Origin of the sequence: Jeongeupia sp. USM3, from assembly GCF_001808185.1 — a bacterium.
GTDB lineage: Bacteria > Pseudomonadota > Gammaproteobacteria > Burkholderiales > Chitinibacteraceae > Jeongeupia.
Genome location: NZ_CP017668.1, coordinates 3,545,383 through 3,657,888, shown reverse-complemented (window position 1 = coordinate 3,657,888; position 112,506 = coordinate 3,545,383). Strand labels below are relative to the sequence as shown.

108 protein-coding genes and 1 tRNA gene (1 of these 109 only partly in view) are annotated in these 112,506 nt (G+C 66.9%); 59 read left to right on the top strand and 50 right to left on the bottom strand.

Annotated features, from left to right (window positions below; translation table 11 throughout):
- Window positions 1–126 precede the first annotated feature (126 nt).
- The 4 genes from BJP62_RS17195 to BJP62_RS17180 all read right to left on the bottom strand — a co-directional run bounded on the left by BJP62_RS17195 (window position 127) and on the right by BJP62_RS17180 (window position 3,801).
- Window positions 127–1,437: an ATP-binding protein gene (locus BJP62_RS17195; RefSeq protein ID WP_070531786.1), complete on the bottom strand. Its 1,311-nt coding sequence runs from the start codon at window positions 1,435–1,437 to the stop codon at window positions 127–129.
- Entirely contained in the window at window positions 1,434–2,108 is a 675-nt protein-coding gene (locus BJP62_RS17190; protein ID WP_070531783.1) for a response regulator, read from the bottom strand. Before BJP62_RS17190 ends, BJP62_RS17195 begins: the two co-directional genes overlap by 4 nt.
- A 42-nt stretch (window positions 2,109–2,150) precedes the next feature.
- A complete protein-coding gene (locus BJP62_RS17185) occupies window positions 2,151–2,654 on the bottom strand; it encodes a hypothetical protein (RefSeq protein WP_070531779.1) in 504 nt (167 codons plus the stop codon).
- 163 nt (window positions 2,655–2,817) lie between these two features.
- The gene (locus BJP62_RS17180; protein ID WP_070531778.1) at window positions 2,818–3,801 is read right to left on the bottom strand and encodes a serine/threonine protein kinase; all 984 of its coding nucleotides are present in this window, start codon (window positions 3,799–3,801) and stop codon (window positions 2,818–2,820) included.
- Between the two features lie 269 nt (window positions 3,802–4,070).
- On the opposite strand from BJP62_RS17180, the gene clcB reads away from it, so the two are divergent.
- The 10 genes from clcB (at window position 4,071) to BJP62_RS17130 (ending at window position 11,604) form a co-directional block, all read left to right on the top strand.
- A complete protein-coding gene (gene clcB / locus BJP62_RS17175) occupies window positions 4,071–5,360 on the top strand; it encodes a voltage-gated ClC-type chloride channel ClcB (RefSeq protein ID WP_083300999.1) in 1,290 nt (429 codons plus the stop codon).
- A gap of 101 nt (window positions 5,361–5,461) precedes the next feature.
- A complete protein-coding gene (locus BJP62_RS17170) occupies window positions 5,462–6,307 on the top strand; it encodes a 23S rRNA (adenine(2030)-N(6))-methyltransferase RlmJ (RefSeq protein ID WP_070531775.1) in 846 nt (281 codons plus the stop codon).
- A gap of 77 nt (window positions 6,308–6,384) precedes the next feature.
- The gene (gene modA / locus BJP62_RS17165; protein WP_070531772.1) at window positions 6,385–7,140 is read left to right on the top strand and encodes a molybdate ABC transporter substrate-binding protein; all 756 of its coding nucleotides are present in this window, start codon (window positions 6,385–6,387) and stop codon (window positions 7,138–7,140) included.
- Window positions 7,137–7,538: a molybdopterin-binding protein gene (locus BJP62_RS17160; RefSeq protein WP_070531769.1), complete on the top strand. Its 402-nt coding sequence runs from the start codon at window positions 7,137–7,139 to the stop codon at window positions 7,536–7,538. The genes modA and BJP62_RS17160 overlap by 4 nt, the downstream gene beginning before the upstream one ends.
- Entirely contained in the window at window positions 7,535–8,221 is a 687-nt protein-coding gene (gene modB, locus BJP62_RS17155) for a molybdate ABC transporter permease subunit (protein ID WP_236943625.1), read from the top strand. Before BJP62_RS17160 ends, modB begins: the two co-directional genes overlap by 4 nt.
- Complete coding sequence (locus BJP62_RS17150; RefSeq protein ID WP_070531766.1) at window positions 8,215–9,078, top strand: sulfate/molybdate ABC transporter ATP-binding protein; 864 nt, start codon at window positions 8,215–8,217, stop codon at window positions 9,076–9,078. Before modB ends, BJP62_RS17150 begins: the two co-directional genes overlap by 7 nt.
- 18 nt (window positions 9,079–9,096) lie before the next feature.
- Window positions 9,097–9,459 carry a nucleotide pyrophosphohydrolase gene (locus BJP62_RS17145; protein WP_070531764.1) on the top strand — a complete coding sequence of 121 codons (363 nt, stop codon included), beginning with the start codon at window positions 9,097–9,099 and terminating at the stop codon, window positions 9,457–9,459.
- Window positions 9,460–9,526: 67 nt separating this feature from the next.
- A complete protein-coding gene (bioD, locus tag BJP62_RS17140) occupies window positions 9,527–10,201 on the top strand; it encodes a dethiobiotin synthase (protein WP_070531761.1) in 675 nt (224 codons plus the stop codon).
- A gap of 69 nt (window positions 10,202–10,270) precedes the next feature.
- Window positions 10,271–10,846, top strand: a complete 576-nt coding sequence (locus tag BJP62_RS17135; protein WP_083300998.1) for an SCO family protein — start codon at window positions 10,271–10,273, stop codon at window positions 10,844–10,846.
- An 8-nt stretch (window positions 10,847–10,854) separates the two neighbouring features.
- Window positions 10,855–11,604 (top strand): flagellar brake protein, encoded by a 750-nt coding sequence (locus BJP62_RS17130; RefSeq protein ID WP_168163852.1) that lies wholly within the window; start codon window positions 10,855–10,857, stop codon window positions 11,602–11,604.
- On the opposite strand, the gene BJP62_RS17125 is transcribed toward BJP62_RS17130, so the two are convergent.
- Window positions 11,601–12,521, bottom strand: a complete 921-nt coding sequence (locus BJP62_RS17125; protein WP_070531756.1) for an NAD(P)-dependent oxidoreductase — start codon at window positions 12,519–12,521, stop codon at window positions 11,601–11,603. The two genes, BJP62_RS17130 and BJP62_RS17125, sit on opposite strands and share 4 nt — an antisense overlap.
- Before the next feature lie 15 nt (window positions 12,522–12,536).
- Here BJP62_RS17125 and BJP62_RS17120 point away from each other — a divergent pair, with 15 nt between their 5' ends.
- Window positions 12,537–13,559, top strand: a complete 1,023-nt coding sequence (locus tag BJP62_RS17120) for a CDP-6-deoxy-delta-3,4-glucoseen reductase (RefSeq protein ID WP_070531753.1) — start codon at window positions 12,537–12,539, stop codon at window positions 13,557–13,559.
- Window positions 13,560–13,632: 73 nt separating this feature from the next.
- On the opposite strand, the gene BJP62_RS17115 is transcribed toward BJP62_RS17120, so the two are convergent.
- The 4 genes from BJP62_RS17115 to BJP62_RS19200 form a co-directional block, all read right to left on the bottom strand.
- Window positions 13,633–14,514: a metal ABC transporter substrate-binding protein gene (locus BJP62_RS17115; RefSeq protein ID WP_205700927.1), complete on the bottom strand. Its 882-nt coding sequence runs from the start codon at window positions 14,512–14,514 to the stop codon at window positions 13,633–13,635.
- Between the two features lie 61 nt (window positions 14,515–14,575).
- On the bottom strand, window positions 14,576–15,442 hold the full coding sequence (locus tag BJP62_RS17110) for a metal ABC transporter permease (RefSeq protein ID WP_070531748.1): 867 nt from the start codon (window positions 15,440–15,442) through the stop codon (window positions 14,576–14,578).
- Window positions 15,439–16,155 (bottom strand): metal ABC transporter ATP-binding protein, encoded by a 717-nt coding sequence (locus BJP62_RS17105; protein ID WP_070531745.1) that lies wholly within the window; start codon window positions 16,153–16,155, stop codon window positions 15,439–15,441. The genes BJP62_RS17110 and BJP62_RS17105 overlap by 4 nt, the downstream gene beginning before the upstream one ends.
- Window positions 16,152–16,274 (bottom strand): hypothetical protein, encoded by a 123-nt coding sequence (locus BJP62_RS19200; RefSeq protein ID WP_257785848.1) that lies wholly within the window; start codon window positions 16,272–16,274, stop codon window positions 16,152–16,154. The genes BJP62_RS17105 and BJP62_RS19200 overlap by 4 nt, the downstream gene beginning before the upstream one ends.
- Before the next feature lie 190 nt (window positions 16,275–16,464).
- On the opposite strand from BJP62_RS19200, the gene BJP62_RS17100 reads away from it, so the two are divergent.
- From BJP62_RS17100 to BJP62_RS17085, 4 genes are all read left to right on the top strand, one after another.
- A tRNA-Thr gene (locus tag BJP62_RS17100) sits at window positions 16,465–16,540 on the top strand.
- A 106-nt stretch (window positions 16,541–16,646) separates the two neighbouring features.
- Window positions 16,647–17,276, top strand: coding sequence for a ProQ/FINO family protein (locus tag BJP62_RS17095; RefSeq protein ID WP_070531743.1), 630 nt, complete (start codon window positions 16,647–16,649; stop codon window positions 17,274–17,276).
- A 134-nt stretch (window positions 17,277–17,410) separates the two neighbouring features.
- Window positions 17,411–18,334 carry a Gfo/Idh/MocA family oxidoreductase gene (locus BJP62_RS17090; RefSeq protein ID WP_070531741.1) on the top strand — a complete coding sequence of 308 codons (924 nt, stop codon included), beginning with the start codon at window positions 17,411–17,413 and terminating at the stop codon, window positions 18,332–18,334.
- Complete coding sequence (locus BJP62_RS17085; protein WP_070531738.1) at window positions 18,331–19,296, top strand: Gfo/Idh/MocA family protein; 966 nt, start codon at window positions 18,331–18,333, stop codon at window positions 19,294–19,296. The genes BJP62_RS17090 and BJP62_RS17085 overlap by 4 nt, the downstream gene beginning before the upstream one ends.
- A gap of 9 nt (window positions 19,297–19,305) precedes the next feature.
- On the opposite strand, the gene BJP62_RS17080 is transcribed toward BJP62_RS17085, so the two are convergent.
- On the bottom strand, window positions 19,306–20,115 hold the full coding sequence (locus tag BJP62_RS17080) for a carboxylesterase (RefSeq protein ID WP_070531734.1): 810 nt from the start codon (window positions 20,113–20,115) through the stop codon (window positions 19,306–19,308).
- Window positions 20,116–20,119: 4 nt separating this feature from the next.
- Window positions 20,120–21,406, bottom strand: coding sequence for an MASE1 domain-containing protein (locus BJP62_RS17075; RefSeq protein WP_083300995.1), 1,287 nt, complete (start codon window positions 21,404–21,406; stop codon window positions 20,120–20,122).
- A 692-nt stretch (window positions 21,407–22,098) separates the two neighbouring features.
- Between BJP62_RS17075 and mgtA the strand changes: the two genes are divergently transcribed.
- Window positions 22,099–24,792: a magnesium-translocating P-type ATPase gene (gene mgtA, locus BJP62_RS17070; protein WP_070531729.1), complete on the top strand. Its 2,694-nt coding sequence runs from the start codon at window positions 22,099–22,101 to the stop codon at window positions 24,790–24,792.
- A gap of 185 nt (window positions 24,793–24,977) precedes the next feature.
- Here mgtA and BJP62_RS17065 read toward each other — a convergent pair whose 3' ends face one another.
- Window positions 24,978–25,661 (bottom strand): hypothetical protein, encoded by a 684-nt coding sequence (locus BJP62_RS17065; RefSeq protein WP_070531726.1) that lies wholly within the window; start codon window positions 25,659–25,661, stop codon window positions 24,978–24,980.
- 258 nt (window positions 25,662–25,919) lie between these two features.
- Window positions 25,920–26,924, bottom strand: coding sequence for an LLM class flavin-dependent oxidoreductase (locus BJP62_RS17060; RefSeq protein WP_070531723.1), 1,005 nt, complete (start codon window positions 26,922–26,924; stop codon window positions 25,920–25,922).
- Between the two features lie 130 nt (window positions 26,925–27,054).
- On the opposite strand from BJP62_RS17060, the gene BJP62_RS17055 reads away from it, so the two are divergent.
- Together BJP62_RS17055 and BJP62_RS17050 are read left to right on the top strand one after the other, a co-directional pair.
- Entirely contained in the window at window positions 27,055–27,906 is an 852-nt protein-coding gene (locus tag BJP62_RS17055; RefSeq protein WP_070532926.1) for a carboxylate/amino acid/amine transporter, read from the top strand.
- Between the two features lie 194 nt (window positions 27,907–28,100).
- Complete coding sequence (locus BJP62_RS17050) at window positions 28,101–29,138, top strand: SUMF1/EgtB/PvdO family nonheme iron enzyme (RefSeq protein WP_168163851.1); 1,038 nt, start codon at window positions 28,101–28,103, stop codon at window positions 29,136–29,138.
- A gap of 3 nt (window positions 29,139–29,141) precedes the next feature.
- Here BJP62_RS17050 and BJP62_RS17045 read toward each other — a convergent pair whose 3' ends face one another.
- The 9 genes from BJP62_RS17045 to BJP62_RS17005 form a co-directional block, all read right to left on the bottom strand.
- On the bottom strand, window positions 29,142–31,529 hold the full coding sequence (locus BJP62_RS17045; RefSeq protein ID WP_070531718.1) for a hypothetical protein: 2,388 nt from the start codon (window positions 31,527–31,529) through the stop codon (window positions 29,142–29,144).
- 4 nt (window positions 31,530–31,533) lie between these two features.
- Window positions 31,534–34,272, bottom strand: a complete 2,739-nt coding sequence (locus tag BJP62_RS17040) for a type VI secretion system Vgr family protein (RefSeq protein WP_070531715.1) — start codon at window positions 34,270–34,272, stop codon at window positions 31,534–31,536.
- Window positions 34,273–34,500: 228 nt separating this feature from the next.
- Window positions 34,501–35,313 (bottom strand): siderophore-interacting protein, encoded by an 813-nt coding sequence (locus BJP62_RS17035; RefSeq protein ID WP_070531712.1) that lies wholly within the window; start codon window positions 35,311–35,313, stop codon window positions 34,501–34,503.
- A gap of 76 nt (window positions 35,314–35,389) precedes the next feature.
- The gene (locus BJP62_RS17030; protein ID WP_070531708.1) at window positions 35,390–35,890 is read right to left on the bottom strand and encodes a PadR family transcriptional regulator; all 501 of its coding nucleotides are present in this window, start codon (window positions 35,888–35,890) and stop codon (window positions 35,390–35,392) included.
- Between the two features lie 114 nt (window positions 35,891–36,004).
- Window positions 36,005–36,784, bottom strand: coding sequence for an ABC transporter ATP-binding protein (locus tag BJP62_RS17025; protein ID WP_205700926.1), 780 nt, complete (start codon window positions 36,782–36,784; stop codon window positions 36,005–36,007).
- Complete coding sequence (locus BJP62_RS17020; protein WP_070531702.1) at window positions 36,784–37,851, bottom strand: iron ABC transporter permease; 1,068 nt, start codon at window positions 37,849–37,851, stop codon at window positions 36,784–36,786. The genes BJP62_RS17025 and BJP62_RS17020 overlap by 1 nt, the downstream gene beginning before the upstream one ends.
- Entirely contained in the window at window positions 37,848–38,984 is a 1,137-nt protein-coding gene (locus BJP62_RS17015) for an ABC transporter substrate-binding protein (RefSeq protein ID WP_236943624.1), read from the bottom strand. The genes BJP62_RS17020 and BJP62_RS17015 overlap by 4 nt, the downstream gene beginning before the upstream one ends.
- 85 nt (window positions 38,985–39,069) lie before the next feature.
- The gene (locus BJP62_RS17010; protein ID WP_205700925.1) at window positions 39,070–39,333 is read right to left on the bottom strand and encodes a DUF2218 domain-containing protein; all 264 of its coding nucleotides are present in this window, start codon (window positions 39,331–39,333) and stop codon (window positions 39,070–39,072) included.
- A gap of 98 nt (window positions 39,334–39,431) precedes the next feature.
- Window positions 39,432–41,489: a TonB-dependent receptor domain-containing protein gene (locus tag BJP62_RS17005; protein WP_070532924.1), complete on the bottom strand. Its 2,058-nt coding sequence runs from the start codon at window positions 41,487–41,489 to the stop codon at window positions 39,432–39,434.
- Window positions 41,490–41,729: 240 nt separating this feature from the next.
- Here BJP62_RS17005 and BJP62_RS17000 point away from each other — a divergent pair, with 240 nt between their 5' ends.
- The 12 genes from BJP62_RS17000 (at window position 41,730) to BJP62_RS16945 (ending at window position 55,722) form a co-directional block, all read left to right on the top strand.
- Window positions 41,730–42,623 carry an AraC family transcriptional regulator gene (locus tag BJP62_RS17000; RefSeq protein WP_070531693.1) on the top strand — a complete coding sequence of 298 codons (894 nt, stop codon included), beginning with the start codon at window positions 41,730–41,732 and terminating at the stop codon, window positions 42,621–42,623.
- Window positions 42,624–42,667: 44 nt separating this feature from the next.
- Window positions 42,668–43,546: an alpha/beta hydrolase gene (locus BJP62_RS16995; RefSeq protein ID WP_083300993.1), complete on the top strand. Its 879-nt coding sequence runs from the start codon at window positions 42,668–42,670 to the stop codon at window positions 43,544–43,546.
- Window positions 43,547–43,760: 214 nt separating this feature from the next.
- A complete protein-coding gene (locus BJP62_RS16990; protein WP_070531691.1) occupies window positions 43,761–45,071 on the top strand; it encodes a hemolysin family protein in 1,311 nt (436 codons plus the stop codon).
- Window positions 45,072–45,444: 373 nt separating this feature from the next.
- Window positions 45,445–49,074: a DNA translocase FtsK gene (locus BJP62_RS19095; RefSeq protein WP_070531689.1), complete on the top strand. Its 3,630-nt coding sequence runs from the start codon at window positions 45,445–45,447 to the stop codon at window positions 49,072–49,074.
- Between the two features lie 7 nt (window positions 49,075–49,081).
- On the top strand, window positions 49,082–49,825 hold the full coding sequence (locus BJP62_RS16980; RefSeq protein ID WP_070531687.1) for a pseudouridine synthase: 744 nt from the start codon (window positions 49,082–49,084) through the stop codon (window positions 49,823–49,825).
- The gene (locus BJP62_RS16975; RefSeq protein WP_168163850.1) at window positions 49,788–50,480 is read left to right on the top strand and encodes a Vat family streptogramin A O-acetyltransferase; all 693 of its coding nucleotides are present in this window, start codon (window positions 49,788–49,790) and stop codon (window positions 50,478–50,480) included. The genes BJP62_RS16980 and BJP62_RS16975 overlap by 38 nt, the downstream gene beginning before the upstream one ends.
- A 163-nt stretch (window positions 50,481–50,643) precedes the next feature.
- Window positions 50,644–51,951 (top strand): MFS transporter, encoded by a 1,308-nt coding sequence (locus BJP62_RS16970; protein ID WP_070531681.1) that lies wholly within the window; start codon window positions 50,644–50,646, stop codon window positions 51,949–51,951.
- 158 nt (window positions 51,952–52,109) lie between these two features.
- Window positions 52,110–53,777, top strand: coding sequence for an energy-dependent translational throttle protein EttA (gene ettA, locus BJP62_RS16965; RefSeq protein WP_070531680.1), 1,668 nt, complete (start codon window positions 52,110–52,112; stop codon window positions 53,775–53,777).
- A 64-nt stretch (window positions 53,778–53,841) separates the two neighbouring features.
- Entirely contained in the window at window positions 53,842–54,084 is a 243-nt protein-coding gene (locus BJP62_RS16960; protein ID WP_083300991.1) for a VF530 family DNA-binding protein, read from the top strand.
- 68 nt (window positions 54,085–54,152) lie between these two features.
- Complete coding sequence (locus BJP62_RS16955; RefSeq protein WP_070531674.1) at window positions 54,153–54,941, top strand: EI24 domain-containing protein; 789 nt, start codon at window positions 54,153–54,155, stop codon at window positions 54,939–54,941.
- 147 nt (window positions 54,942–55,088) lie between these two features.
- Window positions 55,089–55,493, top strand: coding sequence for a YkgJ family cysteine cluster protein (locus BJP62_RS16950; RefSeq protein WP_070531673.1), 405 nt, complete (start codon window positions 55,089–55,091; stop codon window positions 55,491–55,493).
- Window positions 55,494–55,515: 22 nt separating this feature from the next.
- Window positions 55,516–55,722: a hypothetical protein gene (locus tag BJP62_RS16945; RefSeq protein ID WP_070531670.1), complete on the top strand. Its 207-nt coding sequence runs from the start codon at window positions 55,516–55,518 to the stop codon at window positions 55,720–55,722.
- 15 nt (window positions 55,723–55,737) lie between these two features.
- Here BJP62_RS16945 and BJP62_RS19195 read toward each other — a convergent pair whose 3' ends face one another.
- The gene (locus BJP62_RS19195; protein ID WP_257785847.1) at window positions 55,738–55,863 is read right to left on the bottom strand and encodes a hypothetical protein; all 126 of its coding nucleotides are present in this window, start codon (window positions 55,861–55,863) and stop codon (window positions 55,738–55,740) included.
- A gap of 137 nt (window positions 55,864–56,000) precedes the next feature.
- On the bottom strand, window positions 56,001–56,207 hold the full coding sequence (locus BJP62_RS16940; RefSeq protein ID WP_070531668.1) for a hypothetical protein: 207 nt from the start codon (window positions 56,205–56,207) through the stop codon (window positions 56,001–56,003).
- Window positions 56,208–56,625: 418 nt separating this feature from the next.
- On the opposite strand from BJP62_RS16940, the gene BJP62_RS16935 reads away from it, so the two are divergent.
- Entirely contained in the window at window positions 56,626–57,195 is a 570-nt protein-coding gene (locus tag BJP62_RS16935) for an energy transducer TonB (RefSeq protein WP_070531664.1), read from the top strand.
- 9 nt (window positions 57,196–57,204) lie between these two features.
- Here BJP62_RS16935 and BJP62_RS16930 read toward each other — a convergent pair whose 3' ends face one another.
- Complete coding sequence (locus tag BJP62_RS16930) at window positions 57,205–58,098, bottom strand: LysR family transcriptional regulator ArgP (RefSeq protein ID WP_070531657.1); 894 nt, start codon at window positions 58,096–58,098, stop codon at window positions 57,205–57,207.
- Between the two features lie 104 nt (window positions 58,099–58,202).
- Here BJP62_RS16930 and BJP62_RS16925 point away from each other — a divergent pair, with 104 nt between their 5' ends.
- Entirely contained in the window at window positions 58,203–58,808 is a 606-nt protein-coding gene (locus tag BJP62_RS16925; protein ID WP_070531655.1) for a LysE/ArgO family amino acid transporter, read from the top strand.
- A 98-nt stretch (window positions 58,809–58,906) separates the two neighbouring features.
- Window positions 58,907–59,626 carry a glutathione S-transferase family protein gene (locus BJP62_RS16920; protein ID WP_070531652.1) on the top strand — a complete coding sequence of 240 codons (720 nt, stop codon included), beginning with the start codon at window positions 58,907–58,909 and terminating at the stop codon, window positions 59,624–59,626.
- Here BJP62_RS16920 and BJP62_RS16915 read toward each other — a convergent pair.
- Together BJP62_RS16915 and BJP62_RS16910 are read right to left on the bottom strand one after the other, a co-directional pair.
- Window positions 59,604–60,509: a carbohydrate ABC transporter permease gene (locus BJP62_RS16915; RefSeq protein ID WP_083300990.1), complete on the bottom strand. Its 906-nt coding sequence runs from the start codon at window positions 60,507–60,509 to the stop codon at window positions 59,604–59,606. The two genes, BJP62_RS16920 and BJP62_RS16915, sit on opposite strands and share 23 nt — an antisense overlap.
- Before the next feature lie 2 nt (window positions 60,510–60,511).
- Window positions 60,512–61,393 carry a carbohydrate ABC transporter permease gene (locus BJP62_RS16910; RefSeq protein ID WP_070531649.1) on the bottom strand — a complete coding sequence of 294 codons (882 nt, stop codon included), beginning with the start codon at window positions 61,391–61,393 and terminating at the stop codon, window positions 60,512–60,514.
- Between the two features lie 144 nt (window positions 61,394–61,537).
- Between BJP62_RS16910 and BJP62_RS16905 the strand changes: the two genes are divergently transcribed.
- Both BJP62_RS16905 and BJP62_RS16900 read left to right on the top strand, forming a co-directional pair.
- Window positions 61,538–62,398 (top strand): polysaccharide deacetylase family protein, encoded by an 861-nt coding sequence (locus BJP62_RS16905; RefSeq protein ID WP_083300988.1) that lies wholly within the window; start codon window positions 61,538–61,540, stop codon window positions 62,396–62,398.
- Window positions 62,399–62,497: 99 nt separating this feature from the next.
- A complete protein-coding gene (locus tag BJP62_RS16900) occupies window positions 62,498–63,424 on the top strand; it encodes a PEP phosphonomutase (RefSeq protein ID WP_070531646.1) in 927 nt (308 codons plus the stop codon).
- A 6-nt stretch (window positions 63,425–63,430) separates the two neighbouring features.
- On the opposite strand, the gene fumC is transcribed toward BJP62_RS16900, so the two are convergent.
- Window positions 63,431–64,840 (bottom strand): class II fumarate hydratase, encoded by a 1,410-nt coding sequence (fumC, locus tag BJP62_RS16895; RefSeq protein ID WP_374749724.1) that lies wholly within the window; start codon window positions 64,838–64,840, stop codon window positions 63,431–63,433.
- Window positions 64,841–64,956: 116 nt separating this feature from the next.
- Between fumC and BJP62_RS16890 the strand changes: the two genes are divergently transcribed.
- Together BJP62_RS16890 and BJP62_RS16885 are read left to right on the top strand one after the other, a co-directional pair.
- Window positions 64,957–66,093 carry a BamA/TamA family outer membrane protein gene (locus tag BJP62_RS16890; protein WP_070531643.1) on the top strand — a complete coding sequence of 379 codons (1,137 nt, stop codon included), beginning with the start codon at window positions 64,957–64,959 and terminating at the stop codon, window positions 66,091–66,093.
- Between the two features lie 67 nt (window positions 66,094–66,160).
- On the top strand, window positions 66,161–67,420 hold the full coding sequence (locus BJP62_RS16885) for a DUF1615 domain-containing protein (protein ID WP_236943623.1): 1,260 nt from the start codon (window positions 66,161–66,163) through the stop codon (window positions 67,418–67,420).
- A gap of 48 nt (window positions 67,421–67,468) precedes the next feature.
- Here the strand turns inward: BJP62_RS16885 and BJP62_RS16880 are convergent, their stop codons facing one another.
- The 6 genes from BJP62_RS16880 to yajC form a co-directional block, all read right to left on the bottom strand.
- Window positions 67,469–68,056, bottom strand: coding sequence for an ACP phosphodiesterase (locus BJP62_RS16880; protein ID WP_070531640.1), 588 nt, complete (start codon window positions 68,054–68,056; stop codon window positions 67,469–67,471).
- Window positions 68,057–68,096: 40 nt separating this feature from the next.
- The gene (gene bioC / locus BJP62_RS16875; RefSeq protein ID WP_070531637.1) at window positions 68,097–68,993 is read right to left on the bottom strand and encodes a malonyl-ACP O-methyltransferase BioC; all 897 of its coding nucleotides are present in this window, start codon (window positions 68,991–68,993) and stop codon (window positions 68,097–68,099) included.
- Window positions 68,990–69,631 carry a DedA family protein gene (locus tag BJP62_RS16870; protein ID WP_070531635.1) on the bottom strand — a complete coding sequence of 214 codons (642 nt, stop codon included), beginning with the start codon at window positions 69,629–69,631 and terminating at the stop codon, window positions 68,990–68,992. Before BJP62_RS16870 ends, bioC begins: the two co-directional genes overlap by 4 nt.
- Window positions 69,632–69,722: 91 nt before the next feature.
- On the bottom strand, window positions 69,723–70,658 hold the full coding sequence (gene secF / locus BJP62_RS16865; RefSeq protein ID WP_070531632.1) for a protein translocase subunit SecF: 936 nt from the start codon (window positions 70,656–70,658) through the stop codon (window positions 69,723–69,725).
- A 12-nt stretch (window positions 70,659–70,670) separates the two neighbouring features.
- A complete protein-coding gene (gene secD / locus BJP62_RS16860) occupies window positions 70,671–72,530 on the bottom strand; it encodes a protein translocase subunit SecD (protein WP_070531629.1) in 1,860 nt (619 codons plus the stop codon).
- A 78-nt stretch (window positions 72,531–72,608) separates the two neighbouring features.
- Window positions 72,609–72,932 (bottom strand): preprotein translocase subunit YajC, encoded by a 324-nt coding sequence (yajC, locus tag BJP62_RS16855; protein ID WP_070531627.1) that lies wholly within the window; start codon window positions 72,930–72,932, stop codon window positions 72,609–72,611.
- 144 nt (window positions 72,933–73,076) lie between these two features.
- Between yajC and BJP62_RS19255 the strand changes: the two genes are divergently transcribed.
- Entirely contained in the window at window positions 73,077–73,781 is a 705-nt protein-coding gene (locus BJP62_RS19255) for a glycine zipper 2TM domain-containing protein (protein WP_070531624.1), read from the top strand.
- A gap of 18 nt (window positions 73,782–73,799) precedes the next feature.
- Here BJP62_RS19255 and BJP62_RS16845 read toward each other — a convergent pair whose 3' ends face one another.
- The 5 genes from BJP62_RS16845 to queA form a co-directional block, all read right to left on the bottom strand.
- Window positions 73,800–74,255, bottom strand: coding sequence for a bacteriohemerythrin (locus tag BJP62_RS16845; protein WP_070531621.1), 456 nt, complete (start codon window positions 74,253–74,255; stop codon window positions 73,800–73,802).
- Window positions 74,256–74,418: 163 nt separating this feature from the next.
- Window positions 74,419–75,549, bottom strand: a complete 1,131-nt coding sequence (gene tgt / locus BJP62_RS16840) for a tRNA guanosine(34) transglycosylase Tgt (protein ID WP_070531619.1) — start codon at window positions 75,547–75,549, stop codon at window positions 74,419–74,421.
- Between the two features lie 131 nt (window positions 75,550–75,680).
- Complete coding sequence (locus tag BJP62_RS16835; protein ID WP_070531617.1) at window positions 75,681–76,472, bottom strand: tetratricopeptide repeat protein; 792 nt, start codon at window positions 76,470–76,472, stop codon at window positions 75,681–75,683.
- 56 nt (window positions 76,473–76,528) lie between these two features.
- Complete coding sequence (locus BJP62_RS16830) at window positions 76,529–79,342, bottom strand: bifunctional 2',3'-cyclic-nucleotide 2'-phosphodiesterase/3'-nucleotidase (RefSeq protein ID WP_070531614.1); 2,814 nt, start codon at window positions 79,340–79,342, stop codon at window positions 76,529–76,531.
- 118 nt (window positions 79,343–79,460) lie between these two features.
- The gene (queA, locus tag BJP62_RS16825) at window positions 79,461–80,507 is read right to left on the bottom strand and encodes a tRNA preQ1(34) S-adenosylmethionine ribosyltransferase-isomerase QueA (protein WP_070531611.1); all 1,047 of its coding nucleotides are present in this window, start codon (window positions 80,505–80,507) and stop codon (window positions 79,461–79,463) included.
- A 223-nt stretch (window positions 80,508–80,730) separates the two neighbouring features.
- Here queA and aroQ point away from each other — a divergent pair, with 223 nt between their 5' ends.
- The 9 genes from aroQ to BJP62_RS16780 all read left to right on the top strand — a co-directional run bounded on the left by aroQ (window position 80,731) and on the right by BJP62_RS16780 (window position 87,615).
- The gene (aroQ, locus tag BJP62_RS16820) at window positions 80,731–81,186 is read left to right on the top strand and encodes a type II 3-dehydroquinate dehydratase (RefSeq protein WP_070531609.1); all 456 of its coding nucleotides are present in this window, start codon (window positions 80,731–80,733) and stop codon (window positions 81,184–81,186) included.
- A 63-nt stretch (window positions 81,187–81,249) separates the two neighbouring features.
- On the top strand, window positions 81,250–81,705 hold the full coding sequence (gene accB, locus BJP62_RS16815) for an acetyl-CoA carboxylase biotin carboxyl carrier protein (RefSeq protein ID WP_070531606.1): 456 nt from the start codon (window positions 81,250–81,252) through the stop codon (window positions 81,703–81,705).
- Between the two features lie 51 nt (window positions 81,706–81,756).
- A complete protein-coding gene (gene accC / locus BJP62_RS16810; protein WP_070531603.1) occupies window positions 81,757–83,124 on the top strand; it encodes an acetyl-CoA carboxylase biotin carboxylase subunit in 1,368 nt (455 codons plus the stop codon).
- A gap of 97 nt (window positions 83,125–83,221) precedes the next feature.
- Window positions 83,222–84,109 (top strand): 50S ribosomal protein L11 methyltransferase, encoded by an 888-nt coding sequence (gene prmA, locus BJP62_RS16805; protein WP_070531600.1) that lies wholly within the window; start codon window positions 83,222–83,224, stop codon window positions 84,107–84,109.
- 187 nt (window positions 84,110–84,296) lie between these two features.
- Window positions 84,297–85,280, top strand: a complete 984-nt coding sequence (locus BJP62_RS16800) for a DUF3426 domain-containing protein (protein WP_070531598.1) — start codon at window positions 84,297–84,299, stop codon at window positions 85,278–85,280.
- The gene (gene gcvH / locus BJP62_RS16795; RefSeq protein ID WP_070531595.1) at window positions 85,277–85,654 is read left to right on the top strand and encodes a glycine cleavage system protein GcvH; all 378 of its coding nucleotides are present in this window, start codon (window positions 85,277–85,279) and stop codon (window positions 85,652–85,654) included. The genes BJP62_RS16800 and gcvH overlap by 4 nt, the downstream gene beginning before the upstream one ends.
- Before the next feature lie 114 nt (window positions 85,655–85,768).
- Window positions 85,769–86,269: a thiol peroxidase gene (tpx, locus tag BJP62_RS16790; protein WP_070531592.1), complete on the top strand. Its 501-nt coding sequence runs from the start codon at window positions 85,769–85,771 to the stop codon at window positions 86,267–86,269.
- Window positions 86,270–86,362: 93 nt separating this feature from the next.
- Window positions 86,363–86,848 carry a hypothetical protein gene (locus tag BJP62_RS18755; protein ID WP_070531589.1) on the top strand — a complete coding sequence of 162 codons (486 nt, stop codon included), beginning with the start codon at window positions 86,363–86,365 and terminating at the stop codon, window positions 86,846–86,848.
- 5 nt (window positions 86,849–86,853) lie between these two features.
- Window positions 86,854–87,615: a DUF3025 domain-containing protein gene (locus BJP62_RS16780; protein ID WP_070531587.1), complete on the top strand. Its 762-nt coding sequence runs from the start codon at window positions 86,854–86,856 to the stop codon at window positions 87,613–87,615.
- 119 nt (window positions 87,616–87,734) lie between these two features.
- Here BJP62_RS16780 and BJP62_RS16775 read toward each other — a convergent pair whose 3' ends face one another.
- The 5 genes from BJP62_RS16775 to BJP62_RS16755 all read right to left on the bottom strand — a co-directional run bounded on the left by BJP62_RS16775 (window position 87,735) and on the right by BJP62_RS16755 (window position 94,532).
- Complete coding sequence (locus BJP62_RS16775; protein ID WP_070531584.1) at window positions 87,735–89,027, bottom strand: MarR family transcriptional regulator; 1,293 nt, start codon at window positions 89,025–89,027, stop codon at window positions 87,735–87,737.
- A complete protein-coding gene (locus tag BJP62_RS16770) occupies window positions 89,027–90,193 on the bottom strand; it encodes an ATP-binding protein (RefSeq protein WP_070531581.1) in 1,167 nt (388 codons plus the stop codon). Before BJP62_RS16770 ends, BJP62_RS16775 begins: the two co-directional genes overlap by 1 nt.
- A gap of 97 nt (window positions 90,194–90,290) precedes the next feature.
- Window positions 90,291–90,998 (bottom strand): two-component system response regulator KdpE, encoded by a 708-nt coding sequence (kdpE, locus tag BJP62_RS16765; RefSeq protein ID WP_070531578.1) that lies wholly within the window; start codon window positions 90,996–90,998, stop codon window positions 90,291–90,293.
- A gap of 37 nt (window positions 90,999–91,035) precedes the next feature.
- The gene (locus BJP62_RS16760) at window positions 91,036–93,657 is read right to left on the bottom strand and encodes a sensor histidine kinase KdpD (protein ID WP_070531575.1); all 2,622 of its coding nucleotides are present in this window, start codon (window positions 93,655–93,657) and stop codon (window positions 91,036–91,038) included.
- A gap of 65 nt (window positions 93,658–93,722) precedes the next feature.
- Window positions 93,723–94,532, bottom strand: coding sequence for a type 1 glutamine amidotransferase (locus tag BJP62_RS16755; RefSeq protein WP_083300985.1), 810 nt, complete (start codon window positions 94,530–94,532; stop codon window positions 93,723–93,725).
- A gap of 178 nt (window positions 94,533–94,710) precedes the next feature.
- On the opposite strand from BJP62_RS16755, the gene BJP62_RS16750 reads away from it, so the two are divergent.
- The 5 genes from BJP62_RS16750 (at window position 94,711) to BJP62_RS16730 (ending at window position 99,842) form a co-directional block, all read left to right on the top strand.
- Window positions 94,711–95,841, top strand: coding sequence for a serine hydrolase (locus tag BJP62_RS16750; protein ID WP_070531572.1), 1,131 nt, complete (start codon window positions 94,711–94,713; stop codon window positions 95,839–95,841).
- Window positions 95,838–96,656, top strand: a complete 819-nt coding sequence (locus tag BJP62_RS16745) for an ABC-2 family transporter protein (protein ID WP_205700923.1) — start codon at window positions 95,838–95,840, stop codon at window positions 96,654–96,656. The genes BJP62_RS16750 and BJP62_RS16745 overlap by 4 nt, the downstream gene beginning before the upstream one ends.
- Window positions 96,653–97,447 carry an ABC transporter permease gene (locus BJP62_RS16740; RefSeq protein ID WP_070531569.1) on the top strand — a complete coding sequence of 265 codons (795 nt, stop codon included), beginning with the start codon at window positions 96,653–96,655 and terminating at the stop codon, window positions 97,445–97,447. Before BJP62_RS16745 ends, BJP62_RS16740 begins: the two co-directional genes overlap by 4 nt.
- A 1-nt stretch (window position 97,448) precedes the next feature.
- Window positions 97,449–98,453 (top strand): ATP-binding cassette domain-containing protein, encoded by a 1,005-nt coding sequence (locus tag BJP62_RS16735; protein WP_205700922.1) that lies wholly within the window; start codon window positions 97,449–97,451, stop codon window positions 98,451–98,453.
- 129 nt (window positions 98,454–98,582) lie between these two features.
- On the top strand, window positions 98,583–99,842 hold the full coding sequence (locus tag BJP62_RS16730) for an erythromycin esterase family protein (protein WP_070531567.1): 1,260 nt from the start codon (window positions 98,583–98,585) through the stop codon (window positions 99,840–99,842).
- Window positions 99,843–99,906: 64 nt separating this feature from the next.
- Here BJP62_RS16730 and BJP62_RS16725 read toward each other — a convergent pair whose 3' ends face one another.
- Window positions 99,907–101,697 carry a fructose-specific PTS transporter subunit EIIC gene (locus BJP62_RS16725; RefSeq protein WP_070531564.1) on the bottom strand — a complete coding sequence of 597 codons (1,791 nt, stop codon included), beginning with the start codon at window positions 101,695–101,697 and terminating at the stop codon, window positions 99,907–99,909.
- A gap of 5 nt (window positions 101,698–101,702) precedes the next feature.
- Complete coding sequence (gene pfkB, locus BJP62_RS18175) at window positions 101,703–103,826, bottom strand: 1-phosphofructokinase (protein WP_168163849.1); 2,124 nt, start codon at window positions 103,824–103,826, stop codon at window positions 101,703–101,705.
- Between the two features lie 18 nt (window positions 103,827–103,844).
- On the opposite strand from pfkB, the gene BJP62_RS18750 reads away from it, so the two are divergent.
- From BJP62_RS18750 to BJP62_RS16705, 4 genes are all read left to right on the top strand, one after another.
- Window positions 103,845–103,997 carry a hypothetical protein gene (locus BJP62_RS18750; protein WP_168163848.1) on the top strand — a complete coding sequence of 51 codons (153 nt, stop codon included), beginning with the start codon at window positions 103,845–103,847 and terminating at the stop codon, window positions 103,995–103,997.
- A gap of 109 nt (window positions 103,998–104,106) precedes the next feature.
- Window positions 104,107–105,099 carry a LacI family DNA-binding transcriptional regulator gene (locus tag BJP62_RS16715; protein WP_236943622.1) on the top strand — a complete coding sequence of 331 codons (993 nt, stop codon included), beginning with the start codon at window positions 104,107–104,109 and terminating at the stop codon, window positions 105,097–105,099.
- Window positions 105,100–105,110: 11 nt separating this feature from the next.
- Complete coding sequence (locus tag BJP62_RS16710) at window positions 105,111–106,370, top strand: 6-phosphofructokinase (protein WP_070532893.1); 1,260 nt, start codon at window positions 105,111–105,113, stop codon at window positions 106,368–106,370.
- Between the two features lie 174 nt (window positions 106,371–106,544).
- Window positions 106,545–106,733, top strand: coding sequence for a hypothetical protein (locus BJP62_RS16705; protein ID WP_070531561.1), 189 nt, complete (start codon window positions 106,545–106,547; stop codon window positions 106,731–106,733).
- A gap of 63 nt (window positions 106,734–106,796) precedes the next feature.
- Here BJP62_RS16705 and BJP62_RS16700 read toward each other — a convergent pair whose 3' ends face one another.
- From BJP62_RS16700 to BJP62_RS16685, 4 genes are all read right to left on the bottom strand, one after another.
- Window positions 106,797–107,150 carry a YkgJ family cysteine cluster protein gene (locus BJP62_RS16700; protein WP_070531557.1) on the bottom strand — a complete coding sequence of 118 codons (354 nt, stop codon included), beginning with the start codon at window positions 107,148–107,150 and terminating at the stop codon, window positions 106,797–106,799.
- 91 nt (window positions 107,151–107,241) lie between these two features.
- Window positions 107,242–107,901, bottom strand: coding sequence for a DNA oxidative demethylase AlkB (gene alkB / locus BJP62_RS16695; protein ID WP_070532890.1), 660 nt, complete (start codon window positions 107,899–107,901; stop codon window positions 107,242–107,244).
- Between the two features lie 22 nt (window positions 107,902–107,923).
- Entirely contained in the window at window positions 107,924–108,643 is a 720-nt protein-coding gene (locus BJP62_RS16690) for a 2OG-Fe(II) oxygenase (protein WP_070531553.1), read from the bottom strand.
- Entirely contained in the window at window positions 108,640–109,395 is a 756-nt protein-coding gene (locus BJP62_RS16685; protein WP_070531551.1) for a methylated-DNA--[protein]-cysteine S-methyltransferase, read from the bottom strand. The genes BJP62_RS16690 and BJP62_RS16685 overlap by 4 nt, the downstream gene beginning before the upstream one ends.
- Window positions 109,396–109,618: 223 nt before the next feature.
- Here BJP62_RS16685 and BJP62_RS16680 point away from each other — a divergent pair, with 223 nt between their 5' ends.
- From BJP62_RS16680 to kdpA, 3 genes are all read left to right on the top strand, one after another.
- A complete protein-coding gene (locus BJP62_RS16680) occupies window positions 109,619–110,926 on the top strand; it encodes an SUMF1/EgtB/PvdO family nonheme iron enzyme (RefSeq protein WP_070531549.1) in 1,308 nt (435 codons plus the stop codon).
- 556 nt (window positions 110,927–111,482) lie between these two features.
- A complete protein-coding gene (gene kdpF, locus BJP62_RS16670; RefSeq protein ID WP_070531544.1) occupies window positions 111,483–111,572 on the top strand; it encodes a K(+)-transporting ATPase subunit F in 90 nt (29 codons plus the stop codon).
- Between the two features lies 1 nt (window position 111,573).
- On the top strand, window positions 111,574–112,506 hold the 5' portion of the coding sequence (gene kdpA, locus BJP62_RS16665) for a potassium-transporting ATPase subunit KdpA (RefSeq protein ID WP_070531541.1). 849 nt of this gene lie beyond the right edge of the window; 933 of the gene's 1,782 nt are visible here — the first part of the coding sequence; the start codon lies at window positions 111,574–111,576; its stop codon lies beyond the right edge, outside the window.

Below are 112,506 nucleotides of genomic sequence, written 5' to 3'. Positions count from 1 at the left end.
CAACCCAGCCACAGATGGTAACGCAGGAAGCCGCGAACTTTGCCAACTCGTTCCACGTCAATCAGCGCTTTATATATTTTAAAACAGCAAACCAATACCGGGCGCGATACCGATTACTTGCTTTGCTCAGCCTTGCACCAGCGGCAGTTCAACCGTGACCCCCAATCCCGCCAGCGGCGACTCGCCCAGCGTCACAGCTCCCCGGTGCGCATCGGCCACGGCCCGAACAATCGCCAGCCCGAGGCCACTGCCCGAGCCGGCGCTGCCGGGGCGGCGGTAGAAGCGCTGGAACACCTGTTCGCGCTCGGCTTCGGGGATGCCGGGGCCGCTGTCGGCGACGGTGAGCTGCGCTCTGCCCTCGCCGTCCGCATCGATGCGGCGCAGCGCGACGTCGATCCGGCCGCCGCTCGGGGTATAGCGGATGGCGTTGCCGACGAGGTTGGCGACCAGCGAGCGCAGTGCGTCGGCGTTGCCGGAGACTTGCACGTCGGCGTCGATGTCGGTGGCGCCCAGATCGAGCCCGGCGGCGATGGCCAGCGGCGCCTGTTCGGCGAGTACGTCGGTGACGATGTCCGCCAGTACCAGCACGGCATGTTCGGACGCGGCTTCGTTGCGGGCCAGCGTCAGCAACTGGTTCAGCATGTGGCCGGCGCGGGCGAGGCCGGTTTTGAGTTCGGCGATCGCCGCGGTGCGGCTGGCGTCGTCCGGGGCGCGCTCCAAGCTGGCGAGCTGCAGTTGCAGCGCGGCAAGCGGCGTGCGCAGTTCGTGCGCGGCATTGGCGGTGAACGCGCGTTGCGATGCCAGCGCATCGCCCAGCCGCAGCAGCAGTCGGTTGGTCTCGGCAATCAGCGGCTCGACCTCCTCCGGCGCCAAGCCGGACGGCAGCGGCGCCAGCGCGTCGGGCGTGCGTGCGGCAACTTCGCGGCGCAACGCTTCGAGCGGCCGCAGCGCCCGGCCGATCACCCACCACGCGCCAAGCAGCAGCAGCGGCAGGGCGATCAGCAGCGGCACCGTGGTGCGCCACGCGGTATCCAGCGCCAGCCGGTTGCGCGTGCGCATCGGCTGGGCGATCTGGATCACCTTGCCGGGCACGGCAACGGCGTAGGTGCGCCAGTCGCCTTCACTGGTCGCGGCGGTGGCGTAGCCGAGCTGCACCTGCGCCGGCAGCACGCGGTGCGGGTGCGAGTAGTAAAGCTGCACGCCGTCCGGATCCCAGACCTGGATGACGAAATCGAAGCCGGCCGTAGAGCGCAGCGACGAGCGCCCGGGGATGAAGGTCTGGTTGACCACCGACAGCGCCAGCTGGCGCAACTGGTAGTCGAACAGCTCGTTGGCCTCGTTGCGGGTGCGGAGGAAAGCCAGCGCGGCGGCGACGGCAATGACCAGCGCCATGCCGCCGAGCAGCATCAGCATCAGTTGTCGGCGCAGCGAGCTCATGCGGCCTCCGGCGGCTGTCTGGGCACGTAATAGCCAACGCCGCGCAGGTTGAGGATCCACGCCGCGCCGAGCTTGCGCCGCAGCGCGTGGATGTGGACTTCGACCGCGTTGCTGGCAACCTCTTCATCCCAGCCGTACAGCCGGTTCTCCAGCCGCGCCCGCGACAGCGGCGTGCCGGGCTTTTGCAGCAGCTCGAACAGCAGCGCGTACTCGCGCGCCGACAGCGCCACCTCGCGCTCGCCCAGCCAGACCTGATGGCTGGCCGGATCGAGCCTGAGCGCACCGTGCTCGAACAGCGGGCTGGCGCGGCCGGCGTGGCGGCGCTGCACCGCGCGGATGCGCGCCAGCAGCTCGTCGAAATCGAACGGTTTGACGAGGTAATCGTCGGCACCGGCATCGAGCCCGGCGATCCGGTCGGCCACGGCGTCACGCGCGGTCAGGATCAGCACCGGGGTCGCAGCACCACGCTGACGCAGCTGGCGCAACACCGTCAGGCCGTCGGCGCGCGGCAGACCCAGATCGAGCAGCACCAGCCCGTACTCCTGCTGCTGCAGGGCCAGATCGGCCGCCACGCCGTCGGCGGCGCGGTCGACGCTGAAACCGGCGTCGCGCAGCCCGGCTTCGAGGTGACGGCCGATCATGTCGTCGTCTTCGGCCAGCAGCAGTCGCATGGTGGGCAGGCCGGCGGGCAGCCGGCAAAAGTCGGAATCCGGCTAGTCTTCGCCAGCGGCGGCCTTGGCGTCAATCACCGCGTTGATGCCGCCGCCCTGCAACGGCAGGTCGCTATTGGCCCAGTCCTCGATCTGCACCTTGCCGCTGATCCGGTCGGTCCAGCTGCTGCCTTTGGCTGCCGGTGTACTGGCTGCGGCGGCCGGGGCGCTGGCGGCGAACGATGCGGAACCGGTCTGCGTAGCAACTGGCGCACTCGGGCGTGCCGGCTCGGTCGGCGCAGCCACCGGGTTGGGTGTTGCGACGACCGGTGCAGCCGGTACGGCAACGGCTGCGGGTCTGGTCACCTCGGCGGCCGGCTTGGCGACATCGGCCGCCGCTTTGGCCGCATCGGGCTTTGTGGCCGCAGCCGACGCCGCAGCGGCGCGCGCACGGGCTTCCCGGGCCTTGGCCTGCTCGGCCTGCAGCTCGACCGGCGCCGAGGTTTCGATCGCCAGCGCGACGGCCGGTATCAGCAGCAGCACTGCGCTCAGGAGGGTTCGGTTCATTTCGGGGACTCCGGATACGGCGGCACGCCCGAATGGACCGCCTGCCCGCACACTAGCGCCCGGCAACATCGGAGAACAAGCCGGGTTTACCCCAACCCAAACCGGTTTGACATTTCAGCAATACACGAACATGCACAAGACCGGACGGTGAGGCTTCAGCGCATCAAACCGGCCATAGCGGCGGCTCGGCCATTGCTTCGATCTGCTCGCGCAGCGCGTAGATATGTTCCTGCCAGTAGTTCATGGTGTTGAACCACGGGAAGGCCGCCGGGAAGGCCGGATCGTCCCAGCGCTGCGCTAGCCAGCCGGCGTAGTGGATCTGCCGCAGGGTGCGCAGCGCTTCGACCAGATGCAGCTCGCGGGCGTCGAAATCGCAGAAGTCCTCGTAGCCGGCCAAGAGATCGGCCAGCTGCGAGACGCGCTCGTGCCGCTCGCCCGACAGCAGCATCCACAGGTCCTGCACCGCCGGGCCGCTGCGCGCGTCGTCGAAGTCGACGAAGTGCGGGCCGGCATCGGTCCACAGCACGTTGCCGAGGTGGCAGTCGCCGTGCAGCCGGATCGCCTTGACGTCGCCGGCACGCTCGAACGCCCGCGCCACGCCGTCGAGCGCATCGGCGATCACGGCTTGATACGCGGTGGTCAACTCCATCGGCATGAAGCCTGTCTCGACCAGCCAGCGGCTCGGCGTCTGGCCGAACGATTCCAGCGTCAGCGCCGGCCGGTGTTCGAACGGCCGCGTTGCGCCGACGGCATGGATGCGGCCGAGGAAACGGCCGAGCCATTCGAGCGTGCCTTCGCGGTCGAGCTCGGGCGCACGGCCACCCTGACGCGGGAAGACAGCGAAGCGGAAGCCGTCGATGCCGGTGTTGAGCGTGCTGCCGTTGATCTCGAGCGGCGGCACGGCCGGGATTTCCAGCGCCGCCAGCTCGGCGGTAAAGGCGTGCTCCTCGAAAATCTGCGCGTCGGACCAGCGGCCCGGCCGGTAGAACTTGGCGATCAGCGGCGCACCGTCGTCGATACCGACCTGGAACACGCGGTTCTCGAAGCTGTTCAGCGTCAGCAGATGGCCGGAGGTGGCAAGGCCGACGGCGTCGAGCGAGTCGAGCACGGTGTCGGGCGTGAGCGTGGCGTAGGGGGTGGTGTTCATCGGCCGATTGTACGAGCCAGTTCTATTCGGCGGCTACGCCTGTGCATTTTGCCTCCGTCCGATGCGCCGAACCCCGCAAGGGGGCTACCTTCGGGTCGTCCTCATGGACACCATGTCCATTCCGGTTTCTGCGCTTCGGGCGGAGGCAGACTGCTTTGGCTCGCTCGCCGACCAGAACAGGTTAGCGTACTGATATCTGTATTTTTGGGCTCGCGCCGCCGCCGCGGCTTCCCTAAAGTACGGCTGAGTTTCCACTGCCTACCGACACCATGCCCGCATCCGCGCGACTGGCCAGACTGCGCCCCGGCCTTGCCGGCCGGCTCGATCCGCAACTGCTGCGCGTGCTCGCCGCGATCGCCGCCGGCGTGATCGGCGCGCTGGCGGTCTGGGTCTTCCATCAGGCACTTGAACAGGCCGAACAGTGGCTGTACGGCCATACCGACGGCCTCGTTGCCGCGGCGCGCGGGCTGCCGGCGTGGCAGCGCGTCGTCACGCCGATGCTTGGCGGCCTTGCCGCCGGCGTGCTGCTGTGGCTGTGGAACCGGTCGCGCGCCACGCCGGCGCGCCATGCCGGCGACTATATCGAGGCGGTGACGGTCGGCGACGGCCGGCTCGACCTGCGCGGCGGGCTGGGCAAGGCGCTGGCCTGCTTTCTGGTCGTGATCGCCGGCGGCGCGGTCGGCCGCGAAGGCGCGATGGTGCTGCTCGCGGCGCTGGCGTGTTCGTTCATTGGTGCGCGTGTTCGCCATCTGATCGACCTGCGGCTGACGGTGGCCTGCGGCGTCGCTGCCGGTTTCGCCGCCGCCTACCACGCACCGCTGGCGAGCTCGCTGTTCATCGCCGAGGTGTTGCTCGGCTCGCTCGCGCTGGCGGCGATCGGCCCGGTGATCCTCGCCGCGGTGACGTCGGCGCTGGTCACGCACGCGCTCGCCGGCGACGCGACGCTGTATCAGGTTGCCGCCAGCACCCCGCTCGATGCGACCGGGCTGGCGCTGGTGGCGCTGGCCGGCGTCGTCGCCGGTGTGCTCGGGCCGCTGTTCCTGCTCTGGCTCGACCGCAGCAAGGCGGTCTTCGCCCGGCTGAACTGGCCCTTGCCGCTGACGCTGGCTGCCGGCGGACTCGTCGTCGGGCTGGTGTCGGTGCTGCGGCCCGAAGCCTGGGGCAACGGCTACAGCGCGGTGCAGGCGATGCTGCTGGCACCGGCGACATGGCAGGTCGTCATGCTGATCCTGCTGTGCAAGCTGATCGCCGTCGCCGGCAGCATCGGCTCCGGTGCGCCCGGCGGCGTGTTCACGCCGACCTTGCTCGTCGGCGCGGCGTTCGGGCAGTTGCTCGCCATCGTCACCGCCCCGCTCGCTCCCGGCGCCGGCCAGCTGTTCACGATCTCGGGCATGGGCGTCTTCCTCGCCGCGACGACGCACGCACCGGTGATGTCGGCGCTGATGGTGCTGGAGATGACCGGCCAGGTGCAGCTCCTGCTGGCACTGCTGCCGGCCTGCGTGATCGCCGCGGGCATCTCGCGGCGGCTGCGCGCGGCGTCGGTCTACGCGGGGCACTGAGCACGGGGCCGGACGCATCCGGCCCGGCCAGGCCAGCGCTAGGCAAGCCGGCCGCAAACGCGGAAAATCGCGCCCTTGCATCCACCCATCCGGCCTTACCCATGCTCAGCTACCGTCACGCCTTCCACGCCGGCAACCACGCCGACGTGCTCAAGCACTTTCTCCTCGTCGAGCTGCTGGGCTACCTGAACCAGAAGGACAAGGCCTACTGGTATATCGATACCCACGCCGGCGCCGGGCTGTACCAGCTGACCGAGGGCTATGCGGCGAAGAACGCCGAATTCGAGGGCGGCATTGCCCGGCTGTGGAACCGCACCGACCTGCCCGAAGCGCTGGCGCGCTACGTCGAGGTGATCCGCCGCTTCAATCCGGACGGCAGGCTGGCGTTCTACCCGGGCTCGCCCCTGGTCGCGCAGGCGGTGATGCGCCGCGATGACAAGCTGCGGCTGTTCGAGCTGCACCCGAGCGACAGCAAGCTGCTCGAAGCCAATTGCGAGATGCTGGGCCGGCAGGCGCAGGTCAACGTCGGCGACGGCTTTGCCGGCCTGAAAGCCGTGCTGCCGCCGCCGCCGCGCCGCGGGCTGACGCTGATCGACCCGCCGTACGAGGACAAGGGCGACTACCGGACCGTGGTCAAGGCGATGGAAGAAGGCCTGCGCCGCTTTGCCACCGGCACTTTCGCGATCTGGTATCCGACCTTGCAACGCGCCGAATCGCGCGAGCTGCCCGAAGCGCTGAAAAAACTGCCGGCCAAGGGCTGGCTCGACGTACGGCTGCAGGTGCAATCACCCTCCGCCGACGGCTTCGGCATGCACGGCAGCGGCATGTTCGTCGTCAACCCGCCGTACACGCTGGCCGCAACGCTCAAGGCGGTGATGCCGCTGCTGGCCGATGCGCTGGCGCTCGACAAGGGCGCCGGCTTCACGCTTGAGCACCGGTCGGCCTGATACGCCGTTCGACCTATCGCTGGCGCGCCGGCGGCGCCGATATACTGAAGCCGACGTCATACAGAGGAAAGGAATCCATGCGCACGCTTCGCCTTCTCGTCGCAGCTCTAGCCTTCGCCGCGACCGCCCAAGCCTGGGCCGCCCCGATCAATGTCGCGGTGGCCGCCAACCTGCAGTACACCTTCGACGACCTCGCCAAGGCGTACAAGGCCGAGACCGGGCTCGACGTGAACCCGAGCTACGGCGCATCGGGCAAGTTCTTTGCGCAGATCGGCAACGGCGCACCGTTCCATGTCTTCCTCTCCGCCGACGCCAGCTACCCGCAGAAGCTCGACGCCGCAGGGCTGACGCTCGAACCGAGCAAGGTCTACGCGCACGGCACGCTGGTGCTGTGGACGCTGAAGGACCTCGACCTCAAGCAGTGGGAAAAACTGGTTCGCGATCCGGCCGTCGAACGGATCGCCGTCGCCAACCCGGAAACCGCACCGTACGGCCGTGCTGCGGCACAGGCGCTGAAGCACTACAAGTTGAGCGAGGCCGCGCATTCCAAGCTCGTGTTCGGCGAAAGCATCGGCCAGACCAACCAGTTCATCGCCACCCGCGCTGCCGACCTCGGCTTTACCGCCAAGGCCATCGTCATCTCCGCCGAAATGCAGGGCAAGGGCCGCTGGCTCGAAATCCCCTCCGCCGCCTACGAACCGATCGCCCAGCGCGCCGCGCTGCTCAAGTACGCCGGCGACAACGACACCGCGGACGCCAAGCGCTTTTACCAGTTCCTGTTCTCGCCGAAGGCGCAGGCCATCTTCAAGCAGGCCGGGTACAAACTGCCGTGAACCGCATTCCCGCCACGCTGACCCGGGTCGAGCACGGCGCCGGCATGACCCTCGTCGAAGCCCGCGTCGAAACCGCTTCCGATATCGCCACGCTGGTCGCGACCATCGTCGGCGAGGTGGCGCTGACGGTCGGTGCACCGGTCGTGCTCGCCTGCAAGGAAACTGAAGTCGCACTGGCGAAAAACCTCAGCGGCGAGATCAGCCTGCGCAACCGCCATGCCGCGCGCGTCGTCGGCATCGACGCCGGCGCAGTGCTCACACGGGTCGTGCTCGACTGGCACGGCCAGCGGATCGCATCGGTGATCACCAGCGGCTCGGCCAGCCGGCTGGACATCCGGATCGGCGACAGCGTCGAATGGCTGGTCAAGGCCAACGAAATGGCGGTGGACACACCGTGATCGCCCTGCAGGCCGCCGACATCCAGCCGTTCTGGCTGACGCTCAAGCTGGCAACGATCACCACGCTGGTGCTGATCGCGCTGGCGATCCCGCTGGCACGCTGGCTGGCCTTCGGCCGCTCGCCGTTGCGGCCGGTGGTCGAAACGCTGTGCAACCTGCCGCTGGTGCTGCCGCCGACGGTGCTCGGCTTCTATTTGCTGGTGTCGTTCAGCCCGGTGTCGTTCACCGGCCGCTGGCTGCAGGACGTGCTCGGGCTCAAGCTCGTATTCACCTTCAGCGGCCTTGTCATCGGCTCGGTGATCTTCAGCCTGCCCTTCATGCTGCAACCCTTGGTCGCAGCGTTCCGCCAGTTGCCGTCCAACCTGATCGACGCGGCACGCACGCTCGGCAAGAGCGAATCCACGATCCTGACCCGGGTGATCCTGCCCAACGCCCGCGCCGGCCTGCTCTCGGGCACCGTGCTCGCGTTCGCGCACACCGTCGGCGAATTCGGCGTCGTGCTGATGCTCGGCGGCGGCGTCAGCGGCGACACCCAGGTCGCGTCGATCGCGCTCTACCGCAAGGTCGAAGCGCTCGACTACGCCGGCGCGCACAGCTACGCGCTGGTGCTGGTGTCGTTCGCCTTCGTCGTGCTGCTGCTGCTGCGGCTGATCCAGTCCCGAGGCGAGGCACGGCCATGCTGAATCTCGCGCTGACCCACACAATTCCGACGCCCGAAGGCCCGCGCCCGCTGCAGGTCGAACTGACGCTGGCGCCGGGCGAGCGGCTGGCGCTGTACGGCCCGTCCGGCGTCGGCAAGACCACGCTCTTGCGGCTGATCGCCGGCCTTACCCGCCCCGATGCCGGCCGGATCGCCTTCGGCGACACGCTCTGGTGCGACACCGCCCGCCGCATCCACGCCCCGGCGCGCGAACGCCGCGTCGGCTACGTGTTCCAGGACTACGCGCTGTTCCCGAACATGCGCGTCCGCGACAATCTCGCCTTCGCCCAGCCGGTCGCCAATCGGCACAAGCTCGACGAACTGCTCGAACTGACCCGGCTCGCGCCGCTGGCCGACCGTTACCCGCAGCAACTCTCCGGCGGCCAGCGCCAGCGCGTCGCGCTGGCCCGTGCACTGGCACAAGAACCGCAACTGCTGCTGATGGACGAACCGCTGTCGGCGCTCGACCCGGGCCTGCGCGTCGCGCTGCGCGACGAGATCGACGAAATCCTCCGTGCGGTGCAGCTGACGACGGTCATCGTCAGCCACGACCTCGGCGACGTTTTCCGGCTGGCGCAGCGCGTCGCCGTGCTCGAGCCGGGCCGGGTCGCCGCCATCGGCACGCCGCGCGACGTGCTGCTGCCGCCGACACCGGCCGGCCGCCATGCGCTCTCCGGCATCGTGCTCGCGATCGAACCTGCCGACGTGCTCTGGCGCGTCACCGTCGCCATCGGCAACGACACGCTGGCGACGCTGAGCGCCGACGTCGAACACCTGCGCATCGGCGCACCGGTGGCGGTGCAGCTGAACGGCAGCAGCGCCGTCTTGCAGCCAGCCTGAACATTCCCGCGGAGTGCCATGAATACCATCGAATTGCAGTCGCGACTGCGCGCTTTCAGCCTTGAGCGCGACTGGGACCAGTTCCATACGCCGAAGAACCTCGCCAGCGCGCTGTCGGTCGAAGCCGCCGAGCTGCTCGAGCTGTTCCAGTGGCTGACGCCCGAGCAATCGCAGTCGCTCTGTGCCGAGCCCGAATTCGCGACCCGGCTCGGCGAGGAAGTCGCCGACGTACTGCTCTACCTGCTGCGGCTGGCCGACGTCACCGGGCTCGACCTGAACGCCGTGGTCGAGCGCAAGCTGAAGCTCAACGCCGAGAAGTACCCGGTCGAACTGGCGCGCGGCCATGCGCGCAAGCTCGATGCGACCAAGGACACGCCGTGATCAGTTCCCTGATCGCCGTCCCTGATGGACTGCGCGGGTCGATCAAGATCGCACGCAAGGATGGTCAATGAAAACCTACTTCATCACCGGCACCGATACCGACGTCGGCAAGACGGTCGCCACCTGCCAGCTGTTGCGGGGCTTTGCCGCCCAGGGCTTGCGCGCGGTGGCGATGAAGCCGGTCGCCTCGGGCTGTACCGTGCTTGATGGCGAACTCGTCAACGCCGATGTCGAAGCGCATCGTGCAGCCGGCAACGTTGTCGTTCCCGCCGAACTCGCCAACCCCTACCGCTTCGCGCCACCGATCTCGCCGCATCTCGCCGCGCGCGAGGCCGGCGTCGCGGTGTCGCTCGACCATCTCGCCGCCTGTGCGGCACAGTTGCAGGCGATGTGCGACGTGCTGCTGATCGAAGGCGCCGGTGGCTGGCATGCGCCGCTGACCATGGATGCCGACATGCAGGTATTGGCGCAGCGCTTCGGTGCGCCGGTGATCCTCGTCGTCGGCATGCGCCTCGGCTGCCTGAATCACGCGCTGTTGTCGGCCAACGCCATCGTCGCCGCCGGCCTGCCGCTGGCGGGCTGGATCGCCAATCGCATCGACCCCGGCATGGACCGCTATGACGACAACCTGGCCTGGCTGCGGCAGCATCTGCCTGCGCCGCTGCTCGGCGAGATCGCCCATGCGGCCGATGCCGTCGACGGCTGCCTGAACACACCGGCGGTGGCGCAACTGGCGACGTAAGTTTCCAACCCGCTTGCCGCCGGCGGCGCGGCATTGCACACTTGGCGGTTTGATCCCGCCCCGGCCATCATGCGCGCCTTCAGACTGCTTCTGACCCTTGCCTTTGCCTTGCTGCTCGCCGCCTGCGGCAAGCCGGCCTCTTTTCAGGGCAGCGATATTTCCGGCGCAAGTTTCGGCGGCGATTTCACGCTGACGGCGCAGGATGGCAAGCCGCGTAAGCTGTCGGATTTCCACGGCAAGGCCGTCGCACTGTTCTTCGGCTATACCCAGTGCCCCGACGTCTGCCCGACGACGATGGTCGAACTCAAGGACGTGATGAAACAGCTCGGTGCCGACGCCGACAAGGTGCAGGTGCTGTTCGTCAGCGTCGACCCGCTGCGCGACACCACCGCGGTGCTGTCGCAATACGTACCGGCGTTCGATCCGCGCTTCATCGGCCTGACCGGCAGCAGGGCCGACGTCGACAAGGTCGCCGAGCAGTACAAGGTCATCGTCCAGCAGCAGGGCAGCGGCGCCAACTACACCGTCGACCACAGCGCCGGCACCTATCTGATCGACAAGCAGGGCAAGCTGCGCGTGCTGGTCAACTACGGCGCGGGCAGCGCGGTACTGGCCCACGATCTGCGCGCACTCGTCCAGGAATGACCGGCCACATGCAAGACCCGAATCTCCATCCGCTGGCCGAGAGCGACGACCTCGCGGCCTACACGCTGAGCAATCCGCTCGAAGTTGCGGCCGTGCTGCGCAACCTGATGAACCGCGGCGATTTTGTGACGATCTATTTCGATCACGGCAAGTCGATGCTGACGACGCGCATCCTCGATGTCGACGCCAAGGCGCGGCGCTTCCGCTTCGACTGGGCCGGCCAGGACGCGATCAACCGCGCCTTGCAGGCATCGCCGCGCAACGTGTTCGTCGCGCTGCCCGACGGCGTCAAGGTGCAGTTCGTCTGCACGGCACCAACCATCGTCCAGCACGACGACTCGCCGGCGTTCGAAGCCGCGCTGCCGGAACAGCTCGTCAAGCTGCAGCGGCGCGAGTTCTTCCGGCTGCAGACGCCGATCGTCAACCCGTACCGCTGTCGCGTCACCCTGCCCGACGGCAGCGCCGCCGGTTTCAACCTGCACGACATCTCGCTCGGCGGCGTCGGGCTGTGGGCCGGCGCAATCAACGTCGGTCTGCTCGCACGCGGCGACGTCCTGCGCGGCGCAACGCTCGAACTCGGCGCCGGCGTGACTTTCCAGACCGACCTGTCGGTGCGCGGCACCCGCACCGTGCTGCTGCCGCAAGGCGAGCAGCGGCTGCTCGGCTGCCAGTTCGTCTCGCTGCCGCGCGGCGCCGAAGCGGCGTTGCAGCGGCAGATCGCCCAGCTCGAACGCGAGCGCCGGGCGCTGACCGGCTAGTCGTCAGCCTGCTGCGCCGCCAGCCAGGCCTCGACGCAGGGCCAGCGCAGCCGTAGCCGCAGCTCGCGCCTGATCCGACCATTGTCGAGCCGGCGCGATTCATTCAGATAACTCAGCAGCCCCGGCGACACCTGCGCCTGCGCGTCGGCACGGCTGACGCGCGGCACCCGCGGCAGGCCGAGCAGGTCGGCGACCTGATCGAACCAGTCGCCCATCCTGCCCGGCGCGTCGTCGCTGGCGTTGTACGCGCGCAGCGGCCTGGCGCGGAACAGCGCCAGACAGACCGCGTGCGCCAGATCGTCGGCGTGGATGTGGTTCGAGTAGCTGTCCTCGGCAGCGGCAATCGCCGGCTCGCCGCGGCGGATGCGCGCTTCGGGCAGCCGCCCTTCGGCGTAGATGCCCGGCGCGCGCAACAGGGCCAGCCGGACGTGCCGGCGTCGCGCAAACGCGCGCAGCGCGGCCTCGGCGTCGGCCCGGCGCCGGGCGCGTGACGAATCGGGCCGGAGGGCGCGCGCTTCGGCTATCCACGCGCCGTCGACATCGCCGTAAACACCGCTGGTCCCGATGTAAGCCAGCCGGCCCGGCGCAACATGGCGCTGTGATAAACTGGCCCGGTTCGGCCGCGCCAGCGCGGCCAGCAGCCGGCGGGTACGCGGATCGCGGTTTCCGTCCGCGGGCGGCGGTGCGCTGTGGATCACCCAGCGCGCAAGCCCGGCCAGCCGCAGCGGAATGCCTGCATCGAGATCGGCAGCGACCGGAATGGCACCGAGCGCACGCAGGCGCGCCGCCGATTCATTCGAACGCACGCTGACGTAGAGGCGGAACCGCCGCGAGAGCCACGGCAAGGCCCGCGCCATCACGTCGCCACAACCGACGATCAGCAGCCGCGGTTTGAGTTTCGGTTTACGCAAGATCATCCAACAGACGAAGACATGTCGAAGCAACTTACCATCCTGCCTTCGGGCCAGCAAATCAGCCTCGAAGGCGACGAAACCTTCCTCGATGCCGCGATGCGCAGCGGTTTCAATATGCCCTACGGCTGCAAGAACGGCGCCTGCGGCGCGTGCAAGGGCCAGGTCGTGTCGGGCGAGGTCGCGCACGGCCCGCACGCCGAATCGGCACTGTCGCAGACCGAACGCGAGCGCGGGCTGGCGCTGTTCTGCTGCGCGACGGCCGTCTCCGACGCGGTGACGATCGAATGCCGCGAGGTCGCCGCAACCAAGGACATCCAGATCAAGACGCTGCCGTGCCGGGTGCAGAAGATCGACAAGGTTTCGCACGACGTCGCCGTGCTGTCGCTGAAACTGCCGGCGACCGAGCGGATGCAGTTCCTCGCCGGCCAGTACATCGACATCCATACCAAGACCGGCAAGAAGCGCAGCTTCTCGATTGCCAACGCGCCGCACGATTCCGAGTACCTGCAGCTGCACATCCGCCACGTGCCGGGCGGCGATTTCTCCGAATACGTGTGGAACGAGCTGAAGGAACGCGAGATCTTCCGCTTTACCGGGCCGCTCGGTTCGTTCTTCCTGCGCGAGGACAGCGACAAGCCGATCATCTTCCTCGCCACCGGTACCGGCTTCGCACCGATCAAGGGCATTCTCGAGCACGCCTTCAACAAGGGCATCCGGCGCGAAATGATCCTCTACTGGGGCGCGCGCACCGTCGACGACTACTACATGACCGAGCTGACCGATGCATGGCAGCGCGAGCATCCGAACTTCACCTTCATCCCGGTGCTGTCCGAACCCAAGGGCGAATGGCCGGGGCGGACCGGCTTCCTGCACGACGCGGTGATGGACGACTTCGGCAACCTTTCCGGCTGGCAGGTCTACGCTTGCGGCGCGCCAGTGATGGTCGAGGCGGCGTACCAGCACTGCGTCGCCCGCGGCCTGCCCGGCGACGAATTCTTCTCGGATGCGTTCTTCTCGTCGAAGGACGTGGCCAAGAAGTAGGCGGCCGTGCTCCAAACAAAAAAACCCGGCGTTGCCGGGTTTTTTTGTTGCCGATCGAACGATCACCGTGCGCTTACTTGTTCGCCTTCATCCCTGCGACCAGGGTCGTGATGTTGTGGCGATACATGTTCACGTAGCTGTTGGCCTGCGGATTCTTCGACAACGCGTCCGAGTACAGCTCGCCTTCGAGCGAAGCGCCGGTTTCGCGGCCGATCTGCTCGATCAGCTTGCGGTTGCTGATGTTCTCGACGAACACCGCCTTGATGCCGCTCTGCTTGATCTGGCGGATCAGCTTGCCGACGTCCTTGGCGCTCGCTTCGGCCTCGGTCGACAGGCCCTGCGGCGACAGCAGCGTGATTTTGTAACGCGCGCCGAGATAGCCGAATGCATCGTGGCTGGTGATGACCTTGCGTTTGGCGGCCGGAATCGCCGCAACCTGCGCGTCGGCCCAGCGCGCCAGCTCGGCCAGCTGGCCGTCGTACTTCGCAGCATTCGCCTGATAGACACCGGCGCCGGCCGGGTCGATCTTCGCCAGCGCCGCGGCGATGTTCTTCACCATCAGCCGCGCGTTGTCGACGTCCTGCCACGCATGCGGATCGGTGCCGTGGTCGTGGCCATGATCATCGTGACCCTCCCCCGCCATCGCGCGCGGCTTGATGCCGTCCGACACGGTCACAACCGTTCCCTTGTACTTGCTCGATGCGGTCAGCCGCTTCATCCAGCCTTCGAATCCGAGGCCGTTGACGAAGAACACTCGGCTCTTGGCCAGCGTGCCGACATCGGCCGGCGTCGGCTGGTACACGTGCGCATCGCCGTCGGCGCCGACCAGCGTCGTCACCTTGACCCGGTCACCGCCGACGTTCTGCACCAGATCGCCAAGAATGCTGAAGCTGGCGACCACCGGCAAGGGTTCGGCCGCCCGGGCGGCGCCGCTCAAACCGATGAGCAACCCCATTGCAAACAGCCTGCCAAGCATGCCGCGACGAATCATTTTCAACTCCCTACCAGACAGAATCCTAGCGTGTGTCGGCCTGTGCGCCGCGCTGTCCGCGCCAGCCGTGCGGCGCCACCGTCAGCGACACCAGATAGAACAGGCTGGCGACCAGCACGATGGCCGGGCCCGACGGCAGGCCGGCGTGGTACGACACCAGCAGCCCGCCGACCGTCGACACCAGCCCGACCACCCAGGCGATGCCCATCAACCCCGGCAGCGTATCGGCCCACAAGCGCGCAACCGTCGCCGGCAGCATCATCAGCCCGATCGCCATCAGCGTGCCCATCGCCTGGAAACCGGCAACGAGGTTGAGCACCGTCAGCACGATCAGCCCCAGGTGATACGGACTGCCGCCACGGCCGGCCGCGGCCAGAAAACCCGGGTCGACGCATTCAAGCACCACACCGCGATAGCACAGCGCCAGCCACGCGATACTGATCGTCGCCACCGCGGCGACGACGTAAAGCGCAGCGTCGTCGATCGCCAGCACCGAGCCGAACAGCAAATGGATCAGATCGACCTGGCTGCCCCAGCGCGAAATCAGCACCACGCCAAGCGCCAGCGCCATCAGGTAGAAACCGGCGAAGCTCGCGTCCTCGTTCAGCACCGTGTAGCGCCCGGCCACCCCGGCCAGCACGGCGACCAGCAGCGCCGCGACAATGCCGCCGCCGGCAAGCCACGGCAGCGCGAAACCGCCGATCAGATAACCGACCGCCGCACCCGGCAGCACCGCGTGCGACAGCGCGTCGCCCATCAGACTCATCCGCCGCAGCACCAGCAACACCCCGACCGGCGCGCAGCTCAGCGCCAGCACCACGCAGCCGACCAGCGCGCGGCGCATGAAGTCGAACTCGGCAAACGGAGAAATCAGCAATTCGTTCAGGCTCACGATCCCGCCTCCTCGGCCAGCGGGTTCACCCACAGCGAATGGCCGGTAAACCCGATCTCGGCGCGCGCCGCGGCCAGCACCGTCGGTGTCGCGCCCCACGCCTGCACGGTGCCCGAGAGCAGCAGCGTTTCGTCAAAATGCCGCGACACCAGATCGAGGTCGTGCATCACCGCAATCACGGTCCGCCCCTCGATCTGCCAGTCGGTCAGCTGCTTGAGCAGCAGATCGCGACTCGCCGGGTCCAGATTGTTGAGCGGTTCGTCGAGCAGCAGCACCGGCGCGTCCTGCACCATCAGCCGCGCAAAGCGCGCGCGCTGCAGCTGCCCGCCCGACAGCGTGCCGATCGGCCGGTTCGCCAGCTCGGCCAGCCCCATGTGGCCGAGCGCATGCGCCGCCCTGTCCTGCTCGGTACGATCGAGCCGGCGCCACGCCCCGCTGCGCCGCCAGCTGCCCGACAGCGCCAGCTCGGCCACCGTCATCGGAAACTGCCGGTCGAGCTCGGTCCGTTGCGGCAGATAGGCAACGCGCTCCGGCGCATGGATCAGTCCCGACGCCAGCGGCTGCAGGCCGGCCATCGCCTTGAGCAGCGTCGTCTTGCCGGCACCGTTCGGGCCGACGATCGCCGTCGACCGCCCGGTTGCGAACGTGCCGCAGACCTCGGCCACCGCCAGCCGCTGGCGATACTTCACGCAGACGTGATCGAGCGTGATCATTGCAGCGACCACGCGACCAGCGCCCAGACGAGCGCGATCAGCGGTGAAACCAGCAACAGCCGCTGCCCGGCGCCGAGCGCGAAAAGCCAGCTCGCCAGCCGCCGCGGCGCGCTGGACATCGTGTTGTGAGCTTGATGGGTCATCGTATTGTTGCCCGATATGGCGGATAATCCGCGACGGACGAGCTCGATCCAGTTGCAACTTGATTGCATTTTAGCGGCGAAACGGCCGGCTGTGAATCGCCGCAATCGTACCGACCGGCCAAGGGAGTTCCCAAGCGCGCGCCAAGCGGCTAGAATGCCGCTCTTCGCCGGTGTAGCTCAGTTGGTAGAGCACCTGACTTGTAATCAGGGGGTCGCGAGTTCGAATCCTGCCGCCGGCACCAGTACCAACAAGGGCTTAGCTGCGGCTAGGCCCTTTGTCTTTGTGGTGTTGATTAGAAATCTGTCTAATAACACCCATAGCTGCACACCCGCGCAAACGGAGGCGTCATGACCGAGACATCCAACCGCAAACAGAGAATGGCCGAGGAACGCCAGGCCGCGTTTGCGCTGCTGGCCGAACACTGGCCCGCCGTGTTCGATCTCAAGCAAACCAAGCCGCTGGCGCTCGACACCCGTGACCGGCTCAAGGCCGAATGCGAGGCCAAGGGGCTGGACGCCGACAAGATCGCGCGTGCGGTGTTCCTGTGGGTGCGCCGCCCGGCCTACCAGGCGGCGATGGCCGCCGGCGGCCAGCGCTATGCGCTCGACGGTACGCCGAGCGGCGAAATGACCGAAGAACAGCAGGCGCACGCCGCTGCCGCTTCGGCTGCCATCCAGGCACGCATCAAGGCGGCCAACGAGGCGCGGATCACCGCAGCCCGCGAAGCACGCCGGGCCGAGCACGAAGCACGCCGTGCGGAACAGGAAGCGCGCCGCGCGGAGCGGGCCAAGGAAGCACCGAAGCCGCGTCCGGCCGGTACGAGACCGGCAGGCAAGGATGGCGCGGCAAAGCCGGGCAAGCCGGCGCAGGCGCGCAACAGGCCGGCCAAGCCGCAAGCCCCCCGGCAGGACCGCCCCTTGCCCGATACCGCCATGGCCAGCGCGCTGGCCGCCGTGCTGGGCCGCAAGACTTCCTGACGCGTCGCGCGTCGCCCTCCATGCAAGCGGCACGACGGCCCACGCCGTTTTGCCGAGCTTGCAGACCTGAATCCCCACCCTTTTCCCGATAGCCGCCACCGCGCACAATGAGCCCAATCCATAAGGAAACGCTCATGAATGGCGCACATCACCGGTCGCTGCGTCTTGGCATCGTCGGCTGCGACCCGGCGAGCCACGGGCTCATGTGGGCCAGACAATGGCATCGGCAACCCGAACACGGGCTGATCGCGGCGTGTATCTGGGATGCCGACCGGGACATCGCCGCCGCACTGGCAACGGAAACCGGCGCCCGGATCGCTCCCTCGGCCGAGGCGGCCGGCGATGGGTGCGACGGCATCGTGATCGCCAGCCTCGACCCGCGCGACTACCTCGCGCTGGCCCGCCCCCACCTGATCGCCGGCCGGCGCGTCTTCCTGAACCGGCCGATGGCCGGCAGCCCTGCCGATGCCCGCGAACTGCTGGCGCTCGCCGACCGGCATGGCGGCGCGGTCTATTCGGCGTCCGCCCTGCTGCACACCCACGCTGCGGCCACCGTCAGGCAGGCACTCGCCGACCTGGGCGCCTTGCGTTTTTTCACGCTGACCGGCCCGACCGACACCGCCGACTGGTATCTGCCGCATCTTTACGCCTGCCTCGCAAGCACCCTGGGGCCGGGGCTGGCGCGCATCGTCCATGCCGAACTGCCGTGCACCGACGGCGACCCGCACCGGCTGCACGCACCGGCCAGCGTCATCGTCGAATACGCGGCCGACGCAGCCATCGGCCCGGTACGCGGCGTGCTGTCGCTGCTGGGCCCGGACAGCGACTGGTACGGTTTCACGCTGAAGCTGTACGGCCAGAAGCAATCGGCGGCCGAGATCGATTTCGATGTCGGCTATGCGCTGCTGTTCGCGCAGATGCGCCGCTTTTTCGCCGAAGGCGCGCTGCCGGTTTCACCCTCGCTGATGCTCGAGCAGGTCGATGCCCATTACGCAACGCTGGCGGCCGCACGCCTCGGCACACCGGTCTCGCTGGCCATGATGAGGACTTCCCCATGATGCACTTCCGCCTCGGGCTGATCGGCTGCGGCCAGTTCGGCATGTTTCTGGCGCAGACCGCCGTACAGAGCGGCCGGGCACGCATTGTCGCCGTCACCGATGTCGATCCGGCCCGCGGCGCCAAGGCCGCGGCGCAGTTCGGCGCCCGTGCCTGCGCGGACGACGCGGCGCTGCTGGGCCAGCCCGGGCTCGACGCGGTGCTGATCGCCACGCCGCCGGCACAGCATCGCGACAACGCGATCCGCGCCGCCCGGAGCGGCAAGGCACTGTTCCTGGAAAAGCCGATGGCGCTGGGCAATGCCGCTTGCGAAGCCATCAACGCCGCGGCTGCCGAATCCGGCGCCCCGCTGATGGTCGGCCATGTGCTGCGCTGGTTCGAGCCTTACCGCGCCATTGCCGACCTGTACCGTTCGGGGCGGCTGGGGCGGGCGCTGCATCTGTCGTTCTGGCGGCTGGAGCACGACTTCCTGGGCATCTCGCCGTGGAAAGGCCAGCGTGCCGGCAGCGGTGGCTATCTGTACGAAGTGGCGGCGCACGAGCTCGACTGGCTGCGCACGCTGCTCGGCGAGCCCGAAGCGATCGGAACGCAGATCAGCAAGCGGCTGCCGTCGCCGCACGAGCTCGAGGACACCGTCGCGCTGCAGCTGCGCTTTGCCGACGGCGCCAGCGCGCACTACCTCGGCGGCACCGCCTTCCCCGACAACAGCCACGGCTTCTGCCTGCGTTTCGAGCATGCCACGATCAGCAGCGATGCCGCTTTCGACCCGGCACGGGTCCGGCTTGCGTCGCCAGCCGGCCTGACACTGGACGACCTCGCCTTCTCGACGGTCGACCCGTACCGGCAGGAGCTCGACGCTTGGTTCGACAGCCTCGCTGCCGGACGTCCCGCGCCGGTCACCGGCACCGATGCGGCGGCCACCGTGCGGCTGATCGAGTCGGCCTACCGCGCCGGCGGCTGGTAGCCCGGCGAATCAGCCGCGCGCGCGGGTCCGCACCCTGACGACGGAAGGGTCGAGCTCGAGGTGCCTGAGCATCTCGATCGCGACCTGATCGCGGTCGTTGTCGACGCAGATCATGTGGTAGCTGTTTTCCAGCAGCACCATCCGCGCCATCCCGCCCATTTCGCGTACCAGAAACTCGGCCGAACGTGGGCTGGTCAGGTCGTCCTCGCGGGCGTGGATGATCAGCGTCGGGCTGCGCACCGCGGCCAGCCCCTTGCTCACCCAGCGCCGCAGCCGGTCGACCTGTTTGATGCACGCCAGCGGCACCCACGGGTAGTGGAAATCGTCGCCGCGTTCGAACTTGGCCTTGACGATGCTGCGCACGAGGTCGTTCTTGACGCCGAACGGTTCTTCTTCGGCGATCTTCATGCTGCGGGCAAAGTACGGAATCCGGTAAACAACGTGGCGGAAAATCCAGTACCACGGCGTCGCCCAGCCGTCGAGGAACACCGGCGGCGCCAGCAGCACCAGCTTGCCGGACGGCTGCTCGATGCGCTTGAGCGCCTCGACCGAAATCAGCGAACCGAGACACATCGAAACCACGTGCAGCGTCGGATGTTGCGCAGCCAGCTCTCGGTAGCGCGCTTCGACCGTTTCGACCCAGTCCTCTGCGCGAACATCGAGCAGGTCTTCGGGCTTGCCGCTATGGCCCGGCAGCGTCACCGTGTACGGTTCGACGCCGGCACGCTTGAGGATCTTGTGCAGCGAGCCGAGGTCGTACTGCGTGCCGCCGAGCCCGTGGACCAGCAGCACGCCGACGGGTGTGTCCGCGGAGTCCATCGCCTCAGTCCTGTCCGGCATCGCGCTCGTCTAGCCGCAGCAGGCCGCCGATCCGGTAGACGGTGTCGTCGAAATCGACCACCGGCGCGCCGATGTCCTGCAGGGTCACGTAGTCGTTGTAGCCGGTCAGGAAGCGGAATCGCTGGGTCAGCGCGCCGGTATCGCCATTGCCGCGTTGCTCGGCATAGGCCGCGACGCGCGCCCGGTCGTCCGGATGCACGCGCTCGAGAAAGGCCGTCAGGGTCGGCAGCTCGGCCGGCTCGAGGCCGAGCAGCTCGCCAAGCTGCCCCGCCCAGACCGCGCTGCCGTTGCGCGGGTCGACCTCGTACATCAGTTGACGGGTGCCGAGCAGCATGCCTTCGGACCGCACCTTCCACGCCAGCGCCTCGCGCAGCGCCTCGTCGCGGCTGGCGTTCATCGCCGCCATCAGCAGCCCGAGCAAGGCTGCCGCGCCGAGGTAGAGCTGGACTTCGAGCAAGGGGTTGCCGAGCAGGCCGGCCGACGCGGCAAACGGCCCCTCGCCCTGATAGGTGTTGAGCCCGGCGATCCCGGCGAGCACGACCAGCGCCAGCGTCATCCCGCGGCGCTGCCACGCCATCGCGATCAGCACGACGAACAGCAACGGCAGGTAGGACAGCTCGTACTGGGTCGAGGCGAGCACCGACGTCGCGGTCGGCCCGTCGAACGCCAGCTCGGCCGACACGATCAGCGCAACGAAGCCGAGCAGCCCCTGCCATGCGATCCGCCGCGGCGCACCGGCCGAACGGGCCGGCTGAAAACCCGCCCAGGCAACGACCAGCGGCGCGCCGATCAGCGCGCCGACGCCGTCCGAAATGGCAAAGACCATCGGGTTCAGCCTGACCGATACGAAACCGAAACCGTGCAGCGCCGCAATCGACGCGTAGGCGCCGGCGATGCTGCCGGCCAGCACCAGCAGCACGAACCAGAACAGGCTGTCCGGCCGTGTCAGCGACGCCGGCTCGCCGGCCTTGCGCCGCCACGCGGCGGCGATACCGGCCATGATCAGCAGATTGAGCACCGACAGCAGCAGGGAAACCGCCGGCGGCCGGCCGTGCAGCAGCGCGATCCCGGCATGCAGCGCGACGGTCACAAGGCCCCAGACCGGCCACTGCCGGTACGGCGCGAGCATCAGCGTACCGAGCACGATGCCGGCGGCCGGCCAGACGATGGTCGAGTGCGTCACCGGATCGCGCGTGCTCATGCTGAACAGCGCCAGCAGGCCGTAGACGACGATGAAAAGCAAAAGGCGGGAAAGCGGGGGTATGCGCATGGGAACGATCCATCGGGTACGGAAGGCCGGCGCCGTAGCGGCCCCGGCCACGGGGTCTGCCTTGGACGGGCCGCCTGCGGCGACCCGGTCAATATAGGTACGGGGCAGCTTTGCAGCCGAAGCTTAAGCCACGATGAAGCCCGCCCCTGCTGCCGCAGGCGCAGCCGGTGCACCGCCGCACGGCAATACGCCCGCAGCCGGCGCCATCCGGGCCTGATCCGGACGCCGGCTGGTTCTGCCCCGGAGACCGGCCGGTACATCGTTGGCATGGTGAAAATGTCACGAAACCGGCGCATGCCCCGATGAAAACGGCGCCGGACGCCTTTGCCGCGCCCTCGGCGCTGGACAGTACGGCCGGAATCGGTATACCTTGCGCCGGTCTTTTTAGATGGAGTTCCCTCGTGGAAAGTGGTTCTAGTCGCCGATTGCATATCGGTCGCTAGCGGCGAGGTCAACGCAGGTCTTCCCCTGCCGCTGCCCTTGCCGATCTGGCGGGTAGTGGCGTCTTCCGGATCCGGCGGATCCGTTCTTCTCCCTTCCTGAATTCTGTTCGTTCGTGTCGCCCTCGGCGATGACGGCTTGCGCCCGGCTTTGACCGGCACCGCAAGAAGCGCTGCTGCGCCCGTTGTCTGCCGTGTCGGCGCGACCCGTACAAGCCGGGCGCCTGCGTGCGTCCCGGCCGGGGAAGTACTATGCGTTTCATCAAACTGCGCGTTCTCGCGTTCCTGCAAAAGGGCCTGTCGGCCCGCCAACTGCGGCGTCTGGCGCTGCTCGACGTGCTGCGCGGCCAGGCCGTCGGCCAGTCGGTGTCGTCGCAACTGTCCGGGCGGCTGATCGCCCTCTCCCACCTCGTTCCGGCCGCCGTGCTCAAGCGGCTCGACAGCCGCGCCGACGGCCTCGCGACCGGCGAAGCCGACGCCAAGCGCGAGCGCACCGGCCCGAACGAGGTCGAGCACGAAAAGCCGATGCCGTGGTGGACCCACCTGTGGCTGTGCTTCCGCAACCCGTTCAACGTGCTGCTGACGGTGCTGGCACTGATCTCGGCGGCCACCGACGACATGAAGGCCACCGTCGTCATCGCGGCCATGGTCGGCATCTCGACGGTGCTGCGCTTCGTGCAGGAAAAGCGCTCGAACAGCGGCGCCGACCGGCTCAAGGCCATGGTCAGCAATACCGCGACGGTACTGCGGGGCGGTGCCCGGCTGGAGCTGCCAATTCGTGACTTGGTGCCGGGCGACATCGTCCAGCTCTCGGCCGGCGACATGATTCCGGCCGACCTGCGCGTGCTGGCTGCCAAGGACCTGTTCGTCAGCCAGGCGGCGCTGACCGGCGAATCGTTGCCGGTCGAGAAGTTTGCCGACCAGCCCGACCATGCCGAACGCAACCCGCTGGCGCTGGCCAACCTGTGCTTCATGGGCACCAACGTCGTCAGCGGCTCGGCCACGGCGCTGGTGATCGGCACCGGCAACCGGACCTACTTCGGCGCGCTGGCCGAGAAGGTCACCGCGCAGGACCGCACACCGACGCAGTTCCAGGCCGGCGTGAACAAGGTCAGCTGGGTGCTGATCCGCTTCATGTTCGTGATGGCGCCGCTGGTGCTGTTCATCAACGGCTTCACCAAGGGCGACTGGACCGAGGCCGCGCTGTTCGCGCTGTCGATCGCCGTCGGCCTGACGCCGGAAATGCTGCCGATGATCGTCACCTCGACGCTGGCCAAGGGCGCGGTGGTGCTGAGCCGCAAGCAGGTCATCGTCAAGCGGCTCGACGCGATCCAGAACTTCGGCGCGATGGACATCCTCTGCACCGACAAGACCGGCACGCTGACGCAGGACCGGATCGCGCTCGAACGCCACACCGACGCCTGGGGCGAGCGCTGCGACGCCGTGCTCGACATGGCCTACCTGAACAGCGCCTACCAGACCGGGCTGAAGAACCTGCTCGACGTCACCGTGCTCGAACACGCCGAACTGCGGGCCGAGTTCGATGCCGATCACGGCTGGGAAAAGGTCGACGAAGTGCCGTTCGATTTCGTCCGGCGGCGGATGTCGGTGGTGGTGAAGCAGCGCGACGACCAGCAACTGTTGATCTGCAAGGGCGCGCTCGAGGAAGTGCTCGCCGCGTGCACCCGCGTGCGCCGCGGCGACGAGACGCTGCCACTCTCCGCCGGCCTGCTGGCGCAGATCCGCGACGTCGCGGCCGGGCTGAACCGCGAGGGACTGCGCGTCGTCGCAGTCGCCAGCAAGCCGGTGCCGCTGGACGTGACGAACTACGGCGTCGCCGACGAGCGCGAGCTGGTGCTCGCCGGCTACATCGCCTTCCTCGATCCGCCGAAGGAAAGCACCGCGCCGGCGCTGAAGGCGCTGAAGGCCAGCGGCGTCGACGTGAAGGTGCTGACCGGCGACAACGAGCTGGTCACGCTCAAGGTCTGCCGCGAGGTCGGCCTGGCCGTGAACGGCGTCGTGCTCGGCGACAGGATCGACGCGATGAGCGATCTGCAATTATCAGCCGTGGCCGAAACCGCGACGGTGTTCGCCAAGCTGACGCCGATGCACAAGGAGCGCATCGTCCGGCTGCTGCGCGAGCGCGGCCACGTCGTCGGCTTCATGGGCGACGGCATCAACGACGCGCCGGCGCTGCGTGCCGCCGACATCGGCATCTCGGTCGACAGCGCCGTCGACATCGCCAAGGAAGCCGCCGACCTGATCCTGCTGGAAAAGAGCCTGCTGGTGCTCGAACAGGGCGTGATCGAAGGCCGCAAGACCTTCGCCAACATGCTCAAGTACATCAAGATGACCGCCAGCTCGAACTTCGGCAACGTGTTCAGCGTGCTGGTCGCCAGCGCCTTCATCCCCTTCCTGCCGATGCTGCCGATGCACCTGCTGGTGCAGAACCTGCTGTACGACATCTCGCAGATCGCCATCCCGTTCGACAACGTTGACGACGAGCTGCTGCAAAAACCGCAACGCTGGAACCCGGACGAGCTGACGCGCTTCATGGTGTGCTTCGGGCCGATCAGCTCGATCTTCGACATCCTGACCTTCGTCGTGATGTGGCACGTATTCGGTGCGAACTCGCCCGAACACCAGACGCTGTTCCAGTCCGGCTGGTTCGTCGTCGGCCTCCTGTCGCAGACGCTCATCGTGCACATGATCCGCACCCGCAAGATCCCGTTCATCCAGAGCCGCGCCGCCTGGCCGCTTATGGCAATGACGGCGGTGATCATGGCGATCGGCATCTTTCTGCCGATGGGCCCGCTGGCCGGCTACTTCAAGCTGCAGGCACTGCCGCTGGCGTACTTCCCGTGGCTGGTCGGCATCCTGCTCGGCTATATGGTGCTGACGCAGGCGATCAAGGGGTTCTACGCCCGCCGCTACGGCTGGCAATAAACGCAACGCTCACAAGGCCGCTGCCGCGTCGTTGTGCCGGCTTGCCGTACTGAACGTACTGTCTCCGCCGGCACGCCTGGCGGCAGGCGCTGCGCTCGGCCTTGTGAACGCTGCGGCGCATGATGACGGGCACCAGCAGCCTGAGGCGAGGCATACCGCGTGGTTCTGCTAGTCAAAGTTGTGCCTCAGGTCGCCTGACGGTTCGCCCATTTGAGATACCGATGCTCTTCGATCTTCTGCTGCAGCCAGGATGCCAGCCGTTCAGCGTGCTCAACCGCCTCCAACACCTTCTCGCGGCTGATGTGGATTGTTGGGGAGAGGAAGTTGGTGGCAGTTGGGTCCAGTCCTTCGTCTTCAGGGAGGACGAAAAACGGCCTTGGATACGCCTGCAGTGACTTCTCGTCATGGGTCAAGTGATCCAGAACGAGGTCTGAGTGTTGCGCCCGATTTCGCGCCAGCACAACTTGCTTCAGCACGTCCAGGTCGGCAGGGCAGGTGGACCAGTCGAGGTCGAAACCTCCGGCGAAGCATTCAACATAGCCGGCGATGAAGCCGGACTCGAAAGCTTTCTTGAAGCACTTCGCACACGGCGGCTTGGCCCACGTGCGCCGCTCCCACATGACGAAGAACTGTTTCAAGGCCTCGGACAACATCGAGACTGCCGCCCGACCAACCAATTCATGCTCGACGTCAGCCTGCAACCACTCGCTTAGGAACGCCGGCTCTCCGCTGTCGTCGTATGGCGGATCGTCGAATGGTGGGAGTGTGTTCCGAATGCACCGCTTCGTTTCGACAAACGGCGCCGAGGCGGCATCGTAGAAGTGACGGATGAGGTCGGTGCGCTGTTTGAAGAAGAAGTAGACGTCCATAACACCAAGACCTTTTGGAGACTTTTTGAAGCGCCCCGGTTTTCGCTGAGGCTGTTTCGTGTGAGTCAGGCCGGCACGGCCTGCTCGCTCAGACTGCGGTAGTAGTTCGCCTCTGCCTGCCCCGGCGCGATCACCGCAACGCTGCAGTCGACATCGGTCGATTCGGCCCAGCTCGAACGGATCAGCAGCCAGCTCGTCGCGCGGCCCTATGTGAAGCAGGTGTTCTGGAACGCCAGCACGACAGAGTGACCCGGGACATCAGCGCGGCCGGACCACGTCGGCGAGCAGTTCGTACGAGCGCAGCCGGTGCTCGAAGTCGAAGGTGTCGGTCACGACGATCATCTCGTCGACCTGAGTCGCGTCGAGCAGCGCCTGCAACTGCCGCGCCACCGTCTCGGGCGAGCCGATCGCCGACGCGGCCAGCCGGGCGTTGACCTGCGCGGCTTCCAGCTCGTTCCACAGCCCGTCCATCGTTTCGACCGGCGGGTCGATCGGGCCGCGCTGGTCGCGGATCATCCGCAGCCAGCGCTGCTTCATCGACGTCGCCAGATAGGCCGCCTCGGCGTCGGTCGGCGCGGCGATCACGTTGACGCCCATCATCACGTACGGCTCGGCCAGTTGGGCCGAGGGCCGGAACGTCTGCCGGTACAACTCGATGCCGCGCAGCAGGTAGTCCGGGGCGAAATGACTGGCGAAGGCGAACGGCAGGCCGAGCTGGCCGGCGAGCTGCGCGCCGTACGAACCCGAGCCGAGCAGCCAGACCGGGATGTCCAGCCCCTCGCCCGGAATCGCCCGCACGTGCTGTCCGGCCCGGCTTGGCGCCAGATAGCCGCGCAGCTCGGCGACTTCGTCGGAAAATTCCTGCTCGTTGCCGACCAGATGCCGGCGCAACGCTCGCGCCGTCTGGCCGTCGGTACCCGGCGCGCGACCGAGGCCAAGGTCGATCCGGCCCGGGAACAGCGACTCGAGCGTGCCGAACTGCTCGGCGATGATCAGCGGCGCATGGTTGGGCAGCATCACGCCGCCCGAGCCGACGCGGATCGTCTTGGTCTGCGCGGCGACATGACCGATCAGCACGCTGGTCGCGGCGCTGGCGATGCCGTCGAGGTTGTGGTGCTCGGCCAGCCAGAAGCGCGTATAGCCGAGCCGCTCGGCCGTCTGCGCCAGCTTGGCGCTGCGGGCGAACGCGTCGGCGGCGCTGCCGCCGCGCACCATGGTGGCGAGGTCGAGGACGGAAAAACGGAGATCGGACAGGCGCTTCATCGTGGTTGCTCGCAGATGGCAGGGTTGGGGCTCGGCAGGAGCGGATCGATAGCAGGTGCTGGCGATGGTTGCATTTTCAAGCACCAAGGCTCCGGTATCATCGCGGCATCGCGTTTTCATCGAGCCCGCCGTGCCCTATCTCGCCGCCATCACCGTCATCTGGGCGCTGTCGTTCAACCTGATCGGCGCGGTGCTCGCCGGCCGGGTCGACGCAGACTTTGCCGTGCTGACCCGCGTCGTGCTGGCCGGCGCGGTATTCCTGCCCTTCCTGCGCTGGCGGCAGGTCGGCCCGCCGCTGCGGCTCGGCCTGATCGCCGTCGGCGCGTTGCAGTTCGGCGTCACCTATCTGTGCCTGTACCGGGCGTTCCGCTTCCTGACCGTGCCCGAGGTGCTGCTGTTCACGATCTTCACGCCGATCTACATCACGCTGATCGACGACGCGATGAGCCGGCGCTTCAACCCGCGTGCGCTGCTGGCGGCAATGGTCGCGGTCGCCGGCGCGGCCATCGTCCGCTACGACGCGCTCACCGGCGACTACCTCGCCGGCTTCCTGCTGCTGCAGCTGGCCAACCTGAGCTTTGCCGCCGGCCAGATCGGCTACAAGCACCTGCTGCGCCGCCATCCGAGCCCGCTGCCGCAACATGCCAGCTTCGGCTATTTCTTCATCGGCGCGCTGCTCGTCGCCCTGCCGTCGTACCTGCTGTTCGGCAATCCGGCGCGGCTGCCGACGACCGAGGCCCAGTGGGCCGTACTGGCGTTCCTCGGCCTGGTATCGACGGCACTCGGCTATTTCTGGTGGAACAAGGGCGCGTGCATGGTCGACGCCGCCCGGCTCGGCGCAATGAACAATATGCACATCCCGGTCGGCATCGCGATCAGCCTCGTCATCGGCCACCCGGAAGGCGACATCGGCCGGATGCTGCTCGGCGGCGCGGTGATCGCGTCGTCGCTCTTGCTGGCGCCAAGGAAAAACCCCGGCTGAGTTCGACCCTCTTCCCGGGAAAGCTCGACTCGCGGGATATGGCGGCTTTGCGGCACCACCCCATCGTCCGAAATCTTGATGTAGCAACGTCAGGCCGTGTTGCCGGGTCCATGCCATTTTCTTGCTTGCGCCATGGTATAAAGATGACCGGTCGAGTCAGACAGCAGAAGATACAACTCCACGGAACGGAACCGATGTTGCAGATGCACAAGGCGTTGATCACGGTACTGGCTGCAGGGCTTTCCTTTGCAGCGACGGCAGCGGTTACACCACCTCCCAAGCCATCCACCAGTCCTGAAATCGTCGGCGACGCCGTGTTGGCGCTGCCCAAGTTGGCACAATCGCCGGAGTTGGCGGCGGCGCTCAAGGGCGTGGCAGAGGGGCCGCTGGCACAGCGGACCGCCAAGCTGAAGCGCAAGGTGGTCGACGACTTGGTGTTTGTTGAAGGTGGCAGCTTCGACATGGGCGACTGGGGGCCGTATACCGGCAAGGCCGATAGCCGACCGGTGCATACGGTGCAACTGACCGGCTTTTATATCAGCCGCTACAAGACCACGTACGCCGAGTTTGATGCTTATACCGATGCGACCAAGACGCCGCGCACGGTCATGGGTGAATTCGATCGCCAATACCGTGCCCCAAATGTGCCGGCCGGCGCGGTCTGGCAGCGCGCCCGCGACTATTGCCAGTGGCTGGGCAAGCTTACCGGGCTGCCGTTCGATCTGCCGACCGAAGCGCAGTGGGAGTACGCGGCCCGCAGCCGCGGCCAGCACTTCGTTTTTCCGACCGACAACGGCAATATCGACCATGGGCGCAATGTGCCCGGCTCGGGCAAGCATATGGCATTACTCAGTCCACTTCCTGACCCCGACGGCGAATTGAGCGACGTTCGCCCCTATCCGGTCGGGCTGTTTCCCCCCAGTCCGCTCGGTTTGTACGACCTGAGCAGCAATGGTGAGGAGTGGGTGCTCGACTGGTATTCACCGGACTACTATGCGCACTCACCGAAGATCGACCCCAAGGGCCCGAAGACCGGGACGCAGAAGGTCGCCCGCAGTTGGCCCAACGGCGATGATAGTGGCGCTTACGGCATCACAGCTTTTCGGCGAGCACGTGATCCACTGCTGCGGATCAAGGATTGGGATGACCCAAGCAAGCTGATTCCCGGCGCTCAAAGTGAAAACGGCTTGCGCTGCGTCGTCAACACGACCAAGCCGCTGCCGAACCGATAAGCGCTACGCGTAATACGCGTTATGGCCGGCAAGGGCGAACATCGGATGGTCGTCCTGCCCTTGCCGCTGCAGCGCGTACTGGATCGTGTCATTGGCCATCATCGGCAGACCGCGCGTTGGTTCGTTCTTCAGGCTGGCGTAGACATGGTCATACCATTGGCCAAAATCGCCGCCGGCCTGCGCCAGCTTGCCATCGCCCATCCCCTGGCCGGGGCGGGATTGATAGTCGTCACGAAACAGATCGTCATAGCTGCTGTCGATCAACGGCACGTCGAGATTGCCCACGGCTTCCAGCTTGAAGAAATTCTTCAGGCTGGCCAGCTTGGCATCGAAACTGCCTTTTTCGCCGCTTGGACCGATGTGCTGGATGATGTTGTCGATATCGGCCTTGGTCTGCGCCTGGCGCAGGATATGCAGGATCGCCTTGCGCTGTGCCGGCAGGTAGCGGTCACCGACGCCGCCACCGGTGACGACGGCATCGGCGCCACCGTGGCGGGATAGCCGGTAGATCAACATGCCGCGGGTTTCCGGTGGCGAATACTTCAACGCAAATGGCGTCGCCAAAATGCGTTTGGCCAGTTGCTGGCGCGCTTCGGCTTTGTCTAAAGCCCGACCGACCCCTTGTGCTCGAAGTCCAAGTTCTCTGACTGATTGTCCGAGGTACGTCGCGGCATCTGTGCCGGCTTGGATCGCTAGGAAAGAAATATCCCGTGCGGCATCGAAAGCACGATCACCAATAATCCCGACATTGGTGAAATTGGCGTGATAGAGCTGATAGTTGAACCACATCATGAACGACGCCAGCTGTACGGCGTTCACCTCCAGCGAAAGGGTGCCTTCTGCACCAAGACCGACACACAGGCTGGCGTGGGCCGTGATCTTGAACAAGCCATCGGTGTACTGCACCGTGAACTTGGCCGACGCACCCAGCCCTGCCTGGGCGCCGGCACCCGGTGCGATGCTGGCCAGGGCTTCAAAGGTCTTCTCCTTGGTTTCCGGATTGCGCCATTGCATCGCGCCCTTGAGTTCGACATCGGCCTTGGCGCCGGCAAAGGCGCTCAGTTCGGCATCCGCACCGGCGACGTCGGTCGGCTCGGTCGGCGAGACGTTCATTTTCTTGGCGCGCTTCCTGTTTTTGCGGCCGGGCTTTCCCTTGGCCTTCGGAAGCTCCTTGTCCTTCATCTCGACGCCGAGCGACACCTCGGCCGCAATGCTGGCACCGACGACACCGGATAGCGCCGCGCCGATCTGAAGCCGGATTGCGCCCAGCGGGTACTCTTTGCCGTTGAGGTCGTACAGACACATCAGAATGCCATCACGGGCAGGCAGAAACAGGTCTGCGGCCGCCTTGGCTTCGGCGAGCGAGATTTCGGCCTTGCCCTCGGCCTTGAACGATACGCCGGTCTTGAACGGGTCGAAGGTCGCGTTCAGGCTGCCACCGTAGAGATAGCGCATCAGCGCGGCCTGGGCGCTGAGGTCAATATCGGCGACTTGTTTGCCACCAACGGTCGCGCTGGCTGAATGTTTGACCGTGCGATCTTCATTCCACTTCCTGCCCCATTCGCCAAGGATGCTGTCGCACTTCTCGTAATTGATCTTGGCGAAATCCGAGCTCTTGACGCTGATCTGTTTGGCCTGTTCGCGTGCATATTTCTTCAGCTTGGCCTCGTCGAGCTTGCGCTTGCCGTTGGCATCCTTCTTGTAGACCTCGTCCCACTTGGTCGTCTCGGCGTCCTTGAATGTGGGCCAGCCTTGCTTGAGCCGGTCCGAGCGAACGTAGATGAGCTTTTCAGACAGGTCCTTGGGGTACTTGTAGTGGTCTTTCAGCCCTGCACCGGCAGCAATCCCCCAAGACTGCTTGGCCTTGCCTGCGTCGAACTTCGGGCCTTCGTTCTTCTTGGTTACGGCATACGGTTTGTCGCCTTCGTTGCTCATCAGCGGAATGAGTTCCACCAGCTTTTTTCCGGAGCCGGCGGTGCTGGCAAGCGGTTTCATTTCTTCACGCAGTTTCTGGTTGGCTTCATCACGCCACTTCACCGCGAACTTCCAGTTGCTGTCCGCTTCGTCCCTGATACCCGGGGGCAGTACTTCGTTGTTGGCTTCGGCGGCAGCCAGGATCTGCAGGCGCTCTTCACAGTCGAACAACAGTGCGTTGGCGTTGTGATAGTCCCGAACCAGCTCACTCCAGCGGTGATAGTGAATGCGCAGCTCGGCAGTATCCGGCGAAGGCACCCCGATCACCTCGCCCGTTTCGGGACGAAGAAACAGCAGCACTTGTTCAGCCTGGGTCGCAACCACGGAGTCCGGGCGCGGGTTGGTGTTGCCATCGGTGATGGCCTGGCTGGATTGATCGGCGGGTGTCGTGGTGGCAGTGGAGCGCTGATATGCCATCGGATCAATCCAGGAAGAGCTTCAGTTGCTGTGCGGATGCGGTATGGATGCGGCTGGTTCTGCCTTCCCCGTCGGTCACGCCGTGGAATACCTTGCCGTCTGCCGTTTCGATACGGTACGGCGTGTGCACCATGGGCAGGCCGGAGTGCTTGTCGGTCACGACGAACTGCTCGTGATAGCGCTCCTTTGGTGGCGGGGCGGACGGTAATGCACTGTTCAGCGATGCAGGACCATCGAAGCTGTGGCTTGCACCCTTCACGTCGATCTTCCCAGGACAGTGGATCTCGATGTTGCCGCCCTTGAGCCGGATGTAGCCGCCTCCGGCGGTCAGCAGGATTTCCTGACCGGCATTCACCGTGATCTTTTGATTCGCCGTCTGCTGGATGTCCTTGGCCGCATTGATGTCGATATTGTCTGTTTGCGCTTGCAAGTACACCTTGCCCTTGGCGGCAATCAGCTTCAGCGCGATCTGGTCCTTTACCCCGGCAACGAACAGGCTGATGTGTTCGCCGACGTTGTGCAGCCAGCGCCTTCCCGAGGTTTGTTGTGTGTCGCGCTGGGCGATCAGGTCGAGGTTGCTGCCGGCGGCGATGGCCTGGCTCTGCGGCGTGGTTTGGGCGAGGCCGGCCGGGGCGCTGATGACAATCAGCGGCTGCTGGCCGGCTTGCTCGCCTTTGCCGTCCTTTGACGCGTTCGTGCCATTGGCCCAGCTCTCCAGCGCTTCCTTCAGGTGGTGCAGGTGGCCTTGTTGGGTCTTGGCGGCCTTGGCGTTGTCCTTGATGGTCTCCTGGCCGGTTTCTATTGAGTCGGCGAGCTGGTGGGTGGCGACATCGCCGAGGCTGCTGGCCAGCTCGAATGCGGCGTCGAGCTGGGATTGGGCTTGTGACCGGTCGAGCTGGTTGCCGCCGGCGCCGTTGGCGGGCTCAGAAGTTATCAACAGACCGTGGCCGGCGCGAATGGCGCCGTGCCCGTCGGTGCGGAGTTCGAAACCTTCGCCGCGCGGCGCGCCCTTGCCGTCACTTCTCGGGTGGATCAGGAAGCCCTGGTTGAGCTGGGTCTTGCCGTGCTCACTCGAGAGCTTGGTGCGGACTTCGCCCTGGGTGTCGTCGAACAGCAGTTCGCCGTACTGGCCACCACCGTGTTCCTTGGTCTTGATGCCGGAGAGGGTCTTGTTCGCCGGCAGTGAGCCGGCGCCGCTGAACGCCGGCACCGGGTGGCTGCCGTTGTAGACGACGCCGGTCACCAGCGGCCGGTCGATGTCGCCTTCGAGAAAGTCGACCAGGACTTCCTGACCGACCCGCGGGATGAACTGGTGGCCCCAGCCAGCACCGGCCGAAGGCATGGCGACGCGCAGCCAGCACGAGGACTTATCGTCGAGGTTGGCGCCATATTCGGGGTGTTCGGACTGGCGCTGCCAGTGGAACTGCACCTTGATGCGGCCGAGCTCGTCGGTGTGCACCTCGCCATCACCGGGGCCGACCACCGTCGCGGTTTGCTTGCCCGGTGCGGTCGGCTTGGCAACTTCGGTATGGGCGTAGGCCGGTGTGAGCGGGATGCCGCGACGCTGGGCGTCAAATTGGGCGGTAAACGGCTTTGCTTGAGTGTTTTGATTCGCACTCTGCAATGACGGCAGCAAACGGCTCAGGTCGATCGGCAGGTTGTTGTTGGCGGTGAAGCGCAGACCGGTGACGGTAAATTCGCGGTCTTCCGGTGCGTCGAAATCGTGCGCCGGGTGCTCGAGCAACGTGAACCACTGGCCGGGTTCGAGTGAACGAACCGTGCCTTCGCCGCTGAAGCCCTTCTTGTTCAGGTCATGCGCCTGTTGGCGCAGCTGGGAATAGCGCTGCAGTTGCTCCGGATGGCCGTAATACAAGCCCGGCGCGTCGTAGTCTTCAAGGCTGAGCTCGGCTTGTGATCCGTTGCCCTGTTCGGTCCGGCTGCTGTCACCGGCATCCTGCGTCCGGGTCGGCTTGTAGTCGAAGCTGGTCAGGCTGACTTTGTTGCTGCCGAGTTGGCGACGGCTGTCCCACGCGGTGAGCGTGTCGTCTTCTTCGGTGGCGTCGGCACGGTGAAAACGGATGCTGGCTTGCGCCAGTTGTGGCAGTGCATAGGCATCATCGAACACCCGCATCGTCACCATCGGCGTATCACCGCCTTGATGAACGAAACGGTAGCTCAGCCCCTCCTCGGCCAACAAGCGCTGGACGAAGTCGAGGTCGCTCTCGCGGTACTGCAGGCAGTAGCTCCGAGGCGTGTAGGTCTGGCCAAGTTCGAATTCGATCGCTAAGTGCGACTGGAATACCGGGTTGCTGGCCGCGTGTTCGGTGAAGATCGTTTTGACGATGTCGGGAATGCTCAGATCCTGATGGACCCGGCTAGTCCGGCGATACCGCAGCAGCGCCAGTGGCGGTTCGATAATCAGCTGGTATCGGGCAAAGCCGCCGTCCGAACCGAGCGACTGCGCACTGGTCACGATGCCGGTACGCACCACGCTGCCGCCGTCGGCAGTCTCGATACCCAGCTCGGCGGGCAAACCCAGCAGGGTCTTTAGCTCGATCTCCGCATCGGGCGACAGGCATTCGAGCTCGTAGCGGTACGGTGTGGACAGCGCTTCATCGGCACGCAGCGTCTGCGGCAGCAACTGCTCGCCGAAGATGCCACCATCCCCCAGCCGCAGCGTCAACGGCAGCCGGTCTTGTTTGAAAGCACTGGCAAAAGCAGATAAAAGCTGAGCGATATCCATCTAAATTCAGACAAAATTCGTAAGAATAAAAGATTTTAACTATTAGCTTTCTTGTCATCAATCGGACATGTCTTCCTGCGGCATGCATAAGAAAAGCGCCAACATTTAAACATTTACATTGGCGCTCACAACTACCGATGCCTTTCGACGTACAAACGCGTCTTCAATGAAGACACAAGGTGCCTATGGCGACAATGCCATCGATGGGCGTTTTTCCTTGGTTGTGGCTCAGTCCTCGAGCGCGCTGTGGTGCGCCACGGCGCCGTGCTTCCAGTAGCTGGCGGCGCGGATGCGTTTCCTGTCGACGCCCTTCTCGTCGACCAGCACCTTGCGCACCGGACCGATCACCGACAGCTCGGCCGCCGCCCAGACATGGCCCTCGCCGGCAGGCAGTGCCAGCGCACGCACCGCGTCGACCAAGCGTTGCGGCGTGCCGGCAGGCTCGCCATTGCGGTGCAGCCAGGTCAGCGACACCTGCGCCTCGCTCGGCATGGCCACCTGCTCGCCGGCGTCGGCGACTTCGGCGATGACGATCGCCTGCGCACCGACCGGCAGCTCGGCCAGCCGCCGGCCGATCGCCGGCAGCGCGGTTTCGTCGCCGACCAGCAGATACCAGTCGAAATCGTCGGACACGACGAACGAGCCTTTGGGGCCGCCGGCGCCGATCACCTGTCCCGGCGCGGCCTGCTCGGCCCAGCCCGCGGCGGGGCCGTCGCCGTGCAGCGCGAAGTCGATGACGAGTTCGCCGGCCACCGGGTCGTAGCTGCGCGGCGTGTAATCGCGCATGACCGGGCGGATCGCACCTTCCGAGTATTCCGGGCCTGTTTCGCTCAGTGACGGCAGGATCGGTTCTGCCTGCCCCGGCGCCGGGAAAAACAGCTTCACGTGGTCGTCGTGCGACGCCGAGACAAAGTCCTGCAGCGACTCGCCGGCAAAGGTCACGCGCAGCATGTGCGGCGCAATGCGCTCGGTCTTGCTTACCGTGATCAGGCGCAGCTTGAGCGGATGACGCACGCGGGTGGTGGTGTAATTCGGTTCCATTTTCTTTCCTTGTTGTTCGGGGGAGGACGCGGCGCCTTGCGCCGGGCCGCGTCAACAGGCGCCTGATCGACACAACCTAGCGTGGCCCATCGACGATCTCCCTGGCGGCAGTTTCGATCGCGGCGGCGGCGGCGGCGACCGATGCATCGGTCCAGCCGTGCTCGCGCAGCAGCAGCGCCTGCTTCAGCGTCTGCATCGCCTGCATCACGCGCTCGGGCGGCATGTGGCCGGCCATGCGGCGCGCCATCAGTTCCATCCGCACCATCACGCCGTCGATGGTGTCGCGGTGGGCGGCGATGTACGCCTCGCCATCGGGCGTGACCGTGTAGCGGCGCTTGCCGTCGGCGTCGGCCTCGCCGCGCAGCAGCCCCTGTTCGTCGAGCAAGGTCAGCGTCGGGTAGATCGCGCCGGGGCTCGGTGCATAGTTGCCGCCGAACTTCTCCTCGATCGCCTTGATGATCTCGTAGCCGTGGCGCGGGCTTTGCGCCGTCAGCGCCAGCACCACCAGGCGCAGGTCGCCGTGATCGAACACGCGGCCCCGCCGGCCGCCGCCCCGTTGTCCCATTTCGCCTCGCATGGCAACCTCCTTCGATATATCTAAAGATGCATCTTAAGATATATCTTTAAATCACCAGCTGTCCAGAGCGGGCCGACGGAATGCAGAACGCCACCCGGAGGTGGCGTTGCTGTTTCAGGCGCCGACGAGGCCGTCGACCATGATCTGGCTGAACCCCTGCGAGCAGGGTTCGACCCGGCCGCGCACGCCGTAGACCTCGGCCAGCGTCGCGCTGTTGATCACCGCGGCAGGCGGCCCCTCGGCCACCAGCCGCCCTTCCCTGAGCAGCAGCGCCCGGTCGGTGTGCCGCAGCGCGACGTTGAGGTCGTGCAGCACGATCACCGTGACCATGCCGCGCGCGCGGGTCTCCTGCCGCAGCAGGTCCATCACCTGGAACTGGTGGTTGAGGTCGAGCGCCGACAGCGGCTCGTCGAGCAGCAATACCTTCGGTGCGCGCACCAGCGCCTGCGCAATGCCGACCAACTGGCGCTGGCCGCCGGAGAGCTCGCTCAGGTAGCGCATCGCCAGATGGCCGATGGCCAGCCGGTCGAGCACCTGCAGTACTTCGGCATGATCGCCGCCGCGCGCCAGCCCGACCGCGGTCGCCTGGCGCGCAACGAGGATGGATTCGAACACGCGCAGGTGCACGGTCGGCGGCAAGGTCTGCGGCAGGTAAGCGATATGGCGCGCCCGTGCGGCGAAATCGCCGTAGCCGAAGGTCTGGCCGTCGAACACGACCTTGCCGTCGCAGCGCACCAGCCCGGCGACGGCCTTGAGCAGGGTCGTCTTGCCGCAGCCGTTCGGCCCGAGCAAGGCGGTCACCTCTCCCGGTTGCAGCGCGGCGATGCCCAGCCCCGGGATCACTTCGCGACGGCCGTAGCGGACGCGGACGTTCTCGATCGACAGCGTCGTCATCATGCCCTCCCGCCGTGCCGGAACACGATCGCCATGAACAGCGGAATCCCCACCAGCGCGGTGACGATGCCGACCGGCACGATCACGCCCGGCACGATGTTCTTCGATGCGACCGACGCCAGCGACATCACCACCGCGCCGACCAGCGCGCTCGCCGGCAGGTAGAAACGGTGATCCTCGCCGACGAGACGACGCGCGATATGCGGTGCGATCAGGCCGATGAAGCCGATGGTGCCGACGAAGGACACCGCCAGCGCGGTCAGCAGGCTGATGCGCGTCAGCGAACCGAGCCGCAGCCGGCGCACGTCGACGCCGAAGCTCGCCGCGCGGTCCTCACCGAGCCGCAGCGCCGTCAGCCGCCACGCATTGCGCATCGCCCACGGCAGCAGCAGCGCACAGGCGGCAAACAGCGCGATCACCTTGGGCCAGGTCGCGCGCGACAGGCTGCCCATCGTCCACATGATCACGCCCTGCAGCGCCTCGGCGCTGGCGACATACTTGAGCAGCGCCAGCAGCGCATCGAAGCTGAAGAACAGCGCAATGCCGAACAGCACGACGCCCGAGGTGCTCATGCCGACGACGCGGGTGACGAAGTCGAGCAGCCATGCCGACAGCATCGCGAAAATGAAGGCATTGACCGCAACGGCCCATTCGGGCGAAACGCCGGGAATGCTCAGGTCGAGCACCAGCGCCAGCGCGGCGCCGAACGCCGCCGCCTGCGAGACGCCGAGCGTGAACGGGCTCGCCAGCGGGTTGTTGAGGATGGTCTGCATCTCGGCACCGGCAAGGCCGAGCGCGAGGCCGACCGCGACGGCGATCAGCGCATACGGCAGCCGGATGTCCCAGACGATGACCGCGGTGGCCGGGTCGGCCGCGGCACGGTCGAACAGCGCCCGGACCACATCGCCGATCGCCATGCCCGACGGGCCGATGGTGAAGTCGAGCAGCAGCGACGCGACGATCACCGCCAGCAGCGCGGCGATGATCGCGAGGCGCCGGCCCAGCAGGCGCTGGTAGCCGGCGACGGTGTCGGCCGGCTGCAGTACGGCAACTTCGGGTGCGCTCACTGCGCGCCCCCGGCGTCGACCCAGTACGTCCCCTGCGGTGCGACGGCCGGCAGGAAGTCCTTGTACATCGTCGCCCACGTCGCCTGCGGATCAAGCCTGGCGAACGCGGCCGGCTGCAGCCACTTGGCGAACTGCTGCACCAGCACGACGTGATACGGCGTGTTGTAGAAGTGGTGCCACGCGCCGTAGGACTTGCCGTTGCGCACCGCGCCGAGCGCGCCGAGCTGGGCACGGGTCGACGTGGCCTTGAGCGCGGCACGCGCGACATCGGCACTCACGTCCGGGCCGAATTTCAGCCCGAGCTTGGCGTCGGGCGTCCCTGCGCCGGTGGCGATGTATACGGCCGGATTGGTCGCGATCACCTTCTCGAGGTTCACTTCACCGATTTCGGTGCTCAGAAGTCCGCTGCCGATATTGATGCCGCCGGCGGCCTCGACCATCTCGCCCAGGCTGCCCTTGCCGGCGGTGTAGATGCCGTCCATCGCACCTGCGCGCAGATCGAGAAAGGCCTTCGGGCGCTGTGCCGCCGGAATGCCCTTCACCGTGTCGGTGACGAGCTTCATGTTCTGCTCGTAGAAGCGGATGAACTTCTCGGCCTGCGCCTCGCGCTGCAGCGCCTTGCCCATCAGCCGCATGCTCGGCACGGTGTTTTCCATCGGCTTGAGCCGGAAGTCGACGAAGATCACCGGAATCTTCGCGGCCTCGAGCTGCTTGACCAGCGGGTTGTGCACGCTCGGGCCATGGCCGGCGAGGCTGAACACGGCGATGTCGGGCTTGAGCGAGACGACCTTTTCACCGCTGACCGACGCTTCGCTGGTCTTGCCGATCAGCGGGATCTTGTCGATCTCGGGAAACCTGGCGCGGTACTGGCCGTAAGTCTGCGGATCGAGCTGGCGGAAATCACCCTGCCAGCCGGCGATGCGCGCAACCGGCTTGTCGCCTTCGAGCAGCGCCAGCGAATAGAACAGCCGGCCTTCGCCGAGCAGGATGCGGTCGACCTTCTTCGGCAACTCGACCTTGCGGCCGGCCAGGTCGGTCACCGTCACCGCCTGGGCCGGCATCGCCAGCACGCCCGCGCAAGCCAGCGCCAGGCCGGCGCGTTTCAGCCATCGCTGAATCCATCGCTGAATCAATTGGATCTCCCCGATTCACTAGTAAATGAGAATGATTCTATAACGCATTTATAAGCAAGCGCGACGACCGTCGCCTTGCGCAAGCTCAAGCCCCGGCGATCCAGGCCACCGGCAGCGGGTTGGCCCGGGTCATCAGCGCCAGGTGATCGACGACCACCGATTGCAGCCGCGCCAGCGCTTCGTCGGAGTCGGAAACGCAATCGAAGCGCAGCGACTCGTCGGTCGCCGTCAACGTACAGTGACCAAAGGCAAATGCGGCGCGGCCGTGGCGCTCGTCGAATTCGACCGGAATCTTCTTGGCGAAATGTTTGCAAAGCTTGAACAGAAAACGGGCGCCATCGGGCGTCATGACCGTTGCGTGGGCTGCAGGCATCGTGACCTCGTCGGAAAATGGAAAAAGCCCGGGACCGGCCGGTGGGCGGCCCCGGGCAAGCGGGATCGTTGCGATCAGAAGCTGGCGGTGACGCTCAGCCAGTAGCGGCGGCCTTCCTGCACCATCCAGTTGCCGTCGAGGCCACCGGTACGGGTGCGGTCATCAACCGGCTCGATCTCGTCGGTGATGTTCAGCACGGTGAAGTTGGCGGTCAGGTGCTTGTTGAAGGTGTAGCTGGCGCCCAGGTCGGCCGTCGCGTAGGCATCGGCCTCGCGCACGTTCATCGCACCGTTGCGGAACGCCGCCCAGTACTGCTTGCCGGTGTAGGTGACGCGGGCAAACGTCGCCAGCTTCTCGATCGGCGTCCAGTCGAGGCGCAGGTTGGCCATGTGCTCCGGCGTCTTGTCGAGCGGGCGGCCGTCGAGCGAGCCGCCGTCGAACGCCGGCTCACCGCCGCCTTCGCGCTCGGACTTGGTGTAGGTGTAGTTGGCGCTGACCTTCCAGTCCTTTGCGAACGGCATCGCACCGCCGAGTTCGGCCCCCCTGATGTTCACCTTGTCGATGTTGTCGTACTTGTAGATCGTCAGTGCCCGGTTGAAGGGATCGGGCACGCCGGTGTCGTAGCTGACGACCTTGTTCTTGAAGTCGTTGTTGAACAGCGTGAGGCTGGCATTGGTGCCGTTCGGCGCGTCGTAACGGATGCCGATTTCCTCGGTGACGCTGGTTTCCGGTTCGAGATCCGGGTTGCCGCACAGCGAACCGCGCTTCTGCGTACCGCCGCCCGAGGTCATGCAATAGCCGGCCGTGGTCTGGCGCAGGGTCGGCGCCTTGAAGCCGCTGGCAGCGCCACCGCGAACGGTGATCGTGTCGGTGACCTTGTAGACCGCGTACAGCCGCGGCGTCCAGTGGCTGCCGTAGCGCTCGTCGTTGTCGAGGCGCAGGCCGCCGGTCAGGCTCAGCTTCTCGGTGACGAAGTACTCGTCCTCGGCGAACAGCGCCCACACCCTGTTGGTCACCGAGTCCGGGCTGACCGCGTGGCCGGCAACGACCGATTCGCGGCTGATGCTTTCGAGCTTGTTGTGGTTGTACTGGGCGCCGAGCTTGAGGATGTTGGTATCGAACGGCAGCGTCACCAGACCGTCGAGCACGGTATTGGTGATCTCGGGCTTGGACGCGCTCTCGACGCCGCCGGTCGTGGTGATCTGCCTGGCGATTTCCTGGTACAGCGCAACCGTGGTCGCCCCCCAGCCCCAGCGGCCGTTGTGGGTCAGCGCCCAGTTGGTCCGATCGTGCTCGTTCTTCGCCGACGGCGCGTTGGCGGCGATCGACTCGCCCGGCGTGTCGGTATACGTCAGCTCGTTGCGGCCGGCCTCGAGGATGAACTCCTGGTCCTTGCTCGGCGCAAGCGTCAGCTTGGCACCGTAGTTCTGGTTCCTGGTGCCGTTGGCACCGCTGGTCATGCTGTTCGGGTAGTAGATGTCGTCCTCGCCCCGATTGCTGTAGCTGCCGTACACCTGCAGGCCGAGCAGATCGTCCTTGAGCGGGCCGCCGAGCCAGAAGCTGCCCTCGCCGGTATTGCCGTAGTTCGAATCTTCCTGCAGCACGCCGCCGGCGGTGACCGAGCCCTTCCAGGCCTTGGGCACCTTGCGGGTGATGATGTTGATGACGCCGCCCATCGCGTCCGAGCCGTACAGCGACGACATCGGCCCGCGCACGACCTCGATCCGCTCGATCGCTTCCATCGGCGGGATCTGGTACGGCTGGACGCCGCCGGTGCCGCGGTTCATCGTCTCGCGCGTGTTCTGGCGCTTGCCGTCGACGAGGATCAGCGTGTACTCGCCCGGCATGCCGCGGATCGAGATGTCGGTCTCGTTGGGATCGGGGCCGACGACGCTGACGCCTTCGACATGGCGGACGGCATCCGACAGGCTGGTGAACGGCTGGCTTTCGAGCTGTTCGCGGGTAATCACCGAAATGCTCGCCGGCGCCTCCTTGATCTTCTGCTCGTAGCCGGCGGCGGTCACAACGACCGACTCCAGTTGCGTTTCGGTTTCCGCGGCCATGGCCGGCGCGGCCGCGAACAGCGCGGACACGACAGCCAGCATCGGGCTGGACTTGAACGGGGGAATCATCTTCACACTCTCTGCAGCATTTTAGTTTTCGGGAACCGCTGCCCGTCGTGCACCTGCCGGTACCACCGGGTCTCGCTGACGGTTCCTGTCGCGACCGGCCCCATGCCGCCCGCCACTCAAATGAGAATGATTTGCATTTGAGCTTGACGGCGCATAGTATTCCACACGTTCGTATGACAAGCGTTTGCGAAAGGTCAAAAAAACCTTTGCATGCGCACCGACCCGCGGAGTGTCAAAGACATGCAAATCGCCCCCCATTTCGAGCCGCTGCCGCTGCGTGACGGCCTGATGCTGACGCGCACCGACGCGCCGCTGTTGCAGCGCAGCGACCTTGGCTGCACCGGCGCCGAGGCCGAGCTCGAATGCGGGCTGAACATCGCGCTGTTCCTCGCCGGCAGCGCCGATGTCTCGTACGGCAAGCGCCGTCTGAAGCTCGGCACGCAGTGCGACGACGCCGGCCGCATCGTCAACGAGGCCGCGCTGGTCTCGGTTGCCGAGCCGGAGGTGTTCACCCGCAGGGCGATCGACAGCGGTGCCGAGCGCAAGGTCAGCCTGACGCTGAGCCGCGAATGGCTCGACGAAAGCGGCCTGCTCGACAGCGCCGAGCACGATACCCTGCGCCGCTTCTGCGCCTGCCATCTGTCGGTGCAGCGCTGGCGTCCGTCGGCCCGGCAGATCGCGCTGGCCGAGTCGATGCTCCGGCCGCCGGCGTACGCGCCGCTGCTCGAAAGGCTGTACCTGGAAAGCCGAGCGATCGAACTCGTCGTGCAGACGCTGGCCCAGGTCTCGGCGCCGGCGACGACCGGCCTGCGGCCGCGCGAGCTGCGGCAGATGCACGCGCTGCGCGACTACCTCGACAGCGGTGCCGCCGACGCGCATTCGCTCGACGACCTCGCCCGCCACGCCGGGCTGAACGTCAACGCCATGCAGCAGCGCTTCAAGCAGCTGTTCGGCCACACGGTGTTCGACTACCTGCGCCGCCGCCGGCTGCTGGCCGCACGCGACGCGCTCGAACGCGACGGCGTCAGCGTCGCCGAAGCGGCCGATCTGGCCGGCTATACCAGTGCGGCCAACTTCGCCACCGCGTTCAAGCGCCATTTCGGCATCACGCCGAAAGCCGCGCGCCAGCGCTGACCCGTACGGCAGACTTTGAACAGGCTCTTAGAAAGAGGACCCGAGTGCTTTCCTTCCGCCAATACCTTCCGCTGCTGCTCTGCGCGCTGATGACGCCTTTCGCCCTCGCCGCCCCGGCACTGCCCGCCGCCAAAGCGCTGGCCATGGCCAATGCCGACCAGTACGACGTCAAGGCCGGCAGCAACGGCCTCGATTACCGGATTTTCGTGTCCCGGCCGACGACACCGCCGCCGGCCGCCGGCTACCGGGTGCTCTACGTGCTCGACGGCAATGCCCACTTCGCCATCGCCGCCGCCGCGGCGCGGATGCAGCGGCCGCTGCAGGACGTGATGGTCGTCGGCGTCGGCTACCCGACCGACCAGCCATTCGACAGCGCCCGGCGCTACTTCGACCTGACGTCCAGCGTCCCCGACGAGCGCGTACCGAAGAAGTTCGAGCGGCCACCGAAAACCGGCGGCCGCGAGGCGTTCGCCGACTTCCTGCAGCGGCAACTGATGCCGGCGATCGCCGCACGCTACCCGGTCGATGCCGGCCAGCAGGCGCTGTTCGGCCATTCGCTCGGCGGCCTGTTTGCGCTGCACCTGCGCTTTTCGCGCCCGGCGCTGTTCGCCAGCTATATCGCCGCCAGCCCGTCGGTCTGGTGGGACGGCCGCGCCATCGTCGCCGAGGCCGATGCGTACACGCCCGGCAAGGACAAGGCGCGGCTGCTGATCACGGTCGGCAGCCGGGAAAACCAGTTCAACATGGCCGACGAGGCCGCCGCGCTCGCGCAAAAACTCGCCGCCGCCCCCCCCGACCGGGTCAGCTTCCAGCGCTTCGACGGCGAGGACCACGGCTCGGTCGTCCCGGCGAGCATCGGCCGCGCACTGCGCTTCGCCTTCTACCCGGCCAGCCCCGGGGCCGACAATCTGGCGGCACGCTGAACGCCGGCCATGCATTGTCGGCATGCGCCCTGTGCCGCTAACATAGCGGTCCCATTTTCACTCAAGGAGTGACGGGCCGAGGCCCCTCACCGTATGGACATTCCCAGTCGCAGCGACACGTATGCCTTCCCCCTTTCCAGTCCACGCCAGCCCGCCGGCATCGCCGGGCTGACGCCAGTCCGGCCCTGCAGCCCGTCCGGCCGGGAGCGCTGAGATGGAAATCCTGCTGCTGCTGGGCCTGATCCTGCTGAACGGCCTGTTCGCGATGTCCGAAATCGCCCTCGTCACCGCGCGCAAGGCACGGCTGATGAAGCTGGCCGCCGACGGCGACGCCGCCGCCTCGACGGCGCTGCGCCTCGGCGAAGACCCGACCCGTTTCCTTTCGACCATCCAGATCGGCATCACCTCGATCGGCATCCTCAACGGCATCGTCGGCGAGTCGGTGCTGGCGGCGCCGCTGTCGGCATGGCTGCAGACGTTCGACCTGCCGGAAAAGACCACCAGCGTGTTTTCGACCGCGCTGGTCGTCGTCGTCATCACCTATGTGTCGATCATCGTCGGCGAGCTGGTTCCCAAGCGGCTGGGGCAGATGAACCCGGAAGCCATCGCCCGGCTCGTCGCGCGGCCGATGCAGTGGCTGGCGGTGCTGGCCCGGCCCTTCGTCTACCTGCTCAGCATCTCGACGCACGCGATCCTGCGCCTGCTCGGCGTCAGGCAGAGCAGCAGCCAGGGCGTGACCGAAGAGGAAATCCAGGCCCTGCTCGAGGAAGGCTCCGAATCGGGCGTGATCGAGCAGCACCAGCACGAAATGGTCCGCAACGTGTTCCGCCTCGACGACCGCCAGCTCGGCTCGCTGATGATTCCGCGCTCGGACATCGTCTACCTCGACCTGGACGAGCCGCTGGCCGAGAACCTGCGGCGGATTTCGGAATCCGAGTATTCGCGCTTTCCGGTCTGCAAGGGCGGCCTCGACGAAATCATCGGCGTGCTGCACGCCAAGCAGGTGCTGGCCTACACGCTGCGCGGCGAGCAGCCCGACCTTTCGGCCGATCTCGTCCCCTGCGTCTACGTGCCCGAGACGCTGACCGGCATGGAGCTGCTCGACAACTTCCGCGCCAACAACATGCAGATCGTGTTCGTGCTCGACGAGTACGGCGAGATCGAGGGGCTGGTCACGCTGCACGACCTGCTCGAAGCGGTCACCGGCGAGTTCCACTCCGGCAATGCCGACGACGCGTGGGCGGTGCAGCGGGCCGACGGCTCTTGGCTGCTCGACGGCATGATTCCGATCCCCGAGCTCAAGGACCGGCTCGGCCTGAAGCTCGCACCGGAAGAATCGAGGGGCCGCTACCACACGCTCTCGGGCATGATCATGCTGCTGCTCGGCCGTGTACCGGCCACCGCCGATTTCGTCGAATGGGACGGCTGGCGCTTCGAGGTCGTCGACATGGACGGCAAGCGCATCGACAAGGTGCTGGCCGAGGCGATCGCCACCGACGACGCCACGCCGCAGGACGACGACTGAGGCGCGACGCCAAAGCCGGTGTCATCCCCTGCCCGATCCCGGGCCGAGGGTCATCGCCGCGGCCGCCGCGCAACGGTGTCGGCCACCTCACAGACAGCGCCCGTGCGGTGTTTTCACGCGGGCCGGCGCTGCCGGTCCGCAGGGCCGCCGTGATACACTTCGCGGCCTCGTCGATCGCGCCGCGCCTTGCGGTTTTGCTACCGCCGGGCCGCATCCCGCCGCGCGTTTTCCGCGTGCCGTACGGCCTGCCGCCGCCATCGTTCCGTCTTGAATTCCAGGCGTCGCCCCGCTTGCGCCGCGGCTGCCTGTTTCCGGGCCTTGCGGCCCCAAGAACCCGTTCACGACCGTAAACAGGTTCTGAACACTGGAAACCATGTCCCAAGATTCGCTCCCCCCAGACGCCGAACCGGATCTCGCCGAACAGGGCGACAACCGCCAGTTCCGTTTCATCAAAACGCTGTCGTGGATTTTCGCGACGCTAATCGTGCTGCTGATGGCCTTGCCGGGCGGCCCGCTGTTCGTGCTGTTCGGCCACGTCGGCTGGCTGCTGGCGCTGCCGCTCGCCCGTCTGGCGTGGCGTACGCGCTGGCCGCTGCAGGGCGAAGCGCGCCCGGGCCGCGCACTGCGGCTGGGCGGTGCGGCGCTGCTCTTCACCACGCTGGTGTTCGCCGACTATCTGGCCGGTGATGACGGCCTGCCGCAGGTCGGCCACTGGCTGCTCGGCGGGCTCGGCCTGGTACCGGGCAGCACCGTCGCCGCGCTGGTCACACTGCTCGTCGGCTTCGGCGTCGGCATTCCGCTGACCACGCAACATCACTGGCCGTCGCTGCTTGGCGCCGCCGGCGAGGCGCTGCGCGAAGGCATTCCGGCGCTGAAGGACTTTCACCCGTTCGAGCGGCTGGCGAACTGGTGGCGCGACCTGCGCGATACGCCGTACTACTCGTCCCCCGGCACCAACGCGGCCGAACCCGAACCGGAAGCCGACGACGAAGCGTTCGATCCCGAAGACTACGCCGAGAACACGCCGTCGATCGGCCTGCGCGAAACGACGTCGAAAATGCTCAACAGCGCCGGCAACGCTGCGTCGCAGCTGCTGCCGACCGAACGGATCTCGGGCTGGTGGCGCACGATGCAGGAGCGCCGGGCCGAGGCACGGCAGGCGGCGCTGGAGGACACGGAGACTGACGAGCAGCCCGAACCGGCACTCGGACCACGGTTCGAGCCTGCCGCTCCGATCCGCCGCGAAAGCCGCGCCGAAACGGCGCCGGCCACAACGGCCGCAGCGGACTCGCTCTCGCCCGAACCGGCACAGCCGGGCTTCGTCCGCCCCCGGCACACCGCGCCTGAAGCTCGCGTCAGCCCTCATGACGACCTCCCCGCCGCACGCCAGCCAGCCCCCGGTGCCAACGACGCAGACCGGAGCCCGGCGTCCCGTGGCGCCGACCGGCCGGTACGTCCTGCCGTCGAAACGCCGGTGCGCCAGCCGCTCGACACAGCGCAACGGCCGCGCCGCGAGCTGCCGGTGATCGGCCCCCAGCAGGTGATGGACAATCTGCAGCGCGTCTACCGCAACCGCGAATTGCGGCCAGTCCAGACCGCGACGTCCATGCCGATGATCGACGCCGACGAAGTCCGCGCCCGGCTGCGCGACATCCGCGCCGGCCGCACGCCGCCGGCGACCGTCACGCCGCGCTCGGCACAACCGGCCGAGCTCAACACCCGCACACTACGCATCCAGGCCGATCAGGCCCTGCGTGCGGCGACCCGGGTTCAGCCGCGCAGCACCGCACAGCCTGCACCGGCCGATACGCAACCGCGCGTCACGACACGGCCGTTTCCGAGCAAGGCCGCGGCAGTACCGCCCGCGCCGAAGACCGAACCCGTTGCCGACGAGAAGATCCTTTCTCAGGCAGCCGCGCCGGCCCAAGCGGCTGCGCCCGCCGCCGGAACGGCCCCCGCCGCAGCGGCTACCGCGCCCGAGCTGCCGCCACTCGAGTGGACCGGCGAAATCGCACCGCCTGCGACACCGGTCGCCGCACCGGCTGAAACCGTCGTTGAGCCGGCAGCGATCGCTTCCGAAGTCGTTCCGGAGCCCGTTGCTGTGCCCGAGATCACGCTCGCCGTCACCATCGCACCGATCGCCGCCCCGACGGCAGACGGCACCGATGCCGCAATCGCCGATGCCGAGCCGGAAGCAACGGCCGAACCGGTGGCCAAAGCCGTGGCCACACCGCCTGCAACGACCGTTGCGCCGGCATTGGCGTCGCGGCCAGACGCACCGGCTGCAGCCTCGCCATTGGCCGCCACAGGCGTGCCGGCCGGAGCAAGCGCACCGATCGCAACCATTGCACCGCCCGCCCCAGCGGCGCCGGTCGTACAGACTGCACCCGCCATCGTTGCGCCGGTAGCCATGCCGTGGCAGAGCGCTCCGACGACGCTCGAATGGGACGACGAACCGACCGGAACTCCGGCGCTGCCGCTCGCTGCCGCCGCGGTGCGCGCACCCTCGCCGACGCGCCATTACGACGACAGCGAACTGCCGCCGGTGTCGCTGCTGCAACCGGCCGCGAGCGCGGTCCAGACGGTGTCGGAGGAAGACCTGCTCGACCGCGGCATCCTGATCGAGGAGCGGCTGGCCGAGTTCAAGGTCAAGGTCAGCGTCGTCGACGCCTACGCCGGCCCGGTGATCACGCGCTTCGAGGTCGAACCGGCCGTCGGCGTGCGTGGCGCGCAGATCGTCAACCTGATGAAGGACCTGGCGCGCGCGCTCGGCCTGGCGTCGATCCGCGTCGTCGAGACCATCCCGGGCAAGACCTGCATGGGGCTCGAGCTGCCGAACCCGACCCGGCAGATGATCCGGCTTTCGGAAGTGTTCAACGACCCGGTGTTCACCGAATCGGGCTCGAAACTGACGATGGCGCTGGGCAAGGACATCACCGGCCAGCCGGTCGTCACCGATCTCGCCAAGGCGCCGCACATGCTCGTCGCCGGCACCACCGGCTCGGGCAAGTCGGTCGGCGTCAACGCGATGATCCTCTCGCTGCTGTACAAGGCGACGCCGGAAGAAGTCCGCTTCATCATGGTCGACCCGAAGATGCTCGAGCTGTCGGTCTACGACGGCATCCCGCACCTCTTGGCGCCGGTCGTCACCGACATGAAGCTCGCCGCCAACGCGCTGAACTGGTGCGTGGCCGAGATGGAGAAACGCTACCGGCTGATGAGCCATTTCGGCGTGCGCAACCTCGCCGGCTTCAACCAGAAGGTCAAGGAAGCCGAGAAGGCCGGCCAGAAGCTGACCAACCCGTTCACCTTGACGCCGGACAACCCGGAGCCGGTCGAGCACCTGCCCTTCATCGTCGTCGTCGTCGACGAGTTCGCCGACCTGATGATGGTCGCCGGCAAGAAGATCGAGGAACTGATCGCCCGGCTGGCGCAGAAGGCCCGCGCCGCCGGCATCCACCTGATCCTCGCGACCCAACGGCCGTCGGTCGACGTGATCACCGGCCTGATCAAGGCCAACATCCCGACCCGGCTAGCGTTCCAGGTGTCGAGCAAGATCGACAGCCGCACCATCCTCGACCAGGTGGGCGCCGAGGCGCTCTTGGGCCAGGGCGACATGCTGTTCCTGCCGCCGGGCACCGGCTACCCGCAGCGCGTCCACGGCGCCTTCGTCGCCGACGACGAGGTGCACAAGGTGGTCGAGTACCTGAAGGAAAAGTTCGGCGAGCCCGACTACATCGACGGCGTGCTCAACGGCGGCTTCGATGCCGAAGCAGCCGGCTCGGCGGGCGGCAACAGCGATGCCGAAGCCGATCCGCTGTACGACGAGGCGGTCGCCTTCGTGCTGCAATCGCGCCGCGCGTCGATCTCGGCCGTCCAGCGCCAGCTGCGCATCGGCTACAACCGTGCCGCGCGGCTGATCGAAAGCATGGAAGCCGCCGGCCTCGTCAGCGGCATGGAAAGCAACGGCAACCGCACCGTGCTGGCGCCGTCCGCCGAGTAAACGTCGAATGAGCCGCGAAACCCTGCCCGAGCTGTACCGCGACGATGCGCTGGTCGCGGTCCACAAGCCCTCGGGCCTCCTGGTGCACCGGTCGATGATCGACCGGCACGAGACGCGTTTCGCAATGCAGATCGTCCGCGACCAGATCGGCCGGCGCGTCTACCCGGTGCACCGGCTCGACAAGGGCACGTCGGGCGTGCTGATGTTCGCGCTCGACCCGGACACCGCCAAGCTGCTGACGGCGGCGTTCGAGACGCGCGCAATCGAAAAGGACTACCTCGCCGTCGTGCGCGGCTGGCTGCCCGAAGCCGGCACCGTCGATCACCCTCTGACCCGGCTCGTCGACGCCTACGAATTTGCCGGCGAAACCAGCGCGACCGACGCGCAGGACGCGGTCACCGACTACCGCCGACTGGCGACGATCGAGCTGCCGATCGCCGTCGACCGCTATTCGACCAGCCGTTACTCGCTGGCCGCGCTGTCGCCGCTCACCGGCCGGCGCCACCAGCTGCGCCGGCACCTGAAGCACCTGAGCCACCCGATCATCGGCGACGCCACCTACGGCAAGGGTCGCCACAACCGGATGTTTGCCGAACACTTCGGCGCCAACCGGATGCTGCTCGCCTGTACCGGATTGCGCCTCGCGCATCCGCACACCGGCGCAACGCTCAATCTGACCTGCCCGCTGGCCGCCGATATGCAGGGCGTGATCGATGCACTGGGGTGGGCCGACGCCGGTATCCGACATTAAAGGGAGTACGCCATTGAACGGCCCGAGCCCGAGCAACCCACATCCGATGGCCGGCTTTCCGCAGGTCTGCTTCATCAAGAACACGGTGACAAATCCGAACATCGTCGTCGGTGACTACACCTATTACGACGATCCGGAGGACGCCGCCAATTTCGAACGCAATGTCCTGTACCACTTCGACTTCATCGGCGACCGGCTGATCATCGGCAAGTTCTGCGCCATCGCGCGCGGCACCCGGTTCATCATGAACGGCGCCAATCACAAGTTGTCTGGCATCTCCACCTACCCCTTCCAGATCTTCGGGAACGGCTGGGAAAAAGTGATGCCCCAGCCCGGCGAGCTGCCGTACAAGGGCGATACCGTCATCGGCAATGACGTCTGGATCGGCTACGACGCGCTGATCATGCCCGGGGTGAATATCGGCGACGGCGCGATCATCTCGTCGCGTTCGGTCGTGGTGGCCGATGTTGCGCCCTATTCCGTTGTCGGTGGCAATCCGGCCAAGCCGATCAGGGCCCGTTTCCCCGCTGATGTGGCCGCCAGACTGGTCGAGCTGGCATGGTGGGACTGGCCGATCGAGCACATCACCGCGCACCTGGATAAAATCGTCGGTGGCGACGTTGATGCACTCATCGGGTGTCGTCCCCACGCCTAGCGCAATCCGGCGTTAGAATGCACCCTGGCTGTGCACTCCCGGCACCAGGGCGCAACACACCCCGTTCCGCCCCGCCGCCCACCACCCCAAGGGCGACCCGCCGGCAGGCCCTATCCCGACCCGTCGTCGCGCAGCCGTTTCCAACGACTACGGCTCAACACTCATGACTACCGCTGCACCGGCCCATCGGCCGCTCAACCGCGACGACTTCCGCACGCTGACGCTGTCGGCGCTCGGCGGCGCGCTCGAATTCTACGACTTCGTCATCTACGTCTTTTTCGCCGCCGTCATCGGCACGCTGTTCTTCCCGCCCGACATGCCGGACTGGCTGCGCCTGCTGCAGACCTTCGGCATCTTTGCCGCCGGCTATCTGGCACGGCCCCTGGGCGGGATCATCATCGCCCACTTCGGTGACAAGCTCGGCCGCAAGAAGATGTTCACGCTGTCGATCTTCCTGATGGCCGTGCCGACGCTGGCGATCGGCCTGATGCCGACGTATGCGAGCATCGGCATCGCCGCGCCGCTGCTGCTGTTGCTGTTCCGCGTGATGCAGGGCGCCGCGATCGGCGGTGAAGTCCCCGGCGCCTGGGTCTTCGTGGCCGAACACGCGCCCGCCAACCGCACCGGCATCGCCGTCGGCACGCTGACCGCCGGGCTCACCGCCGGCATCCTGCTCGGCTCGCTCGTCGCTGCGGCGATCAACACCCGCTACAGCCCGGAAGACGTCTCCGGCTACGCATGGCGGATCCCGTTCATTCTCGGCGGCGTGTTCGGCTTCTTTGCCGTCTACCTGCGGCGCTTCCTAGAGGAAACGCCGATCTTCAAGGAACTGCACGCGCAAAAGGCGATTGCCGACGAACTGCCGCTCAAGGCCACGCTGCGCAACCATATCGGCGCGGTCGTCGTCACCATGCTGCTGACCTGGGTACTGTCGGCTGCCATCGTCGTCGTCGTCCTGTTCACGCCGACGTATCTGCAGAAAGTCCACCACATCGCCCCGGCGCTGGCGCTGCAGGCCAACAGCATCGCCACGCTGGCGCTGACCTTCGGCTGCGTCGTCTTCGGCTGGGCGGCCGACCGCTTCGGCGCACGCAACACCATGCTGGCCGGCTTCGCGGGCCTGCTGGCGAGCAGCTACCACTTCTATACCGGCCTGCCCGGAGACGCGAACTCGCTGCTGCTCAACTACGGGCTGACCGGTTTCTTCGTCGGCGCGATCGCGACCGTTCCCTTCGTCGCAGTGCGCGCCTTTCCGGCCGCGGTGCGCTTTACCGGTCTCTCGTTCTCGTACAACGTCGCGTACGCGATCTTCGGCGGGCTGACGCCGATGCTGCTGACCCTGTGGCTGCAGAAGGACCCGCTCGCGCCGGGCCATTACGTCGCCGCGCTGGCACTGCTGGGCATGCTGCTCGCCTTCGTTCCGCTGGCCGGCCGCCGCCACACGGTCGCCTCGGCGCTCGTTCGCGCCTGATTCTCCCTGACGGCATGCAGCAACGCCCGGTTCAAGCCGGGCGTTGCTGTTTCTACCGAACGAGCTGCGCCGTATAAGTGGTGGCTTACGGCGTGCCGCCTGACCCACCCTACTGGTAGAATCGCGCCATTCAGAACCAACCGGAACGCGCGTTTCCCATGGCCCAATACGTAATGTCGATGCTCCGCGTGAGCAAGATCGTCCCGCCCAAGCGGCAGATCATCAAGAACATCTCGCTGTCGTTCTTCCCCGGCGCCAAGATCGGGCTGCTGGGCCTGAACGGCGCCGGCAAGTCGACCGTGCTGCGCATCATGGCCGGTGCCGACAAGGAATACGACGGCGAAGTCCAGCACCTCGCCGGCGTGAAGATCGGTTACCTCGAGCAGGAACCCAAGCTCAACAACGACGCGACCGTGCGCGAGGAAGTGGAAAGCGGCATGGGCGAAGTGATGGCCGCGCAGAAGCGGCTTGAAGAAGTCTACGCCGAGTACGCAATGGAAGACGCCGACTTCGACGCCCTCGCCGAAGAACAGGCCCGCCTCGAAGCAATCATCTCCGCCGGCGCCGGCGACAACACCGAACTGCAGCTCGAACTCGCCGCCGACGCGCTGCGCCTGCCGCCGTGGGATGCGGTCATCGGCAAGCTATCCGGCGGTGAAAAGCGCCGCGTCGCGCTGTGCAAGCTGCTGCTCTCCAAGCCCGACATGCTGCTGCTCGACGAGCCGACCAACCACCTCGACGCCGAATCGGTCGAATGGCTCGAGCAGTTCCTCGTGCGCTTCCCGGGCACCGTCGTTGCGGTCACCCACGACCGCTACTTCCTCGACAACGCGGCCGAGTGGATTCTGGAACTCGACCGCGGCGAAGGCATTCCGTGGAAGGGCAATTACTCGAGCTGGCTCGAGCAGAAGGAAGCCCGGCTCGAGCAGGAAGCCAAGTCCGAAGGCGCGCGGATCAAGGCCATGAAGCAGGAGCTCGAATGGGTGCGCCAGAACCCCAAGGGCCGCCAGGCCAAGAGCAAGGCGCGGATCGCCCGCTTCGAGGAGCTGTCGAGCTTCGAGCACCAGAAGCGCAACGAAACGCAGGAAATCTTCATCCCGGTTGCCGAACGTCTCGGCGACAAGGTGATCGAGTTCAAGGGCGTCAGCAAGAGCTTCGGCGACCGGCTACTGATGGACAACTTCAGCTTCAACGTGCCCGCCGGTGCGATCGTCGGCATCATCGGCCCGAACGGCGCCGGCAAGTCGACGCTGTTCAAGATGATCGCCGGCAAGGAAGCGCCGGACAGCGGCGAGATCGAAATCGGTTCGACCGTCCAGACGGCCTTCGTCGAGCAGACGCGCGAAGGACTCGAAGGTGACAAGACCGTGTTCGACGACGTTTCGGGCGGTCACGACATCCTCACCGTCGGCAAGTTCGAGATGAGCAGCCGCGCCTATCTGGGCCGCTTCAACTTCAAGGGCGGCGACCAGCAGAAGAAGGTCGGCATGCTGTCGGGCGGCGAGCGCGGCCGGCTGCATCTGGCCAAGACGCTGCTTCAGGGCGGCAACGTGCTCTTCCTTGACGAACCGTCCAACGACCTCGACGTCGAAACGCTGCGTGCGCTCGAAGAAGCGCTGCTCGAGTTCGCCGGCACCGCCTTCGTGATCTCGCACGACCGCTGGTTCCTCGACCGGATCGCGACGCACATCATCGCGGCCGAGGGCGATTCGCAGTGGACGTTCTTCGACGGCAACTATCAGGAATACGAAGCCGACAAGCGTAAGCGCCTCGGCGAAGAAGGCGCCAAGCCCAAGCGCATCCGCTACAAGCCGGTCACGCGCTAAGCAGCGACCTCCAAGCAAAACGGGCCAGTCGGCCCGTTTTTCACGACACCTAGCGAGGCCAGCCCTGAACGCCCGACAAGACAACAATCCGCTACACGGCATCACGCTCGAGCGCATGCTCACCGACCTCATCGATTACTGGGGCTGGGGCGAGCTCGGCCGGCGGATTCCGTTGAACTGTTTCAAGCACGATCCGAGCGTCAAATCCAGCCTGAGCTTTCTGCGCCGTACGCCCTGGGCACGGGCGGAAGTCGAAGCCTTTTACGCCCATTGCCTGCGCCACTATGGTGCGGACGCCAAACGCTGATCGTCGTACGATCTGACGCTCGCAGACTGCCGGCCTGTTCGCCCTTTTCATCGGTACCCAGGAGCCCCATGTCCGAATCGCCCCCCTCCCCGGAAAAATCGGCTCCGCTGCTTACACCCGGCGAAGCCATCCATTGCGTCGGACTGGCTCTGCGCGACAGCCTGCGCCCGCGCCTGCTGGCGGTGTCGCTCGGCGTCTGGCTGGGAACACTGCTGGTACTGGCAATCCTCTACGCGCTGGCGTGGACACCGATCACCAGCGCGCTCGACACCGCATCGCGCTTTCTGGTGCTGGGCGTGCCGCACTGGTTCGGCTGGGAGCCGGAGCCGGCGAGCCTCATTGGCAAAACCGCCGCCGGCCTGATCACCGTGGTCCAGTACGTCTTGGGCCTGATCAGCTTCGTGCTTGCCACGCTGCTGGTCGCACGGGTCATTCTGGAAATGGTGTTGATGGGCCAGGTGCAGTCCGTCGTGCTGCGGCGTTATCCCAGCCTGCAGGGACTCGTGCAGCGCCCGTGGCGCGCCGATGTGCGTGATCTGCTCGGCAACCTGTCCACGCTGATCGCCGGCACCCTGCTGTGCCTGTGCATTCCGCTGATCGGTGCAGCACTGCTGGTTTTGCTCAACGCCTACCTGAACGTGCGCGGGCTGATCAACGACGCCTTCGATGGCGTGGCCAGCGCCGAGCAGCAACGCACTTTCATACGCCAGCAGCGCGGGCAGATGCTGCTGGCCGGGTTGCTGCTGGCCGGATTGGCGCTGATTCCCTTTGTAGGGCTGCTGATGCCGGGTGTGTTGGGCGCCACGACCTGCCACCTCGGCTTTCGCTGGCTGGAACGGCAGTACGAGGACCGATAACCTCCCCGCTCGGCGATCCCTTCTTGCGTCCCGGCGCCGAATCGGCCGGACGCAAGACAGCCGGCGCGGTTGCCACTCAGCCAGCCGGAACGCGCGTATCCGGCCAGCGGCGTATAATCGCCCCGCTTCACGTCCGTCCTGCCAGCCATGCCCGCACCGTACAAAAAACTGATCCACGTTTCCACGCTCGAGAATCTCGACACCTGGGCGCGCTACCGCAACGGCATGTGCCTCGACTGCAAGTCCGGCTGCTGTACGATGCCGGTCGAAGTGAAGCTGCCCGATCTGGTACGGATGGGCGTCGTCGACGCGTTCGAGGCCGAGCACGAGCAGCCCAAGCAGATCGCCAAGCGGCTGCAGAAAGCCGGCGTGGTCCAGCACTTCAACTTCAAGTCGAGCGTCTACACACTGGCGCAGCGTGCCAGCGGCGATTGCAGCTACCTCGACGCCGACACCCGGCTGTGCACGATCTACGAGCTGCGGCCCAACACCTGTCGCAACCATCCGAAGATCGGCCCGCGCCCGGGCTTCTGCGCTTACCGCAACAAGTGACCCCTCGCTCCGAGCCCTGCCCATGACCGACGCCAAGCCAGCCGCCCCGATCCAACCCGGCCCCCAAGCCTGCCCGAAGTGCGGCGCGCCGCCCGACGTCCGCAAGGCCGGGGCCAATCGCGTCTGGGTGCAATGCGCCAAGTTCGGCGCCAACGGCAACTGCAACGTGATCTGCTCGCCGCAGCCGACCCGCAAGGAAGCGGTCGCGGTCTGGAACCGGCTGAAATAGCCTGCTGCCGGCGGTTCAGCGATCCCTGCGGATCGGCTCGTACTCGACCGGCACCCACGCATAGGCGTTGCCGTCGGCGCGGACGTGGCCGATGCCCGGGAAAGGCAGGCGTGCGCCGCCGACCCAGCGCTTGCCCTTCACGGCATTGGCGAAGATGGCCTTGCGGGCCGCGATCGCCTGTTCGGGTTGGATGTCAAGCTCAGACGCTACCCCGGGACGGGCAGACGCCCGGTCTTATCCGGCCCGCCGGTTCCCTGCCTCGCCGGCCCGGAGGCGGGTCACGCCACCGGTTCCTGACGCGCGTTGCGCGGCACCATGCCATCGGCAACGGAGCGGACATTGTCATTTTGTTGCTCGCGCGCCTGGCGAATCTGGTTTTCAATATCGCTGATCTTGGCCGTGGTGATTTCGCCGGCGGCATTGGCCATGCCGACCACCAGAAAGCCGGAGAGCGACATGACAGCGACGCGGGATTTCATATTCATGAGCCATCTCCTGGTCTCCGGTCCAAGCGACAGGGCCTGGTCCGTCCTTTTGGAAGACCCCGCTGGCCCGTGCCGGTTCCCGAACATCGTTCAAAGCCATCGCCAACCATGCTAACGTCACGCCTTTGCAGCCCCCTTTGCACACCCCGATAATGCTCTCCGACCCGATGCCCGATGCGCCCCGCGCGCCACGCTGGCTCTGGCTCGCGCTGGCCGTTTCGCTCGCGGCCCACCTGTCGCTGCTGCTGCTCAAACCGCTGCAGAAATCCGCCAGCGTCTCGGCCGGCAGCCCGCCGCTGCAGATGCGGCTGGAGCGCAGCGCCCCCCGTCCACGCCCGCCGATCCCAGCGTCGCGCTCGAGCCGGCCAGGCCGCAGCCCAGGGAAAAGGTCCAGGTCCGCGCCCGTTCGACCCATGCGGTGCCGCAAACGGCCGCCCAGCCGCCGGCTCGCCGCAAGCAGGCTGCGGCCAGCGCCCCGGCGGCGCCGGCGCAATCCGCGGCAGCGCCGGGCAGCGAGGTCGAAATCAAGGGGCTGGCCGACGCGATCGGCGTCCGGCCGGACGGCAAGCAGGGCAAGCTGGTGCTGCGTTATGCCGACCTGCCCAAGGAGGGCGGCGATGCCGAGGAAGACAGCGCCACCCGCGCGCAGCAGCGCCCCGACACGCGGGCGATGTTCGGCCTGTGGGAGGCGCAGATCCGCAGCAAGGTCGAACGCATCGGCACGATGAACTACCCGCGCGACGAAAAGGGCCAGCCGCTGCAGGGCCTGCTGCGCTTCCGGCTGGTCCTGAACGCCGACGGCACGATCTTTGATGCCGGCGTCGAGGAAACGTCGGGCGATCCGCGCCTCGACGCCGAAACGCTGACGATCATCCGCTACGCCGCACCGTTCGGTCCGGTACCCAAGCCGCTACTCGACCGAAACGGCCGGATCACGCTGGTCCGCTATTACCGCTTCGTCAACGAACGGACGCGCTGGAGCAACTAGGACGGCTGTTCAGTCCGGCTGCCGCAGCACCGCCGTTGCCGCGGTGACGATACGCCGGAACAGCACGTCGACCATCGGCGCCTGGATCTGCCACGCATGCCAGAACAGCGGCACATCGTGCGGCTTCGCCGGCAGCAGGTCGATCAGCGCGCCGCTGGCCAGCTGCGGCGCCACCGCCAGTTCCGGCACCAGCACGTAGCCGACGTCGAGCAGCGCGAAATCGACAAAGGCCTGCGACGACGGCATCAGGTGTGCCGGATAGTGTCCCTCGCTGATGCCGAAATGCCGCGACAGGTAGGCGCCCAGCATCGCGTCCTTGCGGTTGTACAGCAGCCCCGGCGCGCGCAGCAGTGCCGTACGGCTCACGCCGCCGGCAAAGTGGCGGGCGGCAAAGCGCGGCGTTGCGGCACAGATGTAGCGCAGCGCACCGAGCGGCTCGGCGACACAGCCGCGCATCGGCTCGAACCGCGCCGATACGCAGGCCAGCACCTCGCCGCGCGCGAGCAACTGGTGCGTGTAATCCTCGTTGTCGACCTGCAGCTCGACCGTGAACGGCGAGCCGGCCAGCGTCTCGGCCAGCACCTTGGGCAGCCAGGCGTGCAGGCTGTCGGCGTTCACCGCCAGCGCCAGCCGCGACGGCCCTTCGCCGGGGCCGGCGAGCGTGCGCAATGCCTCCTCCTCGAGCAGGCGAATCCGGTCGAGGTAGCGCAGCAGCGTCTGGCCGGCGCCCGTCGGCACGCAAGGCCGCCCGCGCGTGAGCAGGGTCTGGCCGAAGCGCGACTCGAGCGCCCGCACCCGCTGCGAGACGGCCGACTGCGTCAGGTGCAACGCTGCCGCCGCGCGATCGAAACTGCCTTCGCGCACGACGGCCAGGAAGGCTTCGGTGAGTTTGCCGTCGAACATATATAAAAATTTCTAATGCTTATGGAAATATATTAATTTGCATCGCCAGCCGGCGGGTGCGATTTTATCGTGCACGGCATGTGAACAACGCGGAGCCCGCAACGATGTACCCGACTTACTGGCAAGGCATGGCGCTCGGCGGCAGCCTGATCATGGCCATCGGCGCGCAGAACGCCCATGTGCTGCGCATGGGCCTGCTGCGCCGGCACGCGCTGCTGACCGCCGCGGTCTGCGCGCTGTGCGACATCGCGCTGATCTCGCTCGGCCTCGCCGGCATGGGCACGCTGCTCGCCGCATCACCGACGCTGCTGACCGCGGCACGCTGGGGCGGCGCCGCCTACCTGCTCTGGTATGCGTTCGGCGCGCTGCGCGCCGCCTTCAAGCCCGCCGCACTGGCTGCAGCGCAGCACGACGCAGCGATCAGCCGGCGCCAGGCGCTGGCGACCGCATTCGGCTTCAGCCTGCTCAACCCGCACGTCTACCTCGACACGGTGCTGCTGCTCGGCAGCGTCGGCGGCCGCTACGACGGCATCGGGCGCGTCGCGTTCGGCCTTGGCGCAATTTCCGCATCGCTGCTGTGGTTCTTCGGGCTGGCGATGGCAGCCACAGCGCTCGCACGCTGGCTGGCAAAGCCCATCGTCTGGCGCCTGCTCGACGGGCTCACTGCCGCGATCATGCTCGCCCTGGCGGTGATGCTGCTGCGGAGCTGAATCCGTCCAAGCGATCGACTTTGACATCGGACACCCCGTTGCAACGCAGAACCGCTTACACTTGGAGCCGACACCCGTTCATCGCACCTGCATAGCCAATGATTACGCTGTTCACCTTCGGCCCCGGCATGGGGCTGCCCGACCCGAGCCCCTTCGTCACCAAGACCGACGTGCTGCTCAAGCTGTCCGGCCTGCCCTACCGGATCCAGAGCGGCAGCACCTTCAGCGCCCCCAAGGGCAAGCTGCCGCACATCGACGACGACGGCCACAAGGTCACCGACTCGACCTTCATCCGCGCCCACCTCGAAGACCGCTACGGCCTCGATTTCGATGAAGGCTACGGCCCGGCGCAGCGGGCGCTGGCGTGGGCGGTCGAGAAAATGCTCGAGGATCACCTGTACTTCGCCGTGCAGGCGCTGCGCTGGGAAGACGACGCGAACTTCGAGCGCGGCCCGGCCGAGTTCTTCCGCAACGTACCCGCGCCGATGCGCGCCGGTTTCAAGGCGATGATCCGCCGCCGTGTCAGCCGCGACCTCTACGGCCAGGGCATGGGCCGGCACACGCCCGACGAGCAGTTCGAACTCGCCCGCCGCGACATCGACGCGGTGGCCGAGCTGCTCGGCGACAAGCCCTATCTGCTTGGCGACACGATCTGCGGCACCGACGCGACGGTGTTCGCCTTCCTGCTCGGCACCTTGTGCCCGCGCTTCGAATCGCCGCTGCGGCGCTATACCGAGCAGCACAAGCCGCTGGTCGCCTATGTCGAACGGATGATGGAGCGCTTCTACCCGGACTTCACCGGCTGCAAGAAGGCCTAGGCCGGACCAGCCCGCCACCGCCGAGGAACACGCGCTGCGTCAGCGCGAACGCGCCGACGACCGGGATCACCGACAGCACGATCGCAGCCATCACCAGATTGGTCGACACCGCGAACGGCCCGGTCAGGTCGTTGAAGATGCCGACGGCGAGCGGCATGTTCAGCCGCTCCTTCAGCACTACCGCCGGCCACAGATAGTCGTTCCACGCCGCGACGAAGGTGAACACCGCCAGCGTCGCGATCATCGGCTTCGCCATCGGCACGGCCACTCGCCACATCACGCCGAACTCTCCGGCACCGTCGACGCGCGCCGCATCGAGCACTTCGGCCGGCGTGTCCTGGAACGCCTGGCGCATCAGGAACACGCCGAACGCACCGGCCACGTTGGGCAGCACCACCCCGGCGTAGCTGTCGAGCAGCCCGAGTCGCGAGCAGGTAATGAAGTTGGGCACGATCGCCACCTCGGCCGGCACCATCAGCGTCGCCAGCAGCAGCATGAACAGCGCCTGCCGGCCGCGGAATGCCATCCGCGACAGCGCGTAGGCGCAGGGGATCGTCAGCAGCAGGACCAGCGCCGTCGTCGCGGTTGCGATCAGCAGCGAGTTGGCGAAGTAGCGCCAGAACGGCATTTCGTGGAAGACCCGACCGAACCATCGCCAGCCCGGATCGTGGGGCAGGAAGGCCGCCGGGAACGTCCAGATCTGCGAGCCGTCGCCGGACAGCGCCACCGCCGCCGCCCACCAGAACGGAAACACCGTGAACGCACCGAACAGCAGCAGGGCCGCGTAGCGCGGCAGCGCCAGCACGGCGTCGCGCGCCTGACGGCGCAGCAGATACGTGTGGGGCGACACCAGCGGCAAGGTCAGGACGAGTTCCCGGTTCATGGTCATCCTCCGCGGCGCAGCAGGCCGTTCTCGCCGAAAAAGCGCAACTGCACCGCGGCGAGCGCCAGACAAACCAGCGTCACGATCAGCCCCGCCGTCGCAGCCAGGCCGAAGTTGTGGCCGAAGAACGCGACGCCGTAGACGAAGACCAGCGCGGTCTGGGTATCGGCCGCGCCACCGGTCAGCACGATCACTTCCTGAAACGCCTTGAGCGCCTGGATCGTCGACAGCAGCGTGCCCAGCAGGATCACCGGCTGCAACGCCGGCAGCACCACGTGACGCAGGCGCTGCCAGGCATCGGCGCCGTCGATCTGCGCGGCCTCGAGCGGTTCGCGCGGTACCGTCTGCAGCCCGGCCAGATAGAGCACCATGTAGTAGCCGACGTTCTTCCAGAACGAGAACGCCATCACCGCATACAGCGCCAGTTGCCGGTCGCCGAGCCAGTCCGGCTGCTCGCCGAAGCCGATCAGGTGGATCGACTCCAGAAACCAGTTGAACAGCCCGTCGAAGCGCAGCACCTGCTGCCAGACGACCGCGGCGATCGACACGGCGATCACCACCGGCAGGTAGTACAGCGCCCGGAAGAAACCGATGCCGGGCAGCCGGGCATGCACCAGCAGCGCCAGTGCCAGCGCGCCGACCTGCAGCGGCGGCACCAGCAGCAGGAAGATCAGCGAGTTCTTCAGCGCGTGACCGAAGCGCTCCGAGTCGGCCAGCTCGACGAAATGCGCAAAGCCGTTCCACATGCTGTTGCCGGTTTGCGGAAAGTAGTCGCGGAACGCCAGCCACAGGTTGAACAGCATCGGCCAGAGCGTGAACACCGCGAATACCGCAAGGAACGGCGCGATGAAGAGATAGGCGGTACGGGGATGAACACCGGGCATGGCGATGCTCCTTGTGTGGGTTGACGTAGTTTATGCATATCGACTACATAATGTCTTTGCCTTACTTGCCAACAAGTAATACTCGTGAATTAAAAAACACGCAAACAAGTAAGATTTACGAATGAACATAGAGAGACTGACGACATGAAACCCGCGCCCCGCTTCGTTTTCGCCGCGCTTGCACTCGTCGTGCCGGCTGCGGTCTGGATCGTCATCGAATGGTGGCCAGCGGCGCCGCCCGCACCGGGCACGGTCGCCCCCGGCGTGCGCAAGACGACGCAGTCGGTCCGCACGCCCTTTCTCGACAACTGGGGACAGGTGGCGCTGGAGAAGATGACGCAGCAGGCCAACCGGCACCCGGGCCTCGTCTGGCTCGAAGGGCCGACGCACCGGCGGGAGATTGCGCTGACCTTCGACGACGGCCCGAGTCCGTGGACGCCGGACGTGCTCGACGTGCTCAAGAAGCACCAGGTCAGGGCAACGTTCTTCTGGCAGGGCAGCCAGATGGCCGGACGCGAGGACGTCGTCCGCCGGGCGCTGGCCGAGGGGCATACGCTCGCCAACCACAGCTGGAGCCACCCGAACCTGTCCGGCACCGACGAAAGCTATTTCTGGGACGAGGAGATCGGCCGCACGCAGGCCGAATTCCGCCGCATTCTCGGCAAGGCGCCAACGCTGATGCGGCCGCCCTACGGCAGCATCGACGACGCGCAGATCGGCATCGTCGCCAAGCACGGCATGAAGGTCGCGCTGTGGTCGATCGACGCGATCGACTGGTACCGCAACCGGATGCTGTTCGGCGCGCACGAGATCGAACGCGGCGTTCAGCCCTATGTGCACGAGGAAGCGATCGTGCTGATGCACGACGGCGGCGGCAAGCGCGGCGATACCGTGAGCGCCGTCGACGCGCTGATTCCGTGGCTCAAGGCCGGCGGCTACGGCTTCACCACCGTCGACACGCTGCTCGGCGTGCCGCCCTACTTCGCCGAATCCGCCGTTCGTTGATACCAGGCCTTGATTCGGCGCAAGCGGGCCAACCCCGGGCCGCCGTCGCCGGTGGAACGGGTTTACAGTAGGACACTGTCAAAACCAGCGGAGACCGCCATGCACAAACGCCTGCTCGACTGCAACGCTTCGGACCTCGCCCGCATCGGCAAGGCCGATTTGCTGCACGCGATCCACGCCAGCGAAGGCCGCGTGCTGGTGTGCGAAACCATCGGCGCGGTCCAGCCGATGCTGGTGACGATCAGCAACGCCGAGTTCGCCGCCAGCATGGGTGCCGACCTGCTGCTGCTCAACCTGTTCGACGTCAACGCACCGGTCGTCAACGGCCTGCCCAGGGACACCGAGCCTCATGAGGTCGTCCGGACGATCAAGCACCTGACCGGCCGGGTGATCGGCATCAACCTCGAACCGGTCGACCCGGGTTTCGGCGAGAGCGAGGACGAACTCTGGGGGATGCAGCCGGGCCGGCTCGCCACCGTCGCCAATGCGCAGAAAGCCGCGGCAATGGGCGTCAACATGCTGGTGCTGACCGGCAACCCGGGCAACGGCGTCTCGAACGCCGCAATCACGCACTCGCTCAAGGCGATCAACGCCGAAGTCGGCGACCGGCTGGTGCTCGTCGCCGGCAAGATGCACGCGTCGGGCATTCTCGGCGAAGGCGCCGAGCAGATCATCACCCGCGCCGACATCGACGAATTCGTCGGCGCCGGCGCCGACGTCATCCTGCTGCCGGCACCGGGCACCGTGCCCGGCATCACGCTCGAGTACGTGCGCGAGCTGGTCGGCCACGCACACAAGCTCGGCGCGCTGACGCTGACCGCGGTCGGCACCTCGCAGGAAGGCGCCGACGAGGCGACGATCCGCCAGATCGCGCTGATGGCCAAGATGACCGGTACCGACCTGCACCACCTCGGCGATACCGGTTACATGGGCATGGCGCTGCCGGAGAACATCACCGCCTACAGCATCGCCATCCGCGGCCGGCGCCACACCTATGCGCGCATCGCCCGCTCGATCAACCGCTGACCCGCGTCAGTGCCCGGCGCTGGGCCGGGTCATGTCCATCGGCACGATCCAGCGCGCGTAGTCCTCCTCGCTGAGGTAGCCGAGCGCCAGCGCGGCCTGCTTCAGCGTCGTGCCGTCGTGGTGTGCCTTCTTGGCAATCTGCGCGGCCTTGTCGTAACCGATGTGCCGGTTCAGCGCCGTCACCAGCATCAGGTTCTTGTCGAGGTTCTCGTCGATCCGGTCGAGCGCCGGCTCGATCCCGGCCGCGCAGTGGTCGTTGAACGCGGTGCAGGCGTCGGCCAGCAGGCCGATGCTCTCGAGCACGTTGTGGACCATCACCGGCTTGTAGACGTTGAGCTGGAAATTGCCCTGGCTGCCGGCAAACGCCACCGCGGCGTCGTTGCCGAAGACCTGCACGCAGACCATCGTCAGTGCCTCGCACTGGGTCGGGTTGACCTTGCCCGGCATGATCGAGCTGCCGGGCTCGTTTTCCGGGATCACCAGCTCGCCGATGCCGCAGCGCGGCCCGCTGGCCAGCCAGCGGACGTCGTTGGCCATCTTGAACAGCCCGCCGGCCAGCAGCCGCAGCGCCGCCGACGTCTGCACCAGCGCATCATGCGCGGCGAGCGAGAAGAACTTGTTCGGCGCGTCGACGAAATGATGACCGGTGAGCTTGGCGATGCGCGCGGCGGCGGTCGCACCGAATTTCGGATGCGCGTTGAGCCCGGTGCCGACGGCGGTGCCGCCGATCGCCAGCTCCAGGAGCCCCGGCCCGGCGGCGGCGATCGCCTTGAGGCCGAAGTCGATCTGCGCGACCCAGGCGCCGATCTCCTGTCCCAGCGTCACCGGCGTCGCGTCCTGCAGATGGGTACGGCCGGTCTTGACCACATGCGCATACTCGTCGGCCTTTTCGGCCAGGGTCGCGCGCAGCTTCTCGACCGCCGGCAGCAAGGTCGCGTGCAGCTCCTCGACGACGGCGATGTGCATCGCGGTCGGAAAGGTGTCGTTCGAGCTCTGGCCGCGGTTGACGTGGTCGTTCGGATGCACCGGGGTCTTGCTGCCGAGTTCGCCGCCGGCAAGCTCGATCGCCCGGTTGGCGATCACCTCGTTAGCGTTCATGTTCGACTGCGTGCCCGAGCCGGTCTGGAACACGACCAGCGGGAAATGCTCGTCGAGGCGGCCGTCGATCACCTCGTCGGCCGCCTCGGCGATCAGCGCCACGACATTGGCCGGCAGCTCGCCGAGCGACAGGTTGGCCTCGGCCGCGGCGTGCTTGAGGATGCCGAGCGCGCGTATCATCGGCCGCTGCCAGCGGAAGCGCTCGACGCCGATCGCGAAATTGCCGATCGAGCGCTGCGTCTGCGCGCCCCAGTAATGCTCGACGCGAACGTCGATCTCGCCCATCGAGTCGGTTTCGGTCCGGTACGAAGTCATCATCGGTTCTCCTGGCTCCATTCAAACTGGGGGTATTGCCGCAACGCCGCGCGCACCTTGGCGGTGCGTCGCCGCGTTCCGGTCGTACAATCCACGCTCACGCCCAGACAGGCCGCGCCATGCCAATTCGCCAATTCTGCCATTCCCTGCTGCTCGCCGCCGTGCTCGCAATGGCCTTGCCCGCCCACGCCGACGACACGCCGAGCTATCGCGACCCGGACGACGGCGCGATCGACCTGAGCGACTACCTGCTCCACCACAAGGGCATCTTCCCGGTTCCCATCCTCATCACCGAACCGGCGATCGGCTACGGCGGCGGAGCGATGCTGCTGTATTTCCGCCAGTCCTTCGCCGAAGCCGCGGCCAAAGGCATGGAGGAATCGGGCCGGAAAATGCCGCCGACGATCAGCGGCCTCGGCGGCTTCGGTACGCAGAATGGCAGCTGGCTCGGTGCGGCTTTCCATTTCCAGCCCATCGACGGCGACCGCTACCGCTACCTGGGCGCCATCGGCAAGACCTCGCTCAACCTTGATTATTACGGCGCGCTCAATCAGGCGCGCAGCTATACGCTCGACGGCGACTTCCTGCTCCAGCAGTTCCTGTTCCGCCTCGGCGACAGCGACTGGTTCGCCGGTCCGCGCTATGTCTACTTCAGCAGCGATGTCGGCTTCGGTGACAACAAGGCGGCCGAGCTCGGCGACTTCGACGCCAGCCGGCGCATCGGCATGGCCGGCCTCGTGATCGACTACGACAGCCGCGACAACATCTTCTATCCGCGCCACGGCAGTTATATGGAGGTCGAGCTGCAGGCTGCGCGCGACTGGCTCGGCAGCAGCAGCGAATTCGAAAGCTACGGCGCGCGCGCCTACACATGGCTGCCGCTGGCCAAGGCCTGGACGCTCGGACTGCGCGTCGACGGCGACACGATCACCGGTGACTACCCCTTCTACCTGCAGCCCTATGTGGACCTGCGCGGCGTCGAGAAGGGCCGCTACCAGGACAAGAACACCGTCGCAACCGAGCTTGAACTGCGCTGGGACGTCACGCCACGCTGGTCGCTGCTGGCCTTCGGCGGTGTCGGCAAGGCCTGGGGCAACTGGCGCGATTTCGACGACGCGCAGACGGTCTACGGTTACGGCACCGGCTTCCGCTACCTGATTGCCAAGCAACTCGGCATGGCGGTCGGCCTCGACTTCGGCTGGGGCCCCGATGGCGAGCACGCGTTCTACATCCAGGTCGGCAGCGCGTGGAAATGACCGCGCCGCATGACCGCGCCGGGACTAGCCTGTAAGCTGGCATTTTTCCCGATCCCGCCCTGCTGCCGTGAAGCCCGAATCGCTCGTCCGCCCGCTCGCCCGTCTGTTGCCGCTTGCCCTGCTCACCGCCTGCGCCAGCCCGCCGCCACCGGCCGTCACACCACCGGTCGCCAGCGCACCAGCCGCCGTCGCGGCCGAGGCAGCGGTGACGACGCCGGTCGAAACCGCCAGCGCACCGGTCTCGGTGCCGATGGCCAGCGCACCGGTCGTCATCGAGCCGCCGCCGCCGGCCAAGCCGGCAGGGCTCAGCCACGCCGAGGCCAAGTCGCTGCTGAACCGGCTGCTGCCGGCCAAGATGCCCGATCGCGCCGGCTGGAACGCCGACATCGTCGACGCCTTCGCCGCGCTGAAGATTCCGTACACCCCCGAATACTTCTGCGCCGCCGCGGCGGTGATCGAGCAGGAGTCGAGCTGGCAGGGCGACCCGAGCGTTCCCGGGCTGCCGACCATGGTCTGGAACAAGATCGGCGAGAAGGCCGCCGCCAAGCACGTGCCGCTGATCGCGGTAAAAACCGCTTTTCTGAAAACGTCGCCGAACGGCGAGAGCTACAAGTCGCGCATCGACAGTCTGCGCACCGAACGCGAGATGAACGCGGTCTTCGAGGACCTTTCGGCCGATGCCGCGCGCCTGGGTCTGCCGCTCAACATGAACAATCCGATCCGCACCGGCGGGCCGATGCAGGTCAGCGTCGCCTTTGCCGAGGCGCACGTGCGCGCCTGGCCCTACCCGTATCCGCGCAGCAGCAGCATCCGCGACACGGTGTTCACGCGGCGCGGCGGCACCTATTTCGGCATCGCGATCCTGCTGCAGTACCCGGCGCCGTACGACGACATGATCTACCGCTTCGCCGACTTCAACGCCGGCCGCTACGCCAGCCGCAACGCGGCGTTCCAGGCGGCGATCGCCAAGCTGACCGGCAGGCAGCTCGACCTCGACGGCGACCTGCTCAGCTACCAGAACGGCCGGCCGGCGGCAAAACCGAGCGACATCGAGGAAGCGCTGGCGTCGATCTCCGGACAGATCGGCATGAGCCGCGACGCGATCCGCCGCGATCTGACGAGCGAGAAGCTCGTCGGCTTCGGCCAGACCGCGCTGTACAAGAAGGTGTTCGCACTCGCCGATGCGAAGAACGGCAAGCCGATGCCGCGCGTCGCGATGCCGCAGATCCGGCTGATCAGCCCGAAGATCACCCGCAAGCTGACGACCGAATGGTTCGCCAAGCGTGTCGACTGGCGCTACCAGACCTGCCTGGCGCGGGCCAAGTAGCAGACGCCCCGCCCTGCAGGCCGCGATGTGCGGCGTGCGCGGCGGGTTTCAGCGGCTCAGCCGTACCTGCCGTGCATAAGCCAGCGCATCGGGCATGAAGGCAAGGAAATCGGCCTCGAAGCCGGCGTAGTGATCGAGCAGCTCACCGGCGGCGCCGGCCAGCGGATTGTCGCGCCGGATCCGGTACGCGGCCATCCGGTCGAGCGCCAGCGCGACATTGCCGACGTCGCGGTACGACGCCAGCCAGTCGGTCTGCGCCATTTTCGGCAGCACCGAGGCAAATGCGGCAGGCAGCGCCGGCTGCGCGGCCAGCTCGGCGTACAGCCGGGCGGTGAACTGCGGCAGCGCCACGTCGGGCGAGAACAACGCCCAGTGGGTCGCAAGCAGATGATCGTAGAACAGGTCGACCATGATGCCGCCGTAACGCCGCCGCAGCGGGCTCACGCGCGCACGGCTGGCGGCGAACGCCGGATGCAGGTCGGCATAGGCGTCGATTTCGCGATGCAGCGCGACGCCGGCGGCCAGATCGGCCGGCAGCGCTCCCGGCAGCAATCCCTTGACGAAATCGCCGGCGACACCGCCGGCGCGGTCGGCCGGTGCCGGGCCGGCGAGCAGTGCATGAGCAAGGTAGTTCATCGCGGCGCCAATCCCGGGAGCGATATGGCCAGTCTAGGCTTCAGCGCGGCCGCGGCCGGAATTCGATCACCTGCGCGCCGTCGGCACGGGCTTTCGGCGCGTGTTCGGGCTTCCACGCATGACCGTAGACGACCTCGTAGCTGCACGGCAGCACGCCGTCGCGGCGGAAGGCGTCGTACTGGCTCGTCACCCTTTGCCACGCCGCCTTGCCCATCATGCCGCGCCGCCGGCCTTCGGTGACGTTGTGCGCGCCGATGCCCTTGAGGTCCTGCATTACGCTCTTCACGTCCGGATAGGTCATCGTCAGCGTTTCCATGTCCATCACCGGCGTCGAAAAGCCGCTGTGCGACAGCGCATCGCCGAGATCGTGCATGTCGATGAAGCGGTTGACGTGGTTGTAGCCGTCGATGCCGTCGAACGCCGCGCGCAGCTCCTTCAGCGTGTCGGGCCCCAGCGTCGAGAACATCAGCAGGCCACCCGGCCGGAGCACGCGCAGGAACTCGCCGAACGCCGCGTCGGGCGTGTTGCACCACTGGATCGCCAGATTCGACCAGATCAGGTCGACCGACGCGTCGGCGAGCGGCAGCATCTCGATATCGCCGCAGACCTGAACCGCCCGGCTGCGCTCGAAACGGGCCAGCAGCTTCTTCAGCCCGCCGGCGGCATGGCGATCGCGCGCGATCCGCAGCATCGCCGGCGCCAGGTCGAGCTCGAGCAGCTGCGCATCCGGATAGCGCGCCAGCAGCGCCTTGCCCATGTAACCGGTGCCGCAACCGGCGTCGAGCATGCGCCCGGGGCGCACCCTCACCAGATCGAGCCGCTCGGCCATCCGGTCGGCCACTTCGCGCTGCAGCACCGCGGCGGCGTCGTAGCTCTGCGCCGCAGCGTCGAAGCTGGCGCGGATCGCCGCCTTGTCGGTGTAGAACGCCTCGCTCATGCCGCCTTCTTGCTCAGCTTGTGGCGCAGCGCCTCGAACATGATCGGCAGCACCGACAGCAGCACGATGCCGATGGCGATCAGGCCGATGTTCTGCTTGATGAAGGTGATGCCGCCGAAGAAATAGCCGGCGTACAGCAGCGAGACGACCCAGATCGCCGCGCCGACGATATTGAACATCACGAATCGCCTGTAGGCCATCTCCGCCATGCCGGCGACGAAGGGCGCAAAGGTCCGGACGATGGGCACGAAGCGCGCCAGAATGATCGTCTTGCCGCCGTGGCGCTCGTAGAACGCGTGGGTTTTTTCGAGGTGGTCGCGGCGGAAGATCTTCGAATCCGGATTCGCGAACAGCTTGTGGCCGAAGTAGCGGCCGATCAGATAGTTGACCGCATCGCCGGCAACCGCGGCAATGAACAGCAGCACCACCAGCAGGTGCACGTTCATGTGCCCCGCTCCGGCGATCATGCCGGCAATGAACAGCAGCGAATCGCCGGGCAGGAACGGTGTCACGATCAGCCCGGTTTCGCAGAAGATCACCGCAAACAGGATCGCGTACACCCACGGGCCGTACAGGTTCACCAATTGGGCAAGGTAGACGTCGAGATGCAGGAAGACGTCGATCGGGTTGAATTCCATCACAATCCTTTTGATACCGCTTGAACAAGAAAACGCCGGCGATGGACTCGCCGGCGAAGGAATGGTTCATGTACTGCGCATAAAACCGCGATCAGACCACCGCTTCTTCCTTGATCTTCACCGGCTTGATCATGTTCTCGCGCGTGACGCCGAACATCAGCAGCAGCGGCGACGCGACCAGCACCGACGAATAGATACCGAACAGGATGCCGATCGTCAGCGCCATCGAGAAGCCATGCAGCGCCGCGCCGCCGAAGACCAGCATCGACAGCACCATCGCCTCGGTCGAGCCGTGGGTGATGATGGTCCGGCTCATCGTCGCGGTGATCGCATTGTCGATCACCTGCGGCACGGTCTTGCCGCGCATCTTCGGCGAGCGGAAGTTCTCGCGGATCCGGTCGAACACGACGACCGATTCGTTGACCGAATAACCGAGCACCGCCAGCACGCCGGCGAGCACCGTCAGGTTGAACTCCCACTGGAACAGCGCGAAGCAGCCGAGGATGATCACCACGTCGTGCATGTTGGCGATCACCGCCGACACCGCGAAGCGCCATTCGAAGCGGATCGCCAGATAGGCAATGATGCCGAGGCAGACCAGCGTGATCGCGGTCAGGCCGTGCGTGACCAGTTCCTCGCCGACCGACGGGCCGATGAACTCGACCTTGCGCAGCTCGACATCGGGACGCGCGGTCTTGAGTACCGTCATCACCTCGTTCGACAACTGCGCGCTGGTCTTGTCCTTGATGTTCGGCAGACGCACCATCACGTCACGCGTAGTGCCCAGCGACTGGATCTGCGCCTCGCCGTACTTCAGGTGCTCGACCTGGGTACGGATCTGGTTCAGGTCGGCGGACTGCTGGTAACGCAGCTCCATCACGGTGCCGCCGGTGAACTCGACGCCGAAGTTCAGCCCCTTGACCACGAGGAAGAACACCGCGGCCACGAAGGTGAGCAGCGAGATCGCCGTCGTGAGCTTGCCGTAGCTCATGAACGGGATGTCGTGCTTGATACGGAAGAATTCCATCTTGAGCCGCCCTTATGCTTTCTTCTGGTCCGGCACCCACACCTGGCCGATCGACAGCGTAGTCAGGCGGCGGCGGTAGCCGTAAATCAGGTTGATGATGCCGCGCGACACGACGACCGCGCTGAACATCGACGTGAGGATGCCGAGGCAGTGAACCACGGCAAAGCCGCGGATCGCGCCCGAGCCGAAGATCAGCAGCGCGATGCCGGCGATCAAGGTCGTGACGTTCGAGTCGAGAATCGTCGCCCAGGCGTGGCTGTAGCCGTTCGAGATCGCCGCCTGCGGCGTCATGCCGTTGCGCAGCTCCTCGCGGATCCGCTCGTTGATCAGCACGTTCGAGTCGATCGCCATACCCAGCGTCAGCGCAATCGCCGCGATGCCCGGCAAGGTCAGCGTGATGCCGATCGCCGACAGCAGCGCAACCAGCAGCAAGAGGTTGCCGCCGAGCGAAACCGCCGACACCAGACCGAAGGTGCGGTAGTAGATCACCATGAAGATCGCGATCGCGGCAAAGCCGTACAGCGTCGAATCGAAGCCCTTCTTGATGTTGTCCTTGCCCAGGCTCGGGCCGATCGTGCGTTCCTCGGCGATGTTCATCGGCGCGGCCAGCGAACCGGCGCGCAGCAGCAGCGCGGTATCGTTGGCCTCGGCAACGCCCATCGAGCCGGAAATCTGCACGCGGCCGCCGCCGATCTCGGTACGGACCACCGGCGCGGTGACGACTTCGCCCTTGCCCTTCTCGACCAGGATCATCGCGATGCGCTTGCCGATGTTCTCGCGGCTCAGATCCTTGAAGATCGTCGCGCCGGTCGAATCGAGGTTGATGTTCACCGACGCATCGTTGCGCTCGTCGAAACCCGCCTGCGCGTCGTTGATATTGTCGCCGGTCAGCTCGACTTCCTTCTTCACCAGGATCGGCACGCTCTGGCCGTCGCTGCCGCGACGCTCGGTCATCAGCTCGGTACCGACCGGCACGTTGCCGGCGATCGCCGCCTGCAGGTTGGCCGGATCATCGTCGACCAGACGCACTTCCAGCGTTGCGGTGCGGCCGAGGATGTCCTTGGCCTTGGCGGTGTCCTGGATGCCCGGCAGCTCGACGACGATACGGCCGGCGCCCTGCTGCTGGATGATCGGTTCGGCCACGCCGAGTTCGTTCACGCGGTTGTGCAGCGTGGTGATGTTCTGCTTGACCGCGTCTTCGGACAGCTTTTGCATCGCCGCCTGCGGATAGCTGACGACGATCTTGTTGCTGTCGCCCTTGACCGGCTTCACCTGCAGGTTTGGCAGCAGCTTGGCGACGACCGGCAGCGTGGCGTCGACGGTTTCGGCGTCGCGCAACTGGATTTCGACGCTGTCGCGGCCGCGAACCACCGCACCGTAGCGGATCTTCTTGTCCTTGAGTTCGCGACGGATGTCGCCGGCGGTCTTCTCGAGCGCCTTGTCGACGGCGGCCTTCATGTCGACTTCGAGCAGGAAGTGCACGCCGCCGCGCAGGTCGAGGCCGAGGAACATCGGCTTGGCACCGATGGCCTGCAGCCAGGCCGGCGTCTGCGGCAGCAGGTTCAGCGCGACGACGTAATCGTCGCCGAGCGCCGAAGCCAGCGCATCCTTGGCCTTGAGCTGGGCGTCGATGTCCTTGAAGCGCAGCTTGACCGACGAACCGTCGAACAGCACGTCTTCCGGATTCAGGCCGGCCTGTTTGATGGCGGCCACGGCACGGTCGCGCGTCGACGTGTCGACCTTGATCATCGTGCGTGCGCTCGAGATCTGCACGGCCGGGCTTTCACCGAAGAAGTTCGGCAGCGTATAGAAGAACGCCGCGACCAGCGCCACGGCGATCAATACGAATTTCCACAACGGGTAGCGGTTCATTGCATGCCCTTAAAACCGGGAAGGCCTGCATTGCAGGCCGGAAAACGCGCCGGGGCGGCCAGTGCCGCCCCGTTGCGATTACTTGTTGTTCTTGATCGTGCCTTTTTCCAGGCGCTGCGACACCGAGCCGCGTTGCACCAGGATTTCGACGTTGTCCGCCAGTTCGAGCGTGATGTACTGCTCGCTGACCTTGACGATGCGACCCAGGGTACCGCCGCTGGTGACGACTTCGTCGCCCTTTTGCAGTGCGTCGAGCATTGCCCGCTGTTCCTTGGCACGCTTCTGCTGCGGACGGATCAGCAGGAAGTAGAACAGCACGAAGATCACGACCATCGGCAGGAACTGCATGAAGCCGGCAGCGGCGGGCACCGCGTCGGCGGCGTAAGCGGGAGCGATAAACATCGATCGGGCCTTTATTGAGAGTGGCAAAAAACGAAGCGGGTCATTCTAGCCCGCCCCCTGTCTGAAATCTACCGACATCCTTCACGCGGCGACGGATGCGACTCCCTAGAATGAGAGTGCCTGCAATAAACGGAAACCCCGACCATGCGAATTGCACAGTGGATTGCCGCCGCCGCGCTGACAGCCGGTAGCTGGGCACACGCAGGCGGTCTGACGAATGCCGGATCCGCCGCCGGCGCCGAATATCGGTACGGTGTCGCCGCGTGCATGGAGAAGGCAAGCGCCGGGCAGAAAAGTTGCATCGGCGACGCAAGCGGCGGCCGCGTGCTGGCGCACGGCACCGCGCGGACACCCCGCGCACCCGATGAAACGCCGGGCTGCTACAGCAAAGGGGTGCGCAAGGTCCAGATCAACAGGGACTGCAAGGAGCTGATTGCCGGCAACCGCCAGCTCGCGAGCGCCGCCCCGCGCACCGACAGCGCCAACGTGCCGCAACGGGCAACGGCGTCCAGCTGCAACGAGTGCGGCGTCGTGACCAAGGTACAGACCGTCGAACAGGAAGGCGAAGGCGGCTGGACCGGCAAGATCGGCGGCGCGGTCGTCGGTGGCCTGCTCGGCAACCAGATCGGCGGCGGTACCGGCAAGACGATCGCCACCGTCGCCGGCGCGGCCGGCGGTGCCTACGCTGGCAACGAGGTGCAGAAACAGGTCAGCAAGAAGACCGTCTATCAGGTCAGTTTCAAGCTCAACAGCGGCGCCATGCATACGGTCAAGTACGACAGCGCCGACCACGGCTTCAGGAAGGGCGACAAGGTCCGCTTTGAAAACGGCCTGCTCAGCCACCGCTAGCGGCCGCGGACGGGGCGATCAGCCGGCGATACCCGACCAGAAGCGGTCGAGCCAGCCCTTTTTCTGCCAGTTGCGCTGGGCACCGCGCGACAGGAAGAACTCGGTATAGCGGGTATCGCCTTCCTGGATGTGCCGGGTCAGCCAGTTGCGCAGGAAATGCAGCAGCTCGAACGTGATCGCCTCGCCGTCGGATACCCGCTGCTGGAAGGCATGCAGCTGGGCGATCAGCGACTCGTGGTGCTGCTTGTGCTCGTCGTACTCGGGATAGCCGAGGATGCGCATCAGGCTTTCCTCGACGGTGAAATGGATGCGCGTGTAGTCGGCCAGCCGCGCCAGGATCGCCACCGATGCCTCGCGGCCGTGGTGTTCGCGGATCGCGTCGTGCAACGCGTTCAGCAGCTCGACCAGCACCTTGTGCTGCTCGTCGATTTCCTGAATCCCGACCGACAGGCCATCGTGCCATTCAACCAGCATCGTCTTCTCCCCATTGTCATAGGGCAACATGCTGCAGACCGGATCCGGACACGGGCTTGACCCAGATCAAACCGGCACGACGTGCTGCGGAAAGCCCCCATGCACGGCGCGCATCGCAAAAAAAACCCGGCTCGGCCGGGTTTTTACTGAGCGGAGAATGCGGTCAATCGATGCCGCGGGCCCGGTCGGCATGGAAGCGCGCGACGAAGGCCGGGAAGGCATCGGCGTCGATCGCGGCGCGCATCTCGGCCATCAGCACCTGGTAGTAGCGCAGGTTGTGGATGGTGTTGAGCTGCGAGCCGAGGATTTCGCCCGAACGGAACAGATGGTGCAGATAGGCGCGGCTGAAGTTCTGGCACGCGTAGCAGTCGCACGTTTCGTCGAGCGGCCGCTCGTCGAGCCGGTGCTTGGCGTTCTTGATCTTGATGTCGCCAAAACGCGTGAACAGCATGCCGTTGCGCGCATTGCGGGTCGGCATCACGCAGTCGAACATGTCGATGCCCTGGCTGACGCCGTAGACCAGATCCTCGGGCGTGCCGACGCCCATCAGGTAGCGCGGTTTGTCTGCAGGCAGGCGCGGCGCGGTGTGCGCGAGGATGCGCTCCATGTCCTCTTTCGGCTCGCCGACCGACAGACCGCCGATCGCCATGCCGTGGAAGCCGATGTCGTCGAGGCCGGCGAGCGATTCGTCGCGCAGGTCCTCGTACATGCCGCCCTGGACGATGCCGAACAGCGCGTTCGGGTTCTCCAGCGTGTCGAACTCGCTGCGCGAACGCTTGGCCCAGCGGTAGGACATGCGCATCGAATCGGCCGCCTGCTTGCGGTCGGCCGGGTACGGCGTGCATTCGTCGAAGATCATCACGATGTCGGAATTGAGCGCACGCTGGATGCGCATCGACTCTTCCGGCGTCAGGAACAGCTTGTCGCCGTTGACCGGACTCTGGAACTTGACGCCCTCCTCGGTGATCTTGCGCAGGTCGCCGAGGCTGAACACCTGGAAGCCGCCCGAGTCGGTCAGGATCGGCTTGTCCCAGCCCATGAACCGGTGCAGGCCGCCGAACTTGTTGATGACTTCCAGCCCCGGGCGCAGCCACAGGTGGAAGGTGTTGCCCAGGCAGATCTGCGCCTCGATTTCGTTCAGGTCGCGCGGCGTCATCGCCTTGACGGTGCCATAGGTACCGACCGGCATGAACACCGGGGTCTCGACGACGCCGTGATTGAGCACCATCGTGCCGCGCCGGGCGCCGCCGCTGGTCTTGTGCAGCGTGAACTGCAGGCCTTGCTGTTGAGTCATGCCGATTCCTTGTGCCGCCGGAAGACAGTCCGGCGCAATATCAAAGGGGCTGCCACCGCAGCCCCCGCAAGACAACCAAATTACCACGGCCGGACGCCGCATGACCACCGGATGATTAACAGCGGACCGGCTCAGAACAGCGCGACCCGCGCATGCGGCGTATGGCACTTCGCCGCGTGGCCGGCGTACTCGCCGAGGAACTGCGCCTGATCGGGGTCGACCGGCAGCCCCAGCTCGCCGCGCGCATACGCGAGCGACAGCGTCTGCAACGCGGCCGGGTGCTCGCCGTTCGCCGCGGCCCGGTACCAGCGCAGCGCCTGCATCTCGTCACGCGGCAGCCCTTCGCCGTCGCGGTAGCGGTTGGCCAGCGCGAACATCGCGTCGGCATCGCCGTCGGTCGCCGCCTGCGCCAGCCACTGCAACCCCTGGGCAGCGTTCGCCACGCCACCCTCCCCGCGCAGCAGCAGGGTCGCCAGCCGGAAGCGCGCGGCCGGCAGCGCGCCGGCGCGCTCGAACCAGCGCCGCGCCTGCACCGGATCGGACGGCAGCGTGCGCCCCTGCAGGTAGGCCAGCCCCAGCCGGTACGCCGACTCGGCGTCGCCAGCCTCGGCACCGCGGCGGTACCAGTCGAGCGCGACCTGCTGCGCCTGCGGCGTCGCGTCGACGGCGGCCAGTTCGGCCAGCGTCCGGGCCGCGAGCGGATGGCCGTAATCGGCCAGCTGCCGCAAGTCTCGCTCACTACCCGGACGATGCGCCTGCACGTCAAGCCGCAGCTGCTGGATCGCGCCCGGTGCCTGCGCCAGCGCCGCGTCGCGCTGCGCCGATGCCCGGGCGGACAGGCTCGCCACCGCGGCAAGGCCGGTCAGCAACAGCATTGCCGGCCAGCGCCAGCGCCTGATCTGTCCAACGATCAAAGCCCACATATCACTCTCCAAACGGAACGCCCCGGCCGGAGCCGGGGCCGGATCGGTCGAACGGCTTACAGCCCCAGGTCGAGCCGGTAGATCGAGCCGCTCCGGTCGGCCTTGTCCTCGACCTTGAAGACATTGGCGATGCCGTCGGCGCGCGCGACCGCTTCGGCGTCGTACGCCGACTCGAACAGCACGCGACCGGCCAGCGCCACCTTCGCGAAGCGCCAGTTGCCGTCGGCGCCCTGGGCAGCGCGCGTCAGCGTCTTCTGCGCCTTGATGTAGGCAACGATGATGTCGCGGTTGGCATCGGGCGCATCGAAGATCGTCTTGCTGCCGTCAAGGCTCGTGAAACCGCCGCCACCGCTGGCGCGGTAGTTGTTGGTCGCAACGATGAACTGCTGGCCCGCCGCGACCGGCTGGCCGTTCCAGCGCAGGTTGGCGATGCGGCTGCCCTTGGGCCGGGTCACGTCGATCTCGTACTGGACGCCGTCGATCTGGTCGAAGTTGTACGACGGGAAGCTGCCGTTGATCAGCTGCTGGTCCGCCGTTTTGGCCGGGTCGATCTGGTTGAACTGCTCGGCCGCCTTTTCCAGCCATGCCTTGAGCGTCGTGCCGTCGATCTTCACCGCCTGCAGCGTGTTCGGGTACAGGTAGAGGTCGGCGACGTTCTTGATCGCGACGCCGCCGACCGGGATGTCGGTGTAACCGGTGCCGCGGAAATTGGCCTTGAACGGCGCCGCCGCCGACAGCACCGGCAGGCCGGCGTACTGCGGCAGGTTGGCCTTGACGTAGCGCTCGACGTAATCCCGCTGCGCCGCGTTGATCAGCTGCATCGCCGCGGTGTCGCCGACCTGCGAGAAGAACGAACCGATGCGGATTTCGGTATTGCCGACCGGCGTCGACACGTAGCGGATCGTGCCCTCGTGCTCCTTCTGCACCAGCTTGCCGACCGCGGCATGCGGTGCGACCGCAACGGTGTCGTTGCCGACCTTGCTGTTGATCGGGCGCAGCTCGCCCTGCGATTGCGTGACTTTCCACTGCGCGCCGTCATACGTCACGCCGAGCTTGAGCACGCCGAGCGTATTGCCCCAGAAACCGGCCATCACCGTCGGCACGCCGTTGACCAGGCCCCTGACGTTGTCGACGCCGGCGATACCGGCAAAGTTCTTGCCGTCCGGGAAGTAGCTGTGCGAGTGACCCGAGACGATCGCGTCGATGCCCGGCACCCTGGCGAGGTGATAGACGGCGTTTTCCATGTCCGGCGTATACGGCGCCGCCGAGATGCCGCCGTGCGACAGCGCGACGACGAGGTCGGCACCGGCCTTGCGCATCGCCGGCACGTACTTCTCGGCCGCTTCCTTCACGCCTTCGACGTAAACCTTGCCGTCGAGGTGCCGCTTGTCCCAGTTCATGATCGCCGGCGGTGCAAACCCGATCACGCCGACCTTGAGCGCAATCCGCTTGCCGTCGGCGGTCTTGAACGTGCGATTGAGGATCACGTACGGCGCGAACAGCGGCTGCCTGTCGCTGGCGGCGTAGGCGTTCGCCAGCACCAGCGGGAAGCGCGGGCCCATGCAGCCCTTGCGGTCCTCGGTGCCCGGCACGCGCAGCGCCGCACCGGTCACCTGCGCGAGGAAAGGCAGGCCGTAGTTGAACTCGTGGTTGCCGATGTTGCCGGCGTCGTAGCGCATCAGGTTCATCACCTTGTACTGCGCCAGCGTACTGTTGCAGCCCACCGGACTGATCAGCGCCTGATAATCGGACAGCGACGTGCCCTGGATCGTGTCGCCGTTGTCGAACAGCAGGTTGTTCGGCAGTTCGGCGCGCGCCTTGTCGATCAGCGTCGCGGTGCGCTCGAAGCCGAGGGTGATATCGTCCTGCGTCTTGTAGTAGTCGTAACTCTTGATATTGGTATGCAGGTCGGTCGTCTGCAGGATGGCCAGATCGAGCTGCGTGCCTTTCTCGGCCTTGACCAGCGCGTTGCCGCGCGGCATGGCGCCGCCCTTCTGCACCAGTTCGACCAGCCTGGTGGTTCCGAGCTGCTGCGCGGCCTGCAGCAGCTTGTCCTGGATGCGGTCGTGGAAGCCGTCGGCGTTGTACAGCGACTCGCCCAGCGCCTTGCTGCCTTCCTTGCCGTCGAACTGGCCGTCGGCAAAGTCGCGCCCCAGCTGGCGGCTCAGCGCAAGCACCGGGCGCTGCGCACCGAGCGCGGCCTTGGCATCGTCGGCACCGGCGGCCAGCTCCGGCCTGGCTTCGTCGAGCCCGTGGACGCCGGCCTTGGCCAGCGCGGCGAGCTTGAGCGCATAGCGGCCGGCCTCGTCATCGTCGAGCGCGCCGGCCCCGGTCCTGGCATTGACGAGCTTGGGCACCGACAGCAGGTTTTTCAGCTCGGGCGCGAACTGTGCACGGACGTCGTCGTTGACCTTGCCGATCTCGGCAGCGGTCGCCTCGGCCAGCTTGCCGCCCTTGCTCGCCAGTAGACGCCGGTAGGCGATTTCGGTCAGCGGCGTCACGCCAACCTGTTCCTGCACGCCGGGCAGCAGCGCATGCAGCGTTTCGCCGGCCGGGAAGTCCAGCTCGGCGTTCAGCCCCTCGTCGAAGTACTTGGCGCCGGCCTTGCCGCTGACCTCGACCAGCAAGGGACCACTGGCGTTGCCCAGGTTCAGCCTGACCGCGCCGCTGGCGTCGATGCTGCCGCTGCCGAGCACCTTGCCGTCGAGCGACTTGACGACAACGTCGGCATTCGAGATCTGCCCCAGCGACGGCTGGACCTGCAGGCTGGTCGTCGTACCGGCCGGCGTACCGCCGTCCGAGCCGCCGCAGGCGCCCAGCGCCAGCGCCAGCGCGGTGCACAGCGCGCCCTTCTTGTAGATCAGAAACATGCTCCCCTCTTCCTTTGCCGAGTTTATTGGAGCGCGCAGCCTATCGGCGCCCCGTGACAGCAAGGAAAAGGGAGAATGAAAGATTGGTGTCGAACTTATTTCACTGTACTAATAGACATTACTGTCCCGAATGTTGGCGCTCGAGCAGCATCGCATCGCCGTAGCTGAAGAAGCGGTATTCGCTTGCCACCGCATGTGCGTAGGCAGCCTTCATCGTCTCCAGCCCGGCAAATGCCGCGACCAGCATCAGCAGCGTCGACTTGGGCAGGTGAAAATTGGTGATGAGCCGGTCGACGACGCGGAACGCGTAGCCGGGGGTAATGAAGATGTCGGTATCGCCCTCGGGCTCGGCGAGCAGCCCCTGCTGCGACGATGCCTCGAGCGCGCGCAGGCTGGTCGTGCCGACGGCGATCACCCGCCCACCCGCGGCCTTGGTGGCGCGGATCGCGTCCTGCGTCGCCTGCGGGATCGAATAACGCTCGTGGTGCATCGTATGTTCGGCGATATCGTCGACGCGGACCGGCATGAAAGTGCCGGCGCCGACGTGCAGCGTCAGAAAGGCCGTGCCGACGCCCTGCGCGCGCAGCCGCTCGAGCAGGGCGTCGGTGAAATGCAGCCCGGCGGTCGGCGCGGCCACCGCGCCCGGATCACGCGCGTAGACGGTCTGGTAACGGCGGGCATCGTCGTCGTCCGGCGTGTGGGTGATGTACGGCGGCAGCGGCAAGGCACCGGCCTGCTCGAGGATGTCGAGCACCGACGCATTGCCGTCCGCCCCCGTCCGGTCAAACTCGAGCAGGAACAGATCGCCGCGGCGCTCGACCATCGTCGCGTGCCAGCGATCGCCGAACACCAGCCGGCTGCCGGGCTTCGGCGCCTTGCTGGCGCGGACGTGCGCCAGCGCGCGATGCGTATCGAGCACGCGTTCGACCAGCGCTTCGACCGCGCCGCCGCTGTCCTTTTTGCCGAACAGCCGCGCCTTGATCACCTTGGTATCGTTGAACACCAGCAGGTCGCCGGCGCGCAGCAGCGTCGGCAGGTCGCGAAACCGGCCGTCGTGCAGCGTCCTGCCGTCAACGTGCAGCAAACGGCTCGCGCCGCGTTCTTCGGGCGGGAACTGGGCGATCAGGTGTTCGGGCAGGAAATAATCGAAGTCGGAGAGCTGCATCGGGGTCCATCACGTAGGAAAATGCTGCGAACAGGCGCGTAGCAAAACTACAGCAGTATACCAGCGCCCCCCGCCAGCAAGCCGCGACCCGCTTGATGGCGTGACACTTTCAAACAGCCGTTTTAGCGCGAAAGTTCCGGGAATTTCGTCGAATTTTCTAGACAAGCGCGTTTCGCCTCGGCAAACTCCCGCCGATGATTTGGAACGAGACTGGGAGGTGAGCATGGCAAAAGCCCGCAAAATCCTGGTGCTGCATGGCCCCAATCTCAATCTGCTGGGGGTGCGTGAACCGCAGCACTACGGCGCCGATACCTTGGCAGACATCAACGCTCGTCTGGTCAGGATCGGCGAAGCGCATGGCGCACAGGTCGAGACATTTCAGTCCAACCGCGAATACGAACTGATCGACCGCATCCACGCCGCCCTGGCCGACGGTACCGGCTTCATCGTCATCAATCCCGCCGCATTCACGCACACCAGCGTTGCACTCCGCGACGCACTGGCCGGGATCAAGCTTCCCTTCATCGAAGTGCATCTGTCCAATGTGCATGCACGCGAATCGTTCCGACATCACTCCTACTTCTCGGATCTCGCCGTCGGCGTGATCTGCGGCCTCGGGGCCAAGGGCTACGAATACGCGCTGGCCCACGCCCTCGAAGCACTCAATCCGGCGTCCTGAACGGACGTCCCCGTTTCCCCCATAGATGCGTCAATAAGCATTACCTGATAAGAGGGTTGCCGTATGGATCTGCGTAAACTGAAGAAACTGATCGACCTCGTCGAGGAATCCGGCATTGCCGAACTCGAGGTCACCGAGGGCGAAGAAAAAGTCCGCATCACCCGCGTCAACCAGAACGCCGCGCCGGCCTACATCCAGCAGCCGATGCAATACCAGGCCCCGGCCGCCGCAGTCGCTGCGCCGATCGCCGCACCGGCCGAAGCCGGCGGCAACGCGCTGCCCGACGGCACGCCGGTCAAGTCGCCGATGGTCGGCACCTTCTACCGTGCCGCCAGCCCGGGCGCGAAGTCCTTCGTCGAAGTCGGCCAGACCGTCAACGCCGGCGATACGCTGTGCATCATCGAAGCAATGAAACTCCTGAACGAAATCGAGGCCGAAACCTCTGGCGTCATCAAGGCCATCCTCGTCGAGAACGGCCAGCCGGTCGAATACGGCGAACCGCTGTTCGTCATCGGCTGATGCGGTGCCGCGTCCGCCCGACGGATGCAGCACGTCTCACGGAGTTCACAGATGTTTGAAAAAGTACTGATTGCCAACCGCGGGGAGATCGCGCTGCGCGTATTGCGCGCCTGCCGCGAAATGGGCATCAAAACCGTGGTCGTCCACTCGGAAATCGACCGCGAAGCCAAATACGTCAAGCTCGCCGACGAATCGGTCTGCATCGGGCCGAACCCGTCGCCGCAGAGCTATCTGAACATGGCGGCGATCATCTCGGCCGCCGAAGTCACCAACGCCAACGCCATCCACCCGGGCTACGGCTTCCTGTCCGAAAACGCCGACTTCGCCCAGCGCGTCGAGGAATCCGGCTTCACCTTCATCGGCCCGACCCCCGAGTCGATCCGCATCATGGGCGACAAGGTCTCGGCCAAGAACGCGATGAAGCAGGCCGGCGTGCCGTGCGTGCCCGGTTCGGACGGCGCGCTGCCGGACGACCCGAAGGAAATCATCGCGATCGGCCGCAAGGTCGGCTACCCGGTGATCATCAAGGCCGCCGGCGGTGGCGGTGGCCGCGGCATGCGCGTCGTGCACAACGAGGAAGAACTGCTGCGCTCGGTCGAGATGACCCAGTCCGAAGCCGGCGCCGCGTTCGGCAACCCGACCGTCTACATGGAACGCTTCCTGCAGACGCCGCGTCACGTCGAGATCCAGATCCTCGCCGACCAGCACGGCAATGCGATCTACCTCGGCGAGCGCGACTGCTCGATGCAGCGCCGCCACCAGAAAGTGATCGAAGAGGCGCCGGCACCCGGCGTGACCGAAGCCCAGCGCAAGAAGATCGGTGAGGCCTGCGCCGAAGCCTGCCGCCAGATCGGCTACCGCGGCGCCGGCACCTTCGAGTTCCTGTACGAGAACGGCGAGTTCTTCTTCATCGAGATGAACACCCGCGTCCAGGTCGAACACCCGGTAACCGAAATGATCACCGGCATCGACATCGTCCAGGAGCAGATCCGCGTCGCCGCGGGCCTGCCGCTGCGCTACACGCAGAAGGACGTGAAGCTCAAGGGCCACTCGATCGAGTGCCGGATCAACGCCGAAGACCCGCTCAAGTTCGTGCCGAGCCCCGGCCGGATCACCACCTGGCACACGCCGGGCGGCCCGGGCGTGCGCGTCGACTCGCACGTCTACCAGGGTTATTTCGTCCCGCCGAACTACGACTCGATGATCGGCAAGATCATCACCTACGGCGACACCCGCGAGCAGGCGATGGCGCGGATGCGCATTGCGCTGTCGGAAATGGTCGTCCAGGGCATCAACACCAATATCCCGCTGCACCAGCAGCTGCTGCTCGACGGCGAGTTCGCCAAGGGCGGCACCAGCATCCACTATCTCGAGCACAAGATGCCCGAGATCCGTGCGCTGCTGGAAAAGCAGGGCTGAGCGATCAGTCCGTGGAAAAAAGGGCCGCTGCGGCCCTTTTTTTAATTCATCCGCGCCGTGAGACAATCGCGGCCATTACCGATTAGGAAGCACCGACATGGCCTGGCAGGAACTGCGCATCACCACCGACTCCAAGCACGCCGAAGCGCTCTCGGATGCGCTGTTCGATCTCGGTGCGCTGTCGGTGTCGATCGAGGACGCGGCCGCCGGCACCGACCTCGAGAAGCCGATCTTCGGCGAGCCGGGCGAACCGGTCGACCAGATGTGGGACCGCAGCGTCGTTGTCGCCCACCTTTCCGACGAGATGGACCCGCAACTGACCGTCGCCGCCGCGGCCAATGCCGCGGGCATCGCCCTGCCGGCCTTCGACGTCATCACCGTCGAGGAACAGGACTGGGTCCGCCTGACCCAGTCGCAGTTCGACCCGATCCGGATTTCCGAGCGGCTGTGGATCACGCCGACGTGGCACGAGTCGCCGAACCCCGATGCGATCAATATCGCGCTCGACCCGGGCCTGGCGTTCGGCACCGGCAGCCACCCGACCACCCATCTGTGCCTGCAATGGCTCGACGCCAATATCGCCGGTGGCGAAACACTGCTCGACTACGGCTGCGGCTCGGGCATCCTGGCGATCGCCGCCAGGAAGGTCGGCGCCGGCGCCACCCACGGCGTCGACATCGACCCGCAGGCAATGATCGCGTCGAAGCAGAACGCCGAGCAGAACGGCGTAGAGATCGACTTCTTCCTGCCCGACGCGCTGCCGGCGGGCGAGTACGACGTCGTCGTCGCCAACATCCTGACCAACCCGCTCAAGGCGCTGGCGCCGATGCTGGCCGGCCGCGTCCGTGCCGGTGGCCGGATCGCACTGTCGGGCATCCTCGCCGAGCAGGCCGACGAGGTCATCGCGATCTACGGCGCGTGGTTCGACTTCGATCCGCCGAAGCAGTCGGAAGGCTGGGTCTGCCTGTCCGGCCGCAAGCGCTGAAGCCGGTGCTGCTCGGCGGCTGCGCCGGCGCATCCCGCGCCGCGCCGATGCCCGGCTTCCTCACGGACGCCGGTGCCCCGCTCCTGCTCCTGCGCCCCGGGCCAGCCCGGGCTGCTTTGGCCCGCTTGCCGGTCAGGGCCGGTTTCATGACACGCGCCGCAATGATTCCGGGCTACAATCGGCGGCGATGAATTCGATTACCCGCTGCCCCAATTGTCATACGGCGTTCAATGTCACCGCCGCGCAACTGGCTGCCCACAAGGGCAAGGTGCGCTGCGGCAAGTGCGCGTTCGTGTTCAATGCGCTCGAATGCATGGCCGAGCCCGCCACCGAGACACCGGCCGAAGCCGCCCGGGATATTCCCGAGCAACAGGCGACGCCGGCCGCTGACGGCAGCGTCGCCGAATACCTGGCCCGACGCACCGAACCGTCGCCTCAGCCGTCGGCCGAACCGATGGGCGAGGCCGTAGCCGAACCCGAACCCGAGCCTGTCGTCCCGCCAGAACAAGCAGCCGAAGTCGAACCCGTCGATCTTGCGGCAACGGCTGTGCCGATCGAAATGACCGAAACACCGGCGGCAGAAACGCCCGCCACGATCGCCGCACCGGCACCTTCGGGCGACGAACCGTCCGGCTATCGCCCGATCCGGACTGCCGAAGACGAGGCCCTGCTCGCCGTCCCCAAACCGCCGTCTCCATGGCGCTGGGTCGGCATGGCGCTGGCCGCGCTGGCGGTATTCGTCCTGCTGACGCAGATCGCGCTGCGCTATCGCAGCACGCTGTCGACCGAGCTGCCGTGGCTGCGGCCGATCTATGTCTCGGCGTGCAACGCGCTCGGCTGCGACATGCCGCTGCCGCGCCACGCCGAGCTGCTGCGCTCGGACTACTCCGAACTGAGCTACGTGCCGGGCCGGCCGAACCTCGTCCAGCTCTCGGCCAGCGTGCGCAATCTGGCGCAGTACGATCAGGCACTGCCGACGCTGGAACTGACGCTGACCAACGAGCGCGAGGACGTCGTCGCACGCAAGCGCTTCACCCCGACCCAATACCTGGCCGCGAGCGAAAAGAACCGCACGCGGCTCGCACCGAACGACGAGCTGCGTGCCTACCTGCAGCTCGACCTCGGCCAACTCGATTCCTCCGGTTACTCGATTTACTGGTTCTATCCATGACGATTCCTGCCAATCTGCTTTACTCCGAAACCCACCAGTGGGCCCGCTTCGACGACGACGGTCTCGTCACGGTCGGCATCACCCACTTCGCCCAGTCGACGCTCGGCGACCTCGTCTATGTCGAGCTTCCCGCCATCGGCCGGCAGGTGAAGCAGCAGGAGGCCGTTGCGCTGGTCGAATCGGTGAAGAGCGCCTCCGACGTCCACTGCCCGCTGTCGGGCGAGATCGTCGCCACCAACGTCGACGCCGTCGACGCGCCCGAATCGATCAACGATGCGCCGTACGACACCTGGCTGTTCCGGCTGCGGCCGAACGATCCGGCCGAGCGCGCCGCACTGCTCGACGCCACGGCGTACGAGCAGGCCATCGCCTGATCAGCAAATGGCGCTTGAATCCCGCGGGTTCGGCGCCATTTTTATGAGATACGGCTCGACAGAAGCCGTCTTTTCCCAAGCCACATCGACAATACCACTCACCAGGAGCATCCCATGTCCAGCGTTACCCTCGGCGGCAACCCGATCGAAGTCAGCGGCCAGTTCCCGAAGGCCGGCGACAGCGCCAAGCCGTTCACCCTCGTCGGCAAGGATCTGGCCGACGTGTCGCTGGCGTCATTCGCCGGCAAGAAGAAAGTCCTGAACATTTTCCCGAGCATCGACACCCCGACATGCGCGACCTCGGTGCGCCACTTCAACGCCTCGGCGTCGACGCTGGCCGATACCGTGGTGCTGTGCATCTCGGCCGACCTGCCGTTCGCGCAGAACCGCTTCTGCGGCGCCGAAGGTCTGGAAAACGTCGTCACGCTGTCGACGATGCGAGGCCGCCAGTTCCTGAACGACTACGGCGTCGAATTCGCGACCGGCCCGCTGGTCGGCGTCGCCGCGCGCGCCGTCGTCGTGCTCGATGCGAACGACAAGGTGCTGCACGCCGAACTCGTCGCCGAAGTGAAGGACGAGCCGAACTATGACGCGGCGCTGAAGGCGCTGGCGTAAACGCTGTACACACCGTGACCCCGGTCACGGTTCCGGCAGACCGGATCGGCTAGAATGAACGTTCTAGCCGATTTGCTTTTCAGGGCAGCTGAAATGAAGAAATACCTCCCGCTGATCGCCGCAGCCCTGCTCGCGGTGCTGTTCACCATCCAGTACGCGCAAGCCGACGGCCCGCGGCTGACGGTGCGTTTTGCCAACCCGGCGTGGAACGGCATGGCGATTCCGGTCGGCCAGCAATGCGCGCAGCTCGGCGGCAAGGGCAACACGCCGGCGCTCAATGTGTTCGATCTGCCCAGCGGCACCGCGGCACTACAGCTCGAGTACAACCAGCGCGGCGGCGCCAGCCTCGGCGTGATGCGCTATGCCATTGCGCAGGGTGCGGCCAGCGTGCAGCTTTCCAGCGTCACCGGCTCGCAAGCCACGCTGCCCAACGGCTTTTCGTGGGTGAGCCAGTCGGCCACCGGCGGCTACCAGCCGCCATGCACCAAGGGTGCAGGCTACTTCCTCGTCGTGAAGGCACTCGACGCCGGCGGCAAGCCGCTCGGCGAGGGCCGGCTGGAGCTCGGCAAGCTTCAGTGAGCCCGATGACATGGCCGGCAGCACACTTCGCCCGGCACCCGGGCTACGCGCCGGTCCGGCCGGTGCTGGCCCGCTTCGATGCACTCCCTGACTGGCTGGCCTGGCAGGCGCAGGGATCACCGGCGACCAACCGGCTCGGCCTGCCGCTGTCCTTCGTCGATCCGGATTCGCTGACGCAATACTACGAAGCCGAGATCCATCAGGCCGGGCGCATCGCGACCCGGCACAACTGGCACGACTGCTTCAACGCCGCGGTCTGGCACACCTTTCCGAAAGCCAAGGTCGCACTGAACGCCCTGCACCACCGCCACACCCGCGACGGCGCACGCGGGCCGGTACGTGACGCGGCAACGCTGTTCGACGAGTGCGGGCTGATCGTCGCCTGCAGCGACCCATCGCTGACCGACGCATTGACCGGCCACGACTGGGCGACGCTGTTCCGGACCCGCCATGCCGACTGGGGCCGCCGCATCGAGGCGCTGTGCTTCGGCCATGCCAATTACGAGTATCTGCTCGATCCGTTTCGCGGCCTGACCGGCAAGTGCTGGCTGCTGCCGGTCGACGACGACCACTTCGCGCTGCCGCTGTCCGAACGGATCGCCGCGCTCGATGCACGCATCGCCACCGAGCTCGACGCCGACCGCCTGCAAGCGCCGAAGCAGCTGCCGCCGCTGCCCTTCCTCGGCATCCCCGGCTGGTGGCCGCAGCAGGATGATGCGTTTTACGGCGATGCCGGTTATTTCAGGCCGAAACGCCGGACGGCCTGATCATCAACCCCGCTCCGCCGCCACGCCACTCCATCCGGCACCGATAGCGCCATACCCGAAACCTGCTCCGATATTGCGGAACGCGATCAAGCCGACGGCCCCGGGCCGGCGGGTTCGTTCTACGTTCCGCCGTGCGGGAACAGGCTGCGGATTTCCTGCGGCAGCAATAGCAAGGCCCCGTGGTCACCCGCGACACGGGAGTCGACGCCGCTCGCGGCAAGCAGCGCCTCCAGCAACGCTTGCGATTCAGTCGGCTGCGCGAACCAGGCCGTCAGCAATTCAACGACCTGCCCGATCCGGCCGCTGCACCGCTTTGTCACGTCGAGGCAAAAACGCAGCAGCACGTCCTCGATCTCGTAAAAGCTTTCCCGGCCGCTTTTCTCCGAGCGGACGAAGCCGGCTTCGCTCAAGCGTTTCAATTGCGCCGACACGGTCTGCGACGAAATGAACGTCGCCTTGGCGATGTCCTTGACCGGGCGGGCACCGCGCGCGTCGGCGAGGTATTCGACGATCTTGCGCTGCTGCAGCGACAGCGCCTGCATCCTGGCCTGGTAGTACGGCGTCAACTCGTCGAGCGTGCGCATGAACGGCAGCGCCAGCGTGTCGATATTGTCGGCGGTGACGAATTGCGAGAACACCACGTAGAGCCGCGCATTGCCGCCGGCCAGATGATGCAGCGCGCGCAGCCGCGCACGGCCGGCCGGCGACGCCAGCGCGGCGACCAGCGCGGTATCGCCGTGCAGTTGTGCGATGCGGGAGAGCAGCTCGCCGGCTTCGTCGACGCTGAGGCCGCGCAGGTGCTGGGTGCGGAAGAAGCCGTAGAACGGCAGCTTGTGGTTCGAGACGCCGGCGAACAGCGCCGGGGTGCTTGCGACGATGCAGACGCGGCGGCTGTTCTGCACCAGTGCGCGCAGCCGCTGCTGCCCCGGCTCGCCGAACCCGTCGAACAGCTGGTCGAGGTTCTCGGCCAGCAGCAGCAGCGTGCATTCGCCGAGCGCGTCGAGCAGCAGCCGTTCGGCCAGGCCTTCTGCATCGGCCGCGCCGTGTTCGAACAGGTCGGCGCGCCGTTGCGCGTCGATCAGACCCGGGTATTCGTGATCGAGCGCGGCGAGAATCGCCAGCAACAGCGCCAGATACGAATCGACGCCCCACTCGTCCTCCTTGAGCCAGGCGATACGCAGATGCCGATCGAGCCCGGGCTGCTGGCGGACGCGATGGTAGAGCATGGTGATCAGGTGGGTCTTGCCCATGCCGCGCTGGCCGACGAGCAGCGTGTGCGTCTTGGCGTCGCCGGCAGCGCTGGCGTCGACGCGCTCGACGAGATCGTCGAGCAGTGCGTGCCGCTGTACCAGGATGGCTTCGAGCGCCTCCGGCGCCATCAGGCTCGGGGTGAAGTGCGAGACCAGCGCCATCACAGCCCCCGGTCGAAGCGCCACCAGCGGCCGACGAAGGCCAGGCCGAAGCGGTAGTGGCCGGCCGCATCGCGACCGAGGTAATGGTCCTGGACCAGCCGTGCCAGCATCGTGCGGCAGGTTTCCCTGTCGACCGGCGCCTGGCTTTGCAGCAAGCCGTGCAGCGTCGCCAGTGACAGCGGCGCGGCGGCGACCGCGACGGTGTCGAGGATGAGCAGCGCCAGCGTCACCTCGGCCGGGCTGTAATAGGCACTGAGCCGTTCGCGGTAGTGGCGCAGGCTCCACGGGTCGTTGGCCGCGGTCAGCACCTCGCCGATCAGCACATCGATGTCGGCCACGGCGATCGGCCCGCCGCGGTCCTTGCAGCGGCTGACCATGTGGTGGATGTAGAACGCCACATGGTCGACGCGGTTTGCGATTGCGGCAGCGACCGCAGCGGTCTCGCCGCTGACCGGGACCTGCTCGCCCTGCAGCAGCCGGCTCGCCAGCATCGTCGCGTCGGCGGGATCGAGCGGCGGCACCTCGACCTGCAGCATGTCGTTGATCGGCGCATTGGCGTAGCCGGCCAGCTTGAATGTCGAGATCGCGTTGTGCAGGCCGATCGAGCCGGTGAACACCATGCGCAGCGCCGGATGGCTCTGGCGCAGCGCCCGCAGCGTATCGAGGATCGCCGTCGCGCTCGCCTCGCCCTCAGAACGGGCAATGTTCAGCAGCATCTGCGGCAGCTCGTCCCAGAAGAACACCAGCCGCCGCTCGCCCATCTGTTCGGCTGCGTCCTCGAGCGTGCTTTCCAGCAGCCGCTTCCACGAATCGCCCTTCAGCTCGGGCAGCCTGACGCCGGCCGCCTCCGCGCCGCCGAGCTGGGCGAGAAAGGCCCGGGCCTTCTCGGTGACGCGCTTGCCGGTCGAGCACACCGCCTCGACGTCGCGGTACACCTGCGCGGCGAACTCGTTCGCGGTCGAGATGGCTTCGAGATCGCGGTAGACCGGGTGGAAACCCGGCTTCGGCTCGGCGCGCATCTTGTTGACCATGCTGGTCTTGCCCATCCGCCTTTCGGCAGTGAGCACGAGGCTCTGGCGCTCGAGTGCGTCCCACAGCCGCGCGATCAGCCGCCCGCGGCCGACGACCTGATCCGGGGCCAGTTGCCCGCCGGGATTCGCCTTCATGAACAACTCCACGACAAAATTGACGTACGTCACTATAGACTCGTGTTTGCATGAAAACAAACGAGTCAATCACGACGTACGTCGATATTGACGTAGATTATGCGAGCACCAGCCGGTAGCCGACACCGGTCTCGGTCAGCAGGTGTTGCGGCTGTGCCGGATCGGCCTCGAGCTTCTGCCGCAGGTGGCCCATATAGATGCGCAGGTAGTGGCTGTGCTCGACATAGGCCGGCCCCCAGACTTCGAGCAACAGCTGCCGGTGCGTCAGCACCTTGCCGGCGTGGCGGATCAGCACGGCCAGCAGCCGGTACTCGATCGGCGTCAGGTGCAGCGCCTCGCCGCCGCGCTTCAGTTCGCGGCCGACGAGGTCGACCTCGACGTCGCCGATCGTCACCTTGCCGTCGCGGCTCGATGCGTCCTGCCTGGCATGCCGCCGCAGCAGCACGCGCACCCGTGCCATCAGTTCGGCGACGCCGAAGGGCTTGGTCAGGTAATCGTCGGCGCCGGCGTCGAGCGCGGCGACCTTGTCGGACTCCTGGCTGCGCGCCGACAGCACCAGCACCGGCACCTCGGAAAATGCCCGCAGTTCGCGGATCAGCGCGATGCCGTCGCCGTCGGGCAGGCCCAGGTCGAGGATCACCAGATCGGGCTGGCGCGTGCCGGCGGCGATCAGCCCGTCGCGGACGCTGCCGGCGGCATGCGCGAGCATGCCCTCGCCCTCGAGCGCCAGCGAGACGAAGCGGGCGATCTGCGCCTCGTCTTCGATGACGACGATGGTCGGCGGGGTCGATCTCGGGTCGGACATCAGGCGGTTTCCGGCAGCAGGGTTGATCCGGGCGGCATCAGGTGGCTTCCGGCGGCATGTCGCTTGCCGGCGGCGGCGGCGGCGGCCGGCGCGGCAGGCGGACGGTGAAGACGGCACCGCCGTCATTGGCCGCGGCGATGGTACCACCGTGGGCATGGACGATGGCGCGGCACAGCGCCAGCCCGAGGCCGACGCCGCCGATATTGCCCTCGGCGCTGCCGCGGCTGAACTTGGCGAACAGCGTTTCCTCCTGCCCGGCCGGCAGCCCCGGCCCGTCATCGGCAACCGTCAGCAGCAGGCTGCCCGGCTCGACCCGGGCGGCCAGCGTGATCGTGCTGCCGGCCGGCGTGTACTTGGCGGCGTTGTCGAGCAGGTTGACGAGCACGCGCTCGATCAGCACCGCGTCGAACTCGACCAGCGGCAGGTCGGCGGCCAGCTCGAGCTTCAGCGCATGCGCGCCCAGGCGGCCGCCCATCGCGCGCACCGTGCCGCCGACGACCTCCTCGATCGACTGCCAGTCGCGCCGCAGCCGGACTTCGCCCGACTGCAGCCGGGCCATGTCGAGCAGGTTGGCGACGAGCTCGTTCATCCGTCCGGTCTCGTCGACCAGCTGGCCGGCGAGCGAGTGCGAGGTCGCGTCGAGCGGCTGCGCAGCCAGTGCGCTCGCCAGCCCGTGCAGCACCGTCAGCGGCGTGCGCAGGTCGTGCGAGATCGTCGACAGCAGGTTGTTGCGCAGCTGCTCGCCCTGCATCGACACCAGCGCCTCCTGCGCGACCTCGACGAAGTGCACGCGCTCAAGCGCCAGCGCGATCTGCGCCGCGCACGTCGACAGGAAGCGCTCGTTCTCGGGCCCCGGCTGCCAGTCGCCGCGCGGTGTCAGCGCCAGCACGCCGCGCACCCGCACCGGCGCCGCCAGCGGCAGGTAGTACGCCGGCGACGCCGGCAGCGTGCCGGTACCGCGCCCGGCCGGCTGGCCGTGCCGGAACACCCAGTCGGCAACGGCAAGGTCGACCGGGCCGCCGCCGACGTGCGAGAGTCGCTCCACGCGGCTCGGCAGCGCCAGCCCGACGTCGGCGTCGACCCGCGGCGCAAGCTGCGCCAGCGCGATTTCGACGACCTGCTCGTGCGTCAGCGCCGCCGACAGTGCCTGCGACAGCTCGTGCAGCGCAGCGGTACGGCGCTCGCGCCGCATCGCCGCATCGGCCTGGAAGCGCAGCCGCGCCGAGAGCTGGCTGATGGTCAGCGCCACGCCGAGCATCACCGCGAAAGTCAGCAGGTACTGGGTATCCGAAACGCTGAACGACCACGTCGGCGGGACGAAGAAGAAATCGAAAGCGGCGACGCTGAGCAGCGCCGAGGTCGCGCCGGCGGTGCGGCCGAAGCGGACCGACACCAGCAGCACCGAGACGAGGTAGAGCATCACCACGTTCGGCAGCGCGATCATTTTCGACAGCGGCATCATCAGCGCCGAGGTGACCGCGCAACCGGCGAGCGCAGCGATCAGCCCGCGCTGGCGCTGGCCGATGTTCAGCCCGCTCCCGGCGCTGCGTGCGGGTGCATCGACACGGATCTCCTGCACGGCCAGGCCCGGCGCGCTGGCCAGCAGCCTGGCCGCCAGCCCCGGCCGCCAGCGCCGCGGCCGCTCGCCGATGATGACCGTGCCGACGTCGTGCTCGCGCGCATAGGCGGCGACCGCATCGGCGACTTCGCGTCCGGCCAGCGTGGCTGTCTCGGCGCCAAGCGACTCGGCAAACTTCAGCGCCGCGAACAGCCGGGCGCGCATCGCCGTGTCGCGCGCCAGTGCCGGCGACTCGACCAGCACCGCAAACCACTCGGTCTTCAGGCGTCCGGCCAGCCTAGCGGCCAGCCGCACCAGCTTGTCGGGCTGGGCGCAGCGCGGCAGCACGACCATGACCCGCCCTTCCGACGTCGGCGTACCGCTGTTCTGGCGCTCGGCGTCGACGCGCTCGGCGGTGCGGCGCAAGGCCAGTTCGCGCAGCGCGATCAGGTTGGACTTGCGGAAGAAATGCTCGCGCGCCCGGCTCGCCGCCTCGGCCAGATAGACCTTGCCCTCGGCGAGCCGGCCGAGCAGTTCGTCGGGCGGCAGGTCGACGAGCACGACATCGTCGGCGGCGTCGAACACATGGTCGGGCACCGTCTCGCGCACGCGCACGCCGGTCAGCTGGCCGACGACGTCGTTGAGGCTTTCGAGGTGCTGGACGTTGACCGTCGTGTAGACGTCGATGCCGGCGGCGAGCAGCTCGTCGATGTCCTGCCAGCGCTTCGGGTGGCGGCTGCCGGGAACGTTGCTGTGCGCGAGTTCGTCGACGAGCAGCAGGGCCGGCGCGCGCGCAAGCGCCGCATCGAGGTCGAACTCGGACAGCGTGCGGCCCTGGTACGGAATGGCGCGGCGCGGCAGCACCGGCAGGCCGTCGAGCAGCGCCTGGGTTTCGCGCCGGCCGTGCGTCTCGATCAGGCCGGCGACGACGTCGATGCCCTGCTCCGCCTGCGCGCGTGCCTGCGAGAGCATCGCGTAGGTCTTGCCGACGCCGGCATTGGCGCCGAAGAAGATTTTCAGGTGGCCGCGCTGCGCGCGCGCCTCGTCGGCCTTGAGTTCGGCCAGCAGTTGGTCTGGGTCGGGGCGTTGGTCGGTCGGCATCAGTGGTGGTCGGGACTGCGGTGAAATGGGTTCATTCTATGCTCGGCCGGTGTCAGAGCCTGTTCTCAGGCATGCATCAGCCGCTCGCCCCAGCTTTCGCCGCCACGCGGCCGGGTATGCGGCCGGACCGGGACGACGATGCGGTGCCAGCCGGGCAGGTGCTGCGCCCAGCGGCCGTAGACGCGGTCCGCCAACCGGTGCAGCGCGGTCACGCGGGCGTCGAGATTCGTCAGTATCTCGGCTTCGGACTGCACCGACGCCGAGACGTTGCGGCGGATTTCGTCACCGTCGTTGCGGCACCACAGCCGCACGCTGTCGGCGGTGACTTCGAGGTGCGACTGCAGCCCCAGATGCGGGCCGATCGCGAAACCCTTGTTCATGCAGTAGCTGCCGAACAGCACGCGCTTGGCGCCGCGCGGGATCTCGAAGGTGTCGAAATGCCAGTGGAACAGCTCAAGCTCGCGCCGGGCGCCGAACCACTCGGCGGCTTCGTCAAAGCGCGTCACCAGCACCCTGCCCCAGCCGATGTGCGGCACGCTGTTGCGGCGCACGCGGGCGCCGAGCGTCTTGGCGAGCAGCTGGCCGCCGAAGCAGTGACCGAGTATCGGCCGCTCGAGCCGCAGCGCATCGCGCAGCAGGGCTTCTTCGCGGCGCATCCAGCTCAGCCCGTCGTTGACACTGGCCGGCGAGCCGAGGATGACCACGCCGCTGTAGTCGCCGGCGCGGGTCGGCGGCGTCTCGCCGGCGTCGACGGCGAACAGCCGCCACGGGATCGCATGCGCATCGAAGAAATCGATCAGGTGACCGGGACCTTGCGCCGCGTCGTGGCGGCAGATGGCTACAGGCTGCATGGCGTCGCTCTTGGTGATGGACACGTCGCCACTTTAGGGAGCCGCGCGTCAAAAGCGCGCAAAGATGCACGGATGCGGCATAAAAACGGCGTAAAAACGGCCCGGCGCTGGCTGACAAAGGCAATGCATACACCATTGAATCAAATATTCAAGTAAGCTTTTCAATATAAAAGCCGACAGCAAAACATCAGGAGATCACCGCATGCCCGCCGAATACCCGCTGCACCTCGGCCCGACCCAGACCAGCCCGCGCGACGCCGGTTTCGATCCGGCCAAGCTCGACGAACTCGACGGCCACTTCCGCCGGCTGCTGCAGGCCGGGACGATCCAGGCCGCGTCCTACCTGCTGGCGCGGCACGGCAAGGTGTTCGCGCACCGCTCGCTCGGGCAGTTGCGCGAAACGCCGGCACACGGCGATTTCCTGCCCGACTCGATCCGCAAGGTGTACTCGATCACCAAGATGGTCACCGCGATTGCGGTGATGCAACTGGTCGAACAGGGCCGGCTCTGCCTCGAGACGTTCGCCTGTACGCACATTCCCGAGATACAGAATCCCAGGCACAACCAGATCCAGGTCTGGCACCTGCTGACCCACTGTTCGGGCTTGCAGGCCGAGGCGAATTTCTACGGCGAACCGTATCCGCACGAGTGGTTCGCCGGCCGCGTCAAGGACAACTGGATCACCGCGGCGCTGGCCGGGCCGACCGAGTACGAGCCGGCCACCCGCAGCAGCTACAGCTCGATCGGCTACGTGATCCTCGGCGAAATCGTCGCGCGCGTTGCGGGGCAGACGTTCGAAGCCTACGTCGAAGACCGCATCCTCAAGCCGCTCGGGATGAAGGACTCGTGCTTTTTCGTTGCCGAATCGCGCCTCGACGACGTCTGCGTGACCAACGATTTCCAGCTCGAACAGCTGCAACGGCGCGCGCCGCTGCACGGGATTCCGCAAGCCGCCGGCGGCATGTACTCGACGCTGGCCGACCTGTTCCGGCTCGGCCAGGCCATGCTGAACATGGGCGAACTCGACGGCGCACGCATCCTCTCCCGCAAGTCGGTCGAGGCGATGACGCGCAACTGGCTGCCGCCGAACACCGAGTCGTACTACTGGGGTGCCAGGTACAAGTCGCTCGAGCACGGCCTGGGCGTGCAGACCCACAGCAACTACGGTCTGGTCAGCCCCGGCAGCTACGCGCACGAAGGCTACGGCCACAGCGCGCTGTATATCGACCCGAGCGAGGGGCTGGTCGTCGCCTACATGGTGCCGAACAACCCGGGCTGGTCGCAGGAAGCGGTGATCGCGCCGCGCGGCATCATCTGGTCGGGGCTGCGTTGAACCGGCTGCCGGCCGCATGGCGCAGCACCCGCGCCATCGCCTACGCAACCTATCAGGAATGGGCGGCGTACCGCTCGCACATGCTGATTTCGCTGTTCATCGGCCCGACGTACTTTCTGGTCCAGGTGGTGATCTGGCAGGCGCTGCTCGCCGACGGCGGGACGATCGGTGGCTATGACCGCAACGCGCTGATGACCTATTACGGCGCGATGCTGATCGTCGGTATCCTGGTGTTCGACTTTGCCGACTGGAACCTGCAGATGCTGATCCGCAGCGGGCGTTTCCTGACCGTGCTGCTGCGGCCGATGTCGCACCGCGGCTTCGCACTGTCGCAAAAGCTCGGCCACCGCTGCCTGGGTTTCTGGATGGAAGCGCTGCCGATCTGGCTGATCCTGTGGCTGGTGTTTTCGATCCGGCTCGTGCCGGCCAGCACCGGCTGGTTTGTGCTCTCGCTGGCGCTCGGTTTCCTCATCATGTTCCTCGTCAACTACTGCGTCGGCACGCTGGCGTTCTGGCTCACGCGCACCGTCGGCGTGCGCCGGCTGATCGGTTTCCTGCGCGACGTGTGCGCCGGCGTGTTCCTGCCGCTGGCACTGTTCCCGCACGCGGTGCAGCAGCTGCTGTTCTTCCTGCCGTTCCAGTTCATCACCTATGTGCCGGTCCAGGTGCTGCTCGGCCACTACGAGCTGGCGGGGATCAGCCTGAGCATTCCCGAAATCGTCGGCTGCCAGGCGCTGATGGCCGCACTGATGTGGGGCCTGTCCGAGCTGCTGTGGCGGCTGGGCGTGCGCCGTTTCAGCGCGGCCGGCGCATGATCGCTCGCCTGCGCGATGGCCTCGCCGTCTATGCCTGCCTGCTGCGCGGCGCGCTCGCCGCGCGGATGACCGACCGCGCCGACCTCGCCATCAGCATGATCATCATGCTGCTCGCCGATCTGGTCGTGCCGCTGACCACGCTGCTCGTCTACCAGCACGGCGCCGGCTTCAGCGGCTGGCAGCGCGACGAGGCACTGCTGCTGCAGGCGACCTTCCTGATCGCCAAGGGCATCGCGTTTCCATTCTGCTTCGGCATGATCTGGACCACGACCGAGCTGGTGCGCGAAGGCACGTTCGAGCTGCTGCTGCTCAAGCCCCGATCGACCCTGCTGCTGCTGCTCGGCCACAGCTTCCAGCCCGAAGACACCGGCAAGCTGCTCGGCGGCATTGTGCTGTTCTGCTACGCGCTGCCGAACGTCGCCATCGGCGGCAGCGCGGCGATGGCCGGCTTTGCGCTGTTGCTGCTGCTGGCGGCGCTGACGCTGTTCGGCTTCGCGCTGCTGATGACCTGCCTGAGCTTCGTCTGGATCGGCAACAGCCGGCTGCAAGAGATCTTCGATGCGGTATCGGCGTTTGCACTGTATCCGCACGGCATTTTCACGCGCAGCGCGCTCGGCTGGCTGACCTGGGTGATTCCGGTGTCGGTGCTCGGCTACCTGCCGGCCGCCACGCTTTTGGGCCGGCCCGATCCGGCGCTGCCGCTGGCCGTTGCCTGCGCGGTGTTTTTTGTTCTGGCCGTGACCGGCCTGTGGCGCTTGATGCTGGCGCGCTACGCCAGCGCGGGAGGTTGAAGTGGACAGACAGGCGATCGACCTCGCGGTCGAACCGATCATCAGCGTGCGGGCGCTGCGCAAGACCTACACCACGTTCGAGCGCGGATCGACCTTTGCCGAAACGCTGAAAAGCGTGTTCTGGCGCAAGACCCGGCAGGTCGACGCGGTGCGCGGCATTTCGTTCGCGATCGGCGCCGGCGAGATCGTCGGCTTCCTCGGACCCAACGGCGCCGGCAAATCGACGATGCTGAAAATGCTCACCGGCGTGCTGTATCCGAGCGGCGGCGAAGCGAGCGTGCTCGGCATGACGCCGTGGCACGACCGCAAGCGCTATGTTGCGCACATCGGCGCCGTGTTCGGCCAGAAGTCGCAGCTGATGTGGGACATCCCGCCGCTCGACGCCTTCCACATGAACAAGGCGATCTACCGGCTCGATCCGGTGCGTTTCGGGCACACGCTGCAGAAGCTGGTAACGCTGCTCGACGTCGGCGAGCAGATCCGCAAACCGACGCGGCAATTGTCGCTGGGCGAGCGGATGAAGTGCGAATTCATCATGGCGATGCTGCACGAGCCCAAGGTCGTCTTTCTCGACGAACCGACCATCGGCCTCGACGTGATGGCCAAGGAAAAGATCCGCGGCTTCATCCGCGAGATGAACGCGCGCGGCACGACCTTCATCCTGACCACGCACGATCTCGACGACATCGAACAGTTGGCCCGGCGCGTGATCGTCATCAACCACGGTAGCGTCGTCTTCGACGGCGACATGGCGGCGCTGCAGTGCAGCGTCGGCCAGACCAAGCGCGTCCGCATCGCCAGCAGGACGCCGACCGGCGACCTCGCCTACCCCGGCGTCACCGTGCTCGAACGCATCGGCGACAACCGTGCCTTGCTCGAACTCGACACCAGCCGGCTCAGCCTGCCCGCTTTCGTCCGCTGGGCCGACGAGACCTTGGGCATTCACGATCTGGTGATCGAGGACGTGCCGATCGAGGACATCGTCAAGACGCTGTACGCGGAATGACCGCACGTGGCGGTCGGCCCTGATTCACTTACAAACAACAATCACAATTCAGGCAAATACAATCAGCAACAAGAAATCTGAGATGAATAAATAATCACGACTCTTTTCCATTCCGAACAGGAAACGAGCATGAAACTGCAACACGCCTTGTATGCGGCCTTGCTGACCCTGGGTCTGTACGCCGGCGCCCGCGCCGGCATGACGCCGGGCCAGTGGCTCGAGGCCAACAACACCCAGATCATCAGCACCAGCCCCGCCTATCCCGACTACGCCGACCTTGGCGCCTTCGGCAAGGCGATCGGCGACGCCCGCATCGTGCTGATCGGCGAGCAGAGTCACGGCGAAGGCAATGTGTTCGAGCTGAAGAACCGTATCGTCCAGTACCTGCACAAGAAAAAAGGCTTCGACGTGCTGCTGATCGAAAGCGGCATGGTCGACGGCACCGCGCTGTGGGACTACGCACAGGCCGGCGGCAAGATCGCCGATCAGGCGCCGGGCCGCATCTTCTACATGTACTCGCGCACCAAGGAAGGCCGCGGCGTGCTCGAGTACGTCGACAGCCAGCGCACCAGCAAGCGCCCGCTGATCCTCGCCAGCTACGACACGCCGCACGCCGGGCTCGAATCGATCAACCGGCTGCTGCCCGATCTCGAGCGCTTCCTTGCCGCACGGCAGTCGCCGTCACTGGCCGATCCGCGCTGGCAGGCCTATGTCCGCGCGGCGCAGGCCGTTGTAGTGGACAACTTCAACGGCCCGCCGAGCGATGCGGACAAGCAGGCGCTGATCGACCTGACGCCGGTGCTGCTCGCCGAGTTCGACGACAGCGTTGCCGCCAGCGGCCGGATGTTCGACTCGCCGGGCTTCTGGCGCCTGCAGGTCGCCAGCATCCGTGCCGCTGCCAGCGAACAGTGGAGCATCTACAACGGCGATGTTCCGTTCTGGGCCGCGCGCGACCAGCAGGCTGCGCAGAACATCGCCTGGCTCGCCGACAAGTTCTACGCCGGCAAGAAACTGGTCGTGTGGGCGCACAACTACCATGCCGGTGCGTTCTGGGGCTACACGCTCGGCGACTTCGTCATCCAGCATTTCGGCCAGAAGGATACCTATCTCGCCGGCTTCGTCGGCCATGCCGGCACCGTGCGCAATATGGACAACAGTACGGTCAGCGAGATTCCGGCTCCGCGTGCCGGGCTGATCGAGGCCGAATGGCGCGCGGCGGGCCTGCCGATGGCCTTCATCGACCTGAAGCAGCGCAAGAACGTGCCCGACTGGGCGTGGTCGATCTACGCGCGCCCGTTCAATTACATGGACATCGACTGGCCGATCTTCAATTCCTTCCACGGCCTGTTCTACATCGACCAGCCGGTCCCGGCGACACCGATCCCGTAACCGTTCCGGCCACGTCATGACGCAGAACGGGGCGCCGAAGCGCCCCGTTTTCATTGCACGACGTTCAGGCCGCGGCGGTCCGGACCGGCTTTTTCAGCACCCACAGCGCCAGCGCGGTGACGACGGTACCGGCGGCCAGCGCGACCAGATACATCCCGAGGTGGGTGATCGCGTTCGGGATCGGCAGCACGAACACGCCGCCGTGCGGCACCTTGAGTTCGGCGCCGGCCGACAGCGAGATCGCCCCGGCGACGGCCGAACCGAGCATGCACGACGGGATCACCCGCAGCGGATCGCGCGCGGCGAACGGGATCGCGCCTTCGGTGATGAACGCGATCCCCAGCACCGCGGCGGCCTTGCCGGCATCGCGGTCTTCCGCGGTGAAGCGGTTCCTGAACAGCCAGCACGCCAGCGCAATGCCCAGCGGCGGCGTCATGCCGGCGACCATCGCCGCGGCCATCGGCGTGTAGATGTGGCTGGCGATCAGCCCGGCGCTGAATGCATACGCCGCCTTGTTGACCGGCCCGCCCATGTCGAACGCCATCATTGCGCCGATGATCGCGCCGAGCGCCAGCGCGCTGCCGGCCTGCATGCCCTTGAGCCAGTTTTCCATCGCGTGCAGCACCACGGCCACCGGCTCGCCGACGACGTACATCATCAAGAGGCCGACGATCAGCGTCGCCAGCAGCGGCAGGATCAGCACCGGCTTCAGCCCTTCCAGATTGCGGTGCAGCCGGATGTGGCGGTTGAGCAGCAAGGTGACGTAGCCGGCGAGGAAACCGGCGATGATGCCGCCGAGGAAACCCGCACCGATCGCGCCGGCGAGCATGCCGCCGACCATCCCGGGCGTGATGCCGGGCCGGTCGGCGATCGAGTAGGCGATATAGCCCGAGAGCACCGGAATCATCAGCGCGAACGCCGATTTGGCGCCGATCTGGAACAGCGTCCACGCCAGCGTGCCCTTGTGCGCGTCGTCGAAGGCGTAGATGCCGCCGAGCGCGAACGCCACGGCGATCAGCAGGCCGCCGGCAACAACGAAGGGCAGCATGAACGACACCCCGGTCATCAGGTGTTTGTACGGCCCGCTGAAATTGTTGCGCGCCTTCTTGGCCTCGGCCGCTTCGTCGGCGAGGCCGGCTTTCGCCGTGCCCTGCACCGTCGCCCTGGCGATCGCGTCCTCGATCAGTTTCTCCCCGTTGTTGATCGCGCCCTTGGTGCCGGTCTCGAACACGCGCTTGCCGGCAAAGCGGCTCAGGTCGACCTGGGCGTCGGCGGAAATGATCACCAGATCGGCCTCGAGAACCTGTGCGGCACTCATCGGGGTCTGCGCGCCGACCGAGCCCTGTGTCTCGACATGGATCTCGTGGCCGAGCTTGGCGGCGGCGGTCTGCAAGCCTTCGGCCGCCATGAAGGTGTGCGCGATACCGGTCGGGCACGAGGTGATCGCGACGATCTTCAGCACCTTCGTGGCCGGCTGCGCCGTCACGTCGGCGGCTGCGGCTGCGGCTGCGGCTGCGGCTGCGGCTGTGGCTGTGGCTGCGGCTGTGGCTGCGGCGGGCACGATCCGCCCGAGCACCGTATCGGGCTGGCTGATCGCTTCGGCCAGGCCGACCTTGTAAATCTGCTTGCCCTGATACGGCGCCAGATCGACGTCGTCATCGGCGGCAATGATCACGCCTTGCGCACCGCGCAACTCGTCGCCGTTCAGGCCGTCCTGCACGCCAAGGCGGTTGCGGATCTCGATGCGCAGCGCCAGTTTCAATCCGCCGGCGGCGCTTGCCAGCGCCTCGGCGGCCATCAGCGGCTGGGTCAGGCCGTCGCGGCTGGCGACCACGGCAACAATGTTCTGGGACATGGTGTTCACTCCTCGGCGGCGTGTGCGGCGGGCGCACGGCTGGATTGAAGGTCGATGCGGCGGATCGTTACCCGCGCGGCAATCGCGTCGATGTCGGCCTGCGCCGGCAGCGCCGGGCCGACGACGGCCAGCTTGGCGCTGGCGCAGGCGACCGCGCGCCGCAGGACGTCGTCGCCGTGCCGGCCTTCGAGCTGTGCGGCGATCAGGCCGGCGACCAGTGCGTCGCCGGCGCCGACGGTACTGCCGGCGGCCAGCGTCGGCGGCACGGCCAGCCGGGCCGCGTCGGCCTCGACCAGCAGCGCGCCCTCCTCGCCGAGCGACACGACCACCTGTGCAATGCCGCGCTGCTGCAGTTCTTGCGCGGCGGCGACGACATCGGCGAGCGTCGGCAGGGTGCGGCCGGCCCATTGTTCGAGCTCGCGGCGGTTCGGCTTGACGAGATCCGGCAGCGCCGCCGACGCCGTGCCCGACAGGCTGGCGCGCAGCGCCTCGCCGCTGGTGTCGAGCGCCACCCGCACGCCCTGCGCATGCATCAGTGCGGTGATGAAACGGTAGAAACCGGCCGGCACGCCGATCGGCAGGCTGCCCGACAGCACCACCCACGACGCGTTGCCGGCCAGCGTGTCGAGCTCGCGTTCCAGCGCCTGCTGCGCATCGGCATCGACGCTGAACGACGGCAGGTTCAGGTCGGTCGTCTGCCGGCACTGCTCGTCGACCAGCTTGATGTTGATCCGTGTCTCGCCGTCGACGCCGACCATCCGGTTGGCCAGCCCCCTGTCGTCGAACAGGCGCTCGAACACCGGCGCGTTGTCCCGGCCCAGAAAGCCGGTCACCGTCACCGCAAGGCCGTAATCGGCCAGGCAGGTGGCCACATTGATGCCCTTGCCGCCGGCGTTGCGGCCGGCATCGAGCGCGAGGTTCACTTCGCCGGCGCGCAGCGCCGACAGCGTCACGGTCAGGTCGATCGCCGGGTTGCACGTCACCGTCACCACCGGCTTCTGCTTCAGCGCCAGCAGCACCTGCTCGCCCAGCGCCTGCAGATCGGGCTGCCCGGCCGGGGCAACGGCCTGCACGGTGTCGCTGACCGCTTCGCGCCACGCGTCGGCAACGTGCCGGCCGGACAGCAGCAGCGCCGATGCCCGGCGCAGCAGCGGCAGGTGGCCGAGGTAGGCCTGCCGCCGCGCGATCACTTCGCGCGTCACGGCATCGGTCAGCGGGCTGGCGGCATCGCGCGCCAGACGGCCTTCGACGCGCCGCAAGGCCAGCTCCAGCGCCCTGCCGGCGGCGAGCGGGTCGTCCCGGACCGGCTCGGCGCGGGCGGCACCCGCCCGAACCGGATTGACGCGTGCGGGGCTGGCGACGGCGCCGGCCGGCGCATTGGCCTTTTCGGAATGGCTCAACTCGGCGATCGTCGCGCACAGCGCGGCGATCGCATCGCCGGCGTCGTCGCCTTCGGCCGAGATCGTCAGCCTGGCGCCGCACTCGAGTCCGAGCTGCAGCAGCGACACCATGCTCTTGACGTTGGCGACCTCGCTGCCGTGACGAACGCGGATCTGCGAGGAAAAGCGCTTGGCCGTGTTCACCCAGCCGCTGGCCGGCCGCGCGTGCAGGCCGGTCGGGTAATCGAGCACGATCTCGGCCTTCAGTGCGAAATCCTGCGCCAGAGCCTGTGCGCCGCCGGGTGCGACCGCCGGCGCCGCCTCGTCGGCCAGCGCGGCGACGATCTCGTTCACGTCGCCGGTCGCGAACAGTTTTTCCAGCCGCGCCTCGTCGCCGAGCAGCCGGGTCAGCCGGCGCAGCACGGCGATGTGTTCGTCGTTCTGTGCGGCGATGCCGACGATGAAGCGCGCCTTCTCCCCGCCCATCCACGCCACGCCGGCCGGCACCTGCAGCACGGCGATGCCGGTCTGCTTGACCAGGTGCCGGTCTTTCGGGATGCCGTGCGGAATCGCCACGCCGTGGCTCAGATAGGTGTTCGCCTGGTCCTCGCGCGCCAGCATGCTGTCGCCATAGGCCGGGTCGATGAACCCCGCCTCGGCCAGCAGCGCGGCCACTTCGGCAATCGCCGCCTTCTTGTCGGCCGGGCTGGCGTTCAGTCGCACCAGCGCCGGGGTGAGCAGTAATGCCATGTCGGAGACTCCTGTCGGATGACGCAACAATTTGAAAACGTTTTCAGTAGTCACGTCAATACGGGTTACACCCTTGATGCACCAGAAGCGACCTTCATCGTGGTGCATCAACGGCTGCAGACCAGCAAATACGCCGCTTTTCCGCGCATGAATGGTGCGGGTAGCCGATGAAAGGCGTTGTCTCGCAGCGGATACCGACGAAATGCAGCCAGCCGGCGCTAGCCAATCCGGCACGACACTGATAGATTTGCAGAAAACGTTTTCAGCTTATTATCGATTCATGGCCATGAAACCCAGCATCAAGGACGTCGCTGCCGCATCGGGACTCTCGCTCGCCACCGTATCGCGGGCGCTGGCCGACAACGGCCTCGTCAACGAACAGACCCGGCAGAAAGTGCTCGCCGCGGCCGAGGCGCTCGGCTACCGGCCCAACCTGCAGGCGCGGCGGCTGCGCTCGAAGCAGTCGCAGACGATCGGGCTGATCGTCGCCGACATCCGCAACCCCTTCTTCACCGCGGTCAGCCGCGCGATCGAGGACGCGGCGTACCGCGAAGGCATCCGCGTGCTGCTGTGCAACAGCGACGAGGACCCGGCCAAGGAGGCGATGTATCTGCGGCTGATGCAGGAGGAACAGGTCGGCGGCGTGATCTTCTCGCCGACGCTGTCGGCCGGCGCGGCCATCGCCGGCACGACGTTCGACTTTCCACTGATCACCATCGACCGTGCGCTGGGCGACGCCGACTGCGTGGCGCTGAACAACCACGAGGCGCTCGACAAGCTGGTCGACCACCTCGTCGCCAGCGGCTACCGCCGCATCGGCGGGCTGTTCGGCAACACCAGCGCCACCGGCCAGGCGCGGCACGACGGCTACGTTGCCGCGATGCACCGCCACGGCCTGACGCCCGATGCGCGCCGGCTGGTGCCGAGCATGGATGCGGCGCAGCAGTGTGTCGGCGACTGGCTGGCCGCCGGCAACGCGCCCGAGGCACTGATCGCCAGCAACGGCCTGACGCTGCTCGGCGCAATGCGCGCGATCCGCCAGCGCGGGCTGCGCATTCCCGACGACATCGCGCTCGCCGGCATCGACAACGAGGCATGGACCGAGCTCGTCGAACCGGCGCTGACCGTGATCGGCCAGCCGACGTACGACATCGGCGACACCGCGATGCGCATGCTGATGAACCGCATCCACGAACCCACGCTGTCGCGCCGCGTCGTCGCCCTCTCGGGCGAACTGATCGTGCGCGATTCGACCCGACCGCGAACTGCCTGATGGAGATCCTCATGCCCGCATCCACGCGCCCGCGCAACGCGCTGTACGCCCAGTCCGGCGGCGTCACCCCGGTCATCAACGCTTCGGCCTGGGGCGTGATCGACGCCGTGCGCCGGCACCCCGATCGCATCGGCACGCTGTTCCTCGCCCGCAACGGCATTCTCGGCGCGCTGAACGAGGCATTGATCGACGCGGCAACGCTTACCGATGCACAACTGGCGTCGCTGCAGACCACCCCGGCCGGCGCCTTCGGCTCGTGCCGGCACAAGCTGAAAAAGGACGCCGAGTTCGACCGGCTGGTCGCGCTGTTCGAGGCGCACGACATCGGCTACTTCTTCTACAACGGCGGCGGCGACTCGGCCGACACCTGCCTCAAGGTCGCCGAACTGGCGCGATCGCGCGGGCTGGACCTGACCGCGGTGCACGTGCCCAAGACCATCGACAACGACCTGCCGCTGACCGACTGCTCGCCGGGCTTCGGCTCGGTCGCCAAGTACATTGCCACCTCGGTGCGCGAGGCCGGGCTCGACATCGCCTCGATGGCGCCGACGTCGACCAAGGTCTTCATCATGGAAGTGATGGGCCGCCACGCCGGCTGGACCGCCGCCGCAGCCGGCCTTGCCGCCGCCAACGCCGACACCCCGCCGCACCTGATCCTGGTGCCCGAGATCGCCTTCGACGAAGCGCGCTTCATTGCTGCGGTATCGCAGACCGTCGAGCGCGTCGGCTACTGCGTCGTCGTCGCGTCGGAAGGCATCCGCGACGGCGAGGGCCGCTTCCTCGCCGAAAGCGGCGCCACCGACGCCTTCGGCCACGCCCAGCTCGGCGGCGTCGCGCCGGTGCTCGCCAATCTGGTCAAGGCGAAACTCGGTGCCAAGGTGCACTGGGCGGTGCCCGACTACCTGCAGCGCGCGTCGCGCCACATCGCCTCCGCCACCGATCTCGAACAGGCGATCGCCGTCGGCCAGGCCGCGGTCGGCTTCGCGCTCGAAGGCCAAAAGAGCGTGATGGCCGCCATCGTGCGCGAAACGGCCACGCCGTACCGCTGGCACATCGCCGCGGTGCCGCTTTCCGAGGTCGCCAACAGGGAGAAAACGCTGCCGCGCGATTATCTCGACGCCGAGGGCTACCGGCTGACCGAGGCGGGCCGCGAGTACTTCGCACCGCTGATCCGTGGCGAGGCTTTTCCGCCCTTCACCGACGGCCTGCCGGTGCTGCCGGACTGGCGTTTCGACCAAGTGGCGAAACGGCTGGTGCCGTTCAAGGCTTGATCCATCAAGCCATGCCGGACGCCCGCCCCGGTGTCCGGCCAGGCGCTCGACCCTGCCGGCAGGGCCGCTCCCTTGGCAATTGGCACATCGCCCTGCGGTCGGCGGTGAACGGCCGCGAGCCGCAGCAACATGCTACCCTGCGCGGCTACTTTTACCGTACACCGGAGTCTCGCCATGTTTACCTGTCTGAACCAAGCCTGCGAGGCGCAGTGGCAGCCCGAAGAAGTCGAGATCAGGAACGAAGGCCAGGGCGAGCTGTTCCGCTGCCCCTTGTGCCGCGCCCGCAACTTCGTGATGCGCAGCGAAAAATCCGACGGCAGGGTTGTATACAAGCAGGTGCTGCCGGAACCGAAGTACCTGTAATCCGGCCCTCCCCCGGCCGGGCACCCCGGCTTCGCTCCGGACGCGTCGATACACCGGCCGGGATCACACCAGCACGTGCCGCACCGCGGCAAAGAAGTCGTACACCTGCTGCTCGACCTTTGGGTCGACCATCGACTCCGGCCGCCGCCCGCGCGGACAGGCGAGCCTGGGCGTGGTGCCGAACAGCCGGCAGATGATCGGCCGCTCGGTGTAGACCTGACAGCCTCTGGGGCCGAGGTGCGGGCAGCTGAGTTCGGCCAGCGCCGCGTCGCGCTCGGCGGAGGTCTTGCGCGGCAGCCGGGCCATTTCCTCGCTCGACGTCGTTACCGGCCCGCAACAATCGTGGCAGCCCGGCTCGCATTCGAAGGACGGAATGCGTTCGCGGAAAAAGCGGATGGTCTGGGCATGCGGGGTCATCGGTCACTTCACGCTGGGGTTGCCCGCAATCTACGCCCATCGTCCCGTTTTGCCAGCGCATCATTCCCGCCGCCTGCGCGACGAGCACGGCTCAGCGCACCTTCCTGAACGTCAGATTGATCCGCACATCGCCCAGCAGCGGATGCACCCCCGGCTTGACCGGCTGCACGCCGTGGTAGCGCAGCCGCGACGGCCCGCCCCAGACAACGACGTCGCCATGGGCGATCGGAATCCGCGCCTGTTTGTCGCTGCGCTCGAAGCCACCGAACAGGAACACCGCCGGCAGGCCCAGTGACACCGAAACGATCGGGTGGTCGTAGTCGAGTTCGTCCTTGTCCTGATGCAGGCTCAGGCGGGCGCCGATCGCGTAGCGGTTGATCAGGCAGGCCTGGGGGGTGAAGCCGTCGAAACCGGCTTCGCGCGCGGCGTCCAGCGCCAGTTGCGCGAACGCCGCCGGCATCGCCGGCCATGGCCGGCCGGTTTGCGGGTCGATCGCATCGTAGCGGTAGCCGCGCCGGTCGCTGACCCAGCCGAGCGAGCCGGTGTTGCTCATCGCCACCGACATGGTCTGCCCGCCCGGCGTGAGCAGATGCCGGAACGGTGCGCTGGCGGTGACCGCTTCGATGCCGGCCAGCAGCGCCGGCACTACGGGCAGCGCAAAGCCGCGCAGCACCACGGCACCCGGCGCAAGGTCTTCGCGCCAGTCGGGCGGGGCCTCGTCAAACAGATCAGCAAACAGATCGGCGGTCATCGCGGATGGCTCGTCGGGCGCGTCATTGGGCATCGTGGAAGATGATGCCGACAGTATGCCGCGTCCCGGCGCGGACCCGGCTGACGCCATGACGCATGGCAACGCGGTAGACGCCGCGCGTACCCTGCACCGGGCGCTGGTTGACGGCGAACACCACCGCATCGCCCTGCCGCAGCGGCACGACCTCGGCGCGCGACTGCATCCGCGGCCGCTGCTCGGTCAGCACGAACTCGCCGCCGTCGAAATCCCGCCCCGGCTCGGACAGCAGGATCGCCAGTTGCAGCGGAAACACGTGCTCGCCGTACAGATCCTGATGCAGGCAGTTGTAGTCGCCGGCGCCGTACTGCAGCAACAGCGGCGTCGGCCTGCACTGGCCGGCCTTGTGGCAACGGGCGATGAAGTCCACATGGTCGGCCGGGTAGCGAACGTCCAGCCCCATCGCGGCGTTCCAGCGGTTGGCGACCGGTGCCAGCTGCGGGTACAGCGCGGCACGCAGTCCGGCCACCGGTTCGGGCAGCGGGTAGGCGAAGTACTTGTACTCGCCGCGGCCGAAACCGTGCCGTTCCATGACGATGCGGCTGCGAAATCCCGCGTCGCCGGCGTACAGGCCGGCCAGCGCCATGCAGTCGGCCGGCGACAGCAGGCCGGGCAGCATCGCCCAGCCTTGCGCATCGAGGTCGGCGCCGACCCGGTCCCAGTCGATGCCCTGCAGTTGCGGCCCGGCCGACAGCGGCGCATTCATGTCCTCGCCTCCGTCCTGCCCGCTTCTGCCGCCAGCAGCGCCCGCTTGCGCGCCACACCCCAGCGGTAGCCCGACAGCCCGCCGTCGCTGCGCAGCACCCGGTGGCACGGCACCACGACGGCCAGCGGATTGGCGGCGCACGCACCGGCCACCGCGCGGACCGATGCCGGCGCACCGATCGCCCGGGCCAGCTCGGCATAGCTGCGCGTTTCGCCGGGCGGAATCTGCCGCAGCGCCTGCCACACCGTCTGCTGGAATGCCGTGCCGCGCGCGTCGAGCGGCAAGGCAACGGCGCGCTGCGGCTGGCTGACCTGCGCCAGCACCTGCGCGAGCGCCGCCACCGTCGTTTCGTCGCCGGCTTCGATCCGGGCAGTTGGAAAACGCCGCCGTAGATCGTCGAGCAACGGCGCCGGCTCGTCGCCGATCAGCACCGCGCACACGCCCTGTGCGCTTTGCGCCAGCAGCACCGCGCCCAGCGGCGATTCGCCGATGGCATGGCGCAGCACTTCCGGCCGGCTTCGCGGCCGGCAGCGCTTGCACGGCCGGAATCCGGCGGCTTCGGCGGCATCGCAACTGGCGTGAAAGGCCACGTTCTCGGGTCTGGGGCGTGCGCCGCACGACGGCTTGCAGTACACCCCGGTCGTCGCGACCGAGTAATAGAACGTTGCGTTGCGGTCGCGCCCGAGCACGGCGGCCCAGCGCGGATCGGACTGCGTGGCCAGGGCGCGCGCGGCGGTTTGGGTCGGCTTCATGATCGGCTCCTTGTCGGGATCATGGCGCCATGCTGCGCCCGGGCCGGCTGCGCCGCACTCCGGTTCTTGCTCCCCCTGCATCAGCCCCAGTTGATGAAGCTGTTGTGCCGATCCCTCGCCGGCCTGCCGGAACTTGAGTCCTTCGTCCTGCACTGGCAACTTGCCAACACATGACAACGTCATGATTCCGACAGAAAGACACCAAGGACAGGAGACAATAGTAATGAAACAGCATGCAAACGATCGCCACGCCGAGATCCGCCACGCGGACACGCCGCCCCTGCCCGGCATCCGGCTGCAACGGCTGCTGCTCGGCGCGCTGCTTGCCGCCGGCATGCACGGCGCCTTCGCGGCCGCATGGCAACCCGGCGGCATCTACCTTCAGGGCGACGTGGTGACGCATCAGGGCCGGGAATGGCAGGCCAGGTGGTGGACCCGCGGCGACACCCCCGGCCCCGGCGCGATCGCGTGGCTGGCCGCACCGGCCGAGGACACGGCCGGCGCCTGGCAGGCCGAACGCGCCTACGCCGGCGGCGAACTGGCGGCGCAGGGCGGCGAGCTGTATCAGGCCCGCTGGTGGACGCGGGGCGATGCGCCGGGCGCGGGCAGCCCGGTCTGGCGGGCGCTCGGCACCGGCGTCAACGGCCGGCAGTTCGTCCGGGTGCCGGGCGGCAGCTTCGTCATGGGTGCAACGATTGCCGGTCCGGTCAATTATCCGAACGAGTATCCGGTACACACGGTGACGCTGTCGCCGTACTGGCTCAGCGCCACCGAAGTCACCTACCGCCAGTTCGACCGCTACACCCGCGCCACCGGTCAGGCGCCGCTCAGTTCGGCCGACATGGGTGGCGTCGACATGGGGCGTGGCGAAAACCCCGCCGTCAACGTCACATGGTGGGCGGCGGTCAAATATGTCAACTGGCTCAACCAGCAGAAGGGCTGGCCCAGGGCCTACGACGACGTCACCGGCGACCTGCTCGACGCCGCCGGCCAGCCGACGCTCGATGTCGCCAAGGTCATCGGCTACCGGCTGCCGACCGAGGCCGAGTGGGAGTACGCGGCACGCGATCGCGGCCAGGACATCGTCAACGCCTGGGGCAACGGCGCACCGCTGGTCAACGGCAAGCCGGCGGCGAACATCGCCGACAACAGTTTCAAGCAGTATTTCGAAGACCTGTTCGGCGAGCCGCTGCCGTCGTGGCTGGTGCCGTGGGCGGTAACCGACGGCTACGCGCGGCAGGCGCCGGTGGGCAGCTTCGTCGCCAATTCGCTCGGGTTGTACGACATGTCGGGCAGCGCGTGGGAATGGACCGGCGACAAGGAGCGCGCCTACACCACGCAGGCGCAGACCAACCCGGTCGGCACCGGCGACGCCCCCGGGCGCGTAATGCGCGGCGCGAGCTGGGACAACGGTCAGGACATGCACATTACCGACCGCTACGCCGGCAACCCGGCTGAATCGACCTCGGCCACCGGCCTGCGGCTGGCCCGCTCGGTCGTCGCCGGCCAGGGCAACGACCGCGAAGACTGAGGTCACAGACCTGCACTGACGATCACCCCGCCGCTGGCGGGGTGTGTCGTTTGCGCGGATCGGGCCATGACCTCCTCGACAGCCAGCGCCCACTTGGCGCCTGACAGCCGAGCCGTGATCTCCACGACAATGCTGCTGTGATCGTGGCCGGAACTGCCCCGCCCGACAAGACCCGCCCCCCAACACATTCGGCTTCCCCAAGGCTGAGTGCACATAGCGCCACGGTGTGCCGCGGTTGAGGCATTCGCGGCGGAACCGCGCGGGATGCGGCTCTCCGTCACCATTCGCTCGCGTCTGCACGGAAGGCGAAGCGCAAGACACAGCAACCCGGCTTTTACGCAATTTTTATATCCGCCCCCCGCCTTTTACCGGGGTCTTTACGCCGCTCTCCCTAAAGTTCGCGGTGAACAGGTGCCCGCCGGCCAAAGCCGCGACAGACGCCTGACACACCACCCAGGGAGAAAGCCATGGACCTTGCTTACCTCGCGCTCACCGGCCTGATCGCCGGCTTGATCTTTCTATTGATACAGCTGTGTCACGTCACCCGGAGGGCGCCATGAACCTGATCGCGCTGCTGGCCGGCGGGGCGGCCGTTGCCCTGCTCGGCTACCTCGTCTACGCCCTTTTCAATCCGGAGCGTTTCTGACATGAACACCAATGCTGTATTGCAGCTCGCGCTTTATCTTGCGGTGCTGCTGGTTCTGGCCTGGCCACTTTCGGGCTACCTCGTCCGCATCGTCCGTGGCGAGCATGCCGGTCCGACCCGGCTGCTCGCGCCGGTCGAGCGGCTGTTCTACAAGATCGCCGGCATCGACCCCAGGCAGGAAAGCGGCTGGAAGTCGTACGCGATCGGCCTCGTGCTGTTCAACCTGATCGGCCTTGTCGCGCTGTACGCGCTGCAGCGCCTGCAGGGGGTGCTGCCGCTCAATCCGCAGGGCTTTGGTACGATCAGCCCGGATTCGTCGTTCAACACCGCGATCTCCTTCGTCGCCAACACCAACTGGCAGGGCTACGGCGGCGAATCGACGATGAGCTATCTGACCCAGATGCTCGGTCTGTCGGTGCAGAACTTCCTGTCGGCCGCGACCGGCATCGCCGTGGTGATCGCGCTGATCCGCGGCTTTGCCAGAAAGAGCGCCGATGTCATCGGCAACGTCTGGGCCGATCTGGTCCGCGTGACCCTGTACGTGCTGGTGCCGATCTCGCTCGTGATCGCGCTCGCGCTCGTCAGCCAGGGCGTGATCCAGAACTTCAAGCCGTATCTCGAGACGCAGACCGTACAGGCGACGGTCTACCAGACCGCCAGGCTCGACGCCGACGGCCAGCCGGTTCTTGGCGCCGACGGCAAGCCGCAGATGGCCGACGTCGCCGCAACGACGCAGACGCTGCCGATGGGGCCGGTCGCGTCGCAGGAAGCGATCAAGATGCTCGGCACCAACGGTGGCGGCTTCTTCAACGCCAACTCGGCGCATCCGTTCGAGAACCCGACACCGCTGTCCAACTTCATCCAGATGCTGGCGATCTTCCTGATCCCGGCCGCGCTGTGCTTCACCTTCGGCCGCATGGTCGGCGATGCGCGC

Excerpts from the sequence above, each read along its gene's own strand:
- BJP62_RS17195 (WP_070531786.1), bottom strand. The coding sequence starts at position 1,437 with ATGAGCTCGCTGCGCCGACAACTGATGCTGATGCTGCTCGGCGGCATG.
- BJP62_RS17190 (WP_070531783.1), bottom strand. The coding sequence starts at position 2,108 with ATGCGACTGCTGCTGGCCGAAGACGACGACATGATCGGCCGTCACCTC.
- BJP62_RS17185 (WP_070531779.1), bottom strand. The coding sequence starts at position 2,654 with ATGAACCGAACCCTCCTGAGCGCAGTGCTGCTGCTGATACCGGCCGTC.
- BJP62_RS17180 (WP_070531778.1), bottom strand. The coding sequence starts at position 3,801 with ATGAACACCACCCCCTACGCCACGCTCACGCCCGACACCGTGCTCGAC.
- clcB (WP_083300999.1), top strand. The coding sequence starts at position 4,071 with ATGCCCGCATCCGCGCGACTGGCCAGACTGCGCCCCGGCCTTGCCGGC.
- BJP62_RS17170 (WP_070531775.1), top strand. The coding sequence starts at position 5,462 with ATGCTCAGCTACCGTCACGCCTTCCACGCCGGCAACCACGCCGACGTG.
- modA (WP_070531772.1), top strand. The coding sequence starts at position 6,385 with ATGCGCACGCTTCGCCTTCTCGTCGCAGCTCTAGCCTTCGCCGCGACC.
- BJP62_RS17150 (WP_070531766.1), top strand. The coding sequence starts at position 8,215 with ATGCTGAATCTCGCGCTGACCCACACAATTCCGACGCCCGAAGGCCCG.
- BJP62_RS17145 (WP_070531764.1), top strand. The coding sequence starts at position 9,097 with ATGAATACCATCGAATTGCAGTCGCGACTGCGCGCTTTCAGCCTTGAG.
- bioD (WP_070531761.1), top strand. The coding sequence starts at position 9,527 with ATGAAAACCTACTTCATCACCGGCACCGATACCGACGTCGGCAAGACG.
- BJP62_RS17135 (WP_083300998.1), top strand. The coding sequence starts at position 10,271 with ATGCGCGCCTTCAGACTGCTTCTGACCCTTGCCTTTGCCTTGCTGCTC.
- BJP62_RS17130 (WP_168163852.1), top strand. The coding sequence starts at position 10,855 with ATGCAAGACCCGAATCTCCATCCGCTGGCCGAGAGCGACGACCTCGCG.
- BJP62_RS17125 (WP_070531756.1), bottom strand. The coding sequence starts at position 12,521 with ATGATCTTGCGTAAACCGAAACTCAAACCGCGGCTGCTGATCGTCGGT.
- BJP62_RS17120 (WP_070531753.1), top strand. The coding sequence starts at position 12,537 with ATGTCGAAGCAACTTACCATCCTGCCTTCGGGCCAGCAAATCAGCCTC.
- BJP62_RS17115 (WP_205700927.1), bottom strand. The coding sequence starts at position 14,514 with ATGGGGTTGCTCATCGGTTTGAGCGGCGCCGCCCGGGCGGCCGAACCC.
- BJP62_RS17105 (WP_070531745.1), bottom strand. The coding sequence starts at position 16,155 with ATGATCACGCTCGATCACGTCTGCGTGAAGTATCGCCAGCGGCTGGCG.
- BJP62_RS19200 (WP_257785848.1), bottom strand. The coding sequence starts at position 16,274 with ATGTCCAGCGCGCCGCGGCGGCTGGCGAGCTGGCTTTTCGCGCTCGGC.
- BJP62_RS17095 (WP_070531743.1), top strand. The coding sequence starts at position 16,647 with ATGACCGAGACATCCAACCGCAAACAGAGAATGGCCGAGGAACGCCAG.
- BJP62_RS17090 (WP_070531741.1), top strand. The coding sequence starts at position 17,411 with ATGAATGGCGCACATCACCGGTCGCTGCGTCTTGGCATCGTCGGCTGC.
- BJP62_RS17085 (WP_070531738.1), top strand. The coding sequence starts at position 18,331 with ATGATGCACTTCCGCCTCGGGCTGATCGGCTGCGGCCAGTTCGGCATG.
- BJP62_RS17080 (WP_070531734.1), bottom strand. The coding sequence starts at position 20,115 with ATGGACTCCGCGGACACACCCGTCGGCGTGCTGCTGGTCCACGGGCTC.
- BJP62_RS17075 (WP_083300995.1), bottom strand. The coding sequence starts at position 21,406 with ATGCGCATACCCCCGCTTTCCCGCCTTTTGCTTTTCATCGTCGTCTAC.
- mgtA (WP_070531729.1), top strand. The coding sequence starts at position 22,099 with ATGCGTTTCATCAAACTGCGCGTTCTCGCGTTCCTGCAAAAGGGCCTG.
- BJP62_RS17065 (WP_070531726.1), bottom strand. The coding sequence starts at position 25,661 with ATGGACGTCTACTTCTTCTTCAAACAGCGCACCGACCTCATCCGTCAC.
- BJP62_RS17060 (WP_070531723.1), bottom strand. The coding sequence starts at position 26,924 with ATGAAGCGCCTGTCCGATCTCCGTTTTTCCGTCCTCGACCTCGCCACC.
- BJP62_RS17050 (WP_168163851.1), top strand. The coding sequence starts at position 28,101 with ATGTTGCAGATGCACAAGGCGTTGATCACGGTACTGGCTGCAGGGCTT.
- BJP62_RS17045 (WP_070531718.1), bottom strand. The coding sequence starts at position 31,529 with ATGGCATATCAGCGCTCCACTGCCACCACGACACCCGCCGATCAATCC.
- BJP62_RS17040 (WP_070531715.1), bottom strand. The coding sequence starts at position 34,272 with ATGGATATCGCTCAGCTTTTATCTGCTTTTGCCAGTGCTTTCAAACAA.
- BJP62_RS17035 (WP_070531712.1), bottom strand. The coding sequence starts at position 35,313 with ATGGAACCGAATTACACCACCACCCGCGTGCGTCATCCGCTCAAGCTG.
- BJP62_RS17030 (WP_070531708.1), bottom strand. The coding sequence starts at position 35,890 with ATGCGAGGCGAAATGGGACAACGGGGCGGCGGCCGGCGGGGCCGCGTG.
- BJP62_RS17025 (WP_205700926.1), bottom strand. The coding sequence starts at position 36,784 with ATGACGACGCTGTCGATCGAGAACGTCCGCGTCCGCTACGGCCGTCGC.
- BJP62_RS17010 (WP_205700925.1), bottom strand. The coding sequence starts at position 39,333 with ATGACGCCCGATGGCGCCCGTTTTCTGTTCAAGCTTTGCAAACATTTC.
- BJP62_RS17005 (WP_070532924.1), bottom strand. The coding sequence starts at position 41,489 with ATGATTCCCCCGTTCAAGTCCAGCCCGATGCTGGCTGTCGTGTCCGCG.
- BJP62_RS17000 (WP_070531693.1), top strand. The coding sequence starts at position 41,730 with ATGCAAATCGCCCCCCATTTCGAGCCGCTGCCGCTGCGTGACGGCCTG.
- BJP62_RS16990 (WP_070531691.1), top strand. The coding sequence starts at position 43,761 with ATGGAAATCCTGCTGCTGCTGGGCCTGATCCTGCTGAACGGCCTGTTC.
- BJP62_RS19095 (WP_070531689.1), top strand. The coding sequence starts at position 45,445 with ATGTCCCAAGATTCGCTCCCCCCAGACGCCGAACCGGATCTCGCCGAA.
- BJP62_RS16980 (WP_070531687.1), top strand. The coding sequence starts at position 49,082 with ATGAGCCGCGAAACCCTGCCCGAGCTGTACCGCGACGATGCGCTGGTC.
- BJP62_RS16975 (WP_168163850.1), top strand. The coding sequence starts at position 49,788 with ATGCACTGGGGTGGGCCGACGCCGGTATCCGACATTAAAGGGAGTACG.
- BJP62_RS16970 (WP_070531681.1), top strand. The coding sequence starts at position 50,644 with ATGACTACCGCTGCACCGGCCCATCGGCCGCTCAACCGCGACGACTTC.
- ettA (WP_070531680.1), top strand. The coding sequence starts at position 52,110 with ATGGCCCAATACGTAATGTCGATGCTCCGCGTGAGCAAGATCGTCCCG.
- BJP62_RS16955 (WP_070531674.1), top strand. The coding sequence starts at position 54,153 with ATGTCCGAATCGCCCCCCTCCCCGGAAAAATCGGCTCCGCTGCTTACA.
- BJP62_RS16950 (WP_070531673.1), top strand. The coding sequence starts at position 55,089 with ATGCCCGCACCGTACAAAAAACTGATCCACGTTTCCACGCTCGAGAAT.
- BJP62_RS16945 (WP_070531670.1), top strand. The coding sequence starts at position 55,516 with ATGACCGACGCCAAGCCAGCCGCCCCGATCCAACCCGGCCCCCAAGCC.
- BJP62_RS16940 (WP_070531668.1), bottom strand. The coding sequence starts at position 56,207 with ATGAATATGAAATCCCGCGTCGCTGTCATGTCGCTCTCCGGCTTTCTG.
- BJP62_RS16930 (WP_070531657.1), bottom strand. The coding sequence starts at position 58,098 with ATGTTCGACGGCAAACTCACCGAAGCCTTCCTGGCCGTCGTGCGCGAA.
- BJP62_RS16925 (WP_070531655.1), top strand. The coding sequence starts at position 58,203 with ATGTACCCGACTTACTGGCAAGGCATGGCGCTCGGCGGCAGCCTGATC.
- BJP62_RS16920 (WP_070531652.1), top strand. The coding sequence starts at position 58,907 with ATGATTACGCTGTTCACCTTCGGCCCCGGCATGGGGCTGCCCGACCCG.
- BJP62_RS16915 (WP_083300990.1), bottom strand. The coding sequence starts at position 60,509 with ATGAACCGGGAACTCGTCCTGACCTTGCCGCTGGTGTCGCCCCACACG.
- BJP62_RS16910 (WP_070531649.1), bottom strand. The coding sequence starts at position 61,393 with ATGCCCGGTGTTCATCCCCGTACCGCCTATCTCTTCATCGCGCCGTTC.
- BJP62_RS16905 (WP_083300988.1), top strand. The coding sequence starts at position 61,538 with ATGAAACCCGCGCCCCGCTTCGTTTTCGCCGCGCTTGCACTCGTCGTG.
- BJP62_RS16900 (WP_070531646.1), top strand. The coding sequence starts at position 62,498 with ATGCACAAACGCCTGCTCGACTGCAACGCTTCGGACCTCGCCCGCATC.
- fumC (WP_374749724.1), bottom strand. The coding sequence starts at position 64,840 with ATGATGACTTCGTACCGGACCGAAACCGACTCGATGGGCGAGATCGAC.
- BJP62_RS16890 (WP_070531643.1), top strand. The coding sequence starts at position 64,957 with ATGCCAATTCGCCAATTCTGCCATTCCCTGCTGCTCGCCGCCGTGCTC.
- BJP62_RS16880 (WP_070531640.1), bottom strand. The coding sequence starts at position 68,056 with ATGAACTACCTTGCTCATGCACTGCTCGCCGGCCCGGCACCGGCCGAC.
- bioC (WP_070531637.1), bottom strand. The coding sequence starts at position 68,993 with ATGAGCGAGGCGTTCTACACCGACAAGGCGGCGATCCGCGCCAGCTTC.
- BJP62_RS16870 (WP_070531635.1), bottom strand. The coding sequence starts at position 69,631 with ATGGAATTCAACCCGATCGACGTCTTCCTGCATCTCGACGTCTACCTT.
- secF (WP_070531632.1), bottom strand. The coding sequence starts at position 70,658 with ATGGAATTCTTCCGTATCAAGCACGACATCCCGTTCATGAGCTACGGC.
- secD (WP_070531629.1), bottom strand. The coding sequence starts at position 72,530 with ATGAACCGCTACCCGTTGTGGAAATTCGTATTGATCGCCGTGGCGCTG.
- yajC (WP_070531627.1), bottom strand. The coding sequence starts at position 72,932 with ATGTTTATCGCTCCCGCTTACGCCGCCGACGCGGTGCCCGCCGCTGCC.
- BJP62_RS19255 (WP_070531624.1), top strand. The coding sequence starts at position 73,077 with ATGCGAATTGCACAGTGGATTGCCGCCGCCGCGCTGACAGCCGGTAGC.
- BJP62_RS16845 (WP_070531621.1), bottom strand. The coding sequence starts at position 74,255 with ATGCTGGTTGAATGGCACGATGGCCTGTCGGTCGGGATTCAGGAAATC.
- tgt (WP_070531619.1), bottom strand. The coding sequence starts at position 75,549 with ATGACTCAACAGCAAGGCCTGCAGTTCACGCTGCACAAGACCAGCGGC.
- BJP62_RS16835 (WP_070531617.1), bottom strand. The coding sequence starts at position 76,472 with ATGTGGGCTTTGATCGTTGGACAGATCAGGCGCTGGCGCTGGCCGGCA.
- BJP62_RS16830 (WP_070531614.1), bottom strand. The coding sequence starts at position 79,342 with ATGTTTCTGATCTACAAGAAGGGCGCGCTGTGCACCGCGCTGGCGCTG.
- queA (WP_070531611.1), bottom strand. The coding sequence starts at position 80,507 with ATGCAGCTCTCCGACTTCGATTATTTCCTGCCCGAACACCTGATCGCC.
- aroQ (WP_070531609.1), top strand. The coding sequence starts at position 80,731 with ATGGCAAAAGCCCGCAAAATCCTGGTGCTGCATGGCCCCAATCTCAAT.
- accB (WP_070531606.1), top strand. The coding sequence starts at position 81,250 with ATGGATCTGCGTAAACTGAAGAAACTGATCGACCTCGTCGAGGAATCC.
- accC (WP_070531603.1), top strand. The coding sequence starts at position 81,757 with ATGTTTGAAAAAGTACTGATTGCCAACCGCGGGGAGATCGCGCTGCGC.
- prmA (WP_070531600.1), top strand. The coding sequence starts at position 83,222 with ATGGCCTGGCAGGAACTGCGCATCACCACCGACTCCAAGCACGCCGAA.
- BJP62_RS16800 (WP_070531598.1), top strand. The coding sequence starts at position 84,297 with ATGAATTCGATTACCCGCTGCCCCAATTGTCATACGGCGTTCAATGTC.
- gcvH (WP_070531595.1), top strand. The coding sequence starts at position 85,277 with ATGACGATTCCTGCCAATCTGCTTTACTCCGAAACCCACCAGTGGGCC.
- tpx (WP_070531592.1), top strand. The coding sequence starts at position 85,769 with ATGTCCAGCGTTACCCTCGGCGGCAACCCGATCGAAGTCAGCGGCCAG.
- BJP62_RS18755 (WP_070531589.1), top strand. The coding sequence starts at position 86,363 with ATGAAGAAATACCTCCCGCTGATCGCCGCAGCCCTGCTCGCGGTGCTG.
- BJP62_RS16780 (WP_070531587.1), top strand. The coding sequence starts at position 86,854 with ATGACATGGCCGGCAGCACACTTCGCCCGGCACCCGGGCTACGCGCCG.
- BJP62_RS16775 (WP_070531584.1), bottom strand. The coding sequence starts at position 89,027 with ATGGCGCTGGTCTCGCACTTCACCCCGAGCCTGATGGCGCCGGAGGCG.
- BJP62_RS16770 (WP_070531581.1), bottom strand. The coding sequence starts at position 90,193 with ATGAAGGCGAATCCCGGCGGGCAACTGGCCCCGGATCAGGTCGTCGGC.
- kdpE (WP_070531578.1), bottom strand. The coding sequence starts at position 90,998 with ATGTCCGACCCGAGATCGACCCCGCCGACCATCGTCGTCATCGAAGAC.
- BJP62_RS16760 (WP_070531575.1), bottom strand. The coding sequence starts at position 93,657 with ATGCCGACCGACCAACGCCCCGACCCAGACCAACTGCTGGCCGAACTC.
- BJP62_RS16750 (WP_070531572.1), top strand. The coding sequence starts at position 94,711 with ATGCCCGCCGAATACCCGCTGCACCTCGGCCCGACCCAGACCAGCCCG.
- BJP62_RS16740 (WP_070531569.1), top strand. The coding sequence starts at position 96,653 with ATGATCGCTCGCCTGCGCGATGGCCTCGCCGTCTATGCCTGCCTGCTG.
- BJP62_RS16730 (WP_070531567.1), top strand. The coding sequence starts at position 98,583 with ATGAAACTGCAACACGCCTTGTATGCGGCCTTGCTGACCCTGGGTCTG.
- BJP62_RS16725 (WP_070531564.1), bottom strand. The coding sequence starts at position 101,697 with ATGTCCCAGAACATTGTTGCCGTGGTCGCCAGCCGCGACGGCCTGACC.
- pfkB (WP_168163849.1), bottom strand. The coding sequence starts at position 103,826 with ATGGCATTACTGCTCACCCCGGCGCTGGTGCGACTGAACGCCAGCCCG.
- BJP62_RS18750 (WP_168163848.1), top strand. The coding sequence starts at position 103,845 with ATGACGCAACAATTTGAAAACGTTTTCAGTAGTCACGTCAATACGGGT.
- BJP62_RS16715 (WP_236943622.1), top strand. The coding sequence starts at position 104,107 with ATGGCCATGAAACCCAGCATCAAGGACGTCGCTGCCGCATCGGGACTC.
- BJP62_RS16710 (WP_070532893.1), top strand. The coding sequence starts at position 105,111 with ATGCCCGCATCCACGCGCCCGCGCAACGCGCTGTACGCCCAGTCCGGC.
- BJP62_RS16705 (WP_070531561.1), top strand. The coding sequence starts at position 106,545 with ATGTTTACCTGTCTGAACCAAGCCTGCGAGGCGCAGTGGCAGCCCGAA.
- BJP62_RS16700 (WP_070531557.1), bottom strand. The coding sequence starts at position 107,150 with ATGACCCCGCATGCCCAGACCATCCGCTTTTTCCGCGAACGCATTCCG.
- alkB (WP_070532890.1), bottom strand. The coding sequence starts at position 107,901 with ATGACCGCCGATCTGTTTGCTGATCTGTTTGACGAGGCCCCGCCCGAC.
- BJP62_RS16690 (WP_070531553.1), bottom strand. The coding sequence starts at position 108,643 with ATGAATGCGCCGCTGTCGGCCGGGCCGCAACTGCAGGGCATCGACTGG.
- BJP62_RS16685 (WP_070531551.1), bottom strand. The coding sequence starts at position 109,395 with ATGAAGCCGACCCAAACCGCCGCGCGCGCCCTGGCCACGCAGTCCGAT.
- BJP62_RS16680 (WP_070531549.1), top strand. The coding sequence starts at position 109,619 with ATGAAACAGCATGCAAACGATCGCCACGCCGAGATCCGCCACGCGGAC.
- kdpF (WP_070531544.1), top strand. The coding sequence starts at position 111,483 with ATGAACCTGATCGCGCTGCTGGCCGGCGGGGCGGCCGTTGCCCTGCTC.